Raw genomic sequence first — 115,343 nt, forward strand, 5'->3', positions numbered from 1 at the left:
GAGCACCTCGCGCACCGCGCCGAGCAGCACGCCGAGGCCCTTGCGGGGCTCGTCGAGCCGGCCGAGGAACGCGATCGTCGGCGCGTCGGGCGTCCCGGTCCAGCGCGCGTCCGGCTGCGCGGCCTCGAACGTGTCGACGTACACGCCGTTCGGGATCACCACGGCGTCCCCACCGAGGTGGTCGACGAGCGTGCGCCGCGCGTCCTCGGAGACCGCGATACGTGCCGAGATCTTCTCCAGGGACTGGCGCACGAGCGGGAACGCGACCTGCAGCGAGCGCGAGCGCACCGTCGAGGTGTGGAACGTCGCGACGACCGGGCCGTCCGCGATCCACAGCGCGAGCATCGACAGGCTCGGCGTGACCGGCTCGTGCAGGTGCAGCACGTCGAACCGGCCCTGCTCGAGCCACTTGCGCGTGCGCGCCGCGGTCACCGGCCCGAACGTCAGGCGAGCGACCGAGCCGTTGTAGCGGACCGGCACCGCCCTGCCTGCCGCCGTGAGGTAGTCCGGGACGGGCGTGTCGTCGTCCGCGGGCGCGAGCACCTCGACCTCGTGGCCGCGCGCGAGCAGCGCCTCGGCCAGGTCCCGCACGTGGAACTGCACGCCGCCGGGGACGTCGTAGGAGTACGGGCAGACGATGCCCACCCGCAGCGGGCGCGTCGCCGGGGTCGTCACGGCGCCTCCCGCTGCTCGACGGGCTCCCGGTCGCCGGCACCCGCGGCGCCGTCGTCGTGCGCACGGGCGGTTCCGGCCGGCTCGTCGAGCTCGCCGGCACGCCGGCGCGTGGCCGCGTAGCGCTCGGGGTCCAGGTCCTCGACGAACACGCGCTGGAGCATGTGCCAGTCCTGGGGACGTCGGTGCAGGCACTCGGCGAGCCGGTCGACCCACGCCTGCGTGAGCACGCGCACCTGGTCGGCACGCGGCACGTCGGCGCCGACGGGCTCGACGGGCAGGAAGTCGATGCGCAGGCCCCACGGCGTCCCGGCACGCCGTCGCCGCTCGCCGTGCAGGCGCTCGTACGTGATCGCGGTCGCGAACAGCGGCGCACCCGACGCCAGCGCGAGCGCCGCGGGGCCGGCCGCCACGCGGGCGCGGTGGCCGAACAGGTCGACCTCGACGCCGCTGTGCGTCAGGTCGCGGTCCGCGAGCAGCGGGATGATCCCGGCCTGCGGCGCGCGTGCGACGCGCAGCAGCTCGCGGAACACGTCCCCGTCCCCGAGGGCGAGGATCGTCAGCCCGATGCCCTCACGGAACCGCAGGAACTCCTCGAAGACCTGCGGCGGCTCGAGCCGCTCGGCGACGGTCGTCACGTGCGCGATGTTGCGCGTCGCCCACGCGCCCGCGAGGTCCCAGTTGCCGAGGTGCCCGAGCGCGAGCACCGCGGCGCGGCCCTGCCCGACGTGCGCCACGAGCGCGTCGAGCCCGACCGCGCGCACGCGCGCGTCGATCTGCTCGCGGCTCGACCCGGACAGCGAGAACGCCTCGGCGAAGTAGCGCAGGTAGGAGCGCATCGCGGCACGCGACAGACGGCGCAGCTGCGCGTCGTCGAGCTCCGGCCGCACGCGCGCGAGGTTCCGCTCCAGCCGGCGCACCCCCTCGCCGTGCCGCCACCACGTGACGTCGGCAGCGAGGTTCGCCGCACCGCGCAGCACCGCGCCGGGCACGCGGTGCGCGTGCCGCCACGCGAACGCGTACAGCGCGCCGACGTCGAGGCTCACGCGCCCGCCCCCGCGGCGTCGGGTCCGCTGGCCTCCAGGGCGCGCGCCTGGCGGCGCACCTTCGTCATGCGCTGCACGACGGTCACGGCGGACGCGACCGTGAGCAGGCCGAGCACGACGGTCAGCACGACGACCGGCAGGCCGAACCCGACCAGGCCGGTCGCGACGAGCACGAGGAGCAGGCGGTCGGCCCGCTCGGCGATCCCGCCCGAGCCGTTCATGCCCAGCCCCTCGGCGCGCGCGCGGGCGTAGGGCACGACCGACCCGAGCACGAGCGCGGCGAGCGCGAGCGTCGCGGTGAGCTCGTCGTCACCGACCCCGAACCCCCACAGCACGATCCCGCCGAAGATCGCCGCGTCACCGAAGCGGTCGAGGGTGGAGTCGAGGAACGCACCCCACGGGCCCGACCGACCGGCCTGCCGTGCCATCACGCCGTCGAGCGAGTCCGTCAGCGCGAACACCGCGATGACGAGCGTGCCCGCCAGGAAGTGCCCGGTCGGGAACGCCCACAGAGCGGTCACGACGACGACGAGCGTGCCCGTGATCGTCACGGCGTCGGGTGACACCCCCGCGCGCAGCAGCGCCCGCGCGACGGGTGTGAACAGGCGGGTCATGGCCCCGCGGAGTCGGTTCAGCACGTGCCGATCATCTCCCGGTCGTGGACGTCCGCGGCCACGCGGCCGCGAGACGCGCCCGCGTGTCGGCGAGCAGCTCGGGCAGGGCCCGGCTGCGACCGACCACGGGCAGGAAGTTCGAGTCCCCGTCCCACCGCGGCACGACGTGCTGGTGCAGGTGCGCGGCGATGCCGGCTCCCGCGACGTCGCCCTGGTTCATCCCCAGGTTGAAGCCGCTCGGCGACATCACGGTCCGCAGCACGCGCATCGCGGTCCGTGTCAGCGACCCGACCTCCGCGACCTCCGCGTCCGTGAGGTCCGTGTAGTCGGGCACGTGGCGGTACGGGCACACGAGCACGTGGCCCGGGTTGTACGGGTAGAGGTTCATGACGACGTACGCGAGCTCCCCGCGAGCGACGACGAGCCCGGCCTCGTCGTCCTGCGTGGGAATGCGGCAGAACGGGCAGCCCGGACCTGCGGCGTCGTCGATCGGCTTGTTCTCCCCGCCGATGTACGCCATGCGGTGCGGGGTCCACAGCCGCTGGAACCCGTCGGGCACGCCGGCCAGCTCGTGCGGGTCGACCTGCTCCACGCCTCGCTCCTCGCGCTCGTCGTGACGGTGGTCGACCATCAGACCTGGGCGTGCTCGCGCACCGCCGCGACGATCCGCTGCACGGCCTGCGCGACCGGCACGCCGTTCTCCTGCCGACCGTCACGGAACCGGAAGGACACGGCACCCGCCTCGACGTCCTCGCCGCCCGCGATGAGCACGAACGGGATCTTCTGCGTGCTCGCGTTGCGGATCTTCTTGCCGAAGCGGTCGTCGGACCGGTCGAGCTCGGCGCGGATGCCCTCGGCGCGCAGCTGCGCGACGACGTCCTCCAGGTAGCCCTCGAACGGCTCCGCGACCGGGACCGCGAGCACCTGCACGGGCGCGAGCCACGCGGGGAACGCGCCGGCGTAGTGCTCGGTGAGGACCGCGAAGAACCGCTCGATCGAGCCGAACAGCGCGCGGTGGATCATCACCGGGCGCTGGCGCGTGCCGTCGGGCGCGGTGTACTCGAGCTCGAACCGCTCGGGCAGGTTGAAGTCGAGCTGGATGGTCGACATCTGCCAGGTGCGGCCGATCGCGTCCTTGGCCTGCACGGAGATCTTCGGGCCGTAGAACGCGGCGCCACCCGGGTCCGGGACGAGCTCGAGGCCCGAGGACTCGGCGACCTCGCGCAGCGTCTCGGTGGCCTCCTCCCACACCTCGTCGGACCCGACCGACTTCTCGGGGTTGCGGGTCGACAGCTCGAGGTAGAAGTCGTCGAGCCCGTAGTCCTTGAGCAGGTCGAGGACGAACGTCAGCAGGCTCGTCAGCTCGTCGCGCATCTGCTCGCGGGTGCAGTAGATGTGCGCGTCGTCCTGCGTGAAGCCGCGGGCGCGGGTCATCCCGTGCACGACACCCGACTTCTCGTACCGGTACACGGTCCCGAACTCGAACAGGCGCAGCGGCAGCTCGCGGTACGAACGGCCGCGCGCCGCGAAGATCAGGTTGTGCATCGGGCAGTTCATGGGCTTGAGGTAGTAGTTCTGCCCCTGCCGCTTGACGTTGCCCGCGGCGTCGCGCTCCTCGTCGAGCTGCATGGGCGGGTACATGCCGTCGGCGTACCAGTCCAGGTGCCCGGAGATCTGGAAGAGCTGCTCCTTGGTGATGTGCGGGGAGTTCACGAACGAGTACCCGGCCTGCACGTGCCGGCGCCGGGAGTACTCCTCCATCTCCATGCGGATGATCCCGCCCTTGGGGTGGAACACCGCCAGGCCCGAGCCGATCTCCTCGGGGAACGAGAACAGGTCGAGCTCGTTGCCGAGCTTGCGGTGGTCGCGGCGCTCGGCCTCGGCGATGCGCTCGAGGTACGCCTTGAGCTCGTCCTTGCTGGGCCACGCGGTGCCGTACACGCGCTGCAGCTGCGGGTTCTTCTCACTGCCGCGCCAGTAGGCGGCGGCCGAGCGGGTCAGCTGGAACCCGTTGCCGATGAGCCGGGTGGACGGCAGGTGCGGGCCGCGGCACAGGTCCTGCCAGACGACCGTCTCGGACTCCCGGCCGGCGCCGCGCACGTTCTGGTAGATCGACAGCCCGCCGAGCCCGACCTCGACCGACGCGCCGTCGGTGTCGCCCGCCTCGCCCTTGAGCCCGATGAGCTCGAGCTTGTACGGCTCGGCCGCGAGCTCCTCACGGGCCTGCGCCTCGGTCACGTCCCAGCGCCGGAAGGTCTGGCCCTCCTTGACGATGCGGCCCATGACCTTCTCGATCGCCTTGAGGTCCTCGGGCGTGAACGGGGTGTCGACGTCGAAGTCGTAGTAGAAGCCGTCGGTGATCGGCGGACCGATGCCGAGCTTCGCGGTCGGGTTGACCTCCTGCACCGCCTGCGCGAGCACGTGGGCCGCACTGTGCCGCAGCACCGCGAGCCCGTCGGGCTCGTGCACCGAGACGGGCTCGACGACGGCCGCGTCCGCGGGGATCGGCAGGTGCAGGTCGCGCAGCTCGCCGTCGACGCGGACGACGACGACGTCCTTGCGGTCGCCGAACAGCTCCGTGCCCGTCGTGCCCGCCTGCACCGTGGTCGCGGTTCCGTCGACGGTGAGGGCGATCTGCTCGGGCACGTGAGGGCCTTCCTCTGCACAGCTCGCGCGGCGTTCGCGCGGCAGGACGTCACCACCGGACGGTGGGACCCGACGATGCTACCTGCGCGGGTCGGCCCGGCGCTGACCTGCGCTGCGACTACCGACGGGGGCCGGACCAGAGCGAACCGCGTCGGCCACGGTAGGGACGCGGACAAGCCACGAGGCCCTTCCGATGCTTCGGAAAGGGCCTCTGACCTGCGGTCTTGCTGGTGGGCGATACTGGGTTCGAACCAGTGACCTCCTCGGTGTGAACGAGGCGCTCTACCACTGAGCCAATCGCCCGTCCGCCGACGACGAGTCGTCCGCGTACGCGGCCGGCAGGGCCGACCAGCACCACCCGTGAGCGGCGCAGACGGAATGCTACCCGGGATGCGCGCAGATTCCGAACCGGTGCCCCGGGGGACGCCCCTCCACGGTCGGGTGACGGCGACGACCGGCGGGAACCGGCTCGGGACCCGACCGGCGGCGAGCCGCGCCTGACCGCGCCACCGACCGGCGGACGAGGCGGGGACACAACGGGTCAGGGCGTCAGGAACTGGTGCAAAGAAGTGTGCACCCGGGCCTCAAGTTCACGCCCGAAGTGACCGATTGCGCAAGGAACAGCCGCAGAGCCGCGTGAGGAGGCGGCCCGCACACGAGGTCGCACCGGCACCCGTGAGCCTGACGGGGCACGCTCAGAACGCGTCCCACCGGGTGAACCTGGGTGCAGTTCAGGTCCAATCGGGCAATCGCACTGCCATGATGGGACCAACAGCCCACGAATGACGAGAAGAGGGGACCCGATGACGCATTCGTCGTATGACGTCGTCGAGGTCGTCGCCATGCAGCTGATCGGGAGCGACGCGAGCGTCATCCCCGTGAGCGCTGAGCTGTCCTTCCGGACGTCGGACCCGTACACGGTGCGCGCGGTCTTCACCGGCCCGCACACCATGTCGACCTGGCTCATCGGCCGCGAGCTGCTCTCCATGGGCATGCACGCGGCATCCGACGCGCCTGCCGGAAGTGGCGACGTCCAGGTGTGGCGGGACGAGGATCCCGACTACGCACTCGTGTCGCTGAGCGGAGTGGAGGGCAGCGCGCTGCTCGCCGCCCCCAGCGAGCCCATCGTCCGGTTCCTCGCCCGCACCGAGGAGCTCGTGCCGCTGGGAGCGGAGAGCGACCGCATGGAGGCGGAGATCTCGGCGTTCATCGCCGCGCTCCTCACCGCCTGACCACCCGAGCATCCGACCGGTCCCGTCGTCGCCGACGGGGCAGGTCCTCGTGCTTCCAGGGGCTCTCGCCGGGCACTCCCCCGACCGCCTCGCCACGCGCGCCTGCGACGCGCCGGCGGCCCCGGCCGCTCACGGGTCGAGGTCGTCGAGCGCGCGCGCCTGGAACAGCTCGGCGGCCGCCCGCGACAGCGGCCCGGGCACGACGTCCTGCTCGTCGAGCGCGCTCACGGGCGACACGTTGCGGATCGAGCCGGTGAGCGCGAGCTGCGCACGGCCCGCCAGCACGTCGTCGAGCACGTCGTACGGCAGCTCGTCCGCGGCGGCCTCGCGCACCGGCAGCCCGGCGTCGGCGCCCCACTCGAGCAGCAGCTCGCGCGTGATCCCCGCGAGGCACCCGCTGGACAGCGGGGGCGTCACGAGCTCGCCGTCCCGCTCCACGACGACGTTCGACCCCGTCCCCTCGCACAGCATGCCGACCGTGTTGGCGAGCAGGGCCTCGTCGGCGCCGCGGCGGTGCGCCTCGGCCAGCGCGACGACGTTCTCCGCGTAGGACGTCGTCTTGAGCCCGGCGGTCGCCGACCGCTCGTTGCGCACCCACGGCACGCGTACCGCGCGGCTCGTCGCGGCGCGCGTGGCCGGCCCGGCGAGCGCGACGAGCGTCGGGCGCTGCGCGTCGGGCGCGTCACGGTGCGACCCGAGCGGCCCGGGTCCGCCGGTGAACGTCAGGCGCAGCCGTCCCGCGTCGGGCGCGGCGCCGAGGACCGCGGCGACCGCCTCCCGCACGACGTCCTCGTCGGGCGCGGGCAGGCCGAGACCCGCCGCCGACCGCTCGAGCCGGCGCAGGTGCCGCGTGAGCGCGAAGGCGCGCCCGCCGTACACCGCGCACGTCTCGAAGACGCCGTCACCGACGGTCACGCCGTGGTCGACACCGGTCAGGATCCGGTCCGTGGGTGCGTGCAGCCGGCCGTCCGTCCAGATCACGACGCTCATGGGCGTCAGTCTGGCATCCCGGCGCCACCGGTCACGTCCGCGACGCGAGCGCGACGAGCCGCGCGGCCTTGAGCTCCGTCTCGGCCCACTCGGCACTCGCGTCGCTCCCCCACGTGATGCCGGCCCCGGTGCCGAACCGCAGCCGGCCCCGGCCGTCGTCGTCGGGCTCCCACCAGAACGTCCGGATGCCCACCGCGAGCTCGGCTCGCACTTCCCCGTCGGGCGCGACGTGCGACCACCCGACGAGCCCGCAGTACGGCCCGCGGGGGACGGGCTCGAGCGCGTCGATGATGCCCAGCGCCGAGGACTTCGGCGCGCCGGACACCGAGCCGGGCGGGAACGTCGCCTCCAGGAGCGCCGGCCACAGAGCGCGGACCGCCCGGTGCCGACGGGTCAGCACGCCCTGCACGGTCGACACGAGGTGCACGAGACCCGGGTGCTCCTCGACGCCCAGGAGCGTCGTGACCTCCACCGTGCCCGGCTCGCACACGCGCTGCAGGTCGTTGCGCACGAGGTCGGTGATCATCACGTTCTCGGCGACGTCCTTGGGGGTCAACCCGTCGCGCGTCGTCGCGGTCCCCTTGATCGGCGCCGAGGTCACCACGCCGTCCTGCACCCGCAGGAACAGCTCGGGCGACGCCGTCACGACCCACACGCCGTCCTCGTCGGCACCGCGCGGGACGTGCACGTAGCCCGCGTACGGCGCGGGGTTGCCGGCAGCCAGGACGTCAGCGAGCGCGGCCGCGTCGGGGACGTCGTCGACGGACCCGAGCTCCGCCGTGAGCACGCGGCAGAGGTTCGCCTGGTAGACGTCGCCCTCGCGCACGTGCGCGCGCACGGTCTCGACGGCCGCGACGTACGCGTCGCGGCCCAGGGAGCTCGACCAGCCCGTTGCGTGCGGCCCGAGCCACGTCCGGTCCGCGCGCGAGGGGGCGGGACGCGCGTCCGCGAACCGCCAGGCGCGCACTCGGCCCTCGAACTCCCCGACCAGCACCCACCACCCGGGCTCGGCGAGCCGTTCGGGGTGCTCGCGCACGTCCACGCTCTCGACGAGGTCGCCGAGGCGCAGACCGGCGAACCGGGCACTGGCTGCTGTCTCGGGCACGCGCACACCGTAGCCGCCGCGCTCCCGCGCAGGTCAGGGCGTTCAGCGGGCGCCGACGTCCGTGGTCGCGCCGTCCCGGTCGCGCCACCGCCACGCCGCCACGACCACCAGCCCCATCAGGAGCGGTCCGACGAGCGTCAGGGCCCGCCACGCGAGCGTCGCGGCCACGAGGTCCGGCTCGAAGGCCGCACCCGCGACCGTCGTCCACGCCCCCACGAGCACCGCGTCCATCACCCCGAGACCGAACAGGGGCAGCAGCGTCAGCGGGTAGGCCACCAGGAACACGGCGAGCACGTCGACCAGGGACAGCGCCGAGGCGGGCACCCCGACCGCCCGGAGCGTGACGTGCAGCATGAGGCCGTCGACGACGACCATCCCGAGCAGCGCGAGCAGTGACGGGACGAGCCCCGTACGCAGCCGGTCGGCCGTGCGCTCGCGCAGGTCGGTGAGGTAGACCGCCCACGACTCGGGGTCCACGCCGCGCCGCACCCGGGCGACGACGCGCGCGGCGCTGCGTCCCATCCACGCGGCGAGCGCGGCCGAGCGCAGCAGCAGCGCCAGCGCGACGAAGCACGCGGCCGCGACGAGCGCGCACAGCACGGTGGCGACGACCTGGCGCCGCTCGACGCCGTCCCCCAGCGCCAGGAGCGCGACCCCGACGACGGGGACCCCGAACCGCACCGCGTAGAACGTCGCGGTGTTCAGCCCCACACCCGCGAGACCCTGTGCCGAGTCGACCCGCCACGCCCGGAACATCGCGACGCGCACGGCCATGTCGGCGGGCGGTGGCGTGAAGCTCCCGACGAGGTACGCGGCGAGGTCGTTCTGCAGCGAGCGCGACAGGCTCAGGTTCTCGACGTAGCACGCGAGCGGGACGGCGTTGAGCGCCTGCCGCACGAGCAGCAGGCCGACGAGCGGCCCGACCACGGCCGCCGGCACGTGCGTGAACGCGTCGGCGACCGCGCGCCAGTCGACCGCACCGACGAGCCGCTGCACCGCGAACCACGCGCACGCCGCCACGACGACCCACGCCCCGGCACGCACCGCACGGCCGCGCCACCAGGCCCGCGACCCGTCTGCTGCCGGCACGTCGGGTTCTGGTGCGCTCACGCCGGCCCGCCGCACGCCGTGGCGACCCGCCGGACCGCTGCGACGCACGTGACCATCGTGCCTCCGTGTCGGGACCGGCCGCGGACGACGCGGCTCTCGTGGATGAGCGCACGGTAGCGCGAGCGGGCGGGAGCCGGGCGCCTCCCGGTTGACGACCGGTGCCCGCAGGACGAGCATCGGTGGCGAGCGACGTCCCGGCCCGGCTGAACGGCCAGGCGGGAGGCGGTGGGCGTCGCCCGTGGAGGACCGATGCCCTCGCCCGTCGACCCACGCGACTTCGACGCGGTCCTCTTCGACCTCGACGGCGTCCTGACGACCACCCGCACGGTGCACGCGGCCGCGTGGAAGTCGATGTTCGACGAGTTCCTGGCGGAGTGGGACGCGGCCCACGGCACGCACCTGCCCCGCTTCGACGAGCGGTCCGACTACGCCGCCGCGGTGGACGGCAAGACCCGCGAGACCGGCGTCCGCGACTTCCTCGCGTCCCGCGGCATCGCGCTGCCGCCCGGACAGCCCGACTCGCCACCCGACGAGCGGTCGGAGTGGGGGCTCGGCAACCGCAAGCAGCTGCTGGTCGAGGACGAGATCGCGCGCAACGGCGTCGAGGCGTTCCCCGGTTCGGTCGCGTGGGTGCGCGAGCTGCGCGAGGCGGGCCTGCGCACCGCGGTCGTCTCGAGCAGCCGCAACTGCGCCGCCGTGCTGGAGGCTGCGGGGATCGCCAACCTCTTCGACGCCCGGGTGGACGGCGAGACCGTGCTCGAGCTCGGGCTGCCCGGAAAGCCGGCACCGGACGGCTTCCTCGAGGGCGCGCGTCGCGTGGGCGTCGTGCCGCGGCGCGCGGTCGTCGTCGAGGACGCTGTCGCCGGGGTCGCCGCAGGCAGGGCCGGCGGCTTCGGGCTCGTCATCGGCGTCAACCGTGACGACCACACGGCCGCGCTGCTCGCGAACGGCGCGGACCTCGTCGTCGACGACCTCGGCGAGCTCCTCGCGGCTCCCGACGACGCGGTGCACCGCTCGGGTCCGCGCCGGCACCACCTGATGGCCGCGGCGCGACGGATCGTGGCGTCGTCGTCGGACTACCCCACCGACCCGTGGCGGGTGGTCGAGACCCGGTACAACCCCGAGTACGTCGAGCAGACCGAGACCATCTTCGCGCTCGCGAACGGCTACCTCGGCATCCGTGGCGGCTTCGAGGAGGGCGTGCCGGCGGCCACGCCGGGCACGCTGCTCAACGGCTTCCACGAGACGTGGCCGATCGTCTACCCCGAACCCGCGTTCGGCTTCGCGACGACCGGGCAGACGATCCTGCCCGTCCCGGACGGCACGGTCCTGCGGCTCCTCGTCGACGAGGAGCCGGTGACGTGCGCGACGACGGAGGTCGACGAGTTCGAGCGCACGCTCGACATGCGGCGCGGCGTGCTCACCCGCGCGGTCGTCTACCGCCTGCGGGACGGTCGACGGCTCCGCGTGCGCACCGAGCGGCTCGTCTCGCTCGCGCGTCGCCACCTCGCCTGCGTGCGCTACGAGGTCACCGCCCTCGACGCGCCGGCGCGGCTCCTGGTCGCCTCCGAGCTCGTCACGCCGGTCCTCGCCGTGCACGACGACGACGTCGCGCAGGACCCGCGCCGCACGCGCACGCTGTCGCACGGCGGGCTCCGCGAGGACGTCGAGCAGGTCGACGGCCTGCACGTGGTGCGCACGTACCGCACGCACAGCAGCGGGCTCGCGGTCGCCGCCGCCATGGACCACGAGCTCGACGCTCCCGGCGCCACGCACGTGCGCACGTCGGTCGACCCGGCGCGCGCGACCGTGGTGGTCGAGCTGGACGCGCAGGTGGGAGTCCCGGTCGGGCTCACCAAGTGGCTGGGCTACCACTACGGAGCCGAGGAGTGCACGGTGCTGGCCGACCGGGCCACCCTCACGGTCCACCAGGCGCGCGCCGCGGGCCGTGCGGTGGTCGTCGCGGAGCACGAGCGGGAGGTCGCCGAGTTCTGGGGCCGCAGCGAGGTCGTGTGGGAGGGCGCCGCCGCGGCGCAGCAGGCGCTGCACGTCAGCCAGTTCGCCCTGCTCCAGGCGTCCTGGCGCAGCGAGGGGCACGGCGTGCCGTCCAAGGGCCTCACCGGGACGGGGTACGAGGGGCACTACTTCTGGGACACCGAGGCGTACCTGCTGCCGTTCCTCGTGCACACCTCTCCCGACGTGGCGCGGAGCCTGCTGATGCACCGCGTGCGCATGCTCCCGGACGCGCGTCGCCGTGCCGCAGCGGTCGGGTGCTCGGGAGCGCTGTTCCCGTGGCGCACGATCAACGGCGAGGAGGCCTCCGCGTACTACGCCGCGGGCACGGCGCAGTACCACATCGACGCCGACGTCGCGTACGCGCTCGAGCAGTACGTCGAGGTCACGGGCGACGTCGAGCTGCTGTTCGAGCACGGCGCCGAGCTGCTCGTCGAGACCGCCCGCATGTGGGTCGACCTCGGCTTCTTCTCCGAGCGGCACGACGGCCGGTTCGTGATCCACAAGGTCACCGGACCGGACGAGTACTCCACCGTCGTCGACAACAACCTCTACACGAACCTCATGGCCGCCGAGAACATGCGGGCCGCCGCCGACGCCGTGGCCCGGCTGCGCGCGGAGTCACCCGTGCACCTCCAGCGGCTCGTGGAGCGCGTCGGCCTGCGCGAGGACGAGGAGGCCCGGTGGCGAGCCGCCGCCGAGCGGATCTACGTGCCGTACGACGAGCGGGTGGGCGTGCACCTGCAGGACGAGAACTTCCTCGAGCTGCCGGTGTGGGACTTCGCCGCGACGCCGGAGGACCGCTACCCGCTCCTGCTGCACTTCCACCCGCTCACCATCTACCGGCACCAGGTCATCAAGCAGGCCGACGTGGTGCTCGCGACGGTGCTGCTGCCCGACCGCTTCACGGCCGAGGAGCGCCGGCGCATCTTCGACTACTACGACGCGCTGACGACCGGCGACTCCTCGCTGTCCGAGTGCATCCAGGCGATCGCGGCCGTCGACGTCGGCAAGTACCGGACCGCCGAGGAGTACCTGGTCGACGCGGTCGCGGTGGACGTGGCGGACACCGCCGGCAACCTGGGCGACGGCGTGCACGTCGCGTCGGCGGGCGGGACGTGGATGGCGCTCGTCCAGGGCTTCGCCGGCTACCGGTGGCGAGGCACTCGCTTCAACCCGATGCTCCCCACCCGCGGGCGGGGGCTGCGGTTCCCGCTGCGGATCCGCGGCTCGGTGCTCGAGGTGAGCATCGAACCGCGACGCGTCACCTACACGGTGCTGAGCGGCCCGCCGGTGACCGGGCAGCACCGCGACGAGCCCTTCACAGCCGCGCTGGGTGCACCGGTCTCGTTCACGGGCGTGTTCCAGACGAGCGACGGCGCGCCCGCCGACGACGGCGGCACCTCGGGCCCGGCGCCGGCCCGGCCGCCCGAGCCCACCGTCCGGGCGTGACGGAGCTCACCCGACCCGGCGGCCCTCGTCGCGCGACGTCCGCGGCATGACGCACCCGGGGACGACGAAGGCCCCAGGTCGTCGACCTGGGGCCTTGCTGGTGGGCGATACTGGGATCGAACCAGTGACCTCTTCCGTGTCAGGGAAGCGCGCTACCGCTGCGCCAATCGCCCGGGGGTGTGTTGCTGCGAGGTGGAGATGGGATTCGAACCCACGTATACGGCTTTGCAGGCCGCTGCCTCGCCTCTCGGCCACTCCACCCTGAGACCGCAGTCCTCAGCGGCCTGGGCCGAAAGGATGTCTCCGAGCGGACGACGGGATTCGAACCCGCGACCCTCACCTTGGCAAGGTGATGCTCTACCACTGAGCCACGTCCGCGCTGCACGTCCCTCCGGTTCTCACCGGCGTTCCGTGTGCGTCCCAGACTTTAACCGAGTCTTCGCGTCAGAGTCCAACTGGCACCCGGCACGCAAGCCCGATCCGCAGGATCACGCCGATCTCCCGGCGTGTCGGGGGAGCCCGGACGGCGTCCGACGAGCCGCGCACCGCCCCGGACGCCTACCCTGGTCCGTCCGCCGTCCCCGGCACCGGCGTCCTCGCAGGCCGTCCCTCACTGCGACCCGACCTCATGACCTCGACGACCACGCTCCCCCGCAGCTCGGCGTCGTCCGGCCCCGACCGGCCGTCCGGCGAGCGACGCGGCACCCCGGCGCGCCGGGACATCCAGGTCCTGCGCGCCGTCGCCGTCGCCGCCGTGGTCGTCTTCCACGCGTGGCCGCAGGCCCTGCCCGGCGGGTACGTGGGCGTCGACGTGTTCTTCGTCGTGTCCGGCTTCCTCATCACATCCCACCTGCTGCGACACCCGCCCACGGACGTGCGCGGGCTCGCGGCGTTCTGGGCGCGGCGGGTGCGACGCCTGCTGCCCGCGGCCGCCACCGTGCTCGCCGTGACGACCGTCGCGAGCGTCGTGCTCCTGCCGAGCCACCTGCTCACGCAGGCGGCGCGCGAGCTGCTCGCCGCGACCCTCGTCCGGGAGAACTGGCAGCTCGCGGACCAGGCCACGGACTACCTCGGGGCGGACGCGGCCCCCAGCCCGGCGCAGCACTTCTGGTCGCTCGGGGTCGAGGAGCAGTTCTACCTCGTGTGGCCCCTGCTGCTGGCCGCCGCGGCGCTCGTCGCGCGCCGCACGGGACGGTTGCGTGCGGTCGCCGGCGGCCTCGTCGGGGCCGCGACGCTCGCCTCGCTGTGGTGGAGCGCGGCGCTCACCGCCGCGGACCCCGCACGTGCGTACTTCGTCACGACGACGCGCGTGTGGGAGCTCGGGCTCGGGGCGCTCGTCGCGGTCGTGGGAGCCCGGACGCGCGGGCTCGTGCGCGTGCGTGCGGTCGCGGGCTGGGTGGGGCTCGCCGCGATCGTGTACGCCGCGCTGCGGTTCACCGGCGAGACGGCCTTCCCGGGCACCTCGGCCCTCGTGCCCACGCTCGGCACCGTGCTCGTGGTCGCGAGCGCCACCGACGACGTCCCCGGCGGGCTGGGCGCGGTGCTCGGTCGCCGGCCCGTCGTTCGGCTCGGTGACGTCTCGTACGGCGTCTACCTGTGGCACTGGCCCCTGCTGGTGCTCGCGCCGTTCGCGCTCGGTGCGCAGATCACCGGGTGGGGGCTGGCGGGCGTCGTGGCCGTCACGCTGGTCCTGGCGTTCGCGAGCACGCGCTGGGTCGAGGACCCGGTACGGCACGCCCCACGGCTCGTCGGCTCGCTGTCCCGCACGTTCGCGCTCGGCGCGGTCGCCGCGGCGGTGTGCGCGGCGCTCGCGGTCGGCGCCGGCGCGATCGGCGCGGCGCGTGCCGCGCACGAGGAGGACCTGTTCGCGCGTGCGAAGGCCGGGCAGGAACCGTGCTTCGCCGCGCAGGCGGTGCGCGACCCCGCGTGCGACCCCGTCGGCGAGCGCCTGCTCGTCGCCCCGGGTGCCGCGGCCGGCGACCGCAGCGAGCTGTACGCCGACGGCTGCTGGAACAACACACCGTTCTCGTCACGCCGGACCTGCACGTACGGCGCCGCCGACCCCGTGCGGACGATCGCACTGCTCGGCAACTCGCACGCCGGGCAATGGCAGCCCGCGCTCGTCGGCCAGGTCGAGCGCGAGAGGTGGTCCCTCACGACGTACCTGACGTCCGAGTGCTACCCCGTCGATCTCCCGGTCGACGTGACACGGCCTTCCGCGGTCGAGGGCTGCAGCCGGTGGACGCAGTGGGCGGTCGACGAGATCGTCGCGCAGGACCCGGACCTCGCCGTGCTGGCGGCGCGAACGTTCCGCCCCCTGCTCGACGTCCCGGAGGAGGACCAGCGCGCGGAGCAGCGGGCCGCCTACGGGCGCCTTCTCGAGCGTCTGACCTCAGCGGGCATCCCCGTGCTGGTGCTGCGCGACACGCCCGACCTCGGTGGCCCGGCGCCCGACTGCGTGGCGCGCGAACGCGGTGGCTGGCGGTCGTGCACGCACCCCGCCGACGTCGCGATCGAGCCCGACCCGCTCGCCGACGCGGCGGCTGACGACCCGAGCGGGCTCGTGTCAGTGCTCGACCTCGACCACGTGCTCTGCTGGGACGAGCGCTGCCACGACGTGGTGGGCGGCGCGATCGTGTACTTCGACCACGGGCACCTGACCCGCACGTTCGCGGAGTCGTTGCGTCCCGAGGTCGAGGCGGCCGTCACGGCGCGCATCGGCTCCTAGCCGACCCGACGAACCCGGCGGACGCACCTCACCGACGAGCCCGGTCGGGCGTGCGAGGTCGGCTCAGACCTCGCCCGGCAGCGCGCGGCGCACGACGATGCGCGTCCACGCGCCGACGTACACGCGGTCGCCGTCCGCGAGCTCGTGCCGCTGGCCCACCGGGATCGGCGCCTGCGGCAGGGGCTCCCCGACGCGGGCCACGTACGTACCGTTCGAGGACTGCAGGTCCTCCACCCACCAGCGCGTCCCGTCGGTGTTGAGCTGGCAGTGCCGGCGCGAGACGCCCGAGTCCGCGCCGCAGTCGATGTTCGGGTGGATGTTGCGGGACACCGACGGGCGTCCGACGAGCACGCTGCGCGTGCGCAGCGGGACGAGCGCGGGCAGGCCGGCCGACGGCATCGGGTCCTCGGGCGACTGCAGCGCGTACCAGTCGGGGTCGACCCACACCTCCGCGACCCACGAGTCCGGGCCGTCCGGTGCGGGCGTGGGCAGAGCGCCGCCGGACTGCGGGTCGCCGTCCGGGTCGGCGGGCGACGAGGCCGCCTGCTCGGGCGACGTCCCTGCGGACGCCGAGACCGCGGGGTGCTCCCCCGTCGCGGCGGACGCCGCGGACGCCGGGGCCGGCCCGGAACCGGCGAGGGGTGGGGTGAGCGGCGCGGGGGTCGCGCCCGTCGTGAAGTCGTAGCCGCAGTTCTCGCAGAACAGCGCGCCGGCCGCCGCGGGCGACTGGCAGTGCGGGCACGTCGTCGGCGCGGCGGCACAGGACGACTGCGGCGTCGCGGCCGGTGCCGAGGCACCGCTCGACGCGATGGGCGCGCCGCACACGTCGCAGTAGTCGGTCGACGTCGAGGCGTGCCCCTCGGGGCAGACGACCGTGCTCACCGGCGCACCCGGGTCGTCTTCGTCGACGCGGTGTCCAGCGCCATCTCGTCGAGCCGGTCCGTGTTGCGCTTGAGCCGCACCGTGCCCTGCTCGGGGTCCTCGATCTCCACGACCCGTCGCAGGCGGCTCGTCGCCTCGTCGTTCCCGGTCTCCTGCGCGAGCTGCACCGCGCGGCCGAGCTTGACCGTGGCGGTCGCCTCGTCGCCCGCGGCCTTCGCCGCGAGACCCTCCTGGATCGCGACCGCGAGCTCCGCCTGGCCCGTGTAGTGCGCGACCTCCGGGCTGATGCGGGCCGTGAGCGAGTCGTCGTCGGACCAGCGCGCCTTCACCAGTCCCGAGGCGAGCACCTCGCCGCCCACGGCGATCTGCACGCGCGCCGCGAGCTGCTCGGAGCCGACCGGCTTCGACGGGACGCGGACCGCGACGTGGTAGTCGCGCGACTCGTCGCCCCACGAGCCCGTCGGGTACGCGCCGGTCAGCGGGTTGACCTCGCGACGGCGGGCCGTGAGGTCCTCCACGGTCGGCGAGACCTGCCGGACGAACAGCACCTGCGCGCCCTGCGGGGCCCACACGCGCAGGTCCGCGTCCGCGATGCCGCGCGCCATCGAACGCTGCACGAGGTCGCGGAAGTCCGCCGCGATGTCGTCGGGGTTCGCGATGAGGTCGACCGTGCCGAGCAGCGCGGTGGAGATCTCGCGCAGCTCGTCGACCTGCCAGTTCGCGCCCACCCCGCGCGCGTCGCACTGGAAGTGCCCCGTGACCGCACGGACCACGTTCGACAGCGCGTGCCGCGGCTCGGACTCGTTCTTGCCGTCCGTCAGCAGGATCGCGTGCCGCTGCGGCGCGTGCGGCACGGTCGCGAACAGTCGGTCGGCCAGCGAGAGCCAGGTGCTCATCGCGGTGCCGCCCGACGGCTGGAGCGACGCGATCGCGCGCTTGGCCTCGAACCGCGCACCCGGCTCCATCTGCACCATGTCCCGCACCGCGTTCGGGTACGGGAACACGCGCATCGCGACGTGGCTGCCGCCGACGATCGCGAACCACGTTCCGTCCGGGATCTGGTCGACCGCGACCTGCGCCGCGTGCTTCGCGGCGTCCATGTTGCGCCCGCTCATCGAGCCGGACGTGTCGACCATGATGATCTCGGCGACGCCGCCCGACGCGGTGTCTGCGGACCCCGCCCCCTCGCTCGTCAACGTGACGATCGCGTGCACGTCCGTGCTGCCCTGGGGCAGGAACTCGTTCTGGAAGACCTCGGCAGTGAAGACGGCCACGCTCATTCCTTCGTCGGTTGCGTTCGGGGTACCGGCAGGCAGGGGGTCGGGCGCTGGCTCGAGGCTAGCCGACACGGGCCAGCGCGGCCGTGACGTTGTCGCGTCCACCCTGCGCGTTCGCCCAGGCGACGAGCGCGCCGGCCAGCGCGGTCGGGTCCGGGCCGGTCGTCTCGGCGTGCTCGCGCACGAGCCGCGCGACGTCGGGCGCCGGGGAGCAGTAGTTCCACAGGCCGTCGGAGCAGACGAGCACCCAGCCCGGTCCGTCGACCACGGTGGCGGTCGTGCGCGCGGTGACGTCCTCGGCGTCCGGTCCGAGCCAGCGCGTGATGGCGTGCGCCTGCGGCGACGCCTCGGCCGCCGCGCGCGGCACGCCCCGCGCCATGAGCTCGCCCGCGCCCGAGTCGTCGGCCGTGAGCTGCTCGGGCGTCCCGTCGTCGGGCAGCCAGTACACGCGCGAGTCGCCGAGCCAGCCGACGACGAGCAGGCCCTCGTCGACCACCGCCGCCACGAACGTGCACGACGGCGCGTGCTCGGGCTCCGCGCCGGGCGCGCTCGCCGCCACGGCGTCGTCGCCCGCGACCGCCGCTCGGGCCAGCAGCGCCGACCACGCGGCCCGCCGCACCGGGTCGGCGCCGGTCACCGCGGCGGAGCCCTCCGGGCCGCCCGCGACGAGCACGTCGAGCGCCGCACCGGCGGCGGCCAGGCTCGCGACGTCCGACCCGGGCGCCGTGGACACGCCGTCACAGACGACGAGCGCCGCGAACGACCCCGAGGCCGCCAACGCCATCGCGTCCTCGTTGCGCGCGTGCCGCACGCCCCGGTCGCACACGCCGCCCACCCAGGGTGCGGGGCTCAGCGCGAAGTGGTCCCGCTCGGACGCGGCCGGGGTGCCGCACTGCTCGCAGTAGCCGTCCGCCGCGACCGTGCCGCCGCACGCGCGGCAGCCGCCCGCGCCGCCGGCCGGCAGGGGCGCGTCGTCGTCGTCCTCGTCCGCGACCTTCGCCGCGGGCGGCGGCGGGACCGGGGGCAGCGCCTGCCCGGTGCCGACCGGCGTCCCGCACGCCTCGCAGAACCGGTCGTCGGCGTGCAGCGCTCCCCCGCACCCGGCGCACGTCGCGGCGCTCGTCGTCCCGCTCACCACGCCGTCCACCGCCGCACGGCGTTGGCGCGGTCGACGAGCGCGATCCGCGCGTCACGCGACGGCGCGAGCGCCGCGGACTCGCGGTACGCGGCCTCGAGCGCGTCGCGCAGCGTCGCCTCGTCCACGGGAACGTCCGCGATCCGCTGGCTCGGCTTCGCACCGCTGCGTCCGACCTCCGCGAGGGCCGCGGTGAACACGTCGATCCGTAGGTCCACGCGCTGCTGCGGCTCGACCGTCACGCGCTCCAGCCCGGCCAGCGCGTCCGCGAGGGCCGCCACACCGCGGTCCGACGCGGTCAGGAGCCGGGCGCGCTGCACGCGGGCCTCCGCGAACGAGCTGCGCGTGGGCGTCACCAGGTCGAGCGCCGACAGCGCGCCGTCGAGCTCACCCGCCGCGCGCCGGATCCGCGCCAGCCCGAACGCGGCGACCGCCGTGTAGTTGGCGTCCGAGCGCGCGCAGATCACGTAGAGCTGCTCGGCGATCTCGGGCTCGTCGGACAGCTCGCACGCCACCGCCAGCGCCAGCTTCGGCGCGAGCTCGCCCGGCACCTGCCCGTACACCGCGTTGAAGGAGGCCCGCGCCGCGACCGGGTCGCCCGCGGCGAGCTGCGCCAGGCCGTCGAGCCAGACCGCGCGCCACTCCCACGGGTCGGCGTCGAGGACCTGCGCGAGCGCCGCACGCACCACGTCCGGCTCGCCCGCCTCGATGCCCGCGCGCGCCCGGGCGAGGCGGACCTCGACGGTCTCCTCGGGCGCGTCCTGGAGCGCCTGGATGCGCTGGTGCGGGTCCGCGACGCTCACGCCCGCGAGCCAGGACGCCGCAGGGTCGTGCACGTCGACCTTGAGCGTCGGCAGCTCGTCCCACCGCAGCGGCGCGTGCGGGCCGTCCGTCGTCGGCGCGTCGAACAGCACCGAGGCGGCCGAGTGCAGCGCCGGGTGGCCCGGGCCGCGGTCGGCCGCGACGACCTCACGCAGGACGCCCAGCAGCTGCGTGCGCAGCTCGTCGACGGTCGCGAACCGGTCCGACGGGTCCGGCGCGCACGCCTTGGCGACCAGACGGTAGAACGAGTCGTACGTCGCGAACACGGGCGTGTCCGCGACGGCAGGCAGCGAGGCGGCGTACGTCGTGGTGTTGCCGCGGAAGTCGATCACGAGCGACACGAGCGTGCGGCCGATCGTGTACACGTCGGACGCGACCGACGGGCCGACCTCCCCGACCTCGGGCGCCTGGTACCCGACCGTGCCGAAGATCGCCGAGTCGAGGTCGTCGACCCGGCGCACGCCGCCCAGGTCGATGAGCTTGACCGCGTCGCCCTGCTGGATCACGTTGTCCGGCTTGAAGTCGCAGTACAGCAGCCCCACGTCGTGCAGGTACGCGAACGCGGGCAGCACCTCGAGCACGAGCGCGATCGCGTGCGCGACCGGCAGCGGGTCGTTCACGCCCGCGTTCGCCTCCCGGCGGGCCGTGAGCATCTCCTTGAGCGACGTACCGCCCACGTACTCCATGACGGTGTAGCCCGCGCCGTCGTGCATGACGAAGTTGTAGATCTCGACGATCAGCGGGTGCTCGACCTCGGCGAGGAACTGCCGCTCGGCGATCGCGGCCGCGTAGGCGTCCGCGTCCCCCGCGTTGAGCAGGCCCTTGAGCACGACCCACCGGCCCGAGACGTTCTGGTCCCGCGCGAGGTAGATCCACCCGAGACCACCGTGCGCGAGGCAGCCGACGACCTCGTACTGGCCGCCGACGAGGTCGCCGGGGGCCAGGCGCGGGTCGAAGTCGAAGCCCGTCCCGCACTTCGGGCAGAAGCCCTTGGTGCGTCCCGGCACGCCGTCGCGCTCGCGACCCACGGGCGCGCCGCACGACGGGCAGAACCGCTTGCGCTCCGGCACCTGCGGGTCGGCCATGACGACCTGCAGCGGGTCGCGCACCGGGACCGGCGGGACCGTCGTGAGGCCCGCGCCGAGGCGCGCGCCGCGAAGCCTGGTCGAGCCCGTGCCGAGCCGCCGCGTCGCGCGCGAGCCCGTCGCCGCGGTCCGCGCCGAGCCCAGCGCGGCCGTCGCCAGCCGGCTCGAGCTGGTCCGTCCCGTGCGGGTCGACCGCTCGGCGTCCGGGTCGCCCTCACCCACGGCCGCGGCGCGCGGGGACGTCGCGGTCCCGGCGATGCCCGTGCCGAGCAGCGACGTCGCCGACGCTGCACGGGCCGCGGTGACTCCCGTCCCCGCCGGAGCCGTGACGCCCGTCCCGGCGGGGGCCGTGGGCGCCTGCGGCGAGCCGCACACGTCGCAGTAGCCGTCCTCGTACGTCCCGGTGCAGCCGGGTTCGGTGCAGGCGGTCATCGCGCGGCTCCCTTCGGCCCGTGCACGGGCAGGTCGCGGGTGAGGAACTCGTACTGCTCGACGAGGAAGCGGGCGAGCACCACGTCGCACGGCGTGCGCTCCACGGCGTCGCGCGCCTCGTCGTACCCGGAACGCACCGTGGGCGACGCGCTGCGGCCGTTCGCGTCGGCCACCGCCCGCAGGCGCTCGAGCTGGTAGCGCAGCTCGGCGCGCTCGCGCAGCGGACGCCCGTACGCCTCGGCGACCGCGTCGAACGCGCGCTGCACGGTCCGCAGGCGCTCGACGAACGCGTCGACCTCCGCGCGCGTCGGCGGCACGTCACCCAGCCGCGACACGTCCGGCACCGCGAGCAGCGGCGGGTCGACGATCTCGCGGCGGCACCGGTCCGCCAGCGCGTGCAGCGTGGGCTCGCGCTCCTCGAGCGCGTCACGCAGCGCGGCGGCGTCGGTGCGCTGGCGCGCGAGCGTGCGACGCTGCGAGACGTCCACGATCAAGTCGCGCTCCGCGCGCGCCACGGCGGTCTCGAGCTCGGCGAGCGGCCCGCCCACGTCCGCGCCGCGCGCCGCCTGGGCGGTGATCCCCTGCTCACGCGTGCGCAGCTCGCGCACGCGCCGCAGCGCGTCCTCGTCGGCCGCCAGGTCCTCGCAGCGCACGACGGCCGCGCGCACCGCCCGCAGGCGCGCCGCCTCGTCGGCGGCGCCCGGGTCGAACGCGAGCCGGTCCCGCAGCTGGTCGATCATCGCGTCGCACAGCGTCACCGCCTCGACGAGCGAGACGAGCGCCGACGAGCCGCCCGCGTCGAGCCGGCCCCACACGAGCTGGGACATCTGCTCACGCGCGAGCACGTCGGCGCGCCCCGAGTCCCAGACCTCGACGAGCCGGTCGAGCCGCCCGCGGATCGCCTGCCACATCGTCATCGCGAGCACGACGTCGGCGGTGAACGCCTCCGGCTTGTCCGTCTGGCGCGACGCCGAGTCGAGCCGGTCGAGCTCCGCACGCCGGTCCGCCGCCCACCGCTCGAGCGCCGCGAGGTACGTCAGCAGGTCCGCCGCGGGGATCGCCTCGCCGAGGTGCCCCGGGGCGACCGGAGGGTCGACCGTCCCCGCGGGCGTCACGACGAGCCCGCCGTGCGTCCGTACAGCGACTCGGGCGGCGCGGGCGCGTCACCGAGCGCACCCAGCCAGCGCTCGTACGACTGCGCCCACCGGCCGTCCGCCTTGACCTCGTCGAGCACCGCGTTCACGTACCGCACGAGGTCGACCTGGTCCGCGGCCACGCCGATCCCGTAGGGCTCGTCGCTGATCGCGTCGCCCACGACCTTCGCGTACGGGTCCTGGGCCGCGAAGCCCGCGAGGATCGTGTCGTCGCCGGTGATCGCGTCGACCTTGCCCTGCTGGAACAGCACGAGGCACTGCGTGTGCGTCTGCGCGCCGACCGCCTCGACGCCGGGGAAGTCCGCGAGCCGCTCGATGGTGGTCGTCCCCTCGGGCGCGCACACGCGCGCCCCGTCGAGGTCGTCGATCCCCGTCGCCGTGGAGTCGAGCGGGACGAGGACCTTCTGCCCCGAGTGGAAGTACTCCGCGCTGAACGCGATCTCGTCCCACCGCTCGCACGTGATCGAGAACGCGCGCGCCACCAGGTCGACCTCGTGGTTCTTGAGGACGTCGAGTCGCTGCCCCGACGTGATCACGCGGAACTGCAGGTGGTCCGGCGACCCGAAGATCGCGGTCGAGACGGCCTCGAGCATGTCGATGTCGAAGCCCTCGATCTCGCCCGTGATCGGGTTGCGGCTGCCCATGAGCAGCGTATCGGCGGAGACGCCGACGACCAGGGAGCCGCGCTCCTTGATCGCCTGCACGTGCTCCTTGCCGGAGACCTTCGCGCCGTCCGGACCGGGCTCGTACGACGCCGTGAGGTCGGAGCACGTGGCCGCAGCCGCGCGCGGGGCCGCGGCCGCCGCCTCGGGCGTCGCCGACGGCTCCGGGACGACCGGCTCGGGCGTCGCGGTGCAGCCCGCGAGCACGAGCACGCCCGCCGCGACCAGGGCCAGGGTGCGCACGGCGCGCCGCGTCGCCGTCCGGGGTGCGCGCGTCGTCGTCATCAGCGGTACTCCTTCAGTCGCGGCGCGAAGCCCCACACCGCGGCTCCCGCGGCCAGCACGCCCGCGACGAGCGCGAGCCAGGCGACACGTGCGGACGCGGACGCGGCACGCTCGAGGTCGGCCTGCGCCTGCGCGCTCGAGTCGGCCGTGGCCGCCTGCGCCTCCTGCGCGAACGCGTCGAACTGCGCGTTCGGGCTGCCCGGGTCGGTCGACGTCGCGAGTGCGACCGCGGCGTCCCAGTCGCCGCCGTCGTCGAGCCCGCGGATCTCGTCGTGCGTCGCCACCCACGCGTCGAACGTGGCCTGGACGGACCCGCCCACGCCGTCGAGCAGCTGCGCGGCCTCCTCGACGCTCGACTGGTACGACTCCTCGTAGGCCTGCCCCGAGCCGCGCTTGATCAGCGTGAACGACTCCGCCGCCTTCGCGTCGTTCGCCAGCGAGTACGCGCGCGCGACCGCCACGGTCTGCCCGTATGAGCCGTCCTGCACGTCCGACGCGGTCTGCGAGCCGCCGTCCAGGTTCGCGCCGAGCAGGAAGCCCGCGACGAGCAGCACGAGCGTCGACAGGACGAGCCCGACGTTCAGGCGCCGGTGCGTGCGCGACGCGAGCCAGATCTGCACGACGACGAGCGCGACGAGCGCGGCCGCGACGACGAGCAGCACGAGAGTCGCGCGGCCCGCGACCGAGAACGCGTCGCTGACGCTCGCGGCGTTCGCCGTCACGACCTCGTCCAGCCCGGGCAGCGCCGAGGCGCGCAGCTCCTGGGACGCCGACTCGAGGTACGCCGCGCCGACCGGGAAGCCCTGCCGGTTGTTGGCGCGCGCCTGCTCGACGAGCCCGCTGTACGTCGACACCGACGTGTTCACCTCGGGCAGGCGGCCGGCGTCGGCCGGGTCGGCGCCCGCGACGGCGGTCAGCCCGCTCGTCGCGGACGCGAGCCACGCGTCGTACCGCTCGCGTTGCGCGACCGGCTCGCGACCACCGACGAGGAACGCGTTGGTCGCGGTCGCGTCCGCGGCGACGAGGTCGTTGCGCACGTCGAGCGTCCGGACCTGCTGCGCGGTGTCGTCCGCGGCCGAGCGCAGCGCGTCCGCCTGCAGCAGCCCGACGAGCAGTCCGCCGACCGCGACGAGCGCGCACGCGAGGACCGCGACCGCCGCCGCCAGCCGCAGCCGGGCCGGGGTGCGCCGCAACCGGCCGGGCCGTGCGACCGCCGTCGACGCGGACCCCGCAGGGGCGACAGCGGCGGAGGTCGACCCGGTGCGGGTCGTGACCGTGCCACCGGACCGCGGGGCGGTGACGCCCGCCGTCGCGGTGCGGGTGGGGGGCGGCGCTGGTGCGGGGGCGGGTGTGGTCGTCACGCGGACTCCTCGTCGTCGGTCCGTGCCTCGGGCCCCTCGCCCGGCGCCGGTGCCGGCTCCTCGGGCGGGTCGGTGCTCTCGTCGCCCGGCCCGTCGGCGTCCGCGTCGTCGAGCGGCTCGTCCGCGGCCGGCTCGTCCGCGGTCGGCTCGTCGGCGGTCGGCTCGTCGGCGGCCGGCTCGTCGGCGGCCGGCTCGTCTGCGGCCGGCTCCTCGTCGGGTCGCTCCACGAGGTCCTCGGGCTGCAGCGTGCGCAGCTCGTCGACCGTCGGCGCGGCCACGTCGCGCAGCCGCCACGCGTGCCGCAGCACGGCCTTGTCGAGCATGTTGCGCGCCCAGCGCCCGTTGCCGAACCCCTCGCCGCGCAGCTGAGCCGCGGCGACGCCCTGGAAGCGCTCGAGCGTCTCGGGTGCGGGCTCGAAGTCCGACCGGCGCGCCGCGAGCTCGAAGATGCGCGTGAGCTCGTCGTCGGAGTAGTCGTCGAACGTGATCGTCGTGGAGAACCGGCTCTCGAGGCCGGGGTTGGTCGCGAGGAACCGCGCCATCGGGCCGGGGTAGCCCGCGACGATCACGACGAGGTCGTCGCGGTGGTCCTCCATGTCCTTGACCAGGGTGTTGACGGCCTCCTCGCCGTACTGGTCGCCCGTGAGCGCGTACGCCTCGTCGACGAACAGCACTCCCCCGACGGCGCTCTCGACGACCTCCGCGGTCTTGTTCGCCGTCTGCCCCAGGTACCCGCCGACGAGCTCGGAGCGGTCGACCTCGACGAGGTGGCCCTTCGAGAGCAGTCCCAGCGCGCGGTAGATGCCCGCGACGAGGCGCGCGACCGTCGTCTTGCCGGTCCCGGGGTTCCCGACGAACACGAGGTGCCGGGTGATCGTGGGCGCGGTCAGCCCGGCGTCGGTGCGCAGCTTCTCGACGCGCAGCAGCTGCGCCTGCTCGCGGATCTCCCGCTTGACGCGCCGCAGACCGATGAGCACGTCGAGCTCGGCGAGCAGCTCGTCCAGCGTGCGCGGGTCCGGCTCGGGCTCGGCGGCGGCCGCCGTGCCGAGCGTCGCCGTCGCGGTGGAGCCCGACGTGCCGGGACCACCCGGGGTGTCCGGCCCGGGGGCCGGCGACGACGGGTGGCCGGGCGCGGCGCTCCCACCGGGAGTCCGTGCCGCGGGGCCGGGGCTCGTCGGGGCCATGTCCGGAGCGGCCGCCCGGGCGGCGGCCAGGTGCACGGCCGCGGTCGTCGACGCGCGCGCGATGACGTCGAGCGGCGCGTCGCCGAGGTCGCACGCGGCCGACGTCACGCGCGCGAGCGCGGCGGCGTACGCGGCGGCGTGCGGCGACCCGTGCACGACGAGGTGCTCGAGCAGGTCGGTCGGCGCCGAGCGCCACCGCCGCGCGCTCGACGCGGCCGTGAAGAACGCGGGGACGTCGCCGTGCCCGACGGCCCGGACCCAGGCGTCGGCCGCCCCGGGCACGGCCTCGGCGACCGCGGCGGCGAGCCGCACACCCTCGTCGCGCACGTCCGCGGGAGCCAGCCCGGCCGACTCACCGACCGCGACCAGGCCCTCGAGCGCCGCGTGCAGCGCGTCCGCGCTCATGACGCCACCGCCGGACCGCCGGGCGGCACCTCGAGCGACGACGTGCCGAACTTCTCGGCGAGGAACTGCCCGTGCGCGACGAGCGCGCGAGCGTCCTGCCGCGACACCGCATCCGAGATCTGGGTCAGCGTGGTGCCCAGCAGGTCGAGCTGGTCGCACAGCAGCATGAGCGACGTCTTGCCCTGCGCGACGACGCGCCGGTCCGCGAAGTCGCGCGGCAGCCGCAGGTACGCGCCCACGGCCTCGGGCAGGTAGCTCGTCGCTGTCGCGACGACCGTGTGCGCCTGCCTGCTGCCGATGCCGAGGCGGTCGAGCCGCGGCGCCATGTCCTCCACGACGCGCGCGATCCGGTGCACGCGCGCCGTCACCGCCGCGGGCACGCGGCCCTCGACGTCCCGCTCCACCGCGTGCACGGCGTCGACGATCTGCGTCGAGGTCGGCACCGCGGCCGGCAGCGCGGGCTCGGGGTCGCCCCCGGCGCGCCCGCGCACCCGGCCGACGAGGTCACCCCACCACCCCATGGACGCCTCAGCCCAGGTCGAGCGAGCCGCCGGCAGCACCCGTCCGGTCAGCCTGCTGCACGCGGTCGAGGTACGCACGTGCCTTGGTGGTCTCGGTCTCGAGGACGCCGATCGTCGCGGCCATCGAGTCCAGCGCCTTGACCTTGAAGCCGTCGATCGCGTCCATGGTCGCGTAGATGTCGTTGAACGACTGCTGCAACTGCGGCAGCCCCAGCGTCGAGCTCGCGGCCTGCTCCTGGATCGCGACGGACTGCTCGCGCAGCATCTTCGACGTCGACGCGATCATGCCGGTCGTCGTCGCGTTGAGCGCGCCGATCTGGTCGAGCACGAGCTTCTGGTTGTTGAGCGCCTGCGCGACGAGCACGGCGGTGCGCAGGGCCGCGACCGTCGTCGTCGTCGCGCGGTCGACGCCCTTGATGAGCTCGCCGTTGTTCTTGATGATGATGTCGGTCGCCAGGTAGCCCTGGATCGACACCGCGAGCTGCGTGAGCAGGTCCTGGTGCTTCTGGCGGACGTAGAACAGGACGTCCTCGCGCAGCGACTTGGCACGCTGCGGGTCGGTCCGCTCGACCTCGACGACCATCGCGGACAGCTGGGCGTCGAGCTTCTCCGCGACGTACACGTACTGGTTGAGCCGGGCCATCGTGGCCCACAGGTGCTGCTTCTCGAGGTTGAGCGCGGCGTTGTCCTTGCGGAGCTCGTCCTGGCCGTTGTAGAGCGCGTTGACGATCGCGTCGATCTGCTTCTGCGCGCTCTCGTAGCGCCGGAAGTAGTCGGTGATGCTGTCCCCGAACGGCAGGAAGCCCAGGATCTTCTTGCCCAGGCTCGCCTCGGACGGGTCGAGCTCCTCGACCGTGCGGCGCAGGTCGAGCAGCGACCTGCTGACCTGCGACGTGCCGGACACGCCGCCGTCGCGCAGCTCCTTGACGGGCATCTGCAGCAGCCGGTTGGACGTCTCGGCCGCGGCGCGGATGTCCGCGTCGCCCATGGTGCGCACGTCCTCGGCCTTGGCCGCGAACTCAGGCGAGCCCGCCTGCGCGCTCGCGAGCCCGGCGAGGTACGCCTCGACCTTCGAGTCGAGGCCGGGCAGCGCGGCCTCGTCGACGCGCGGCGCCATCGCGGGCGCCTGCGTCTGGGCGACGGGCGCGAGCGGGGCAGGCGCCTCGAGCTCGAGGGGCGGCGTCAGGGGTGCGGGAGCACCGGCTGCGGGTTCCGTCATGGTCCACCTCCGCGTGGGGGCAAGCAGTCAGGGCGTGCGAGGCGGTCGAGCCCGGGGCTGCGGCCTGCGTCGTCGTCCGGCAGCACGCTATGCCATGCCGGGGACGTTGTGGGCGGCCTGTCCGGAGTTGACCCTCGGGTGGCGGCGCCCGTGCCGTCCCGTTCCGGGACGGACACGATCAGGGGCGGGTGCCCTCGTCGGCGTCGTCCCGGCCCGTGGCCGGGGGTGCGGGCTCCGTCGCGCCCGCGAGGGCGAGGCCCTCCTCGCCCGCGGCGGCGACCGCGGGTCGCCCGGCCGGGGCGGTGCCGACGAGCTCGTCGAGCTCGGCCTCGACCTGCGCGCGCGGCGCCCACAGGCCGTGGCGGTGACCGGCGAACCACCAGCACCCGAGGACGAGCGCCGCTCCCGCCACCGCGTCGAGGATCCAGTGGTTGCCGGTGAGCATCACGACGAGCGTCGTGGTCACCGCGTAGCCCCAGACCGCGATCTTCGCCCACAGCGGTCGCACGAGGACGCACAGCACGAGGCTCACCCACACGGCCCAGCCGACGTGCATGGACGGCATGGCCGCGACCTGGTTGGTGACGGAGCTCGCCCCGCTGGCAGCCTGCTCGGCGGCCGACGGCCACCAGCCCCACCGGGACGTCTCGGAGACCGTGTCGACGTACTCGCCGAGCAGGCGCGGCGGCGCCGTCGGGAAGAAGAAGTAGCCGAACAGCGCGAGGAAGGTCGCGCCCATGAGCGCGGTGCGCGCGGGGCGGTACAGCAACGGCCGGCGGAAGAACAGCACGATCAGCACCGTGGGCGTCACGAGGTAGTGCATCGACTGGTACCAGTACGACGTCGCGATCTCGAACCACTGGTGCTGCGACGTGAACGTGTTGAGCGCGAGCTCGACGTCGATGCGCATCCAGCGCTCCACGTCGAGGATCCCGCGCGCGTGCGCCTTGGCGACGTCCCACGACCCGCTGGCCGCGAGGCGCGTGGCCGAGTACGCGACGTAGAGCCCGACGACGAGCACGACCTCGCGGAGGACCTCCCGGCGGGTGCGCCTGCCCCGCGCCGGAGCCTCCTGACTCGCGCTCGTCGTCTCTTCGCTCACGCCCAGCCCCCTCCCGGCACGGACCACCGGAGCCACCCTAGACCTCTGCGGGAGCGCATCCACCCCGTTTGAGTCGAGTTGCGGCGGGTGATGTCGGTCGCTCGGGGGCGTGCCCGACCTGCACGGACGCGCGCGGCGGGGAGGAAGCGGGCGATGTCCCGACATCTCCTGGCTTATCTCTTGACCGGTACAGAGCACAGGCGTAGCGTCAGGGGCATCGCTTGACCGGTACAGAAGGGAAAACGACCGTGTACCTGAGCCAGCCGCCCCTCGCTCTGCTCCACTCGCGCCGCGCGACCCTGACGCAGTCGCACAGCGCCCTCCCGGACGCCCCCGTCGTCGTCGACGCCCGCGACGAGCGCCGCGCCGAGCGCGCCGCGCACCGCCGCACCGCGACGTCCGGCGTGCACGGCGGCGTCCTGGCCGCCCGCCGCCGCGGCGCCCGGTCGCTGCACCGCCTCGCGGACGCGATCGCTCCGGCGGAGCGCTCCGCGCTCGTCCGATGACCGGCACCGGCGTCACGACTCCCCTCCCGGAGGTGGGGTCGGACGCCGGTCCGGCCACCGGAGCAGGTACGGCACCTGACACGCCACCTGGCCACGCCGGGTCCGATGTCGCCTACCCTGACGCCCGGGACCTCGCGCGGGACGCGGGGCCGGGACGACAGGAGACGGGCGTGGGACGCGTCACGCTGCAGACGATCGCCGACAAGGTCGGCGTGAGCCGCATGACGGTGTCGAACGCGTTCTCCCGCCCGGACCAGCTCTCCGCGGAGCTGCGCACCAGGGTGCTCGCGGCCGCCGAGGAGCTCGGCTACGTCGGGCCCGACCCGGCCGCCAGGATCCTCGCGCGCGGGTCGTCCGGGACGGTGGGGGTGCTGTTCACGCAGTCCCCCGCGAACGCGTTCCGGGACCCGATCGCCGCCGAGTTCTTCGCGTCCGTGGCCGAGGCCCTCGCGCCCACCGGCCTCGCGCTCGCGCTCCTGCCCGCGAAGGGCGCCGACCTGCGGGACGCGGCCCGCGACGTACCGATGGACGCCGCGCTCGTCTACGCGTGCGTCACCGACACGACCGCGTTCGAGCGGCTCGAGCGCCGGTCGCTGCCGCTCGTCTTCGTCGACCAGGCACCCACGGTCGAGCGCGCGTCGAGCGTCCTGCTCGACGACCGCCCGGGCGCGCGCGCCGCCGCGCAGCACGTCCTCGACCTGGGCCATCGCCGCATCGCGCTCCTGACGACGGCCTGGGGCGAGGAGCCCGGGGTCGCACCCGACCCCGCCACCGCCGGCGTCGGGCTCGTGTCGCGCGAGCGCGTCGAGGGCTGGATGAGCGCGCTGGGCCCCGCGGGCGCCGACGTCGTGGCCGTGCACATGAAGGACAACCTCGAGGCCGACGCCCTCGAGGCGGCGCGCACCGCGCTCACGCTCCCCCACCGCCCGACGGCGGTGCTGTGCTTCTCGGACCTCGTGGCGTCGGCGGTCGTGCGCGTCGCGCACGAGCTCGGGCTCTCGGTGCCCGGTGACGTGTCGGTCGTCGGGTACGACGACAGCGCCCTGAGCCGCACCGTCACACCGCAGCTCACCACCGTGCGGCAGGACCTCGTGGCCAAGGGCCGTGCGACGGCCCGCGCGATCGAGCACGCCATCGCGGCGTCCCGGCCGGGCGCCGCCCCGGGTGCGCCCGAGCACGTGGTGATGCCGACCGAGCTCGTCGTGCGCGCCTCGACCGGCCCTGCCCCCGCGGCCTGAGCCGAGCGGTCAGACCCCGCGCCCGGCCTCACCGGGCGTGGTGCTGAGCGGTGCGATCCCGCTCTCGTCGTCGAGGACCGCGGCGACGCCCCGCAGGAAGGCCACGACGGCGGGACGCGCGGCGCGCGGGACCGCGTCGGCGACCTCGGCCATGCGCGCGTGCATGCCCGCGAGCCGCTCGTGCACCTCGTCGTGCGCGTGCGGCGTGGCGCGGACGACGACGCCGCGCCGGTCGGTCGGGTGCGCCTCGCGCACCAGGTGACCGGAGGCCGTGAGCCGGTCGAGGAGCTTGGTCGTCGAGGCGGTCGAGATCTCGAGCGCGGTCGCGAGGTGGTGCGGGCTCGTGCAGCGGCCGGCGAGCTCGCGCGCGATGACGACCTGCAGCGCGCGCATGTCGGTCTCGTTCATCGCCATGCCCGCGGCCGTGCGCCGGCGCATCGACACGTCGGCGCGACGGAACGCACGCACCGCCTCGAGCAGCTGGGCGGCCGAGGCGTCGTCGCCGTACCAGTAGTGCTCTGCGGTTGCGGGACGGGGCATGCGAGTCATACTAGATCCTCAAGTAACTAGAGAGGCTAGTGAATGGCCTCGGGACGGAGACGACGTGACGCCTCACCTCGCGCGCCGCGGGCGCCCGCGACCCGCACAGGCCGTCTCATGACCACGACGACCAGCACGACGACGAGCACGACGAGCGTGCCGGGACCGCTCGACGTCTTCCGCGCCGGACCCGGCCTGCTGCCCCGCGATCCGCACGCCCAGGCGCTGTGGGCCGCCGCGGGCGACGCGACCCGCGGCGGGCGCGGCGTGCGGCCGCACCTGGTGCACGCCGCCTACCGCGCGGTCGGCGGGACCGACCACCGGGCCGCGACGCACGTCGCGGACGCGGTCGAGCTCCTGCACGCCGCGTTCGTCGTGCACGACGACGTCATCGACGCCGACGACGTGCGGCGGGGCCGCCCGAACGTCGCGGGCACGTTCACGAGCCGCGCAGTGGCCGCCGGCGCCGACGAGGACGCGGCGCACGGCTACGGTCGCGCCGCGGCGATCCTCGCGGGCGACCTCGCGCTCGTCGCGGCGACCCGCGCGTTCGCCACCGTTCCCGCCCCGGCGGACGTCGTGGCCGCGCTGCTCGACCTGCTCGACGAGACCGTCGCGCTGTCCGCGGCCGGGGAGCTCGGCGACGTGCGCCTCGCGCTGCGTGTCGAGCGGCCGGCCGTCGGGGACGCGCTGCAGGTCGCCGAGCTCAAGACCGCCGCGTACTCGTTCGCGCTGCCGCTGCGCGCGGGCGCGCTGCTCGCGGGCGCGCCGGCCGAGGTCGTCGCGGCGCTCGACCGTCTCGGACGGCTCGTCGGCGTCGCGTTCCAGCTCCACGACGACCTGCTGGGCGTGTTCGGCGACGAGCGGGTCACGGGCAAGAGCGCGCTCGGCGACCTGCGCGAGGGCAAGGTCACGGCGCTCGTCGCGCACGCCCGTACGACGGACGCGTGGCCGGTGGTCGCCGCCGCGCTCGGCGACCCGGCCCTCAGCGCCGAGCGGGCCGCCGCGGTGCGGGTCGCGCTGACGGCGTGCGGGTCGCGCGCGTTCGTCGAGGACCTCGCCGCGCAGCACCTCGAGGCCGCGCGCGAGGTGGCCCGCACCGCCGGGCTCCCCGACGAGGTCCTGGCGGCGCTGCTCGCGCTCGTCGCCGACGACCCGCGGGTCGCCGCATGAGCCGCGAGCACGTCCCCGCCGGGGGCGCCGCGCGGTACGGGCACGCCGCGGCCACCGCCGCGGCGACCGTGGTCGACGAGTACTCCACCTCGTTCGGCCGCGCGTCGCGCCTGCTGCGCGAGCCGGTCCGCGGTCACGTGCGCACCATCTACGCGCTCGTGCGAGTGGCCGACGAGATCGTCGACGCCCCCGACCTCGGGCTCACGGTCGAGGAGCGCGCCGCCTACCTCGACGCGCTCGAGGAGCAGACGCTCGGCGCGCTGCGCACCGGGTTCGCGACGGACCTCGTCGTGCACGCGTTCGCCCGGACGGCACGCGAGCACGGCATCGGCCCCGAGCTCGTGCGCCCGTTCTTCGCGTCCATGCGCACCGACCTGCACGCCACGCACCACGACGCGCGCTCGTACGCGACGTACGTGCACGGGTCGGCCGAGGTCGTCGGGCTCATGTGCCTGCGGGTGTTCGTCGCCGCGCCCGACGCGGACGACGAGCTGCGCGCCCACGGGTACGAGCGCCTGGCCCCCGCCGCGAGCCGCCTGGGCGCCGCGTTCCAGAAGGTCAACTTCCTGCGCGACCTGGCCGCCGACCGCGACCAGCTCGGACGCGCGTACGTCCCCGGGCTCGACCCGCACGCACTGACGGACGCGCAGCGCGACGCGCTGCTCGACGACGTGGACGCCGACCTCGCGGCCGCGGCCGCCGGTGTCGCGGCGCTGCCGCGGTCCAGCCGCCGGGGCGTGCGCGCCGCGCACGACCTGTTCTGCGCGCTCTCGGCGCGCCTGCGCGCGACACCCGCGGAGCGCATCGCGACCGAGCGCGTCCGCGTGCCCGCGCCGACCAAGGCGCTCGTCGTCGCCCGCACGCTGCTGCCCGCGGGGTGGCGGTGACCGCCCCGCGGCCGCGCGCGGTCGTGATCGGCGCGGGCGTCGCCGGGCTCGCGACGTCCGCGCTGCTGGCGCGTGAGGGCTACGACGTCGAGGTGGTCGAGCAGCAGCACCACGTGGGCGGCCGCGCGGCGACCTGGCGGCGCGACGGGTTCACGTTCGACCTCGGCCCGTCCTGGTACCTCATGCCCGAGGTGTTCGACCACTTCTTCCGGCTGTGCGGCACCAGCGCGGACGACGAGCTCGACCTGGTCCGCCTGGACCCCGCGTACCGCGTGCTGTTCGAGCCGCGCGACGACGAGGACCGCGCACCGGCCGTCGACGTGCGCACCGGTGCGGCGCACGAGGCGTTCGAGACGCTCGAGCCCGGCTCCGGCGCGCGGCTGGAGGCGTACCTCGACTCGTCGCGCGAGACGTACGACCTCGCGCTGCGGCACTTCCTCTACACGACGTTCGCGAGCCCCCGCGGGCTGCTCGGCCGCGACGTCGCGCGCCGCGCGCCGCGCCTGGCCCGGCTGCTCGGCACGTCGCTCGAGCGGTTCGTCGCGTCGCGGTTCGCCGACGAGCGCGCGCGCCAGGTGCTCGGCTACCCCGCGGTGTTCCTCGGTACCTCGCCCGACCGGGCGCCCGCGCTGTACCACCTCATGAGCCACGCCGACCTCGAGGCCGGTGTGCTGTACCCGCGCGGCGGGTTCGGCGCGGTCGTGGACGCGCTGCTGCGCGTCGCGACGCGTGCCGGCGTGAAGGTCCGCACCGGCACGCGGGTCACGGCCGTCGCCACGGTCCCCGAGCGCGGCCGCGGCGGCGTGCGAGCGCGCGTCGTCGGGGTGGACCTCGCGGACGGCGAGCGGCTCACCGCGGACGTCGTCGTCGGCGCGGGCGACCTGCACGACCTCGAGACGCGGATCCTGCCGCCCGAGCTCGCGACGTACCCCGAGCGCTGGTGGGACGCGCGCGACCCCGGGTTCGGCGCGGTGCTCGTGCACCTCGGGGTGCGCGGCCGGCTGCCGTCCCTGGCGCACCACACCCTCGCGTTCACGCGCGACTGGCGCACGAACTTCGACGCGATCTTCGGTGCGGACCGGCACGTGCCGGACCCGGCCTCGTTCTACGTGTGCGCGCCGTCCCGGACCGACCGCGGGGTCGCGCCCGACGACCACGAGACGCTGTTCCTGCTCGTGCCCGTCCCGGCCGACCCCACGATCGGCGCGGGCGGGATCGACGGCTCGGGCGACCCGGCCGTCGAGGCCGCCGCGGACGCCGCGATCGCGACGTTCGCCGACTGGGCGCACGTCCCGGACCTCGCCTCGCGCGTCGTCGTGCGGCGCACCATCGGGCCCGCGGACTTCGCGCGTGACCTGTCGTCGTGGCGCGGCGGCGCGCTCGGTCCGGCGCACACGCTGCGGCAGAGCGCGTTCTTCCGCGGCCGCAACGCCTCACGCCGGGTCGCGGGGCTGCTGTACGCGGGCGGCACGACGGTGCCGGGGATCGGGCTGCCGATGTGCCTCATCAGCGCCGAGCTCGCGGTCAAGCGGCTGCGCGGCGACACCTCCGCCGGTCCCCTGCCGGTCCCGGCCCTGCTGCGGGAGGTGGCCGCGTGAGGGGCGCGTACCTGCTGTGCCTGCTCGCCGCCGGTGCGGCGGTCGCGCTGCTCGACCGGCGGTGGCGCCTCGCGCTGTGGCACCCGCGAGGGCGTGCCCGCACCGTCGCGGTCGGCCTGGCGGGCGCCGCGCTGCTGCTCGTGTGGGACGTCGTCGCGATCGACGCGGGGTTCTACGGGCGCGGCGACTCCGCGGCCCTGCTCGGCGTGTGGCTCGCGCCGCACCTGCCGCTCGAGGAGGTGGTCTTCGTCGTGTTCTTCGCGTACGTGACGCTCGTGGTCGCGGGCGCGGCCGACCGGCTCGTCGCCGCCGCGTCGAGCCGCGCGGGGCATGGGGACGACGAAGCCGACGACGCCCCGCCCGACGACGCCCCGCTCGATGACACCCCGCTCGATGAGACCCCGCGGCCCTCGCGACGCGCGGTGCTCTCATGACGTACGCAGGGCTGGGACTCGGGGTGGTCGCGGCGTGCGCCGCGCTCGCGGCCTGGGCGGTCGTCACCGAGCCGCGCCGCGGGCGGCGTCCCGGACGGCTGCTCGCCGTGCTGGGGCTGACCGCCGCCGCGCTGTGCCTGCTCACGGCGGTGTTCGACTCGCTCATGATCGCGTCCGACCTGTTCCGGTACGACGAGGCCGCGCTCGTCGGGCCGCGCGTGGGCCGCGCCCCGGTCGAGGACCTCGCGTGGCCGCTCGCTGCCGCGCTCGCACTGCCGTCGCTGCTCGCGCTCACCGACCGCGCCCGCTCGTCGGAGGCCCGCCGATGACCGCCCTGACCGCCCGCGCGGGCGACCCGCTGGCCGGCGTCCGGCAGGTCGTCGGCTCGTCGCGCCCGCTGAGCTGGATCAACACCGCGTACCCGTTCGCGGCGGCCTACCTGCTGGCCGGCGGCGCGGTCGACGCCCTGCTCGTCGTCGGGACGCTCTACTTCCTGGTCCCGTACAACCTGCTGATGTACGGCCTGAACGACGTGTGGGACCACGAGTCCGACCTGGCGAACCCGCGCAAGGGCGGCGTCGAGGGCGTGGTGCTCGACACGCGCTGGCACCGCACGACCGTCCTCGCGGCCGTCGCGACCAACGTGCCGTTCCTCGCCGCGCTCGCGGCGCTGACCGTCGCCGCGGGGCACGCGTGGGCGCTCGTCCCGCTCGCGGCCTGCGTGTTCACGGTGGTCGCCTACTCGGCGCCGCGGCTGCGGTTCAAGGAGCGTCCGGGCGTCGACTCGGTGACGTCGGCGAGCCACTTCGTCGGACCCGCCGTGGTCGGCGTCGCCGCGGCGGGCGGCGCGTGGACGTGGCCCGTGGTGGCGACGCTGCTCGCGTTCACGGCGTGGGGCTGCGCGTCGCACGCGTTCGGCGCGGTGCAGGACGTACGCGCGGACCGCGGCGCGGGGATCGGCTCGGTCGCGACCGTGCTCGGCGCGCGCCGCACCGTCCGCCTCGCGATGGCGGGCTACGGGCTCGCCGCGCTCCTGCTGCTGACGGCCGGGTGGCCCACGCTGCTCGCGGCCGCCGTCCCGCTCGCCTACCTGGTGTCGGTCGCGCCGTTCCGGGACGTGACCGACGACGAGTGCGAGAGCGCCAACCGCGGTTGGCGGCGCTTCCTGTGGCTCAACCTCGTCGCGGGCTTCGCCGTCACGCAGGGCCTGATCCTCGCGCGCGTGGTCGGGGGCGCCGCGTGAGGCTGTGGTCCGTGCACCCCGAGCACCTCGACCGCGTGGGCCTCGTCGCGTGCTGGCGCGAGGGGCTGCTCGCGCAGGCCGCGCTGCGCCGCCCCGAGGGCGGGTACGGGCGGCACCCGCAGCTCGAGCGGTTCCGTGCCGCGCGGGTCCCGCTCGCCGCGGTCGGGACGTACCTCGAGGCGCTGGCCGACGAGGCCGACGCGCGCGGCTACCGGTTCGACCGGCTGCGGATCGCCGTGCGCCGGCACGCGGAGCTGCCGCTGCCGCCCGACGTCGCGACGCTGCTCGTCGTGACCGACGGCCAGCTCGCGCACGAGCGCGACCATCTGCTCGCGAAGCTCGACGTGCGCGACCCGGTGGCCGCGCACCGGCTGCGCGCGGCCACCGTGCGGGCCCACCCGTCGTTCGTCGTCGTGCCCGGCCCCGTCGCGTCGTGGGAGAAGAGCCCGCCCGCCGGTCCCCCGGCGCTGCCTCCGCCGGCCGACCTGTCGTCAGCCGAGAGACGCGACGAAGGCGAGCAGCGCAGCGCGTGACGTGCCGTCGTCGATCGCCTCGTCGGGTACCGCCTGCAGGCGCTCCCACGCGGTCGCGGCGTCGTCGGCCCCCGCGAGCGCGAGGTACGCGAGCACGTACCCCCCGAACGTCGCGTCCGTCCCGTCGGCCCCCGCCTCCTCGACCGCGGCGCGGATCCGCTCCGGGTCGACGTCGGTGGCGAGAGCGCGCTGCGCGGGCCCCATGGGGATGAGCTGGATGCCGAGGATCGCGGCGGGCTCGGGGCTGAACCAGGTCGCGTAGTCGCGCTTGCCGCCCCACACGAGCGAGACGACCTCGTGCGTGAACCCGTCCGCCCCGGCCAGGTCGGGCGCGGTCCAGTATGTGCGCGCCGCGAGGGACTCGGTCGAGGCGAGCCACGTCGCCTGGGTGCGCAGCTCGTCCTGGCCCGTGGCGAGCGCCCACAGCCCGAGCCCGTTCCACGCGTTGACGGCCTCGGAGCTCGACTCCTGGTTGTTGCCGTCGGCGAACTGCGACGGGCCGGACGCCCACGAGTGCCCCGTGTACGGGTCGAACGAGCGCAGCTGCGGCAGCTCGTCGGTCGCCGTGGGGTTCGCGACGTCGGCCGCGAGCAGGTCGAGCACGCCGAGGTCGTCGGCGAGCGTGGGGTCGTCGGCCGCGAGCAGGCCGGCCGCCGCCAGGAGGTAGCCGTGGTGGAAGTGGTGGTCGTTGAGCTCGTCGGAGCCGAACGACGCCTGCAGGCCGACGGCCGCGCGCGCGTCGGGGTCGTAGACGACACACCGCGCGTCGCGCTGCGTGCAGCCGTCGGGCTGCGCCCACTCGCGCAGCGCGTCGGTGGTCGTGGCCCGCAGGTCGGCGACGACGTCGTCCGCGCCGAGCTGCTCGCCGAGCACGACGAGCGTCGCGGCCCGGAACAGCGCCTTGCCGCCGAAGTACGTGTCGGACGGGAACGGCGGTGTCGCGGCGACGTCCTTCTCGAGCACCGCCAGGATCGCGCTGCGCTGCTCGTCGGACGCGTCGCTCACGTCCGGCACCCCCGCGGGCGCGACCGTGGGGGCGAACGCGGACAGGACGGAACCCGCGCACAGCTCGAGCGGTCCGCCGACCGACGCGTACTCCCCCAGTCCGCAGCCCTCGCGCTCGGGCTGGTCGCCCGCGCGGTGGTGCGGCGAGAGCACGTACGCTCCGTCCCCGCCGCGGGTGCGGTACGTGAGCGTGGTGCGCGCCAGCTCGTCGTCGACGCCGTACGTGACGTCGACCGACTCGACGGGGTGCTGCGCGGCGGACGCGAGCGCGTCCTGCGCCGTGGTGGTCGCGCCCTCGGGGAGCGCGTACCACCCGGCGACCTCGCCGGCGGCGAGCGACGTGGCGCCGGCCTCGAACGCGGGCGCGGCGAGCGCCCACGTCACCCCGGCGACGTCCGCCTGCGCGGCGGCCGGGCCGTCGGGCGTGGCGGTGAGCCCGCCGTCCGTGCGCACGGTGACGTCGCGCTCGGCGGTGAACGTCACGACGGGCGAGCCCTCCGCGAGCGCGACGCGCCCGAGCACCTCGCCGGCGTCGTCGAGCAGGTCGATCGTCACGCCCACGGGGTCGGCCGCGCTGACGACCGCCGACGAGGCACCGACGTCCACGGTCAGGGCGACGACGTGCGGTCCCGCGATCGTCTTCTCCGTGGCGACGGGCTGCGGCAGCCCGAGCGTGAACCCGCTGCCGGTGAGCTGGAACGACAGCGGCTGGGCGAACACCGGTTCGTCGCCGAACACCAGGCCGCTGTACCAGCGGTTGGTCTGCGGGAGCACGCCGTCGGCGACGCGCGCCGTCGGGAGCTTCGCGACCTCGCGTGCAGGCACGGCCGCGACCAGGCCGGCCGTGTCGAGCGCAGGCGTGCGCGCGTCGGGCGGGCCCGGGAGGTCGACGCCCGGTCCGCCGTCCGCCACGGCCCGGTCGCGGTCGTTCACGAGCAGCGCCACGCCGGCCGTGACCACGGCGACGAGCACGACGAGCCCGACGAGCCATGCGCGGCGCGTCACCCGAACACCCCCCGCACGTAGCTCGTCACGGCGTCGGAGACGGTCGTCACCACCCCGTCGTTGCGCAGGGACAGGCTCGCCGTGACGGGGGTCCCGGACCCGACGAGCCCGTTCTCCTCGCCGTCGACGAGCTCGTCCGACTCGACCGTGACGAGCGCGAGGGCCTGGCCGCCCACCGTGGTGACCTGCACGCGCTCCACGGTGCCCTTCAGCGTCGCGGTGCTGGGCAGCTCGATCGTGACCGCGGCGTCCTCGGGGACGCGCGCGTACTCCTTGGCCGTGAGCGTGTACTCCGCCTGCACGTACAGCGAGCCGGCGATCTGGACGGTCGCGAGGTGGTCCGCCGCGGAGACGAACGTCCCCGCGCGCGCCGCGACGTCGGTGACGGTGCCGTCCTGCGTGGCGAGCACGACGAGGTTGCCGTCGGCGTCGATCGAGGTCGCCTGCCCCGCGGTGCTCACGGTGCCGAGCGACAGGTCGCGGTCGAGCGCGGCGGAGTCGATGACGAACAGCGGGTCCCCCTCGGTGACGACGTCGCCGATGCTGACCTCCTGCGCGACGACGAGGCCCGCGTACGGGGTCCCGACCACGTACGTCTCGCCGAGGATCTGCGCCGAGTCGCTCACGGCCGTGCCGCGCGTCTCGTTCACGTGGTAGGTGGCGTACGCCGCCACGAGCAGGACGAGGACCGTTCCGACGAACAGCTTGATCCGTACCCGCCAGGTCATGCCGCACCTCCCGTCGTCAGCACGAGGGAACCCTCGCGCGCGTGCTCCTGGCGCTCGGCCGCCGCGTGCTCGCGGGCGGCGCGCCGTCCGGCCCGCCCCTCGCGCCACGCGGTGAGGACGAACCCGCCGAGGATGAGCGTGTTGGTCGCGTTCCACGCGACCGCGAGGCTCGGGTAGCCGTTGGACACGTCCTTCCAGATCCCGACCGCGGTGGTGATCGCGAGCAGCTCGAAGAACAGCACCTGCGTGGTGATGAACGCGAACGGCGAGCGGTAGGCGCCCTTGGAGCCGGTCACGTGCCACGCCTGGTCGCGGCGCAGCAGCGCGTTGACGAGCGCGCGGGTGTAGATCGGGAACGACACCGACGCGAGCAGCAGCACCTGCCAGCGGAACGACCCGAGCGTGTAGAACGCCAGGAAGATCTGCATCACGTAGAAGCCCGCGTAGTACAGCACCCAGGTCAGCGGCGTGATCGTGAGGTTCATGGGGGTCAGGTCGAAGTAGATCTGCAGCGGTGGTACGAGCAGCAGGAGCAGCGGCGCGATGCCCGTGAGGTAGTGCGTCGCCGTCACGGTGTACTGCAGGCGCTGGTCGAGCGTGAGCGGGTGCTTCCGGCGCAGCGGGTTGTGCGTGAGCATGATCTCGAAGCCGCCGGTCGCCCAGCGCAGCTGCTGCTTCGAGTACGCCTCGATGGTCTCGGGCGTGTCCCCCACCGCGAGCGCGTCGGGGATGTAGACCGTGCGCCAGCCCTTCTCGTGGAGCATGAGCGAGGTCCACACGTCCTCGGACTTGGAGTCGGAGTAGATGCCGCCGACCGAGTCGATGGCGGCGCGCCGGAACACGACGTTGGTGCCGACGCAGAACGCGGCGTTGAACCGGTTCCGGCCGGGCTGGACGAAGCGGTAGAAGACCGCCTGCATGTACGCGGCGCCCTTGGAGATGACCGTGTGCAGGTTGCCGTACGTCTGCGGCGTCTGGACGAACGCGACGCGCTCGTCGGCGAAGAACGGCACGGTCTCGTGCAGGAACGTGGGGTGCGGGACGAAGTCCGCGTCGAGGACCGCGAACAGGTCGCCGCGCGTGATCGACAGCGCGTGGTTGATGTTCCCGGCCTTCGCGCCGTTGGACGACAGGCGCCGCACGTAGCGCGCGCCGAGCTCGGCGGCGAGGTCGCGCACCTCGTCGGACCGCCCGTCGTCGAGCACCCACGTGCGGTGCCGGCCCTGCATGGCGACCGCGGCGGTCACGGTGCGGCGGATCGTGTCGAGGTCCTCGCCGTACGTCGTGATGAGGACGTCGACCGTGACGGGCCGGTCGCGCAGGAACATCTCCCAGTCCTGCGGGCGGTCCTCGGCCCGGTCGCGCATGATCTCCGCGACGTCGTACAGACGGTCCTGCGCGTGGTGGAACGTGAAGCCGCGCGGGTCGTGACCCGCGGACAGGACGGTCCACATCGCGAGGAGCGCGTGGACGACGAGGACGGTCTCGGCGGCGATGACCATGCTGTAGGGCAGCCAGTCGCCGCGGTTCTCCGGGTTGAGCAGGAAGACGGCGTAGATCACGATGCCTGCGCTCGCGAGCAGCACCATGAGGACGAGCGACGGGCTCTGCGCCGCCTGCGTCTCGGTGGAGCGCGCGGGGCGGGCGAGCGGTTCGTCGGTGCGGCGTGGCTCGAGCACGAGCCTGTCGAACGTGGTGGTCATGCGGGCCCCCTCCGTCGGTCTGGCACGACGACCGGAGGGAGACCCACCGGTGCCGGTTCGACGGCAGCGGTGGCGCCGGGTGCACGGGGGCGGGCGGGCAGGTCGTCGGGGGTTCCCTGCCGTTGCCGGAGCAGAGGCGAGGTGACCCGGGAACCGTCCTGCCGGCCCCGTGCGGAACAACTGCGACGCTAACGGACACTTCGGGCGATCTGTCCACCGAGGCTCGGTGTGGTCCATGTCACACCGGATGACGTGCCTGGTCAGCGCGCACGTCTGACGTGGTCGCGCTCCCGCGTGTCGCCCGTCAGGTGGACGCCGCCGTCACCCGCTCGCACGCGCCCGAAAGGGTCGCCCACTGTCCTGTGGACCTCGGGGACGAGAGCCGCGGGACCGTTCCGGTCGCCGGACGGGCGGTCCGACCCGAGACTTGCGTCCGTGCGAACCATGGGAGTCGAGGAGGAGTACCTGCTGGTCACGCCCGAGGGCGAGCCGGCGGCGCAGTCACCCGCCGTGCTCGGCATCGCGGCGCGCGAGCTCACGAGCACGAGCACGCCCGGCGGGGACGTCGAGAAGGAGTTCAAGAGCGAGCAGGTCGAGACGTCCACGCACCCGTGCACGGACCTGGGCGAGCTGCTCGACCAGGTGCGCGCGGGCCGCGAGCGCGTCGACGGCGTCGCGCAGGCCGCGGGGGTGCGGATCGCCGCGCTCGGCACCGCGCCGCAGGAGGTCGACCCGACCGTCCTGCCCGACAAGCGTGCGCAGGAGATCCGCGCGCGGTTCGGCCTGACCGCGCGCGAGCAGCTCACGTGCGGCTGCCACGTGCACGTCTCGGTCGCGGACGACGACGAGGGCGTCGTGGTGCTCGACCATCTGCGCCCGTGGACGTCGGTGCTGCTCGCGCTGTCCGCGAACAGCCCCACGTGGCAGGGCGTGGCGAGCGGCTACGCGTCCTACCGCTCGCAGGTCTGGGGCCGCTGGCCCACCGCGGGTCCGACGGCACCGTTCGGCGACGCCGCCACCTACCGTGCGGTCGTCGACGCGCTGCTCGCCTCGGGCACGATCCTCGACGACGGGATGCTCTACTTCGACGCGCGCCTGTCGCAGCGCTACCCCACGGTCGAGGTGCGCATCGCCGACGTGTGCCTCGACGCCGGGGACGCCGCGCTGCAGGCCGCGCTCGTGCGGGCCCTGGCGGACACCGCGGTGCGCAGCCCGCGCGACGAGCACCCGGTGCGCGCCGAGGTGCTGCGCACGGCCGCGTGGCGCGCGGCGCGCTCAGGGCTGTCCGGCGAGCTCGTCAGCCCGCTGACCTGGCGTCCCGCGCCCGCGATGGACGTCGTCGAGCAGCTCGTCGACCACGTGCGTGACGCGCTCGTCGCGAACGGCGACCTCGAGGCCGTCGAGCGTCAGCTCATGCACGTGCGCCGGCGCGGCAACGGGGCGGTCGAGCAGATGGGCTGGCGGGCGCGCGGGGACGACGACGCCGCGGTGGTGCGCCGTGCGGTCGAACGCACGCTCGGAGCGCCGGCCCTCGTGCACTGACGCGCGGCGTCCGGCCTGGTCAGGGCAGCAGGTCCCGGAGCGGGACGCCCGGGTCCGCGAGACGTTCGACCGGCACCACCGCGCGTGACCGGACGAGCGCCTGCACGTCGTCCACCACGTCCCACACGTTGACGTTCATGCCGGCGAGCACGCGCCCGCCACGCAGCCAGAACGCGACGAGCTCGCGCGCGGTCTCGTCGCCGCGCACCACGACCTCGTCGTACCCGTCGGGCCCGACCCAGCCGGTGTACTCCATGCCGAGGTCGTACTGGTCGGTGAAGAAGTACGGCAGCCGGTCGTAGGGCTCGTCGTGCCCCAGGACGGTCGCGGCGACGGTCTCGCCGTGGTGCAGCGCGGTGTCCCAGTGCTCGACACGCACGCGCGCGCCGAGGAACGGGTGCGCGACGGCCGCGACGTCCCCGACGGCGAGCACCCGCGGGTCGGACGTGCGCAGGTGCGCGTCGACCTCGACGCCGCCGTCGGCCGCGACCGCGAGTCCCGCGTCTCGCGCGAGGGCCGTACGGGGAGCCGCACCGATCCCGACGACGACGAGCGCGGCCACCAGCTGCGTCCCGTCGGTCAGCCCCAGGCGGGCGCCGCCCGACCCGTCCGGCTCGACCGAGCCGACCTCGACCAGGGTGCGCAGGTCGACGCCGTTCGCGCGGTGCAGCCCGGCGAACAGCCCCGCCATCCGCTCCCCCAGCACGGCGAGCAGCGGAGCCTCCTCGCGCACGAGCACGCTGACCTCGCAGCCGTACCCCCGCGCCGCGGCGGCGACCTCGAGCCCGATCCAGCCGCCGCCGACGACGACCGCGCGCCCGCCCGCGGCGCCGACCTCGGCGAGCCGCGTGCGCAGCCGGTCGCTGTCGTCGAGCGTGCGCAGCGTCACGAACGCGTCCGACCCGGGCGACGGCAGCCGCCGTGGCTGCGACCCCGTCGCGAGGACGAGGTGGTCGTACGCGGTGCGCCCGCCGCCGTCGTCGTGCACCTCGCGCGCCCCACGGTCGACCCGCGTGACCGTGACGCCCGTGCGCAGCTCCACGTCGTGCGCCGCGTACCACCCGGGCTCGTGCACGAACGCCTGCTCGCGCTCGTCGGACCCCGTCAGGTAGCCCTTCGAGAGCGGCGGGCGCTCGTACGGTCGCTCGGCCTCCGCGCCGAGCAGCACCACCTCGCCGGCGAAACCTCGCTCGCGCAGCGCCTCGGCCGTCTTCGCGCCGGCCAGCCCGGCCCCCACGACCACCACGCGGCCGCTCGTCGTGCCGCCGTGCACCTCGGTCATCGTCGTCTCCGTCCGTCGGCTCCCAGCCGAGCAGGCCACGTCCCGGGCCGCAAGGCCTGCGCGAGCGAGTCCTGGGCGCGGACGCGGCGCCCGGCCGGGCGATGTGACCTGTTCGGCCTCGACTCACCGCGCCGACCTGCGCCGACGCTGGCACTCTGGGGCGATGCTCATCTGGCCCGGACGCCCCTACCCCCTCGGCGCCACCTACAACGGAGCCGGCACGAACTTCGCGCTGTTCTCGGAGGTGGCCGAACGCGTCGAGCTGTGCCTCGTCGACCCGGACGGCTCCGAACGGCGCGTGGACCTCGTCGAGGTCGACGCGTTCGTGTGGCACGGCTACCTGCCGGCCGTGCAGCCCGGTCAGCTCTACGGCTACCGCGTGCACGGACCGTACGACCCTGCGAACGGCCACCGCTGCGACCCGTCGAAGCTCCTGCTCGACCCGTACGCGAAGGCCATCCACGGCCAGGTCGACGGTGACGCGTCGCTGTACTCCTACCGGTTCGACGACCCGACGCAGCGCAACGAGGACGACTCGGCCGCGCACACGATGCTGTCGGTCGTCGTGAACCCGTTCTTCGACTGGGGGCACGACCGCCCGCCGCAGCACGAGTACCACGAGTCGGTGATCTACGAGGCGCACGTGCGCGGCCTGACGAAGCTCCACCCGGCGGTCCCGGAGGAACTGCGCGGCACGTACGCGGCGCTCGGGCACCCCGCCGTGATCGAGCACCTCACGCAGCTCGGCGTCACGGCGATCGAGCTCATGCCCGTGCACCAGTTCGTCAACGACCCCTCCCTGCAGGAGAAGGGCCTGTCGAACTACTGGGGCTACAACACGATCGGCTTCTTCGCGCCGCACAACGCCTACGCCGCGTTCCAGCAGCCGGGTCAGCAGGTGCAGGAGTTCAAGGCGATGGTCCGCGAGCTGCACGCGGCGGACATCGAGGTGATCCTCGACGTCGTCTACAACCACACGGCCGAGGGCAACCACCTGGGCCCGACGCTGAGCTTCCGCGGCATCGACAACGCGAACTACTACCGCCTCGTCGACGACGAGAAGGAGCACTACTTCGACACGACGGGCACGGGCAACTCGCTGCTCATGCGCTCGCCGCACGTGCTGCAGCTCATCATGGACTCGCTGCGGTACTGGGTGACCGAGATGCACGTCGACGGGTTCCGGTTCGACCTGGCGGCGACGCTGGCCCGCCAGTTCCACGAGGTCGACCGCCTGTCGGCGTTCTTCGACCTGGTCCACCAGGACCCGGTGATCTCGCGCGTCAAGCTCATCGCGGAGCCGTGGGACGTCGGCGACGGCGGCTACCAGGTGGGCGGCTTCCCCCCGCTGTGGTCGGAGTGGAACGGCAAGTACCGCGACACCGTGCGCGACTTCTGGCGCGGGGAGCCCTCCACGCTCGGGGAGTTCGCGAGCCGGCTGTCGGGCTCGTCGGACCTGTACGAGCACACCGGGCGGCGCCCGATCGCGAGCGTCAACTTCGTCACCGCGCACGACGGCTTCACGCTGCGCGACCTCGTGTCGTACAACGAGAAGCACAACGAGGCGAACGGGGAGGACAACCGCGACGGCGAGGGCTGGAACCGGTCCTGGAACTGCGGCGTGGAGGGCCCGACCGACGACGAGGCGATCACCAAGCTCCGCGGCCGCCAGCAGCGCAACTTCCTGGCGACGCTCCTGCTGTCGCAGGGCATCCCGATGCTCGCGCACGGCGACGAGCTGGGCCGCACGCAGCAGGGCAACAACAACGTGTACTGCCAGGACAACGAGCTGTCGTGGGTCGACTGGGACCTCGACGACGAGCGGACCGGGCTGCTGGAGTTCGCGCGACGCGTCGTGCAGCTGCGCCGCGAGCACCCCGTGTTCCGCCGCCGCCGGTTCTTCGCGGGCGCGCCCGACCACGGCGGCGAGTCGGACCTGCGCGACATCGCGTGGCTCTCGCCGTCGGGCGAGCACATGGCGGACGACGAGTGGAACTCCTCGTCGGCGCGCGCGGTCCAGGTGTTCCTCAACGGCGACGCGATCGCGGAGCCCGACGTGCGCGGCGAGCAGATCGTCGACGACTCGTTCCTGATCCTGTTCAACGGCGCACCCGAGCCGACCGCGTTCACGATCCCGGACTCGGAGTACGGCGAGCAGTGGACCGCGGTCCTGGACACGGACTCGCAGGTGGACCCGGGCGACACCGCGCTGCCGGGCGAGGAGCTCGCGCTCGCGCGGCACTCGATGGTCGTCCTCACGCGGCCCCCGGTCACGCCGATCCCGGCACCGTCCGGGACGGGCGCGATCGCGCAGGCGGCGCGCGAGTCGGCCAAGGTCACCCCGACGCGTGTGACGCCCGCCCGTCGCACGCGGAAGAAGGCGACCGACGCACCCGCGGGGGGAACCGCGTGACGGACACCCGACAGACGCCCACGCGCCGCCTGCCCGCGCCGGGCCGGCCGGTCCCCGTGTCCACGTACCGCGTGCAGCTCGGCGCGGACCTCACGTTCGACGACGTCGCGAAGCGCGTGCCGTACCTCGCGTCGCTGGGCGTCTCCCACGTGTACCTGTCCCCCGTGCTCACCGCGGCGCCCGGCTCCACGCACGGGTACGACGTCGTCGCGCACGACGAGGTCTCCCCCATCCTGGGCGGCATCGAGGGCCTGCGCCGGCTCGCGGACGTGGCGCACGCGGCCGGTCTGGGCCTCGTACTCGACATCGTGCCCAACCACATGGCCGTGCCCACGCCCGTGTGGCACAACGCGGCGCTGTGGTCGGTGCTCGAGGACGGCGCGGACTCGCCGTATGCGGCGTGGTTCGACGTCGACTGGTCCGCGGGCGACGGTGCGGTGCTCATGCCCGTGCTCGGCGACCGGATCGGTGCGGTGCTCGCGCGCGGCGAGCTCGAGCTCACCGAGGCCGACGTCCCGGGGCACGGCACCGGCACGGTGCTGCGCTACCACGACCACGTGTTCCCCGTCCGCGCGGGCACCGAGCACCTTCCGCTCGCCGAGCTGCTCGAGCGCCAGCACTACCGGCTCGCGTACTGGCGCGTGGCCGACGAGGAGCTCAACTACCGCCGGTTCTTCGACGTGGGCACGCTCGTCGCGGTGCGCGTCGAGGACCCGGACGTGTTCCTCGCGACCCACGAGCTGGTGCTCGACCTGCTCGAGGAGGGCGTGCTCGACGGTCTGCGCATCGACCACCCCGACGGTCTGGCGGACCCGGCGGGCTACCTGGCGCGGCTGCGCGAGGCGACCGGCGGCGCCTGGGTCGTGGTCGAGAAGATCCTCGAGGGCGACGAGGAGCTCCCGGCCGACTGGGACACCGCGGGCACCACGGGCTACGACGCGCTGTGGCGCATCCAGCAGACGTTCGTCGACCCGGGCGGCGCGGCGCCGCTCGGCGCGCTCATGCACCGGCTCACCGGCGAGGCGTCCGACGACTACGCGCGCGTGGTCGAGCAGGCCAAGCGCGAGGTGGTCGACGGTCCGCTGTACGCCGAGGTGTACCGGCTGACGACGCTCGCGGCGAGCATCTGCGCCGACGACCTGCGCCTGCGTGACCACACGTGGCGCGCGCTGCACGAGTGCCTGGTCGAGCTGCTCGTCGCGTTCGACCGGTACCGCGCGTACGTCGTGCCGGGCGAGGTCGTCCCCTCCGACTCGGTGACCGCTCTGGAGCGGGCCGCCGCGGTCGCCCGGGGCCGGATGTCGACGGAGCGTCACGCGACGATGGACGTCGTCGTCGACCTGCTGCTGGGCCGCGAGGTCGGCAGTGCGGGCCGCACGCGCGGTGAGCGGCGCGACGAGCTCGTCGTGCGGTTCCAGCAGACGTGCGGCGCGGTCACGGCCAAGGGCGTCGAGGACACCGCGTACTACCGCTGGACGCAGCTCGTCGGGCTGTGCGAGGTGGGTGGCGAGCCGTCGCGGTTCGCGCTCACCCCCACGGACCTCGCGGCATGGGCGGCGCGTCAGCAGGTCGCGGCGCCCTTGGCGATGACCACGCTCTCGACGCACGACACCAAGCGCAACGAGGACACGCGCGCGCGGCTCGGTGTGCTGAGCGAGCTGCCCGCCGAGTGGGCGCGCCTCGTGCTCGCGGCGCGCGACGCAACGGCGTCCGTGCGCAGCGCGCGCGTCGACGGGCGCGCCGAGCAATGGGTGTGGCAGACGCTCGCGGGCACGTGGACGCCCGAGGGTCCGATCGCACAGGACCGACTGGTCGAGTACCTGACGAAGTCGCTCCGCGAGGCCAAGACGCACACGTGGTGGACCGCGCCCGACGAGGCGTACGAGGCCGCGGTGGTCGACCTCGCGACGAGCGCGTGCACCGACCCGACGGTCGTCGCGCTCCTCTCGGACTGGGAGCAGCGCACGCGCCCCGCGGTCCGCGCCGCGGTGCTCGGCACCAAGCTCGTGCAGCTCACGCTGCCCGGCGTGCCCGACGTCTACCAGGGCAGCGAGGTCGACACCCCCACGCTCGTGGACCCCGACAACCGCCGCCCGGTCGACGTCGAACCGATCGTCGCGCGACTCGAGCGCCTCGACTCGGGCGCCGGCCCGCGCGACCTGTCGGACGAGAAGCTGCTCGTCACGTCGCGCGCGTTGCGCGTGCGCCGGGACCTGCCCGAGGCGTTCGTCGGGCCGGACGCGGGGTTCGTGCCGCTCGCGCACTCGTCGGGTCACGCGGTCACGTACGCGCGCACGGTCGCGGACGAGCCGCGCGTCGCGGTCGTCGCGACGCGTCTGGCGGCGTCGGTCGACCGGCTCGGCGGGTGGGCCGACCACACAGTCGCGATCCCGCCCGGGACGTGGCGCGACGCGCTCACCGGTCGCGTCACCGACGGTGGCGTGACGCCCGTCGCCGGGGTGCTCGACCGGCTGCCCGTCGCGCTCCTGGTGCGGGAGGACTGAGGTGCACGTCCAGGTGTGGGCGCCGGATGCCGGGCGCGTCGACGTGCTCGTCGGACCCGACGACGCGCCGCGCGAGGTGCGTGCCCTGTCCCCCGCCGAGGGCGGCTGGTGGCACGACGACCGGGACCTGCCGCACGGCACGGACTACGCGTTCTCGCTCGACGGCGGCCCCGCCCGCCCGGACCCGCGCAGCGCGTGGCAGCCGACGGGCGTGCACGGCCCGAGCCGCGTGTTCGACACCGCCCGGTTCACCTGGACCGACGACGGCTGGGTGGGCGTCGACGTGCGCGGCCGCGTCATCTACGAGCTGCACGTCGGGACGTTCACCGACGAGGGCAGGCTCGACGCGGCGTGCGAGCACCTCGAGGACCTCGTCTCCCTCGGCGTGGACGTCGTGGAGCTCATGCCGCTCGCGCCGTTCGACGGCGACCGCGGCTGGGGCTACGACGGCGTGGGCCCGTGGGCCGTGCACGAGGCGTACGGCGGTCCGGCGGCGCTGCAGCGCTTCGTCGACGCGGCGCACGCCCACGGCCTCGCGGTGTGCCTGGACGTGGTGCACAACCACCTGGGACCCGCCGGCGCGTACGTGGGCGACTTCGGGCCGTACTGGACCGACGCGCACCACACGCCGTGGGGCTCCGCGATCAACCTCGACCAGCCCGGGTCCGACGAGGTGCGCGCGTGGCTGATCGGCTCCGCGCTGCGCTGGCTGCGGGACTTCCACGTCGATGCGCTGCGCCTCGACGCGGTGCACGAGCTGCGCGACGACTCGGACCGCCACCTGCTGTCCGAGCTGTCCCACGAGGTCGCGGCGCTGTCCGCCGAGCTCGGCCGCCCGCTGTCGCTCGTCGCCGAGACCGACCTCAACGACGTCGTCTCGATCACGCCGACGAGCGAGGGCGGCTGGGGCATGACCGCGCAGTGGGCCGACGACGTGCACCACGCGATCCACGCGCTCGTCACCGGGGAGCGGCACGGCTACTACGTCGACTTCGGCTCGCCCGCGACGTTGCGGAAGGCGCTCACGCGCGTATTCGTGCACGACGGCGGCCGCTCCACGTTCCGCGAGCGTGACTGGGGCCGGCCCGTGCCGGACGGAACCGACGGCCACCGGTTCGTGGTGTTCGTGCAGGACCACGACCAGGTCGGCAACCGCGCGATCGGCGACCGCCCGTCGGCGCTGCTCGACGCCGGCCGGCTCGCGTGTGAGGCCGCGCTCCTGCTGCTCTCGCCGTTCACGCCCATGCTGTTCATGGGCGAGGAGTGGGGCACGCGCCGCCCGTTCCCGTTCTTCACGTCGTTCACCGACCCCGACCTGGCGCAGGCGGTGCGCGACGGCCGCCGCGACGAGTTCGCAGGCCACGGCTGGGCCGCGCTGTACGGGTGCGAGGTCGAGGTCCCGGACCCGCAGGACCCGGCGACGCGCGACGCCGCGGTCCTGGACCGCGACGAGCGCGCGCACGGCGACCACGCCCGCCTCATCGAGTGGTACCGCACGCTCGTCGCGCTACGCCGCTCGTCCGCCGACCTCGCCTCCGGCGACCTGGCCGCGACGGACCTCACGTGGTCCGGCCCCGACGACAGCGACGGCCCGTGGCGCGGGCTGCTCGACCTGCGCCGCGGCGACGCACGCGTCCTGGTCAACCTCGACGAGGACGAGCGCGCGGTCACGCTCGAACCCGATGTCCCGCTAGTCGTCGCGGCGGCATGGGACCCCGCTCGCTACGACGGCCCGGACACGCTGGTCGTCCCTGCCGCCTCGGCGGTGGTGCTACTCCCGCGCGACCCATCTCCGGCCTCCCGGCCCCGCCGCACCTTGTGACGGGCGAACATCTGTCGGCAGTTCTGCTCCAGGGTCTTCGACGGTAACCCGCCGACTCTCCTCAAGCTGCCAGCGTGAGCAGATTCACCACCGACGGCGGTAGGTAGCGCCGCGTCCCGAGCCCCAACTCGGACGCGACCTCTGCGACCGGCCGCTCACGTGTCCGTAGAAGCGGGTCAGGCTCCGCACTACGAAGACTTGCAGGCGGTTGAGAAGCGCTCTCGGAGCCATGGGGCTCACCGCGGTGTCCTGCGCCAGCCGAGCGCCACCATTCCGGTAGCTGCGGCGCCCGGGACCGGAGCCGGGTGCGCCGTCTTGGGGACCGTCACCCTGATCTAGGACCCGGGACCCGGACGAGGCGCCACCCTGTCATGCCTCGCCGAGCCCGTCTCGTAGCACAACGATGCGTGAGCTCAGGCTGGCGCATCGCAGCAGATCAGAAGGGACTGTCGAAGATGTCGCCCTCGTGCTCCACGACGCGGAACGAGGACGCCACGACGATGTGTCGCACGCCTTCAGACGCGAACACGAAGACGCCGTCCGACCCTGCAAGTTCGCCGAGGAAATCATAGACCTTGGCAACATCCCCTTCCTCCGGCCGCACCAACTCAAGGCCCCTCAGGATCCTTGCGCAGCAGAGCAACTCAACCCCGTCGAAGATAAGGTCGACGTTCGTGGAGGTGTTCGGCCCACGGGGGCTGCGGATCATCAGACCGCCATGGCTAACGCGGTACTCCCAGAGCTGAAACAGACGATCCGGGTACGAGACACTACTCATCCGAAGGGATTCCCAACACATTTCCCGTTCTGCCAGAACTCCAGGTTCGGGAAGCTGCCCTCTCGAATCTGCAGCAGCTCCCAGTCAGTCGCACCGCCCCTACCCGCGGCCGCCCGGGACACGCCCGGCCAGACGTCAACGCCATCCAGGTTGAACAGAACGCGCTGACCCGGATCCCGCAACTTTCTCACGACACCGTCCTTCCACGCACCTAGAGGCGCGTCCGGCCCCACCTCCGGCAGCGACTTCCACGTATCAGCACCATGGGTCAGAGCGAAATCATCCAGGTGATCCTTGATCCCCATCGCGAAGGGCTTCGAGACTGCGACGTTTGCGGCAACACCGGTAGCCACCACGGTTCGGGGTTGCGGGGGGTCGTTCCCTAGCCGCTGACCTGCGGTGATGCCCGCCGAAGTCTCGACGGAGACCTGGGCCGCGGTGTTTGAGGCCCCGACGGCGTTCTGCGCCGTGGAGGTCGTGGCCGCCGGCGCCGGTCCGGCGGTGAACGCGCCGAGGACGATGGCAAGGACGGCGGCTAGGAAGGCCAGGACCCAGGCCGGCGCGTGGGCGCGGCGGGTCGCGGTGGTCATGGGGTCGAGTCTGGCAGCGCCAGGGCCGGGAGCGGGGCTCTGGGAGGCCCGTGTCGATGACGGCGGCGATGACGGAACGATGACGCGGGCGCCGCCGGGGCGATGACGGAGGGCGTCCTGGGCGATGACGGGGGCGGCCGCGAACACGTAGTGCAAGAGGAGTAGCGGCTGTGGTGGTCCGTGATCGCGGGCGGCAGCGGAGTGGCAGCCTGGGCCGGTCAGGGCGGCGGGGTCGATCCGGGGTGGGGGCGGTTCTCTTCTTCGATCTCTTGGTCAAGAGCAGCAAGCAGTTGGGACGCCGAGACCTTCGGGGTGCCAGCGCCGTCACCGTCGTGGCCGTCACCGGTGAGGGTGACCAGGGCTGGGCCTCGTCGTGGGGGATGGGTGGTGGCGGCGGGGAAGGTGGCGGCGTGCACGGCTTGCAGGGCCCTGATGGAGACCTGGGTGTAGATCTGGGTGGTGGACAGCTCGGCGTGGCCGAGCATGGCCTGGATGTAGCGGATGTCGGCCCCGCCCTCGAGCATGAGGGTGGCCAGGGTGTGGCGGAACAGGTGACAGGCGCCCTGCTTGCCGACGCCGGAGGCGGTGACGTGGTCGCGGACGAGCTGGGTGAGCCGGTCCAAGGAGAACGGTGTGCCGTCGACGGTCAGGAACAGGGTCCCGTCGTCGTCCGCGCTGGCCAGCCGGGGTCGGGCGGCGGTGAGGTAGCGGTCGATCCAACCGAGGGCGCGGGGTCCGATGGGGATCATGCGGTCCTTGCGGCCCTTGCCCTGCCGGACGGTCAGGGTGCGGCGTTCGACGTCGAGGTCTCGCAGGTTGAGGTGGGCGAGCTCGGCGCGGCGGATCCCGGTGCCGTAGAAGGTCTCCAGGATGGCCCGGTCCCGCAACCCCGCCGTGGTGGTGGTGTCGGGGATGGCGAGGACCTGCTCGGCCTCCCCGACCGTCAGGGCGGGTTTCGGCAGGCGGTGCTCGACCTTGGGCAGCTCCAGGTCCGCGGCGGGGTTGGACGCCAGGTGGTCGTTCTTGACCGCCCAGCGGAAGAAGGCTCGGACGGGTAGCAGGCGGGCGTTCTGGGACCGGAACGACAAGGGCTGGCCGTTGGTCTTGCGGTAGTGGAACAGGTGGCGTTGGTAGCGGACCAGCATCGGCCGGGTCACCTCCACGGGCCTGGTGACACCGCGGTCGGCCAACCACGCCGCGAGGGTGGCCAGGGCCTGGCGGCGGGCCCGGATCGTGGCCGGGGAGTAACCCCTCGCGGCCAGGTCGGTGCAGAACTCGGTGACGAGCGCGGGGAACCCGTGCCTGTCGCCGGGGTCCCCGGGGATCGTCTGGGGGGTGTGGACACCGCGCCGGCCCATCACCGGCCCCCCGCCGCGACCCGCGCGACACCGGCCCACCGGCCCTGGGACACGTCCTGAGCGTCACCGGTGGGCTGTGACCGGGGGCCGACCGGCCCCCGACCGGGCCCCGACCAGGGCCCGACCAGCGCGCCCGGTGCCCCGCCCGGTCCGGGGTCGTAGGTGGACGGCGCGGGCTCGGCCCCGACCGGTCCGGTGGTGTAGCCGGTCGCCGGCTCCTGGACGTCGGCCGTCGCCGGGGCGTCACCGAGCAGTGTGGCGGGGTCGGTCAGGCCGGCCAGGAACCGTCCCCCGGCCTCGGTGGTGGGTGGGGTCCAGGTGAGCTCGTAGCCGAACGCCCCGGAGGTCAGGCGGTGGACGACCAGGAGCTCGAGGTCGACCAGGCGGGCCAGGTGGACCTTCAGCTGGGTGTCCCCCCATCCCGCGCCGGCTCCGGCCAGGTGCTCGCGCAGCTGACGGCGGGTGAAGCGGACCAGGTCGACCGGGACCGCCAGGCGCCGCGCTTCGGCGGTGACGTAGCCGTGGACGGCGGTCAGCAGGCGCCTCGTCTGGGGGGCCAGGTCGTCCAACGCCCGGCCCAGCACGGCGTGGGCCAGGCGGTGGGCGACCTCGATGTCACCGATCGTGGTCTCCACGTAAGCGACGGTCTTCCCGCCGACCGTGGTCGTCTTCTTCTCGCGCTGGTGCTGGTGCAGCAACGTCACCGCCGCGATCAGCCCCAGATACTTCCCGTGGTCACGGCGGGTGCGGGTGCGGGTGTCGGCGAACGTGAGCCGGCCGGCGAACGGGTTGACCACCGCCAGGGGCTCCAGCAGCCGCTGAGCGTCCTGATGCAACGTCACGACCTGCTCGCGGGCGGTGCGCGCAGCCAGGCCCTCCAGGGTCTGCGCGCGGCGTTGGGCGGCGTGGATGGCGCGGGTCTGGTCCCGGTCCTCATCGACCGTCAGGACCAGGCACCTGTTCAGCAGTTCCTCGTCGACGTCGATCGCCGTCGTGGTCAGCACGATCGCGGTCGGCCCGGTGACCTTGTAGGTGTGGGTCACCAACCGCCCCGAGGCGGTGTCCTTGCCCGTGGAGGCGATCGACAGCTCCCCCTCGGACTGCAACAGCTTCAACGCGTAGGCCGCCCGGGACGCTCCCTCCTCCTCCGCGATCGACAGGACCTTGTGGGCCAGGTCGGACTCACCCAAGTAGAAGAGACTCTGGCCGGTCATCGCCGAGAACGAGACCCGGTCCTCGGCCGGGACGAACCCCAGCACCGCCTCCATCACCGCCGACTTCCCCGCCGCGGAGGTGGACTGCACGATCACCGCCAGAGGGCTGGGTAGCAGCCGGGACACGGCGGTGAGGTAGCCGACCAGGCAGTTGACTGCTTCCCCGACCATCCCCACCGCCGCGAAGTCGCCCTCGATCCGGGCGATCAGGTTCGGGTCGCGCAGCAGGTCCAACGCCGCGGCCCGGCGGGCCCCGGACACGGTGACCTCGGGCTTGGTCGGGGCCTGCGCGGCGGCGATCACCTCCTCCGCCCGCGCCTCACACGCCAGCAGCACCCGCCCCAGGTCGGCCTTGACCACCTCCGGGGCGACGCGCAGCTCCCCGGCCGCCGCAGCCACGAACACCGCCCGCGCCCGCGCCGAATACAGGTCCAACGTGTCGACATGAAACCCCGGCGTGGCGTCCGTGCCGGGGTGGTCGGTGCGGGCGACCAGCACGTTGACCCGCAACGCGTCGAACCCGCTCACCTTCTCCAGGCCCCTGACCCGCCACCGGCGCGTGCCCAGCTCGACCACCAGCTCCCCACCCACCACCGCCCCCGCAGCCACGCCGGCGGCCGGCTCCGCCTCGACAGACTCCGACTCGGGCTCGACCGGCCGCGGCTGGACGGGTTCGACCTCGTGGGCCGGGGAGTCCAACCCCGGAGCCACCACCGGCGCCGGAACGCTGACCACCGGCTCGTCGACGACCGGCTGCGGCTCGGGCGCCGGCCGCGACGAGGCGGCTAGTGAAACAACCGGGACCGGAGCATGCTGGCGGGTGCGGGCGGCCGGTGGGCGCCGCCCGGTGCCCATCCAGGCGGCCTTGCGCAGCACCCGCCCCAGGGCGTCGGTCGGGTTCTTCGCCCCGACCGCGACCTCGTTGACGTCCATCCCGCGGGGCAGCTCGACCCGGAAGCACTCGATCCCGACCGACGCCAGCTCGGCCGCGAGGGTCTTGGCGCCGGTGTCCCCGGCGGTGTCGGCGTCGAACGCGATCAGCACCCGTGCGACCCCGTGCTCGACCACCGCGGCCTGGTGCTCGCCCGTCCACCCCGACGTGCCGTAGGCCGCGGTCACGTGCCGGAACCCCGCGCACCACAACGTGAGCGCGTCGATGATCGACTCGGCCACGATCAGCTCATCCGTCGCAGCCAGCACCCCGTGGTTCCAGACCCCGCGGTGCGGGCCCGGCAGATAGAGATGCCGGGGGGTGACCGCGGGGTCCAGGCGGCGCCCGTAAACCTCCCCCACGTTCCCCGCCCCGTCCAGGACCGGGAAGGTCACACAGCCACGGAAGTGCTCGTGCCCAGACGCCTTGACCAGGCCCAGGTCCCGCAACCGCGTGCGCAGCGCCCGACCATCTCTGACCTGGGAGGACGGCAACCGGTAACCCAGCGTCCGGTCCGCCACCCCCACCTTGAACGCCTCCAGCGCCTCCGGCAGGTCGATCCGCCGCCGCGCGAGGAACCCCTGGGCGACCTCGTGCCCGGCCAGCGCCGCCGCGTAGTGCGCGACCACCTGACCCACCAGCACCCGATCCGCCGCATCCGGGCCCACCAACGCCGGCAGCTTCGCAGCCGTCGACCGCACCACCGGCCCCACCCCCGGGCTCTTCGGCTCCGCCAGCACCCCCAGCGACGGCGAGGACTCCCGCAACAGCTCCACCGCATGCCGGAACGAGACCCCCTGCGCGGTCATCACCCAGTCCACCGGCCCACCGCCCGCCTGACAGGCCCCCAGGCAGTGCCACAAGTTCTTCCCCGGCGAGACCACCAACGACGGGGACCCGTCCTCATGGAACGGGCACCGACCCACCAGGTCCCGGCCCTGCCGGGACAGCTCGACCCCGCACCCCTGCACCAACCGGGCCACCGACACCTCGGCCTTCAACCGGGCCAGCTCGGCCTCCGGGATCCGCGCCACGCCTGGGGCCTCCCGATCTCCAACACCGGTCAAGACGAAATCTTGCCCTGCTAGAGATACAGTATCTGCTCTATCGGGTCAACAGAGCACGGAAGGCGACGCGACGATGGACACCCCAGCAAGCCCCCTCATCGACCGGCTCGGAGACATGGACTTCGCCCACCGCCTCGCCGCCGTCCGCAAGCAGCGCGGACTCACCCAGCAGGCCCTCGCCGACACCGTCGGCATCCACGTCACCCAGATCCGCCGCTACGAAGCCGGCACCAGCCAGCCCACCCTGGACGTCCTGCGCGCCCTGGCCGTCGCACTGTCAGTCAGCACCGACGCTCTCGTCTTCAACGAAGATGAGCGCGGCCCGGCCGACAACCAGCTCCGCCTGCGCATGGAAGCCCTCGAAAGCCTCGACGACGACGAGAAGACGACCGTCATCGCCATGATCGAAGGCGCGCTCCTGCGCCACCACGCCCGCCAAGCACTCACCGGCCGAGCAGGCTGACGATCAGGCCCGGGAGTCCTGAGTACTCGACGCCCTCGCCACCAAGACCAACCTCCACGCCCTGACCACCGACGCCAGCTGAACTACCCCTGCAGCGCCGCCGTCAGCAGTGCCCTGATCGCAGGCCGGGAGGCACGGGGGTAGTCGTCGACCCGGACGAAGAGCTGGCGCTGACCGGCGGCGACATCCGCTTCCATCACGGCCAGGACCCCCCGTGCACGCTTCTTCATCTCAAGGTCGTCCCAGGCATTGAAGGCGCTCCTGGCTCGGCGAACTGCAACAGCAGCATCGTCGAGGTAGGTGTACTCCTCCCCCGAGGGCAGCCGCTGCCTGGTCAGGTCTACGCCTGTGCGGAAGGCCACGTCAGCGAGCCTGGCTCGCGAGAAGTCGTTGTCCTCGAACTGATTCACCCGACGTCCAGCAGTTCCCTGCTTGTCCGACGGCACTGAACCGTTGAACACGACCTTCTTCAGCCGCCCGGAGAACGTGCACCCAACGATCTCGACGGCGAAACAGAACCAGTGCTCAATGACGGAGTTCTCGAACGTGCAGTCAACGAACCTCGCGTAACCGCCCGGCCCCATCCGCAACTTCGCCCCGTCGAAGCTGCACCCCACGTACTCCGAGACGAGACGGCCCGCGCCGAACGAGGCGGACTCGATCACCGCCCCATCGAACCGGCACGCCTCGAACCGACACCCCTCCGCCGAGAACTGCTCCAGGCGCCTACCCCCCAGATCAACGGCCACCAGCCGCTGGCCCGAGAGCACGACACGATCCTCATCCCGCACCGGTTCATACCCAGTGCCACGCACACCGAAGTCCATCTCAGCAGCTCGGCAGGACATAGGTGCACATCGTCACTCCCTCGTACCCCGGACGCCTAAGATGCGCACCGACCTGGCCCGGCGTCGTCAGCTCCAACCGCTGGCCCGTCAGCGTGTCCAGGAAGTCAGGACCCCTGGTGCTGTACTGGAACCGCCCCGGGAACGCCTCATCCAGCGCACTAGCAGTATTGCGATGCACCGCCTGTCCAAGCATCGGATTCCGCAACCAGGGCTGCGCCTCCATAGCGGCCCGCTCAGCCGGAGAAAGCGCACCGGCCAACTCATCAGCTCCACGAGCAGCCTGAGCACGCGCCGTCGACTGAATGATCTCGGCCGCATCCCCCGCGGTGTTTGCGGCCGTCTCGACGGCTGCGCGAGCCGACAGTGACGCCGCGGCTTCCGCGAGCACCTTCTCGCCTAGGTTACCGACGTAGGAGGTCGCCTTGGCGGCGTTGCCCGCGTTCCCGCCGATCAGGATGTGGAGACCGGTCCACTCCCCGAAGTCGTCGGAGTACGCGTAGATGCTGTTGGTGTTCGGGTTCCCGAACCGCCCGATGGTTCCTGGGGTGACGAGGTCGACCGCACCCAGCACGGCGTCGGCTGACCCTGCGCCCCACGACTGCAGGCTGTTGACGATGATGCTCTGACCGTCGGAGTCCTCCAACCACGTGCTGTACCAGTTCGCAGTCCCCCGCCCGGCTCGGGCGATCGGATCGGTGAGCCAGTCCCAGCTGATCATCAACCCGGTGGGGTCCGACCAGGTGGTCGGGTTGTTGTTGGCGTAGACGTAGGCGTTCCACTGCTGAGGGTTGGTCAGGTCGAGCACCGGGTCGACGGAGATGAACCGGCCGGTGGTCTCGTCGTAGTAGCGGGCACCGACCTGCGTCAGACCGGTACTCACGTCTCGGGTCTTGTCGAGGAACTGCCGCTCACCAGGGACGTCGACGCCCGCGCCGCGGGCCGCGCCGAACGGGTCGGTGTACTGCTTGACGACCCCGGCCGCGGTCCATGTGGTGTTCGCGATCGCCACCAGGGCCGTGCCGTGCAGGTCCGCGACCAAGGACGTGACCGCCCCCAGACCCTTGCCGGTGCGCACCGCCACGGTCTGCCCGTCGAACGAGTAGTACCGCACCGCGGAGACGACCTCGCCGTCCTCGACACGGATCTCCTGCCCACCAGGCAGGTACACCGTCGTGCCGGAGGAGTCCGTGCGCGTCAGACGCTCACCGTTCGCGTCGTAGACCATCGAGGTCCTCGACCCAGCAGCGCCCACCGCCGTGAGCTCACCCTCACCGTCCCACACCAGCGGCCCCGAACCCGGCCGGGCGGTCTGACGCCCAGCCGCGTCGTACTCGTAGCCCGCGGTCGTGGGCGCCGCCCCGTTCACCGAGGTGCTGGTCCCGGTGAGCGCGTGAGGGCCGGCCTGCCCCTGCCCGTAGGAGTACGTGGTGTCTGTCGTCGTCGCCCCACTGGTCCACGAACCCCAGGACCCCGCCCGGCGGGCGGTCAGGGTGCGACGGTTGCCCAGATCGTCGTAGCCGTAGGTGTCCCAGTACGGGGCCGCGCCGGCGACCTCGAGCGTCGAGGTCGGCTCACTGCCACACGTGCTCGCCTTGCTCGTCCACGCCGCGGTCAGGCGACGCAACCCGTCGTAGGTGAAGCACTGACGATCCGGCTTCTGGCCGAGCAGGAGGTTTCCGGGTGTGTCAGTGGCAGACGTGAGGTTGCCGGCCTGGTCGTAGGTGTAGGCGACGTTCAGGTCGGTCCCGTTGATCTGCTCGCGCTTGACCGCGATCCCCGTCAAGCGCTGGGTGACCTCGTCATACCTGTAGGAGGCGACAGCGCCATAGGTGTTGCCCAGGTCGAGCGCCGTGAGGTTGCCGTAGTCGTCGCGACGCGACTCGGCGACATACGTGCCCCACCCGAACCCGCCGGCCATCCACTGCGGCCGAGACGCGGCGTCGTAGTACGTCGTGACGGTCTCCGCACCAAGGACCTTGGTTCCACCGCCGCTGGCTCCCCCCTGCGTGATCTGCGGCAGCTTGACGGTCTGCACCTGCCCGTCGGAGGTGTACCCGTACTCGGTGACGAACTCCCGCTTCGTCAACCCGGCGAGGTCACCGGACGCGGGCAGCGAGACCTTCGTGCGCACGGCCCGGTAGGCGTGGTCGTACTCGAGGACCTGCGAGACGTACTCACCACCCGACGTGTGGCGGGTGCTCGAAGCCAACTGGCCCAGGACCGTGTTGCCGTCGACGTCCTTGGCGGTGTCGTAGGTGAACGACGTGCGCAGGCCAGAGGCGTCGCTGACCGTGAGCTTGCGGCCGAGGTTGTCGTACGTGTAGCTCAGGGTCTGCCCGGCGCCGTTGGTGACGGCCGTGGTCCGGCCCAGAGTGTCGTAGGCCGTGGTGGTTCGGCCGGCATCGGGGTCGTTCGCTGCGACCTGCTGCCCCGCGAAGTCGTACTCGTAGGTCCACGTGTTCTTCGCGATGCCGCGCGCGAGGTCCCCGCTGTCCGTGAATGAGACGAGGTTGCCCGACCGGTCGTACTCGTACGTCGCGGCGACGACCTGGCTGTCCAGCACCGTGCGTGCGTTGAAACCTGCCGGAGCCGGCCGGGTGCGGTGCTGGGCGAGCGTGGTGGTTCGACCCTGCGCGTCGACCACGGTCGTGACCGCGGTTCCGCCCTGGGGAGGGATGACCGTCGTGTGGGAGCCGTCGTAGACAGTGACCGTGCGGAACTTCTCGTAGTCGGGGTTCGAGGAGTTGGTGCGCCAGGTGATCTCGTCTGTCACGCGACCGGCCGCGTCGTACCGGTAGGTCGTCCCTGAGGGGTACGAACCTGCGGTGGTGACCAGTCCGGCCGCGGGTGCCTTGGTGGCGAGCCATGGTCCGAGGACCTGGGACGTGCGCCCGGCGGAGTCGTACAGCGTGTGCGTCACCATCCGCCCACGCTGTGCGGCGCTCGTGGCGCTGCTCGCAGCCGCCTGGCTCTCCGTCTGGGTCTGGATCGTGCGCATCAGGCCGTCGTAGACCACCGAGCTGAGGTGCTGGGTGACGCCGTCCGCACCGAGCGTGCGCGTCACGACACCGTTCAGGCCGTTCGGCTTGACCGTGTACTGGTACTGGACCGACGGGTTGGCGGCGTTCGCGTGCTGCGGGTATCTCACCTCGAGCAGACGGCCCAGGGCGTCGTACTCCGCGGTGGTCTGGCGACCATTCGCGTCCACCGTGGCAAGGACAGACCCGCGCAGCGGGTCGAGGGTGGTGCTCGTCGTGGAGCCCGGCGTGCCCGCCGAGGGTGCCGGGGCCGTCACCTGGACGGTCTCGACGATCCCGTTCACTGAGCCCTGGGTGCTGGGCGGGTTGTACTGCGTGAACGTCCGGTTGTCCTGAGCGTCGGCGACCTCCAGCGGACGACCGAACTTGTCGTACTGCACGACCCTGCTCGTACGCAGGTAACCCGCGTGCGTCTGGTGGTTCAGCACTCCCGACGTCCGGTCCAGACTCGGGTCCACCTGCCACGTCGCCGTCGTTCGACCGGCCGCGTCGTAGTCGGTCAGCGTGTCGGAGACCAGCGTCTCCAGGCCCGTGGCCGCATCCGTGCAGGCGGCCGCCACGACCTGCGCGCGGGTCAGCAGACCGGCCAGGCGCACCCCGCTGCTGGTCGTGCGCTCAGCCGCGTAGGTCTGCCGCGTGCAGGTTTCGTCAGCGGGCGGCAGGACACCGCCGGACTGCCACACGGCACCGTCGTCGTCGACCTGCGAGGGCCGCGACAGGGAGTCGAACTTCGTGACCGCCCTCGTCTGCCGCTCGAGTGCCCCGGACGCCGTGAAGGTGTTCACGTAGGTCGCCACGGCGCCGATCCGCGTGGACTTGCGCCCGTCGCTGGCAGTGATGGACGTCAGGTCACCCGGAACGGTGATCGTCTGGGACACCATCGCGGACGCGTTGAACGTCGCCTGCGAGTACGCCATCCCTGCCAAGCGCTCGTGGTCGGCCACAGGGACGGTTCTGGGGGAAGGCCCCGCGTCAACCGATCGATCGCGACCCTGCAGAAATCTCGTGACCGTCTTCGACTGGGCCGACTCGTCCCCGGACGTCGTCGTCACCTGCGCGAAGCCACGGAACTCAGACCTGGTGACCTCGTCCTCGTCGACGAGGGGACCCGTCGGCGTCGCCCAGAACGGGTCGCCGTACTCGTAGGAGGTGACCACGGAGTCCGACCCCGTGACGAGCCGTTCCCCGCCGGCACTGGACGCACCGCTGTCCGAGACCGCCGTCACCACGTACTTGTAGAACTGGTCCGGCTTGTCCCTCGTCTGGCCCTTGGGGTCCCAGTTCACCGGGAACGTCAGTGTGCTGCCGGTCCCGAAGGTCGCGGCGTAGCTGACTGTCGTCGTCGCGCCTGACTCGCTGCGGATGGACGTAAGCCGCGGCCGCTTCATCGCAGACGGGCCGTCGTTCGCGGTGTCGACACGGTTGGCGTGCAGCGTCCAGCCGAACTGCACCGGCGGCAGCTGCATAGTCGAGCCTTGCGACCCGTGCCCCGTGCGCGCGACGGAGCTCAGCTGCAGGATCTCGCTCGCCGCCTGCCCGTTGGTCCTGCCGCCGTCGGGGGCGACGAAACCGTGCACGAGCTGCCAGCTGTCGACGGGCTCGTACTGCGACCCGACGTACGCGTACGTGGTCACGGTCCGCAACCGGTACCGATTGAAGAAGACGGGGCTGGCCTGCTCGACCGTGCAAGTGGAACTGGACGCTCCCGGCACGCAGTACAGGTCCGCAGGGGCATCGGGCCACTGACCGGCGTGCGCCCGCATCTTCGTCTGAGTGCAGTTCCCCCCCGACTGAGCACGGCACCGCAACGCCGAGTCGAACACGACCTTGCCCAGCGCGTGACCGCCGAGATCGTCGAACCTGGTGCCGTACGTGATGCTCGCCAGGTGTCCGCCGGTGTCGTAGTCGACCGTCTTGTCGTTGCCCAACCCGTAGCTGCGGTAGGCGGCGCGCTCGCGCGCGTAGGTGTAGGTCATCGTGTTGCCTGACCTGTCGGTCACGGTGCGCAGGTTCCACCGCCACGCCTGACGGCACATGGACTCCGCCAGAAGGGCGCTGTTGCACTTCTCGCCCTCGTGGTTGCCGAAAACTGGCACGGTCCACGTGGAGTTCGTCGCATCGGCCTTGTTCGGCGCCAGGTCGCTGCCGAAGACGTACCGCAGACCGTCGGACGTCGTCACAACCCAGTACTCACCGTCGTCGTCGCGAAGCGAGGTCTCGACCGCGCCTTCAGAGCCGGTGGTCTCGTGCTCGATCCGGGTGCCGTCGTCGTTCTTGGGGCGCCAGCCGCCGTCGGCGTCCTTGACGAGCTCAAGGGCGTTTCCGTTCAGGACGAGGGTCGCGGTGTCCTCGCCCCAGCACAGGTCGCCGGTGTTCTTGGTGGCGTTGTTCGCGGCCTTGCCGTCGACGGGGTCTTGGTCCTTCATGCAGGCGAGGTACTTGCGCTCGATGAAGCTCGACGTGAGCTCGAAGCCTTCCCCGACCCACGACGCCTGGTTGTTCGTCGACGGGGTGCGCCCGTCGGAGACGCCCGAGGAGTACGTGAGCGCGACGTTCGGGACCAGCCCGCCGGGGACGTCGGGCACGTCCATCGGGTACGTCCACGTGAACGCACCCGAAGACCCGCCGCTGGCCCACGCCGCAGCCGGCGCCAGGCTGGTCGCGCCCCAGTCACCGGTGGCACCGTCGCTGGATGCACCGGCTGCCAGCGTCACCGCGGAACCCGTGGCGAGGCTCTCCCCCTGAGTGAGCGCCACCGTCGCGGTCAGCGTCTGCTGCGCGGGATCGTTGACCACGTCGTCGAGCTCGACCCAGCGGCACGGCAGGGCGGTCGGGCCGCACTCGACCTGCTGGTAGAGGGTCAGACGGCTCGTCCAGTCGCCGGCACCGAGATCGGCGAGCTGCGAGTATGACAGCCGCACCTCCACAGCGGAGCTCGGCGCGAGTTGCTGCGAGGCGTCAGCCAGCTCCACGACGACTCCGGTGAGACCCGACTGCGCTGTCAGGGCAGGGTCAGCGACGCTGATCTCGACCGTCTCAGGTGCCGGTTCACCCGCGATGGGGTCGAGCGTCAGCTCCAGTCCACCGACGTTCGCCGGCACCCGCCCGCCGACGTCGTACACGACGCTCTCCGCGACGATGTCGGGCGCCTGCTCGGCTCCACCCGCGTCGCCGTCGTCCGGGTCCTCCTCGACCACGTCCTCCAGCGGTAGCACATCCGGTTGCGCGGGCAGCTGCGCAGGATCGGGGTCGACGACCTCGGCCGGCACCTGCTCGAGGGTCGGCAGACCAGCGACGACCTGCGCCATGTTCTCCTGGCGCGCCTGCAGCGAGTCCGCCGGCTCGGCGGCCTCGTCCGCTGCCCCCACCGTGCCAGCAGCGATCTGCCCGGCAAGCACGACGGCGAGACCCGCCGCGATCCCGGACACCAGCCGTCGGGTGCGGACCACGCCCCCATGCCTGCCTCGCATGACCCTCACCCTCATCACTGGCCCACCGTGGTGGTGGGATCGAGCGCCTGAACGCCGCGGGCGAACTGGTTGGCCTCCGCGCCCTGGCACATCCGCCGGATCTTCGCGTCGGCGACCACCTCGCCCTTGAAGATCCGCACGTTGTCGATCTCGCCCTTCCAGCGGTCGACGCCGGCCCCGGCCTGCTGAGCGCGGCCAAGGACGATCGGCCCGGTCCCAGGCTGCAGCTTCGAGGGTGCGGCCCATTGCGATAGGACCGGCTCTCCCGGTGCCGGACGTTCCGGGGTGCCGATGTCGCAGACCCACAGCCGCAGGTGCTGGGTCTTCGCGTCGTACTCCGCGGTCAGCTGAGTCCACTCCCCCGCCCTCGGAGCCACGCTGGAGACGACCGCCTTGGACACCCCGCCGGCGCTCAACGCCTCGAAGGACCAGCACGAAGCCCGCCCCGAGGGGCAACCGGAGGTCGTCAGCCCCAACCGCCAGCTGCTGCTCGACGGGCCGGACTGTGACACGGCCACACGCTGCGACGACGTCGCGTCCAGCCGCACATGCGCCGCCACGACAAAGCTCTTCGCCGTGTCCACCACCCCGGCCTGCGACACCGCCTCGGTACTCGTCCCGTTCAGGCGCAGCGCGAAGTCCCCGTCACGCGAGTCGAACAACGTGTGCGGCCCCGTCACCCACGACCCGTTGGCGACCGTCAACGGACCAACGGTGCTCAGCTCACCAGCGACCGACAGCGCCTCATCCGGGACCGTCGCGGTTCGCGTGTCGAACGACCAGACCCCGTCTTCGCGCGCTGTGGCGACCTCGAAGACGTGCACCGCGGAAAACTCTGTGGTGTTCCGAGCCCGATCCGTGGCGCTCACAGTCAGAGTGTTCGTGCCGGTCGTCGTGGGGTGGCCGTCGAGCGTGCAGATGCGCGCGGACATGTCGGGGCCGACCGCTACCGTCGTGTACCCGCTGGTCACGTCGGACCAGCGGTAGTTGAACCGAACTGCGTCCGATGCCTCGGTCCGGAGGATAAAGCACCCGCGCACGCCCTTGCCGCCATGCTCGACCTCATCGTTCTTGTACTCAGCCTCGACATCAGGATCCGAGGCAGATACCGGAACAGGCGTGATCGTCGGAGGGTTCGGTGCCGTGTAGTCGATCGTGAACGTGCACCACGGCGACCACGCCGACACCACCCCGGACGCATCACGTGCCCGCGCACGCCAGCGGTGACTCCCCTGGCCCAGGACCCCATGGCTGACGGTCTTGGCGAACGTCGCACCCGGTGCCGCCGACGGGGACGTGTACGACCACTCAAGAAGTTCGCTGCCACTGGCGTAGACCTGCATCGTGACCGCCACGCTGTCGCCGTTGTCGTTGTCGTCCGCGACGATCGACAACTGGGGCTGCGTGGTGTTGATCGCGATCACCCCGTCGCAGGTCAACACCTCGGTGCCGGCGATCACCCGCATGCTGCTCGTCTTCACCACAGGCGCACGGTTGTACTCCAGCGACACGGTCGCCGAACCCATGTCGTAGCGCCACCACGAGTTCGACGCGATCTCGGACGCCGCACGAAGACCCAGGGTCATGCGCGAGTACTGGCCCGCGTACTGCCGGGCGGCCGCGAGGATGTCCCACTCGTCGTCCTGCGTCCCGTCACACCCCGTGTAGTGCTTCGGACTGATCGAGCCGAGCTTGAGCACGTCGGACGGCCCCGGCCACGTCGTGTCCGCGCTGATGCCCCCGCTGAGGTAAAGGTCCAGCGACCCCATCGTGCACGACCACGAGTGCGTGCCCCGCACCCGGAACTGCGCAGACACGACGTCGTCCGCCGCGATGTACGGCAGAGCGCTCAGGCCCGTGAACTGCCAGAACATCCGTGACTTGTGGACCGCGGTACACCCCATCGCGGTCACCGCGCAGTACCCGACGCCCTCGTTGCCCGACAGCGACCCGCCGTCGTTCGACCCGTACACCGATCCCCACGACGACACGTTGCGGACCACGACCCACTGATTGAGCGTCACCCCCGTCACCGACGGATCGAACGTCACAGGCCACGTGGTCGCAGGGTCAGTCGCCATCGACTCGTCCACGCTCACCGCGACCGTCACGTCGTCGACGACGTCCACCACCATCGGGGCAACGACATCGCCCTCGTTCGGCCGCTCGACATCGACCGGCTCATCCGGTGCCTGCCCGTCACCGAGAGGTTCCCCGCCCGAGCTGTCCCACTGCAGGGCATCACCCACCGCGAACGCCAGCTCACCCGAGCTCGCGTCGACGATGTCGAACCCCCCGGCACCATCGCCGAGCGCGTTCAGCGCACCCGAAGTGACGACATCGAAGCGAACCTCGCCCACCGCGGCGACAAGCTCCTCGTACGCGGCCCGGTCCTGCACCTCGATCGTCGGCACGACACCGGACGCATCCGGACTGACCTGCACCACCACCGACACCCCGTCGATCAGCTCACCAACGGCGTCGAGCACACCCCACGTGACCCGGCTCCCCGACGCTCGCGGCTCACCCAGATCCATTGGCACACCGATCGTCACGCTCCCCGAACCGCTCTCGATGGAGACGAGACCGCCGTCCTGGGGCGCGAACTCGATCGGATGCACGGGCGAAGCGACCGTGAGAGACCCGGTCTCCTCGTCACGGACGACCGCCGGATCGACAGCGGCCCAACGTCCCGACGCCTGCGTCCGGACCGCACTCACGCTCGAGTCCTCGCGCACCGTGCCTCGCGGCGTCGCCGTCAACGAATACTGCGGCGCCAGCGAGTCGAGCGCCACCACGTCATGACCGCACGCCTGCGCGAGCAGCAACGCCGCCACGATGTCCGGCGCCTCAACACGACCGCAGTCAGGACCGGCCTCATCAACCGCGTCGACAGCCGCGTACGCCGCCGCCGCCACGAGCGCACCCGCGACCCCAGCGCCCACCACTCGGCGCCCGCGCTTCCAACCACGCACGCGTAACCCCCTGGTCCACCGACCTCAGCAAGGTGCGTGAACCACCGGGCTGGGTACTACACATCAAGTCAGGAGGAGTGTGGCGGTCACGGTCACACCGCTTTCAATGCGCGCGAGCAGTTCACCCGATTGCGCGTGCGAGAAGTGCGCTCCGCGGAAGCTCCGCGCCTGTGTCGTGAGACCTTCGTCGTACCGCAGAGTTCGCGCCCGACAGTGCACGGTGCAGTCGACGCTCGAATCAGGAAGCCGTTCGGTGGGGTTGACCTGGCGGTAGCGGGACGTAGACCGCATCCTCGGTGCAGGACCACCACCCCCGGTCCGCCACACGACGCACCCTCACGAAGGAACGCCATGACGCTCTCGCCCGACGTCGACCCCGACGGCCCTCAGGACCTACCGGAGGCGCGCCCCGAGCGCGACGAGCTCGCGCGCGAGGCGGTCGCGCTCGTGCAGCGGTGGCTGCGAGAGTCCGCGGGGCACCGGCCCGACGCGTCGGCGGCGCAGCTCGCGGCCGCGCTGCGTGATCCCGAGGGGCTGGCGTTCGTCGTCGGGTTCGTCGACGGGGTGATCCGGCCGCAGGACGACCGCGTCGCGGCGGCCGCGTTGCACGACCTCGCGCGCCGGGGCCCGCGCTTCCTCGCCCCTCCGCTGCGCGCGCTGCTGCGCGCGGGCGGTGCGCTCGCGCCCGTGCTGCCGGGCGTCGTGGTTCCAGCGGCGCGGCGGGTGCTGCGGCACCTCGTCGGGCACCTGGTGGTCGACGCGAGCGATCGCGGGCTGGGCCGCGCGATCGCGCGGCTGCGGACCGAGGGCGTGCGGCTCAACATCAACCTGCTCGGCGAGGCGGTGCTCGGTGAGCGCGAGGCGCGCCGGCGGCTCGACGGCACGATGGCGTTGCTCGCGCGCGACGACGTCGACTACGTGTCGGTCAAGGTCTCGTCGGTGGTCGCGCCGCACGCACCGTGGGCGTTCGACGAGACCGTCGCGCACGTCGTCGAGCAGCTGCGCCCGCTGTACCGGTTGGCGGCGGCGTCGTCGCCGACGACGTTCGTCAACCTCGACATGGAGGAGTACCGCGACCTGGACCTGACGCTCGCGGTGTTCGAGCGGCTGCTCGACGAGCCGGATCTCCTGCACCTCGAGGCGGGCGTCGTCCTGCAGGCGTACCTGCCCGACGCGCTGCCCGCGATGCAGCGCCTGCAGGAGTGGGCCGCGGCTCGTCGCGCACGCGGTGGCACGGCCGTCAAGGTGCGGCTCGTCAAGGGCGCGAACCTGCCGATGGAGCGCGTCGAGGCCGAGCTGCACGGCTGGCCACTCGCCACGTGGCACACCAAGCAGGAGTCGGATGCGCACTACAAGCGCGTGCTGGAGTGGGCGCTGACGCCCGAGCGCGTGCGCAACGTGCGGCTCGGGGTGGCGGGTCACAACCTGTTCGACGTCGCGTACGCGTGGTTGCTCGCCGGTCGGCGTGAGGTCCGGGACGGCGTCGACTTCGAGATGCTGCTCGGCATGGCGCCCGGCCAGGCGGACGTCGTGCGGCGCGAGGTCGGCGGGCTGCTGCTCTACACGCCCGTCGTCGCGCCTGCCGAGTTCGACGTCGCGATCGCCTACCTGATCCGCCGGCTCGAGGAAGGCGCGTCGAGCGAGAACTTCCTGTCCGCGGTGTTCGACCTGGGGTCCGACGAGCGTCTGCTCGCGCGCGAGCGCGACCGCTTCCTCGCGTCAGTGGCGGCGCTGGACGACGACGCGCCCACGAGGCACCGCGTGCCCGACCGGTACGCCGCGGTCCCCCGCCCTGCCCTCGGGCGGTTCGTCAACACGCCCGACACCGACCCGGCCGTCGCCGAGAACCGCGCCCGCGCGCGCGGTGTGCTCGCGCGCGTCCCCGGCTCGACGCTGGGCGTCGACGCCGCGGCGGGTGCGTGGCTGCGCTCGTCGGACGACGTCGACGCCGTGGTCGCCGCCGCGCGCGAGGCGGGCGGACGCTGGGCCGCGCTGGCGTCCGACGAGCGCGCGGCCGTGCTGCACCGCGCGGGCGACGTGCTGGAGGAGCACCGTGACGCGCTGCTGGAGGTGATGGCCGCCGAGACGGGCAAGACGCTCGAGCAGGGCGACCCGGAGGTGTCCGAGGCGGTCGACTTCGCGCACTACTACGCCGAGCTCGCGCGCGACCTCGACCACGTGGACGGCGCGACCGCCGTCCCGGCCGGCCTCACGCTCGTCACCCCGCCGTGGAACTTCCCCGTCGCCATCCCGGCCGGGTCGACGCTCGCCGCGCTCGCGACCGGGTCCGCCGTGGTGCTCAAGCCCGCGGGCCAGTCGCAGCGGTGCGGCGCGCTGCTCGCCGAGCTGCTGTGGGAGGCGGGGGTACCCCGCGACGTGCTGCACCTCGTGCAGGTCGACGAGGGCACGCTCGGGCGCACGCTCGTCGCGCACCCGGGCGTCGACCAGGTGATCCTCACCGGCGCGTACGACACCGCGGCGCTGTTCCGCTCGTTCCGCCCCGACCTGCGGCTGCTCGCCGAGACGAGCGGGAAGAACGCGATCGTCGTGACGCCCAGCGCGGACCTGGACCTCGCGGTCAAGGACGTCGTCGCGTCCGCGTTCGGGCACGCGGGCCAGAAGTGCTCGGCCGCGTCGCTCGTCGTGCTCGTCGGGTCGCTCGGGCGCTCACGCCGGTTCCGGGACCAGCTCCTCGACGCGGCGTCGTCGCTCGTCGTCGGCGAGGCGCACGACCCGCGCACGCAGATGGGGCCGCTCGTCGAGCCGGCCGCGGGCAAGCTGCTCGGCGGCCTCACCGAGCTCGACCCCGGCGAGTCGTGGGCGCTCGCGCCGCGGCGCCTCGACGACGCCGGGCGGCTGTGGACGCCGGGCGTGCGCGTCGGCGTGCGGCGCGGCTCGCGGTCGCACCGCACCGAGTACTTCGGGCCCGTGCTGTCAGTCATGACCGTTGCGGACCTCGACGAGGCGATCGCGGTGGTGAACGACGTCGACTACGGCCTGACGAGCGGCCTGCACTCGCTCGACCCCGACGAGATCGCGACGTGGCTCGCGCGCGTGCAGGCCGGGAACCTGTACGTGAACCGCGGCATCACCGGGGCGATCGTGCGCCGCCAGCCGTTCGGCGGGTGGAAGCGCTCGGCCGTGGGTCCGGGCGCCAAAGCCGGCGGACCCGGCTACCTGGACACGCTCGTCTCGTGGCGGCCCGGGCGCGCCGTCGACGGGGCCCCGGTGTCCGACGAGCACGCGCGCGCGATCGTCGCGGCCGCGCACGTCGACCTGCCGCCCGACGAGGCCGACGCCGTCGAGCGCGGGGCCCGCAGCGACGCCCACGCGCTCGCGACCCGTTTCACGCCGCGCGACGTCACGGGGCTCACGTGCGAGAGCAACGTCCTGCGCTACCGGCCCGTGCCCGAGCCGGTGCTCGTGCGCCTCGCCGCCGCCGGCTCGGTCGCGGACCTCGCGCGCGTCGTCGCGGCGGCCGCGGCGGCCGGGACCGACGTCGTCGTCTCGACCGCCCTCCCGCTGCCCGACGCCCTGGCGGTCGCGCTGACGGACGCCGCGAGCGCGCTGGTCACCGAGGACGACGCGGCGTGGTCGGCACGCGTCGCGGACCTGGCCGGAGGGCGCGTCCGGCTCCTCGGGGCGGCTGCGGGCACGCTGGCCGAGGCGACGCGCGGTCGTCCGGACGTCGCGGTCTGGGACCACCCGGCCACCGAGTCCGGGCGCGTCGAGCTCGCCCCGTTCCTGCGCGAGCAGTCCGTGACGACCACCACCCACCGGTTCGGCACGCCCGTGCCGTCGCTCGTCGCGATCGCGTGCACCGACGGCTGAGGACACCACGGCGGGGGCCCGGGGACGTCGCCCCGGACCCCCGCCGTGCTCGCACGGTCAGCCGGTCGTGCAGCCGACCGTCGTCGGCACGGACGGTGCGGCGCCCGAGCCGACCCAGCCGTAGGAGGCGGTGCCGCCCGGCGGCAGCGCCCCGTTCCACGGCGTGCTCGAGACGGTCAACGCCGTCCCGGACTGCGTGAACGTGCCGTTCCAGCCCTGCACCGCGGTCGGGTCGGACAGCGTGTGCGTGGTCCGCCACGACGCGATGGCGCCGTCGCGGGCCGTGACCGTCACGGTCGCCTGGTAGCCCCCGGCCCACGCGTTGACCTGCGTCACCGCCGCCGTGCAGGAGCCGTCCGAGGGCGGCGCCGGCGACGACGAGGTCGGGCCCGGGTCGGGCGACGTCGTCGGGCCCGGGTCCGGGCTCGTGCCGCCGAACGTCACCCGCAGAGCGCCGTCCGCGCCGAACGACCACGCCAGGGCGCCGTCGTACGCGGAGCACGCCGAGGCGTTCGAGCCGGACCAGAACGCGTTGTCGCCGCGGTCCGTCCCGACGACCCGGTCCTTCGAGCCGGAGTCGCACGAGACGTTGCCGCTGAACACCGACGAGCCGCCGTCGAAGTTGAAGTTGCGCTGCGCGTTCCCCACAGCCACGTTGCTCGTGATCGTCAGGGAGCCCGGGTTGCTGTTGAACGTGAACCCGTGCTTGCCGTTGTCGACCGCGTAGCTGTTGCGCACCACGTGGTCGACCTTGATGTCCTCACCGCCGAGCTTGAAGCCGTTGCGGTCGCCCGCACCGGCCTGGCTGCCGTCGGACAGCGTGCCGTTCTCGTACGCGAGCGAGCGCTCGATCGTCACCGGGCCGATCGCACCGGTGTCGGACTTCGTGTACAGGTCCCAGCCGTCGTCGATGTTGTGGTGCGACACAGTGTCCCGGAACACGTTGCCCGACCCGACCGTGAGCTTGGCCGCGAAGCCGTCGGCGTCCTCGCCGTCGGAGTCCACGTTGTCGTGCGACTCGCTGCTCACGACGAGGTTGTTCGCCGGCCAGTCGGAACGCGGCGTGTCGGACGCCGCCCTTGAGATCTGCAGGCCCGTGTCGCGGTTGTGGCGCGTCACCACCCGCTCGACGACGTTGTTGCTGCCGCCGATCGAGATGCCGTTGTCGCCCGCGCGCTGCACGACGATCCCGTACAGGTGCCAGTAGTCGGCGTTGAGCGACAGCCCGCGGTTGGTGGACAGCTCGCTCTGCGCGGAGAAGTCCAGCACGGGCGTCTCCCCCGGGTACGCCGACAGGAGCGTGCGGTCGCCCGACTTCCCGTCCGCGGTGATGAGCACCGTCTCCGACAGGCGGTAGGTCCCGCCCCGCAGGAAGATCTCGCCGCCGGAGGCGGCCCTGCTCACGGCCGAGGCGAGGGTCGTCGGGGCGGACTCGGTCCCCGCGGCGCCCGCGCTGCCGTTCGGCGACACGTAGAGCGTGCCGGCGCTCGGCTGCGGCCCACCCGTGGGCTCCGGGTCGGACGTCGGGTCGCTGGTGGGCTCCGGGTCGGGCGTCGTGACGGTGCCCGCGTACGTCTCGAGCTCGGCGATCTGCGGCACGCCGTTCGAGCCGGTGACCTGCAGGCTGACCTTCTTCAGGCTCGTCGTCGGGAACGTGAGCACACCCGCGCCGCTGCCGGACGTCAGCACGCCGCCGGTGTCCGCGTTCACGAGGCTCCACGACCCCAGCCGCCCGGTCGCGCCCGACGCCTCCACGACGACGACCGACGAGATCGTCGTCGCCGACGACCACTTGACCGAGACCGTGCCGGTCGAGCCGCTCGGCGACCAGTACGTCGACCGGTTGCCGTCGACGACGTTGCCGTAGCTCGTGCCGCTGGCCTTGCTCGAGCCGTCAGCGCCGGCGCCGATGCTGAGGTTCTGACCACCGGGGGTCGGGTTCGACGTCGGGTTCGAGGTCGGGTCACCGGTCGGCTCCGACGTCGGGCCGCCGGTGGGGTCGGTCGTCGGGTCCGGGGTCTGCGGCGAGCAGCTCCCGTCGGAGACCTTCAGCCCCGTGTTCGCGCCCGCGGTCGCGGCGACGAGGGCGGGCACGCACGTCGCGGCGTCGAGCGTGTACGCGTACGGGATGGACACGCTCGTCGTCGAGCGCACGTCGGGTCCCGCGGGGTTGTTGTCCGTGCCGCGCGACGACCACGTCACGTTGTCGAAGATGTTCCCCGCGACCTGCCACGTGCCGGCCTCGTCGGTGTAGAACGTGCCGAGCGGGTCCTTGGAGTCCTCAAAGTAGTTGTTCTCGACCTTCGCCTGCGCGCCCGCACGGGAGTTGATCCCGGACTTGCCGAGCCCGACGTAGTGGTTGTCGTACATGTGCGCCACGCCGCCGCGCAGCAGCGGCGTGCGGGACTCGATGTTCGAGTACAGGTTGTGGTGGAACGTGATGAACGAGTTCGCCCGGTCGCTCTCGCTCGACCCGATGAGCCCGCCGCGACCCGAGTTGCGCAGGATGCTGTACGACAGCGTCACGTACTTGACGTCGTCCTTCATGTCGAACAGGCCGTCGTAGCCCTCGTCCTCACCGCCGGACGCCTCGAGCGTCACGTGGTCGACCCACACGTTGCGGACGGTCGACTCCATGCCGATCGCGTCTCCGCCGTTGGAGGTCGGCGAGCCGGACTTCTTGACGTTCTTGACGGTCACGTCGCGGATCACGATGTTGCTCGAGTCGCGGATGTGGATGCCGATCTGGTCGAACGTCGCGCCGCCGACACCGACGATCGTGACGTTGCTGATGCCCTTGAGCTCGATCACCCCGGAAGCGGTGTTGCAGCTCGAGCCGGAGACCTTGGCCGTGTTGCCCACCGTGATCGTGCCCGACACCTGGATGGTGATCGGCGTGCTGGAGCTCGCGCGGCTGCACAGTGCCGCGTGGATGGCGGTGCCCGTGCCGGCGGTGACGGTCTGTCCGCCCGCGCCACCCGTGGTCCCTCCGTTCAGGCTCGCGAAGCCTGTCGCCTGTCCCGTCGCCGCTTGGGCGCCGGTCGACACTGCTGCGAGCCCGAGCGTCGCGGTCAGGGCCACGGTGGCCCCGAGCCCGACGAGTCGCGCTGCGACTGGTCGTCTCATCACATGCCTCACCTTCGATGGTCGGGCCACCACCGTAGGATTGCGCTTTCCCGACGAACAAGGGGCGCGGACGCGGCAACGCGCGGCAAATCGATTCGGCGTCGGTCAGGCGGTGGCGCGAGCGCCGGCGGCGGCCAGCGCGCCGAGCCGGGACAGCGCGCGGTAGTACTTCTTGCGGTACCCGCCGCGCAGCATCTCGTCGGTGAACAGGCCCTGCGTCCCGCCGCCGCCGAGCAGCACGGGCACGTCGCGGTCGTACAGCCGGTCCACCAGCACGACCAGCCGCAGCGCCACCTCCTGGCGCGTCACCGGCCCCACGCCCGTCAGCCCGACGACCTCCGTGCCGTCCAGGAGCGCGCCGTACTTGGAGGGATGCACGGTCGCGAGGTGCGCGAGCAGCGCCGAGAAGTCGTCGAGCGTCGCGCCAGGACGACCCGTCACGGCCTCGCGCACCGCGTCGTCGGCCAGCGCGTCGCCGTGCTCGACCGACCGGTGGCGGTAGTCCTCGCCGTCGATGCGCAGCACGTCGAACCGCGCGGCGAGCGCCTGGATCTCGCGCAGGAAGTCCTCCGCGGCGAACCGGCCCTCCCCGAGCGACTCGGGCAGCGTGTTCGACGTCGCCGCGAGCGCGACCCCGTGGTCCGCGAGCTCGCGCAGCAGGCGCGACATGAGGACGGTGTCGCCGGGGTCGTCGAGCTCGAACTCGTCGATGCACACCAGGCGGTAGGCGGACAGCGCCGCGACGGTCTGCCGGAAGCCGAGCGCTCCGACGAGGTTGGTGTACTCGACGAACGTGCCGAACGCGGCCCGCCCGCCCGCGCCGGTCACGGCGTGCGCGAGCGCCGCGAGCAGGTGCGTCTTGCCGACTCCGAACCCGCCGTCGAGGTAGACCGCCTCAGGCTGCGCGCGCCGGCGGCGCCACCACGACGAGCCGGACGACCCGACGACCCGCTCGGTCGCGCGGCGCAGGCGCTCGACCGCCGCGGCCTGGCTCGGGTGCGCGGGGTCCGGCACGTAGGACTCGAACGACGCGCCGGCGAAGTGCGGGGGCGGGACGAGCTCGGCGACGAGCCGGTCGGGCGCGACCGTGGGCACGGTCGCGCCGAGCGACCGCACGGCCGCGGCGCGGCCGTGCGTCGGGTCCGGCTGGAGGTCCGTCACGGTGGTCCAGGGTACGTCCACCTCGTGACCCTTCCGGCGTCCGCATCGTGTCATGTGCGTCTCATCATCCGGTCTGGGACTCCCCGATCGGGCGACAGCGTGTGAACCTCGACGCGTGATCGAGTCCGGGTTCGTGCGGTGCTGTCGGCCTTGTGCCGAGTCGGCTGCGCGTGCCCGCACGTCCATGTGCATGTGCTGCTGTCTGCGGAGCAACTGACCCCGCCCCGTCCCCCACCCTGGGCGCGCGGTCTGTGCCCAGAGGGATGAACCCGGCTCCAGGCCGGGTCCTGAGCGCAGCCGAACGCCCGTGAACGTCCTGGAGGTAGCGCCTCATGGCGCAGACCCGGATCGCGCCACCCGCCGCCAAGCCCGAGGGCCAGTGGGCCTTCGACCCCGAGCGGACGCCGCTCAACGGCAACGAGGAGATGAAGCAGGCCGACGACGGCCTGTCCGTCCGGCACCGCATCGAGACGATCTACGCCCACGAGGGCTTCGCCTCGATCCCCGGTGACGACCTGCGCGGTCGCATGCGCTGGTGGGGCCTGTACACGCAGCGCCGCCCCGGCATCGACGGCGGCAAGACCGCCACGCTCGAGCCCGAGCAGCTCGAGGACGAGTACTTCATGCTCCGCGTGCGCTGCGACGGCGGCCGGCTGTCGCTCGCTCAGCTGCGCACTGTCGCGGGCGTCTCGCGCGAGTTCGGCCGCGGCACCGCCGACATCACCGACCGGCAGAACATCCAGCTGCACTGGATCCGCATCGAGGACGTGCCCGAGATCTGGCGCCGCCTCGAGTCGGTCGGCCTCACGACGCAGGAGGCGTGCGGCGACGTCCCGCGCGTCATCATCGGCTCGCCCGTCGCGGGCGTCGCGGCAGACGAGATCATCGACGGCACGCCCGCGATCGAGGAGATCCACCGCCGCTACATCGGCGACCCGGCGTTCTCGAACCTGCCGCGCAAGTGGAAGACCGCGGTCAGCGGCTCGCCCCACCAGGACGTCGCGCACGAGATCAACGACGTCGCGTTCGTCGGCGTGGTCCACCCCGAGCTCGGCCCCGGGTTCGACCTGTGGGTCGGCGGTGCGCTGTCTACCAACCCCATGCTCGGCAAGCGCCTCGGCGCGTTCGTCACGCTCGAGCAGATCCCCGAGGTGTGGGTCGGGGTCACGTCGATCTTCCGCGACTACGGGTACCGCCGGCTGCGCACGCGCGCCCGCCTGAAGTTCCTGCTCGCCGACTGGGGGCCGGAGCTGTTCCGCCGCGTGCTCGAGGAGGAGTACCTCGGGTACGCGCTGCCGGACGGCCCCGAGCCGCCGCCCCCGCCGACGGGCCGCCGCGACCACGTGGGCGTGCACCCGCAGAAGGACGGCCGCTTCTACATCGGCGCCGCCCCGGCCGTCGGCCGGATCTCGGGCGAGGTCCTCGACGCCGTGGCCGACCTCGTCGAGCTCGCGGGCTCCGACCGCGTGCAGCTCACCACCGAGCAGAAGCTCGTCGTCATCGACGTGCCGGGCGACAAGGTCGACACGGTCGTGGACGGCCTCGAGGCGCTCGGCCTGCAGGTGCGCAACGCCTCGACGTTCCGGCGCGGCACGCTCGCGTGCACGGGCATCGAGTTCTGCAAGCTCGCGATCGTCGAGACCAAGGCCCGGGCGACCGACCTGATCGGCGAGCTCGAGCGCCGCCTGCCGACGTTCGACCAACCCATCACGATCAACGTCAACGGCTGCCCCAACTCGTGCGCCCGCATCCAGACCGCCGACATCGGCCTCAAGGGCGCGCTCGCGCAGGGCGAGGAGGGCTACCAGGTCCACCTCGGCGGCGGGCTCGGCCTCACCAGCGGGCTCGGCAAGACGCTGCGCGGCCTGCGCGTGCCGTCCTCCGAGCTGCCGGACTACATCGAGCGCGTCACGCGCCGGTACGACGAGCAGCGCCTCGAGGGCGAGCTGTTCGCCGAGTGGGTGCAGCGCGCGGCGGAGGAGGACCTGCGATGAGCGGCTCCGGCGAGGGACGCGCCGTCCCGTACTACTGCCCGTTCTGCGCGAGCGAGGACCTGTGGCCCGCGGGCGAGACCCACGGCCAGTGGGAGTGCCGCTCGTGCGCCCGCACGTTCGCGGTGCGGTTCGTCTCGGTCGCGAGCCCCGGCGAACGCTCGCTCCGTCCCGCGATCGAGACGGCGGCCGCAGGGGGTGCGCGATGAGCACCGAGACCCCGACCGCCGCGGACCTGTCGCCCGACGAGCTGCGCGAGCTCGCCACGCGCGGGGGAGTCGAGCTCGAGGACGCGCACCCCGAGGAGATCCTCGCGTGGGCCGCCCGCACGTTCGGCCGCGACCTCGTCGTCGCCTCCTCGATGGGCGACGAGATCCTCGTGCACATGGCCGCGCAGGCCGTGCCCGGGATCGACGTGATCTTCCTCGACACCGGCTACCACTTCGCGGAGACGATCGGCACGCGCGACTACTACGCCGACTTCACCGACATCCGGCTGCGCACGGTCCTGCCGCTGCGCACGGTCGCCGAGCAGGACGCCGAGCACGGCCCGCGCCTGCACGACCGGGACCCGAACCTGTGCTGCGCGCTGCGCAAGGTCGAGCCGCTCGAGCGCGGCCTCGCGCCGTACCGGGCGTGGGTCACCGGCATGCGCCGCGAGGACGCCCCGACCCGCACCGACATCACGGTCGTCGGCTGGGACCACAAGCGCGACAAGGTGAAGATCAACCCCCTCGCCGCCTGGACCCAGGCCCAGGTCGACGAGTACGTCGAGACCCACGGCGTCGTGCTCAACCCCCTGAGACAGTCCGGGTACGCCTCCATCGGGTGCGCCCCCTGCACGCGCGCCGTCGCCCCGGGTGAGGACCCGCGGGCGGGGCGCTGGTCCGGTACCTCCAAGACGGAATGCGGTCTGCACACATGACGACGACCCTCGGCTCCACGTCCCCCACGCCGGTGGCCTCCCCCCTGTCCCCCACGACAGCCCCCGCGACAGCCCCCACGCGGCTGACCCAGCTCGACGCGCTCGAGTCGGAGGCGGTCCACGTCATGCGCGAGGTCGCCGGCGAGTTCGAGCGACCCGTGCTGCTGTTCTCGGGCGGCAAGGACTCGATCGTCATGCTGCACCTCGCGCGCAAGGCGTTCTGGCCCGCCTCGGTCCCGTTCGCGCTGCTGCACGTCGACACCGGGCACAACTTCCCCGAGGTCATCGACTACCGCGACGCCACCGTGGAGCGCCACGGGTTGCGCCTCGTGGTCGCGCACGTGCAGGACGCGATCGACGACGGTCGGGTCTCGGAGCGGCCCGACGGGTCCCGCAACCCGCTGCAGACCGTCCCGCTGCTCGACGCGATCACGAGCAACCGGTTCGACGCGGTGTTCGGCGGCGGGCGTCGCGACGAGGAGAAGGCGCGCGCCAAGGAGCGCGTGTTCTCGCTGCGCGACGAGTTCGGCCAGTGGGACCCGCGCCGCCAGCGCCCCGAGCTGTGGGACCTGTACAACGGTCGCCACAAGCCGGGCGAGCACGTGCGCGTGTTCCCGCTGTCGAACTGGACCGAGCTCGACGTGTGGCGCTACATCGAGCGCGAGGGCATCGAGCTGCCGTCGATCTACTACGCGCACTCCCGCGAGGTGTTCGCGCGCGACGGCATGTGGCTCGCACCCGGCGAGTGGGGCGGGCCGCGGGCCGACGAGCGGCTCGAGACGCGTACCGTGCGGTACCGCACCGTGGGCGACATGAGCTGCACCGGTGCGGTGGACTCGACCGCGACGACCGTCGCGGACGTGATCGCCGAGGTCGCGGCGAGCCGGCTCACCGAGCGCGGCGCGACGCGGGCCGACGACCGCGCGTCCGAGGCCGCCATGGAGGACCGCAAGCGGGAGGGCTACTTCTGATGCCCGCCGCCTCCGGTCCCACCCTGACGAACGACGAGACGAGACCCGTGACGACGTCCCCCGCCCCCGCTGCCTCCGCCGTGCTCTCCGAGGGCGCCGCCGAGCACGCCTCGCGCGAGCTGCTGCGCCTCGCGACCGCCGGCTCGGTCGACGACGGCAAGTCCACGCTCATCGGCCGCCTGCTGTACGACACGAAGTCGGTGCTGGCCGACCAGCTCTCGGCCGTCGAGCGCGCCACCGCGGCGCGCGGCGCCGCCGCGGGCGAGGTCGACCTGGCGCTGCTCACCGACGGCCTGCGCGCCGAGCGCGAGCAGGGCATCACGATCGACGTGGCGTACCGCTACTTCTCCACCGCGCGGCGCGCGTTCGTCCTCGCGGACACGCCCGGCCACGTGCAGTACACGCGCAACATGGTCACCGGCGCGTCGACCGCGCAGCTCGCGATCGTGCTCGTCGACGCGCGCAAGGGCGTGCTCGAGCAGACGCGCCGGCACGCCACGGTCGCCGCGCTGCTCGGCGTCCCGCACGTGCTGCTCGCGGTCAACAAGATGGACCTCGTGGACTTCGACGAGGCCGTCTTCCGGTCGATCGCCGAGGACTTCTCCGCGTACGCGGCGGGGCTCGGGCTGCCGGACGTGCTCGCCGTGCCGGTGTCCGCGCTGGCCGGCGACAACGTCGTCGACCGCTCGACGCGCACCCCCTGGTACGACGGCCCGACCCTGCTCGAGCACCTCGAGACCGTGCCGGTCTCGGACGCGCGCGCCGACGACGACCTGCGCCTGCCGGTCCAGGTGGTGATCCGGCCGCGCACGGCCGAGCACCCCGACTACCGCGGGTACGCGGGCCGCATCGCGTCCGGCACCGTGCGGGTGGGCGACGCGCTCACGGTCCTGCCGTCCGGCAAGACGAGCGTCGTGACGGGCATCGACACGTTCGACGGCCCGCTCGCCGAGGCCTCGGCCGGGCACTCGGTGACGGTCCGCCTGGCCGACGAGCTCGACATCTCCCGCGGCGACGTGCTCGTCCCGACCGGCGCTTCCGTGACGCTCGGGCAGGACCTCGTCGGGACGGTGTGCTGGCTGTCCGAGCGCCGCTCGGTGCTCGGCGCCCGCCTGCTCGTGCGCATCGGCACGCGCACCGTGCGCGCGCTGCTGCGCGAGGTCGACGCGCGCCTCGACGTCGACACGCAGACCGTCGAGCTGTTCAGCGGCGTCGACACGCTGCACCAGGTCGACGCGACCGACACCTCGTCGGACGCCGCGCCCTCGGGCCTCGGGCTCAACGCGATCGGGCGCGTCCGCGTCCGGCTCGCCGAGCCCGTCCTGCTGGACGACTACGCCGACCACCGCGGCACGGGCGCGTTCCTGCTCGTCGACCCGGCCGACGGCACGACCCTCGCCGCGGGCATGGTCGGCCCCACGCTGCTCGACCGGCTCGCGCCGGAGCCCGCGCAGGACGACGCCACGGACGCGGACTGGCTCGCCGGGGCGGGCATCTGATGCACCCGCTCCTGCTGGACCTGCGCGGACGGCGCGTGCTCGTCGTCGGCGGAGGTCCGGTCGCGGCCCGACGAGCCGCGCGGCTCGTCGAGGACGGCGGTGACGTGCTCGTCGTCGCGCCCGCGGTGTGCGAGGACCTCGCGTCTCTCGCCGCGCGCGGCGCCGTGCGCTGGGAGCAGCGCGAGTACGCCACCGGCGACCTCGCCGGGGCATGGCTCGTGCACACCGCCACGGGCGTCCGGGCGATCGACGAGCGGGTCGCGGCCGACGCCGAACGCGAGCGCGTGTGGTGCGTGCGCGCCGACGACCACGCCGCGTCCTCCGCGTGGACGCCCGCGGTCGCGCGGGCCGGGGACGTCACGGTCGCGGTCAACGCGGGCGGCGACCCCCGCCGTGCCGCGGCGCTGCGCTCCGCCATCTCGCTCCTCCTCGACACCGGTGGCCTCCCGCTGCGCCACCACCGCCCGCCCACGACCGGCTCGGTCACGCTCGTCGGCGGCGGCCCGGGCGACCCGGGGCTCATCACGACCAAGGGCCGGCGCGCGCTCGCCGAGGCCGACGTCGTCGTGGTCGACCGGCTCGGGCCGCGCGAGCTGCTCGCCGAGCTGCCCGACGACGTCGAGGTGGTCGAGGCGGGCAAGGCGCCGCACGCGCACACGCTCACGCAGTCCCAGATCAACGCGCTGCTCGTCGAGCGAGCCCGCGCCGGGCTGCGCGTCGTGCGGCTCAAGGGCGGCGACCCGTACGTGCTCGGCCGCGGCGGCGAGGAGGTCGCTGCGTGCGTCGCGGCCGGTGTCCCCGTCACGGTCGTGCCGGGTGTGACGAGCGCGATCGCCGTGCCGGGTGCCGCGGGGATCCCCGTGACGCACCGCGGGCTGTCGCGCCAGGTCACGATCCTGTCCGCGCACGACACCGAGCCCGACTGGACCGCGCTCGCGCGGCTCGGCGGCACGCTCGTGCTCCTCATGGGCGTGGCGCGCATCGAGGCGTACGCCCGCGCGCTCGTCGAGCACGGCGCGGACCCCGGGACGCCCGTCGCCGTCGTCGAGAGCGGCACGCTGCCCGGCCAGCGCACGACGGTCGGCACGCTCGCGACCATCGCGGACCTCGCGCGCGAGCGCGCGGTGGCCAACCCCGCGGTGATCGTCGTGGGCGACGTCGCGGCCCTCGCCGACGTCCCGACGGACGCCTGACGACGGCGACGTCGGGCGACGACGACGCGACGACGACGCGGCGACGACGGCGTGACCGACCCGCACCGCACGCCCGCGCGCCCTACGGTCGGAGCATGACCGACTCCCCCGCGCTCGACGTGCTGCTGCACGCGACCGCCGCGACGCCCGCACGCCTCGAGCCCCGCGACGACGAGTCGGAGCTCGTCGCGCTGCTCGACGACCGCGGCCCGGGCCGGTCCGTGCGTGCCAACATGATCGCGACGCTCGACGGCGCCGCGACCGGCCCGGACCACGTGACGGGCTCGATCAACGGCCCGGCCGACCTGCGGGTGTTCACCGCGCTGCGCGCGCTGGCGGACGTGGTGCTCGTCGGCGCCGGCACGGTCCGCCAGGAGCGCTACCGCGAGCTCGACCTGCCGCCCGCGGTGGCCGCGACGCGCCGCGCGCACGGCCGCGGCGACCGCCCCGCACTTGCCGTCGTGACGCGGTCCGGCGACGTGCCCGACGCGCTCCTCGACGGGGCCCACCCGCCCCTGGTCGTCACGTGCGCGACGAGCCCGCGGGTCGACGCGCTGCGCGACCGCCTGGGCGACGGGCTCGTCGTGGCCGGGCACTCGGCGGTCGACCTGCGGGGCGGCCTCGACGCTCTGGCCGAGCGCGGGCTGACCGCGGTGCTGACCGAGGGCGGGCCGAGCCTGCTCGCCGAGCTCGTGACGCTCGACCTCGTCGACGAGCTGTTCCTCACGTGGAGCCCGACGCTCGTCGGCGGTCCCGCGCCGCGCGTCCTGGACGGCGCGCCGTGGCTGCGCGCGCCCCTGCCCGCGCGCCTCGTGCAGCTGCTGCACGCCGACGGCGTGCTGCTCGGCAGGTGGGACCTGCGCGTGGCCAGCCGGGACGCGCGCGGATGACTAGGCTCGGCCACGTGACCGACACGATCCTGGTGCTCATCGAGGACACCCTCGCGCCCGTCGACGTCCAGCACCTCCTCGCCCTCCACGAGGACGAGGAGCTCGCGTACCACGTGCTGGTGCCCGCCGACAGCGACCGCCCGCTGCTGCCGACGATCGTCGACAACCTCGGGCTCGGCGAGATCAAGGGCGCGCTCGAGCGCCTGCGCGGCAAGGAGCCCACCGAGCGCGAGGCGGTCGCGACGGCCGCCGAGCAGCTCGCGACGACGCTCGCGGAGTTCGCGGCGGCCGGCCGGACCGCGACGGGCGAGGTCGTCGACGACGACCCGCTGCCCGCGCTCCGCGCCGCCGCGACCGCGCAGGACGCACGCGAGGTCGCGATCGTGACGTACCCGCACGCGTGGCTCGACACGTTCCACCGCGACTGGGCGTCCCGCGCGCGCGAGGACCTGCGGATCCCGGTGCTGCACCTGTACTCGGGCACGTCCGAGCTCGGCTGACGCCGGCGGACGCGGCGACACAGGACGCGCGAGGGCCCGACGAGCGCGTGCTCGTCGGGCCCTCGTAGGTACGGGGTCGGGTGCCTCAGAAGCCCGTGTCGGTGGGCTCCGGGTACCAGCGGCGGAACTTGCGCACCTGGTTGACCGCGGCCGCGAGCACGTAGAACCGCCGACGCAGCGAGAGGTCCTTGCCGTACCGCAGCGGGTGGGCTGTCGCGCGCGAGCGCACGAGACGCCGCACGCGGTCGGCGAGCTGCGGGTCGCGGACGTACCGCAGCAGCAGCCGGTGCGGGACGATCGAGTACAGCACCTCGCGGTCGACGACGACGGGGTCGACGGCTCGGCCCTCGATGCGGTCCTCCACGACGAACCGCACGGGGTTCGCCCCCGCGGCGGTCACGTAGTAGTTGTTCCGCCCGATGCGCGGGTTGACCTCGAAGAACCGGAACTTCCCGGTGCGCGGGTCGACCTTGACGTCGAAGTTCGCGAAGCCCACGTAGCCCGTCGCGGTGAGGAACCGGCGCGCCTGCTCGAGCATCGCGTCGTCGCGGTACGTGATCATCGCGGCGGGGTTGCCCAGGCCCGACGGCGTGTGCTCCTCGAGCAGCACGTGGGCGCTGCACAGGAGCGTGACCTGGCCGCGCTGGTCGACGTACGCGGTGACGGACCGCATCTGCGTGTCGTCGCCCGGCACGAGCTCCTGCACGACGAACCGGCCGCGGTACCCCGCGGCGCGCAGCGAGCGCCACAGCGTGGAGAGCTCGTCGGGGGTCGCGATCTCGAAGACCTTCTTCTTGCCCTCGAACTCGACCTCCTGGTAGTCCGCGCTGCTCGCCGCCTTCGCGATGAGCGGGTACTCCAGGTCGACCGGGACGTCCGGGTCCTGCGGGCCGAAGGACTGGACGATCGTGCGCGGCACCGAGATGTCGAGCTCGGCGCAGATCTCCGCGAACGTCGCCTTGTCGCTGATGCGGGCCAGCAGGTCCGCCGAGAGGAACGGCACCGCGTAGAAGGGCTCGAGCTCGGCGCGGTGCTCGACGACGACGCGCACGAGCCAGTCCGAGTTCGCCATGAGCAGCAGGCGGCGGTCGGGCAGGCGGCGCGCGACCTGCAGCAGGCGGTCGACGAGCTGGCGCGGGTCGTGCCCGTCGGCGACGATCTCGTGCTCGACGATCCCCGAGTGCTGCACGGGGCCGAGCGCGGCGCCCGCGACCACGACGGAGGTCACGCCGTACTGCTCGTGGAACGAGCGCGCGAGCGCGTAGACACCGATGTCCGCGCCGAGGATCACGGGCTGGAGCGCACGCGCGTCCGTCCCGTGACCCCCGGCGTGGGTGCTGTTCTGGGTCACGCGTCCTGCTCGGTGCGGTCGCCCGACCACAGCGTGTGGAACGAGCCGTCGCGGTCGGTGCGGCGGTAGGTGTGCGCGCCGAAGAAGTCGCGCTGCGCCTGGATGAGGGCGGCGGGCAGGCGCTCGGCCCGCACGCCGTCGTAGTACGCGAGCGAGGAGGAGAACGCCGGGGTGGGCACGCCGTGCAGCGCGGCGCCCGCGACGATCCGACGCCACGCCGCCACGCCGTTGCCGACCGCGCCGGCGAAGTACTCGTCGGCGAGCAGCAGCGGCAGCTGCGGGGCGCGCTCGTACGCCTCGGTGATGCGGTTGAGGAACCGCGCACGGATGATGCACCCGCCGCGCCAGATGCGGGCCATGGCCCCGCGGTCGATGTCCCAGCCGAACTGCTGCGACGCGGCGGCGATCTGGTCGAAGCCCTGCGAGTACGCGACCACCTTCGAGGCGTACAGCGCCAGGCGCACGTCCTCGACGAACGCGTCCCGGTCGGTGATCTCCCACGGCGTGGTCGCCGCGGGCAGCACACCGCGAGCGGCCTCGCGCTGCGGCACGCCACCGGACAGGGCGCGCGCGAACGTGGCCTCCGCGATGCCCGTGATCGGCACGCCGAGGTCCAGACCGTTCTGCACGGTCCAGCGGCCCGTGCCCTTCTGCTCCGCCTGGTCGAGCACGATGTCGACGAACGCCGACCCCGTCGCCGCGTCGACGTGCTGCAGCACGTCCGCGGTGATCTCGATCAGGAACGACTCCAGGTCGCCCGTGTTCCACTCCGCGAAGATCTGCCCGATCTCCGACGCCGACGCACCCAGGCCCTGCTTGAGCAGGTCGTACGCCTCGGCGATGAGCTGCATGTCGGCGTACTCGATGCCGTTGTGCACCATCTTGACGAAGTGGCCCGCACCGTCGGGGCCCACGTACGTGCAGCACGGCACGCCGTCGACCTTCGCCGCGATCTTCTCCAGGATCGGGCCGAGCGACTCGTACGACTCACGGGTGCCGCCGGGCATGATCGACGGGCCGAGGAGCGCGCCCTCCTCACCGCCCGAGACCCCGGACCCGACGAAGTGCAGACCCTTCGCACGCAGCGCGTTCTCCCGACGCACCGTGTCCGGGAAGTGCGCGTTCCCGGCGTCGACGACGATGTCGCCCTCCTCCAGGAACGGCACGAGCTCGTCGATCACCGCGTCCGTGGCCGCACCGGCCTTGACCATCACGACGACCTTGCGCGGCCGCTCGAGGGACGCCACGAAGTCCGCGACCGACTCCGACGGCACGAACGTGCCCTCGTCGCCGTGCTCGGCGACCAGCGAGGCCGTCTTCTCCCACGACCGGTTGTGCACGGCCACCGTGAAGCCGTTGCGGGCGAAGTTGCGCGCCAGGTTGCGGCCCATGACCGCGAGCCCGGTCACGCCGATCTGCGCGATCCCGACCTGACCGCCGGGGGCGATGTCGACCATGCTGTGTGGTGCTCCTTCGGTTCGTCGCCTCGGCAGGTCGGGCGCGCGCCGTCCCGTCTCCGCCCGGCTGCGTGCCCGGCTCGTGAGGGGACCGACGCCACGGACCCGGTGGCTCCTGCCGGATGTCGTGGTCCCGGCGGTGCCGCCGGGTGAGGTGCCGCCTCAGCCTAGTGCGCGGCCCGGGTCGCTCCGCCGGGACGATCAGGGGTCAAGATGTCTCACCGTCACACCGCCGCACGTGTGAGGTCCTCGCGCATCGCGGCGAGCAGCGCGGACCCCGCGCCGAGCCGGTTCTCGACGAGTGCGAGCGCCGACGCGTCGACCCGCTGGGCGGCCGCACGAGCCGTGTCCTCGACCAGCCGCGCGAGCGTCGCGGCGGGCAGCGACGTCGCCCGGTCGGCGAGCGCGAGGCGCACGAGGCGCCCGCGCGCGTCGACCTCGACGCGCACCTCGCCGCGCGTCGAGCGTGCCGACGCGGTGAGCCCTGCGAGCTCGTCGCGCAGCGCCTCGGCCGCCGCGGCGCGACGCGCGGCGTCCTGCACCTGCTGCGCGATCCGCTCGGTCGCGCCCTCGTGCCACGCGCGCCCCGCGGCGGCCGTGGCCCCCGGCTCCGTCGCAGCACCGGGTGCCGCGTGCGCACCCGCCGGCGGCTGCGCCACCGGCCGCGCCGCCCGACGGCCCTGCGGCACGAAGCCGCCGCTCGTCGTCCCCGTGCGTGGTCCGTCCCCGCTCATCGCCAGTCCCCCTGTCGCTCGTCACCCACGTCCACGCGGGCCGCGTGCCCGCAGTGAGACCCGCCGTCCCGGCCGGGTAGACGGACGCTAGCCGGGTCGCGGCGAGGCGCGTGCGCGTCCTCCACAGGCACTCGGCGCGCCCTGCACGCCCGCAGGGGTGGTGTTGCCTACGCTCGGCAACCATGACCCCCGCCGGCCCCGACGACGTGCCAGTCGAGTTCGTCCAGGCCCTGCGCTCGCTGCGCGCCGTCACCGTCCGTCCCGAGGTGCTCCTCGACGAGGTGCCCGGCCCCGCGCGCATCGCGCCGTACTCCGCCGCGCTCACGGCCGAGGTCCGCACCGCCCGCCGGTCCGTCGCGGCCGCCGAGCTCGCGTCGGGCCGGTTCGTCGTGCTGTACGACCCCGCGGGGCAGGAGGCGTGGGACGGGCGGTTCCGCCTCGTGACGCTCGTGCGCGCGACGCTCGAGACGGAGGTCGGCGCGGACCCGCTGCTCGCGGAGGTCGCGTGGACGTGGTTCCTCGACGCGCTCGCGAGCGTCGGGCTCGAGGCGCACGCGGCGGGCGGCACGGTCACGCGCGTGCTGTCGCAGAGCTTCGGCGCGCTCGAGGTGCGCGCCGAGCAGACCGAGCTGGAGATCCGCGCGTCGTGGACGGCCGCGGACGAGGACCTGCGCGACCACCTGCGCGCGTGGGAGACGCTGCTGTGCACCGCGGCGGGCCTGCCCCCGCTGCCCGAGGGCGTCGTGCCGCTCGGCCCGCGTCACTGACGCGCTCCTCACCCGCACGCCACGTCACCGGAGTGACGGATTCGTCCGAGCGGGGCTCAAGTCCCCGGACCGGGGTGCCGATCAGCACGTCGTGAGCATCGAGCCGCTGCGCCGCGCACCCGTCGCCCGTCCTGCTGCCTCGGCGGCCCAGGTCGCGACGCGCCCCGCCGCGGCGCACCACATGTGCGTCGTCGTGACGGAGCTCGCCGACGGCGACGGGAGCACGCTGGTCCAGAACCTGCGCCGCCGCGGGACCCAGCGCGTGGTCGTGCTGACCCGACGCGCGAGCCGCCAGGAGCTGGGCGTCCTGCTCGCCGGTGGTGTGCGTGGCGCCGTCGCGGGCGCCACGGCCCCCTCGCTGCAGCGCACGCCGGCCGCTCCCCCGCCCGCGCCCACGCTGCCTGAGCTCACGAGCCGCGAGCTGAGCGTGCTCAAGCTCGTCGCGCAGGGTCGCAGCAACCGCCTCATCGGCGAGGAGCTGGGGCTGTCGGCGCTGACGGTCAAGAGCCACCTCGCGCGGATCTCCCGCAAGTTCGGCACGGGTGACCGTGCGCACCTCGTCGCGATGTCGTTCCGTGGCGGACTCCTCGACTGAGGCTGTCGTCCCACGACTTGCGGCGCGCTTCGCCGTGCAGCCCAGCCACGTCGCCTACGGTGGGAGCATGCGACCTGAGGACGACGAGCGCGCGCCCGCCGGCACCGCTGCCGTCGACTCCTCGGCGACGGGCGGTGCCGACGACGAGGGCGTGGCGGACGTGAGCGCGCCGACCGTCGAGGTCGTCGCCCTGACGGAGCCCGCCGAGGGCGTCCCTCCGGTGGTCGACACCCCCGAGGCGCTCGCCGCGGTGGTCGAGGCGTTCGGCGCGGCGACCGGACCCGTGGCGGTCGACGCCGAGCGCGCGTCGGGGTACCGCTACGGGCAGCGCACGTACCTCGTGCAGCTGCGGCGCGAGGGCGCCGGGACGGCGCTCATCGACCCGATCGCGCTGCCGGACCTGTCGGCCCTGTCGGACGCTCTCGTCGGCGTCGAGTGGGTGCTGCACGCGGCGTCGCAGGACCTGCCGGGGCTCGCGGAGCAGGGCATGCACCCGTCGCGCGTGTTCGACACGGAGCTCGCCGCACGGCTGCTCGGGATGGAGCGCGTGGGGCTCGCGGCGGTCGTCGCGGACACGCTCGGCCTGGGGCTCGCCAAGGAGCACTCGGCCGTGGACTGGTCGACCCGCCCGCTGCCCGTGGAGTGGCTGCGGTACGCGGCGCTCGACGTCGAGGTGCTGGTCGAGGTGCGCGAGGTGCTCGCCGAGCGGCTCGCGGTGAGCGGCAAGGCCGAGTGGGCCGCGCAGGAGTTCGAGGCGGTGCGCACCGCGCCCGCGCCCGCGCCGCGCGTCGAGCCGTGGCGCCGCGTGTCGGGCCTGCACGCGGTGCGGGACGCGCGTCGTCTCGCGGTCGTGCGCGAGCTGTGGGAGACGCGCGACAAGAACGCGCGCCAGCGTGACCTGTCCCCCGGCCGCGTGCTGCCGGACGCGGCGATCGTGGCGGCCGCGCAGGCCCTGCCGCGCGGGGTCCCGGCGCTGACCGCGCTGCCCGCGTTCTCGGGCAAGGGCACGCGGCGGCGCGCGCCGCTGTGGCAGTCCGCGATCGACCGCGCGCTCGCGCTCCCCGACTCGGAGCTCCCGTCGGTGCGTGGCCCGAAGAGCGACGCACCGCCCCCGCCGCGCGCGTGGGCGGACCGCGACCCCGCGGCCGCGGCGCGCCTGGCCGTCGCACGCGACGTCGTCGCGGGCCTGTCGGAGCGGCACTCGGTGCCGGTCGAGAACCTCCTGCAGCCGGACCTGCTGCGCCGGCTGTGCTGGTCGCCGCCGGCCTCGCTCGACGCGGCGTCGGTCGCCGAGCACCTCGCGGCGGGCGGTGCGCGCGCGTGGCAGGTCGAGCTCGTCGCGGACCCGTTCGCGGCCGCGTTCGCCACGCTCGGGGCCTGAGCGCAGATCCCCCGGCGGGAACCCACCCGACGCCGGGCGGCGGATGTTACTCTCGGGTAACTTCGGCCCCCTGGGTCGAAGGTCCCGGCGTCCTCGCAGGTCCCGGGGCACCAGCAGCGCTTCCCGGTCGTTGACCATCCCGGACACCGTCGTCCCTCAGGAGGCCCCGATGCCCGCCGCCCCCGCTGTCCGTCGCACCGTGTTCGTCGACGGGGTCCGCACCCCGTTCGGCCGCGCACGTCCCGACGGCCTCTACGCCCACACGCGCGCCGACGACCTCGCGGTCAAGACCGTCCGCGAGCTCCTGCGCCGCCACCCCCAGCTCCCGCCCGAGCGGGTCGACGAGGTCGCCATCGCCGCGACCACGCAGGCCGGCGACCAGGGCCTGACGCTCGGCCGCACCGTCGGCGTGCTCGCGGGTCTGCCGCGCTCCGTGCCCGGCTACGCGATCGACCGCATGTGCGCCGGCGCCATGACGGCCGTGACGAACCTCGCGGGCCAGATCGGCGTCGGCGCGGCCGACGTCGCGCTCGCCGGCGGCGTCGAGCACATGGGCCGGCACCCCATGGGCTTCGACGCCGACCCGAACCCCCGCTTCATGTCCGAGCGGCTCGTCGCGGCCGACGCCCTCAACATGGGTGTGACCGCGGAGAACCTGCACGACCGCGACGCGGGGCTCACGCGCGAGCGGGCCGACGCCTACGGCGTCGCGAGCCAGCGCAAGTACGCCGAGGCGCTCGCCGCGGGCCAGATCGACCCGGACCTCGTCCCGGTCGCCACGCGCGACCCGGAGCACGGCTGGGGCCTCGCGACCGCCGACGAGCCGCCCCGCCCGGGCACCACGGTCGAGGCGATCGGCGCGCTGCCGACGCCGTTCCGGCCGGGCGGCCGCGTCACCGCGGGCACGTCCGCTCCGCTGACCGACGGCGCGACCGCGTGCCTGCTGGCCGCCGAGGACACCGCGGCCGAGCTCGGCCTGCCGGTCCGCATGCGGCTCGTCTCGTTCGCGTACGCGGGCGTCGAGCCCGAGATCATGGGCGTCGGGCCCGTGCCCGCGACGCGCCGCGCGCTCGCCCGCGCCGGGCTGACGATCGACGACATCGGCTTGTTCGAGATCAACGAGGCGTTCGCGGTGCAGGTGCTCGCGTTCCTCGACGCGTTCGGGATCGCCGACGACGACCCGCGCGTCAACCCGTACGGCGGCGCGATCGCCGTGGGCCACCCGCTCGCCTCGTCGGGCGTGCGCCTCATGACGCAGCTCGCGCGGCAGTTCGCCGAGCGCCCCGAGGTCCGCTACGGCCTCACGACGATGTGCGTCGGTCTCGGCCAGGGCGGCACCGTCATCTGGGAGAACCCGCACCACCCCGACTACGAGCCGACGACCACCGAGGAGGTCGCCCCGTGAGCGCCGAGCCCACCACCAGCACGCAGCGTGCCGAGCGCGTCGCGCACGCCCTGGCACGCGACGTCCGCCTCCCGGACGGCGCGGGCACGCTCGTCCTCGTCACGATCGACAACGGCCTGGACCACACCAAGCCGACGACGTTCGGCCCGCTCGGCATCGCCGAGCTCACCGCGACGCTGACGACCGTGCGCGAGCGCGTCCGCGCCGGCGAGGTCCAGGCGGTCGCGGTCACGGGCAAGCCGTACTACCTCGCCGCGGGCGCCGACCTCACGCAGGTCGCGGGCGTCACGACGCGCGAGGAGGCGCTCCGGCTCGGCCGCGGAGGCCACGCCGCGTACGGGCTGCTGCAGGACATGGGCGTCCCGACGTTCGCGTTCGTCAACGGCGTCGCGCTGGGCGGCGGGTTCGAGCTCGCGCTCAACTGCGACTACCGCACGGCCGCCGCGGACGTCCGGGCGCTCGCGCTGCCCGAGACGAGCCTGGGCCTGGTGCCCGGCTGGGGCGGCGCGTACCTGGTCCCGCGTCTCGTCGGCGTGCAGGACGCGCTCGACGTGATCCTCGCGCGCCCCGCGGCGAACAAGCCGTACACGGCGCAGCAGGCGCAGCAGATCGGGCTCGTCGACGTCGTGCTCGACACCGCCGACTTCCTCGAGGAGTCGGTGCGGTGGGCGGCACGCGTGCTCAGCGGCGAGGTCGTCGTGCCGCGCCGCGAGCTGGACGACGAGGCGACCTGGCGCGCGGTGACCGACGCGGCCCGTGCGCGGCTCGACGCGACGATCCACGGGTCGCGTCCCGCGCCCTACCGCGCGCTCGACCTCGTCGCGCACGCCCGCGACCGCTCGCGCGAGGAGGCGTTCACGGCGGAGGACGAGGCGCTCGCCGACCTCATCCTGTCCGACGAGATGCGCGCGTCCGTCTACGCGTTCGGGCTCGTCTCGGGCGGCAAGCGACCCGTCGGCGCGCCCGACAGGTCGCTCGCGCGGCCCGTCACGCGCGTCGGGATCGTCGGCGCCGGGCTCATGGCCGCGCAGATCGCGCTGCTGTTCGCGCAGCGCCTCGGCGTGCCGGTCGTCATGCGCGACCTCGACGACGAGCGCGTGGCCAAGGGGCTCGACGCGGTGCGCGCGGGAGTCGAGCGGCTGACCTCGTCGGGCCGCCTGTCCGACGCGGCAGCCTCGCGCCTGCTCGGCTCGGTGCACGGCACCACGGACCTCGCGGACCTCGCGGGGTGCGACCTCGTGATCGAGGCCGTGACCGAGGTGCTCTCGCTCAAGAAGCGTGTGTTCGCCGAGGTCGAGCAGGTGGTCTCGCCCGACGCGGTGCTCGCGACGAACACCTCCGCGCTGTCGATCACGCAGATGGCCGCGGACCTGGAGCACCCCGAGCGCGTGGTCGGGCTGCACTTCTTCAACCCGGTCGCGGCGATGCCGCTCGTGGAGGTCATCCAGGCCGAGCGCACGTCGCCCGAGGCGCTGGCGACGGGCTTCGCGGTCGCGAGCACGCTCCGCAAGACCGCGGTGCTCGTCGCGGACCATCCCGGCTTCGTCGTCAACCGTCTGCTCGTCCTGCTGCTCGGCGTGATCGTCGACGCGGTCGAGAAGGGCACGCCGGTCGAGGTCGCGGACCGCGCGCTGCGACCGCTGGGCCTGCCGATGCCGCCGTTCGAGCTGTTCGACCTCGTCGGGCCGGCGGTGGGCCTGCACGTGCTGACGTCGCTGCGCGAGGACCTGGGCGATCGGTTCCCGCGCTCTCCCGGGCTCGAGAAGCTCGTCGCCGACGGCACGAAGGTCGTGCTCCCGGCCGCCGCCAAGGGCCTGCCGAAGCCCGTCGACCCGGCGATCCAGGCGACGTTCGACGCCGCACGCGAGGGCGAGCCGCTCGCCGAGCCCCTGGACGAGGCGGGCGTGCTCGACTCGGTGCTCACCGCCCTCACGGTCGAGGTCGGCCACATGCTCGACGAGGGCGTGGTCGCCACCCCGCAGCAGATCGACCTGTGCATGATCCTGGGCGCGGGCTGGGGCTTCCACCTGGGCGGCCTGACGCCGTACCTGGACCGCACGGGCTACAGCGAGCGGGTACTCGGGCGCCGCCTGCTGCCGGACGGCGTGGCGAACGTCCCCACGGCCTGACCGGCGCGACCACCAGCAGGACCACCAGCAGGACCACGGAGGGCGGTCGCACCCGATGGTGCGACCGCCCTCGCGTGCGTGGTCCCGTCCGGCGGCCCGCCGGACGTGACAAGGTTGTCCTCATGTGGCCCGATCTGACCTTCGTCGGCTCCCTCGACCCCCGCGCCGTCGTCGGCGCGTCGCGGCTGCTCGCCGGGCTGGTCGCCTGGCCCGAGATCACGACGCGATGGCACGAGGAGTCCGCGTGCGCCGGGATGAGCGTGGGGGCGCTCACCTGGCACCTCGTGAACCAGCCCCAGCGGATCGTCGAGACGCTCGCCGCGCACGACCCCCGCGACTCCCGGCTGAGCGAGCCGGTCCCCGTCTCGACGCACTACGCGAACGCCGTGTGGATCCGCGAGGACCTCGACGGCCCGTCGAACGTCGGCGTGCGCGAGCGCGGCGAGGAGCAGGCGGCGGCGGGCCCCCAGGCGGCGGCAGCCGCGGCCGCGGAGGCGGCGTCCCGGCTCGACACGGCGCTCCTGACCGCGCCGCCGGTCGTCGTCGTGCCCTGGACGGGCGCCGCGATGGCCGTCGAGGACTTCGTCGCGACCCGCCTCCTCGAGATCGTCGTGCACTCCGACGACCTCGCGGCGAGCCTGTCGGTCCCGACGCCCCGGTTCGCGCCCGAGGCCCTGTCCCCCGTGCTCACCCTGCTGACGGACCTCGCGCTGCGCCGGCACGGGCAGGACGCGCTCGTGCGGACCCTGAGCCGCCCGCAGCGCGCGCCGGAGGAGATCAGCGCGTTCTGAGGTCCTAGAAGACCTGCAGGCCCCGGGCCCGGAACTGGCCGCGCACGCGCTCCACGACCTCGGGGCTGGGCGGCTGCGTGTCCTCGAGCTCGTACCGCATGCCGAGCTCGGCCCACTTGTCGCGGCCCATCTGGTGGAACGGCAGGACCTCGACGCGCGTCACGCACTCGCCGAGCGACGCGACGTGCTCCGCGACCTTCTCGACGTTCTCGACGTCGTCCGTCAGCCCCGGCACGAGCACGAAGCGGATCCAGACCTCGGTGTCGCCGCGGGCGGCGAGGCGCCGGCCGAACTGCAGCGTCGGCTCCAGCTCACGCCCCGTGACGCGCTTGTACGTCTCGGGATCGCCGGACTTCACGTCCAGCAGGACGAGGTCGAGGTCGTCGAGCATCTCGTCGGTGCAGTGCGCACCCAGGTAGCCGGACGTGTCGATCGCGGTGTGCACGTCCATCGCCTTGGCGCCACGCAGCAGGCGCCGCACGAACGCGGGCTGCATCAGCGGCTCGCCGCCGGAGATCGTCAGGCCACCGTGTGTCGCGCGCATGACGCCGCGGTACCGGCTCACCCGCGCGAGCAGCTCGTCGGACGTGACGTCCGTGCCGCGTCGCATCTCCATGGTGTCGGGGTTGTGGCAGTACAGGCAGCGCAGCGGGCACCCCGACAGGAAGACCGTCATGCGCGTCCCGGGCCCGTCCACCGCGGTGACGAGCTCCCAGGAGTGCACCGAGCCGACGTCGCCGGCCCGCACCGCGGCGAGCCGCGCGGAGCGGTCCTCGCTCTCGGCGTGCTCGAGGCCCTCGGTGCCCGCGCCCTGCACGCGTCCGTGGGCGCCGCCGACGAGCGGCATGCCCAGCGGGACGACCGGGGCCCCGACCTGCGGGTCGGTCACCGTGCTCATCGTCGTCTCCAGGGGCTCGGCAGGGATGGGGGGTGGGTCCCCGGGGCGGGTCCGTGTGTCAGCGGGCCGGACCCGCCCCGGGGGCGTCGTGCGTCAGACCGCGCCGTGGAACGTGCGCGACAGGACGTCGAGCTGCTGCTCGCGCGTCAGCCGGACGAAGTTCACCGCGTAGCCGCTCACGCGGATGGTGAGCTGCGGGTAGTTCTCCGGGTGCTCCATCGCGTCGAGGAGCGTCTCACGGTTCAGCACGTTGACGTTCATGTGGTAGCCGTGCGACATCGTGTACGCGTCCAGGAGGCCGACGAGGTTGGCCACCTGCTCGTCCCGCGTGCGGCCCAGGCCCGAGGGCACGACCGACGACGTGAGCGAGATGCCGTCCTGCGCCTGCGAGTACGGCAGCTTCGCGACCGACAGCGCCGAGGCGAGCATGCCGTGCGTGTCACGCCCGTTCATCGGGTTCGCACCCGGCGCGAACGGCTCGCCGTGGCGCCGGCCGTCGGGGGTCGAGCCCGTGGCCTTGCCGTACACGACGTTCGACGTGATCGTCAGCACGGACTGCGTGTGCAGCGCGCCGCGGTACGTCGGGTTCTTGCGGATCTTCTCCATGAACGTCTCGACGAGCTGCACCGCGATGGCGTCCGCGCGGTCGTCGTCGTTGCCGTACGTCGGGAAGTCGCCCTCCACCTGGTACTCGGTGACGAGGCCGTCCGCCGTGCGCAGCGCGCGCACCTTGGCGTACTTGATGGCCGACAGCGAGTCCGCCACGACCGACAGGCCGGCGATGCCGCAGGCCATGGTGCGCAGGATCTCGCGGTCGTGCAGCGCCATCTCGATGCGCTCGTACGCGTACTTGTCGTGCATGTAGTGCACGCAGTTCAGCGCGTCGACGTAGGTCTGGGCGAGCCAGTCCATCATCACGTCGAACTTCGCCGCGACCTCGTCGTAGTCGAGGAACTCGCCCTCGACCGGGGCCGAGACGGGCGCGATCTGCTTGCCGGAGACCTCGTCACGACCACCGTTGATCGCGTACAGCAGGGCCTTGGCGAGGTTCACGCGGGCGCCGAAGAACTGCATCTGCTTGCCGACCCGCATCGGGGACACGCAGCACGCGATCGCGGCGTCGTCGCCCCAGTCGGCGCGGATGAGCTCGTCGGACTCGTACTGCACGGCCGAGGTGTCGATCGAGACCTGCGCGCAGTACTTCTTGAAGCCCTCGGGCAGCGCGTCGCTCCAGAACACCGTCATGTTCGGCTCGGGCGCGGGACCCAGGTTGTACAGGGTCTGCAGGAACCGGAACGAGTTCTTCGTGACGAGCGTGCGGCCGTCCTCGCCCATGCCACCGATGGACTCGGTGACCCACGTCGGGTCGCCGGAGAACAGGTTGTCGTACTCGGGCGTGCGCAGGAACCGGACGATGCGCAGCTTGATGACGAAGTCGTCGATGATCTCCTGCGCCTGCTCCTCGGTGATGGTGCCCGCGGCCAGGTCGCGCTCGAGGAAGATGTCCAGGAACGTCGAGGTGCGGCCCAGCGACATCGCGGCGCCGTTCTGCTCCTTCACCGCGGCGAGGTAGCCGAAGTACAGCCACTGCACGGCCTCGCGGCCGGTCGTCGCCGGACCGGAGATGTCGTAGCCGTAGGACGCGGCCATCTGCTTGAGCTCGCCGAGCGCGCGGATCTGCTCCGCGAGCTCCTCACGGGCCCGGATGACGTCCTCGACGGAGCGCTCCATGTCGAGCGCGGCCTTCTCGAGCTTCTTCGCGTCGATCAGCGCGTCCACGCCGTACAGCGCCACGCGGCGGTAGTCGCCGATGATCCGGCCGCGGCCGTAGGCGTCCGGCAGGCCCGTGATGATGTGCGACGAGCGCGCGGCGCGCACGGCCGGCGGGTACACGTCGAAGACGCCGTCGTTGTGCGTCTTGCGGTACTTGGTGAAGATGTCGACGATCTCCTGCGGCGCCTCGTAGCCGTACGTCTGCAGCGAGGTCTGGACCATGCGCCAGCCGCCGTTCGGCATGATCGCGCGCTTGAGCGGCGCGTCGGTCTGCAGGCCGACGATGACCTCGTCGTCCTGGGCGATGTACCCGGGGGCGTGCGACGTGATGGTCGAGGGCGTGCTCGCGTCGACGTCGTAGACGCCCTTCTCACGCTCGGCCGGGAACATCTGCGAGAGCTTCGCCCAGATGCCCGTGGTGCGCTCCGTGGGGCCCGCCAGGAACGACGCGTCACCCTCGTAGGGCGTGTAGTTGCGCTGGATGAAGTCGCGCACGTCGATGTGGTCGACCCAAGGTCCGGTGACGAACCCCGCCCAGGCAGCAGGCGTCGTCGCCTCGAGGTTGTCGGTGCCGGGTACGGCAGTGGTGGACATCTTCGCTCCTCGTGGAATCGGTCCGGTACGACGAACCTACGGAGCAAATGATGGGATGTCTCGGGACCCTGGTCCCGACACCGCTGTGCCCCGGGTCACACCCGGGGTCCCGCCGCAGGTCGGACCGCTCGGCGCGGGGCTCCGAGAGCCTCGCGCGGACGGGGTCCTCAGCGGCGCGACAGGGCCGTCAGGACGTCGCGCGTGATGTCGCCCGGCGTCAGCCGCAACGCCGTGACGAGCTGGTCCCGCGACGCGTGCGGCAGGAACTCGCGCGGCACCCCGAACGACTGCACGGGCACGACGATGCCCTGCTCGAGCGCCCGCTGCGCGACGTGCGCGCCGACTCCCCCGTCGACCAGCCCGTCCTCGACCGTGACCACGTGGTCGTGCTCGCCCACGAGCTTGGTGAGCGCCGCCGGGACCGGCAGGACCCAGCGCGGGTCGACGACCGTGACGTGCACGCCGTGCGCCGCGAGCTGCTCGGCCACCTCGAGCCCGGTGCCGACCATCGAGCCCACGCCGACGACGAGCACGCGCCGCGCACCCTCGTCGGCCGCCTCGTGCCGCGCCAGCACGTCGAGGCCGTCGAGGTCCTCGATCGCGGGGATCTCCGCGACCAGCGCGCTCTTGGGGTAGCGGACCACGGTCGGCGAGTCGTCGACGTCCACGGCCTCGCGCAGCGCGGTGCGCAGCGTCTTCTCGTCGCGCGGTGCCGCGAGCCGCAGACCGGGCACGATCGCGAGCATCGCCATGTCCCACATGCCGTTGTGGCTCGCGCCGTCGTCGCCCGTGATGCCCGCGCGGTCGAGCACGAACGTGACGCCCGCGCGGTGCAGCGCGACGTCCATGAGCACCTGGTCGAACGCACGGTTGAGGAACGTCGCGTACACCGCGACCACCGGGTGCAGGCCGCCGAACGCGAGGCCCGCGGCCGACGTCGCGGCGTGCTGCTCCGCGATGCCCACGTCGAACACCCGGTCCGGGAACTCCGCCGCGAACGGCGCGAGCCCCACGGGCTGCAGCATCGCCGCGGTGACCGCGACGACGTCCGGCCGGCGCCGCCCGATGCGGACGATCTCGTCGGCGAACACGCTCGTCCAGCCGAACCGCGACGGCGCGACCGGCAGACCCGTCTCGGGGTGGATCACGCCGACCGCGTGGAACCGGTCCGCGACGTCCTGCTCGGCGGGCGTGTAGCCACGGCCCTTCTCCGTGATGACGTGCACGATCACCGGACCGCCGAACGCCTGCGCGCGGCGCAGCGCGCGCTCGACCGCCTGCTCGTCGTGACCGTCGACCGGACCGATGTACTTCAGGCCCAGGTCCTCGAACATGCCCTGCGGCGCGACGACGTCCTTGATGCCCTTCTTCAGGCCGTGCAGCGCGTCGTACGCGAGGCGCCCGGGCGGGCCCGAGCGCGTGAGCGTGCGCTTGCCCCAGGACAGGACGTTCTCGTAGCCCTGCGTCGTGCGCAGCGCGTCGAGGTGCATCGCGAGGCCGCCGATCGTGGGCGCGTAGGAGCGGCCGTTGTCGTTGACCACGACGACCAGCCGGCGGTCCTGCGCCGCGGCGATGTTGTTCAGCGCCTCCCAGGCCATGCCGCCCGTGAGGGCGCCGTCGCCGATCAGCGCGACGACGTGCCGGTCGGAACGGCCCTGCAGCTCGTTCGCCTTCGCAAGACCGTCCGCCCAGCTCAGCGCCGTCGACGCGTGCGAGTTCTCGACGACGTCGTGCTCGGACTCCGCGCGGCTCGGGTACCCCGACAGGCCCTCGCGACGCCGCAGCGCGCCGAAGTCCTGGCGCCCGGTGAGCAGCTTGTGCACGTAGGACTGGTGGCCCGTGTCGAACACGAACGTGTCCCGCGGCGAGGTGAACACGCGGTGCAGCGCGATCGTCAGCTCGACGACCCCCAGGTTCGGTCCCAGGTGGCCGCCCGTGCGCGCGACCTGGTCGACCAGGAACGTCCGGATCTCCTGCGCGAGCGCGTCGAGCTGGCCGGGGCGCAGGGCCTTGACGTCCGCCGGCGTGCGGATCGACGACAGCAGCGATCGTGCCACGCGCTCCTTGCCTCCCTCGTCCTGGTGTGCCCGCCCGCTCGCCCGTGACCGGTGGGGCGCGGCGACGGCGGACGTCCCACTCTAGGCCGGGTCGGGGCCGCGCGTCGCGGCACGCCGTCGTCGTCGGAGCATGACGAAGGCGACGACGAGCGCCACCAGCAGGACCAGGACGAGGAGCGGGACGAACACCGCGGCCAGGCTCAGGCCCACGGACGTGCCGTCCTCCACGGTCGACACGACCGGCGCTCCGGCGCCCAGCGTCGCCGCGTTGACCACGGGCCGCACGGTCGCCTTGCCCGCGTGCACGAGTCCCGCGACGAGCACGCCCGCGACGAACGGCACCCACGCGTGGCGCTCGACCCAGTCCGACTGCTCGAGGTCGGCGGCGGCCGAGGTCGCGGCGAACACCACGCCGCCCGACAGCGGCCGGATGGCGGTCTGCACGGCGTCGTTGACCGTGTCGACGACCGGCACCTTGTCGAGCACGACGTCCGCGACGAGCAGCACCGTGCCGATCCCGATGGCCCACCACGACTCCATCCACGTCAGCGAGTCGGGCAGCGTCACGACGTCCGTGAGGCGCGCCAGGAGCGCGACCACGAGGAACGGGATGTAGGCGTTGAGCCCCGCGGCCGTGGCCAGGCCGATCCCGGTGAGCGCGACGAGCATGACCGGACCCTAGCGAGCCGCGGTCCGCGGGGCGCGCGTGTGGGCACGCATACTCGGGCCGTGGCCACGACCTCCCGCACGATCACCCTGCCCGACGGTCGCACGCTGCGCGCGCACGCGGACGACGCCTCGCCCGACGCGCCCGTGGTCGTCTGGCACCACGGCACGCCGCAGTCCGGCGCGCTGCTCGAGCCGGTGCTCGCCGCGGCGCGGCCGCGCGGGCTGCGCGTCGTGTCGTACGGGCGGCCGTCGTACGGCGGCTCGACGCCCGCCCCCGGGCGCGACGTGGCGTCCGCGGCGTGGGACGTCGCCGCCGTGCTGGACGCCTTCGAGGTCCCGCGCGCGGCGTCCGTCGGCGCGTCCGGCGGCGGGCCGCACGCGCTCGCGTGCGCGGCACTGCTGCCCGAGCGCACGGCCGCGGTCGTCAGCATCGCCGGGCTCGCGCCGTTCGACGACGGCTTCGACTGGGCCGCCGGCATGGCGTCGGACGTGGCGCTGCGAGCCGCGGTGTCCGGGCGCGAGGCCCGCGACGGCGTCGAGGACGGCAGCATCGCAGGCTTCGTCGACGCCGACTGGCAGGTGCTGGAGGGCGCGTGGGGCGCGCTCGGCGCCGACGCGGGTCCCGCGGGCGAGGCCTGGCCCGACGGCGCGGTGGACGACGACGTCGCGTACGCCTCGCCGTGGGGCTTCTCGCCCGCCGACGTGCGCGCACCGGTGCTGCTCGTGCACGGCGGGCGCGACGGCGTGGTCCCCGCGACCCACAGTCGGCGCCTGCTCGCTCTGCTCCCCGACGCCCAGCTGTGGGAGCGCCCGCACGACGGGCACGTCTCGGTGCTGCGCGCGCTGCCGGTCGCGTTCGACTGGCTGGTCGACGTGCTCGGCTGACGGGCTCCGACGGCCGGCCGACGACCAGCCCGCGGGGAGCCTGCCGGGTAGCATGCATCGGAAAGGGGAACCCCTCATGCGCTTCCTGCCCGGCCACTCGGCCACCTCCGACCTGACCTACGGCGACGTGTTCCTCGTCCCGACGAGGTCCGAGGTCACCTCGCGCTTCGACGTCGACCTCGCCACGACCGACGGCACCGGCACGACGATCCCGGTCGTCGTCGCCAACATGACCGCCGTCGCGGGCCGCCGCATGGCCGAGACGGTCGCGCGCCGCGGCGGCATGGCCGTGATCCCCCAGGACATCCCCGTCGACGTGGTCGAGGACGTCGTGCGCTCGGTCAAGGCCGCGCACCCCGTCGTCGAGAGCGCGGTCGTCGTGTCCCCGCACGACACGGTGCACACCGCGCTCACGCTCATCGGCAAGCGGTCGCACGGCGCCGCGGTCGTCGTGGCGGACGGTCGCCCGCTCGGCGTCGTGACCGAGGCCGACTGCCAGGGCGTCGACCGCTTCACGCAGGTCGAGGACGTCATGACGGCGCACCCCACGACGGTCGACCTCGACGTCGTCGAGGCGGGCGGCGTGCACGGGCTCGAGGCCGCGTTCGAGAAGCTGCACTCGAGCCGCCGCAAGTTCTCCCCGGTCGTGCGCGACGGGCTGCTCGTCGGCGTGCTCACGCAGGTCGGTGCGCTGCGCTCGTCGATCTACCGCCCGGCGCTCGACGACTCCGGCCGGCTGCGCATCGCGGCGGCGGTCGGCATCAACGGCGACGTCAAGGCCAAGGCCGCGGCCCTGCTCGAGGCCGGGATCGACACGATCGTGGTCGACACCGCGCACGGCCACCAGCGCAAGATGCTCGACGCGCTCGCCGCGGTGCGCGCGCTCGACCCGCAGGTGCCGGTCGTCGCGGGCAACGTCGTCACCGCGGAGGGCACGCGAGACCTCGTCGAGGCGGGCGCCGACATCGTCAAGGTCGGCGTCGGCCCGGGTGCGATGTGCACGACCCGCATGATGACGGCCGTCGGTCGGCCGCAGTTCTCGGCCGTGCTCGAGTGCGCCGCGGAGGCGCGCCGGCTCGGTGCGCACGTGTGGGCGGACGGCGGCGTGCGCCACCCGCGCGACGTCGCGCTCGCGCTCGCCGCGGGGGCGTCGCAGGTGATGATCGGCTCGTGGTTCGCCGGGACGCACGAGTCCCCCGGCGACCTGCACGAGGACAGCGCGGGCCGGCTCTACAAGGAGTCGTTCGGCATGGCGTCCGCGCGCGCCGTCGCGGCACGCACACGCGGCGGCTCGGCGTTCGAGCGCGCACGCAAGGCCCTGTACGAGGAGGGCATCTCGTCGTCCCGGATGTACCTCGACGCGCGACGACCCGGCGTCGAGGACCTGATCGACCACATCACGTCCGGGGTGCGTTCCGCGGCGACCTACGTGGGCGCCGCGACGCTCGAGGAGCTGCACGAGCGCGCCGCGGTCGGCATCCAGTCGGCCGCCGGGTACGAGGAGGGTCGCCCCCTCCCGGACGGGTGGTGACAGGCGTGCGCCCCGTCCTCGTCCTCACGCACGTCCCCTACGAGGGTCCGGGCATGATCGCGCCCGGTCTCGACGCACCGGTGCGCGTGCGCACGGTCGTCGGCACCGCGGACCCGGTCCTGCCGGGCCTCGAGGAGATCTCGGGGCTCGTCGTCATGGGCGGTCCCATGGACGCCGACGACGACCGCGGCCACCCCGGTCTCCCCGCCGAGCGCGCCCTGCTCGCGGCGGCCGTCGAGGCCGACGTCCCGGTGCTCGGCGTGTGCCTCGGCGCGCAGCTGCTCGGCATGGCACTGGGCGCGCGGCTGCTGCGGCGGCACGGCACGGAGATCGGCTTCGCCCCCGTCGACGTGCACCACGACGACCTCGTGCTCGGGCCGCTCGGCTCGCGCCCGACGGTGCTGCACTGGCACTCCGACGCGGTCGACCTCCCGCCGGGTGCGACGCTGCTCGCGTCGTCCGACGCGACGCCCGTGCAGGCGTTCCGCGCCGGGAGCGCGCTCGGGGTCCAGTTCCACGTCGAGGTCGACGCGTCGATGCTCGACCTGTGGCTCGGCACCCCCGGGCTCGTCGGCGGCCTGGAGGACGACGAGATCGCGCAGATCCGCACGGACGGCGCGCGCGTGCTGCCGACGCTCGTGCCCGCCGCGCACAAGGTCGTCCAGCTCTTCGCCGAGCAGATGCGGACGCGCGGGTGAGCGGCCCGCCCGGCGGCCCCCTGAGCCCTGCGGACGCGCGGGACGAGCTCGTGGCGCTCGTGCACCGCGGCGTGCGCTGGCCCGTCGACGCGGCGCGCGCCCTGCGCGACCCGGCCCGCGCGCGGCGGGCGGCCGTCCTCGTGCTGTTCGGCGTGCTCGACCACCTGCCCGCCCACGCCCCGGGCGTGCCTCGCGTCCCGGCGGACCTCGACGTGCTGCTGCAACGCCGCTCCGCGACGATCGGGCACCACCCGGGACAGGTCGCGTTCCCGGGCGGCGGTGTCGACCTGCAGGACGCGGGCCCGCGTGAGGCCGCGGTGCGCGAGGCGGTCGAGGAGACCGGGCTCGACCCGGCGGGCGTCGAGGTGCTGGGCTCGCTCGCCGACGTGCCGCTGCCGGTGAGCGACAACCTGGTGACGCCGGTCGTCGCGTGGTGGGCGCGCCCGTCGCAGGTCGCGGCCGTCGACCACCGCGAGGCGGTCGAGGTGTTCCGCACGCCGGTGGCCGAGCTGCTCGACCCCGCGCGACGCGGCGTCGTGGAGCACGCCGGGGTGCGCGGCCGCCTGCGGACGCCCGCGTTCGTCGTGGGGGACGGCGTGCTGGTCTGGGGGTTCACGGCGCTCGTGCTGGACGGGATCCTCGACGCGCTGGGGTGGACCGTGCCGTGGGACCGCCGGCGCGCGTTCGAGACGCGCCGGTTCGAGCCGCGCGGGTCGGGGTCGTGAGCGGCCCGCACCACCCGCTGATCGAGGTCGAGGTGAGCGCCGCGCTCGCGCGCGACCTGCTCGCGGAGCAGCACCCGGACCTCGCGCGCCTGCCCCTGCACGGGCGCGTGCACGGCTGGGACAACATCACGTGGCGGCTCGGCGACACGCTCGCGGTGCGGTTCCCGGTCCGTGAGGTGAGCGCGCCGCTCGTCGTGAACGAGCACCGCTGGCTGCCGGCGCTCGCCGCGCGTGTCCCCGTACCCGTCCCGGCACCGGTGCGCACGGGGCGCCCGTCGGGGCTCTACCCCTGGCGGTGGACCGTCGTCCCGTGGTTCGCGGGCACGGTCGTCGCCGCGACCGACGTCTCCGGCCGCACCACGTGGGCGCGCGAGCTCGCGCAGGCCCTGGCCGCCGTGCACGAGCCCGCACCGGCCGACGCGCCGGTCAACCCGTACCGCGGAGTCCCGCTGGCGGCTCGCGCCGAGGTCGTCGAGAAGCGGCTCGCCGACGCGCCCGGGATCCCGCACCGTGCCGCGCTGCTCGACGCGTGGCGCGACGGCCTCGCCGCGCCCGCGTGGGACCGTCCGCCCGTCTGGGTGCACGGCGACCCGCACCCGGGCAACCTGCTCAGCGACGGTGACCGTCTCGCGGCGCTCCTCGACTTCGGTGACCTCGGGCACGGCGACCCCGCGAGCGACCTCGCGACCGCGTGGCTCACGTTCGACGCCGCGGGCCGTGCGGCCTTCGTCGCCCGCACCGCCACGTTGCAGGGGTGGGACGACGCGACGTGGCGACGCGCGCGTGCGTGGGCGGCCGCTCTCGTGCCGGTCTTCCTCGCCCATCCCGAGGACTACCCGCTCATGGCGGACGTCGGTCGGCACGCCGCCGCGCAGCTCGCCGACGAGGCCCCAGGGCCGGTCGCGGCACCGGTCGCAGGGCCGTTCGCAGCGACCTGACCAGCGCCTCCGGGCCGTATACACGTCCACATGTGACCCGACGCACATGGACCGTTGGTCCCAGGTCGACGCGTCTTCGGGGGTGAACGATCAGTTCAGCGAGCCGGACCGGTTCGCCGGAGCCACAAGCTCCGACCGAGGGATCAGACAAGGACTTCACGATGTCGACGCCGACCGCTTCCACCACCAAGCTCCCCCGCCTGCTGGGCCTCATCGTCATCATCTTCGGCGCGATCTTCTTCGTCGCCGGCGCCACGACCTGGACGGCCGTGTCGGTCAACCTCAAGGCCGAGAACATCACCGTCTCCGACGACGCCGCGGCGTTCGCCGGCGGCGCGGTCGACACTCCGTGGGAGGCCTTCGCCCAGGCCGACATCATCAAGGAGCACGCGCTCAAGGCGACCGGCGGCAAGACCTACGCCGAGCTCGACAAGGACGACCCGCTGCGTGCGACCGCGATGAACGGCTCCTTCCTGCGGGCCTCGCTGTTCACGTCGGTCGTGGCCTTCGGTGTCGCGCTGCTGGTCATGGGCCTGGGTGTCGTCCTCGCCATCGTCGGCGTCGCGATCCGCAAGCTCGCGCCGGCCGACGAGTCCGAGACCGCCGCGCCGGAGCTCGCCGCCTCGGCTGCCTGACGCACCGCACCACCCTCGACGAGGGCCCCTCCCGCTTCCCCCGGCGGGCAGGGGCCCTCGTCGTGCGTGGCGCGTGTCGTCCCCCGGCCCGGCGGGTCACACTGGGCGCATGGCCGACTCCCCCGTCACCGTCCCCACCGACGCGGACCCGCTCGCGTTCGTCGACGCGGTCCCGCACGCCGTGCGGCGGCGCGACGCGCACACCCTGCTCGAGCTGTTCGGGCGGGTGACCGGCGAGCGACCGGTGATGTGGGGACCGTCCATCGTCGGGTTCGGCAGCTACCACTACCGGTACGCGTCCGGGCGCGAGGGCGACGCGCCGGCCGCGGGGTTCTCCCCTCGCTCGACCGCGACGACGCTGTACTTCCCGTACGGGTTCGACGGCTACGACGACGAGCTCGCCGCCCTCGGCCCGCACCGGCTCGGGGCGTCGTGCCTCTACGTGAAGGACCTCGCGACCGTGGACCTCGCGGTGCTGGAGTCGCTCGTGTCGCGCGCGTACGCGCAGGTCACGTCGTCGTGAGGGTCACACCGACGGGTCGGTGACCGAGGCGAGGAACACCGGCCAGCCGGTCGTGCCGTCGCGCACGACGAACAGGAACGGCCGGTCGAACCGCACGTCCAGGCCCGGCAGCATGCCCGCCGACTCGAGCATCGCGACCTCCGTGACCGCCGCGGCCCGCGTGCCCTCCTCGTCGACCTGCAGCACCGCCTGCTGCACGGCCTGCCCGACCCGCACGCCGCGGTCCACGAGACCCGTGAGGTCCGCTGCGGTGATCCCGAGGTCGGACAGCACCGGCATGAGGTCGGTCGTGGTCCGCAGGTCGAGCGTCGGCACCTCGACGTGGACGGAGCTCGGCGCCTGCCCGTCGAGCGCGACGCCGAGCGCGGCCACCACGGCGGGGTCCGCCTCGGCGGGCGACCCCGCGCCGGCCGGCGGCAGCAGGAGGTCGGCCGCGAGGTCCTCGGCGTAGGGCAGCCGCACCGCGGTCCACCCGTCCCGCCGGACGACGGCGACGGCGAGGTCCGCCCCCATGGTGGGGACGTCGACCTGCTCGCCTGACGCCGTGACGAACGGCAGGTCCGCCGTCTCCATCTCGAGGAACGGCTGCTGCCACCGCGCCGCGAGCACCACGGCGTCCTGCAGCGCGGCCCGCATGTCGGGGTCGGGCTCGAGCGCGCTGCGCGGCACCAGACCGCCCGAGTGCTCCTTCACCCAGGGGTCGAGCGCGTCGTGCAGCGCGTCCGAGCCGAGGTCGGCGACCGCGACGCCGGCGTCGTAGCCGCGCACGAGCCGGTCGAGGTACTCCTGCCGCGGGACCGAGTCGTCGTCGAGGACGACCCGCTGCGCGGTGTGCAGCACCGGGGTCGCGGGCAGCTCGTCGGCCTGCACCGTGGCCGGGTCGCCCTCGTGGCGCGCGAGCGCGGCGAGCAGCGCGGACACCGCGTCGGTGCGGTCGTCGCCGGATGCGCCCAACGCCGCGTCGAACGGCGCCGACTCGCCGTCCACCGCGCCCTCGGCGACCATCGCCAGCGCGCTCACCAGGCTCGACGGCGACACCACCACGCCACCCGCCTCGTCGTCCCCGCCCGCACGCAGCGCGCGGAACCCCAGCTCCCACGACGCCGCCACCACGTCACCCACCGCCGACGCGTCCGCGAGCGCGACGGGCACGTACTCCCCCTCGCCCACGACGAGCTCAGCCCGCGGCTCGGCCTGCGGCGACCCGCACGCTGTCAGCGCCAGCACCCCGACCACCACGACCGCCCACGACGTCCTCATACCCCCAGGTGTCGCCGCTGCGACGAACCCTGCACCGGGCGTCAGGCCGACGGGTCGGTCACCGCAGCGAGGAACACCGGCCATCCCGTCGTGCCGTCCCGCGCGACGAACAGGAACGGCCGGTCGAACCGCACCTGCAGCTGCGGCTCCGGCGGCGCGGCCGCACCCGCCGCGATCTCGGTGACCGCGGCGGCCCGTGTCCCCTCTTCGTCGACCTGCAGCACCGCCTGCTGCGCGCCCTGGCTGATGACGACCGACTCGTCCACGAGGCCCGACAGCGCGGAGCCGGCGATCCCGAGGTCGGTCAGCAGCGGCATCAGGTCCGTCGCGGTCGTCAGGTCCAGCACCGGCAGCGCGATCCGCGCGAGCCGCCGCTCCTGCTCGTCGAGCGCGACCGACAGGCTCGCCACGAGCGCCGCGTCCGCCTGGGCCGGTGCGTCCGCCGCCGCCGAGCCCGCGGGCGGCAGGAGCAGGTCCGCCGCGAGGTCGTCGGTGTAGGGCAGGCGCACGGCCGTCCATCCGTCGTGCTCGACGACGGCGAGCGACCGGTCCGCGTGCATCATGGGCGTCTCGACGACGCGCCCCGCCGCCGTGGAGAACGACTCGTCGTACGTCAGCATCTCCGCGAACGGCTCCTCCCACGCCGCGGCCAGGACCACCGCGTCCTGCACGACGAGGTCGAGACCCGGGTCGGGGCTCAGCGCGCTGCGCGGCACGAGGCCACCCGTGTGCTCCTTCACCCAGGGGTCGAGCGCGTCGTGCAGCGCGTCCGAGCCGAGGTCGGCGACCGTGACGCCGGCGTCGTACCCGCGCACGAGCCGGTCGAGGTACTCCTGCCGCGGCACCGCACCGTCGTCGAGCACCACCCGCTGCGCGGTGTGCAGCACCGGGGTCGCGGGCAGCTCGTCGTCCTGCACCGTCGCTGGGTCACCCTCGTAGCGGGCCAGTGCGGCGAGCAGTGCCGAGACGGCGTCGGTGCGGTCGTCGCCGGATGCGCCCAACGCCGCGTCGAACGGCGCCGCCTCCTCGCCGACCGCGCCCTCGGCGACCATCGCCAGCGCGCTCACCAGGCTCGACGGCGACACCACCACGCCGCCCGCCTCGTCGTCCTGCCCCGCGCGCAGCGCCAGGAAACCCAGCTCCCACGACGCCGCCACCACGTCACCCGCCGCAGACGCGTCCGCGAGCGCGACGGGCACGAACTCCCCCTCGCCCATGACGACCTCAGCCCGCGGCTCCGCTTGCGACCCGCACGCCGTCAGCGCGAACACCCCGACCACGACGACCGCCCACGACGCCCTCATGCCCCCCGGTGTCGCGAGGCGCACGACTCTTGCATCCCGTGGACGACGAGGCCCGCCCCCGCTGGGTGCGGGAGCGGGCCTCGTGCGGTGGCGCGTGGTGCGTCAGGCGACGCCGGCGACCTGGCGCAGGACGTACTGCAGGATGCCGCCGTTGCGGTAGTAGTCCGCCTCGCCAGGGGTGTCGATGCGCACGACCGCGTCGAACTCGACGACCGCGCCGTCGGCCTTCGTCGCGGTGACCTTGACGGTGCGCGGCGTCACGCCGTCGTTGAGCGCGGTGACACCGGCGATGTCGAACGTCTCGGTGCCGTCCAGGCCGAGCGAGTCGGCGGACTCGCCCTCCGGGAACTGCAGCGGCAGGACGCCCATCCCGATGAGGTTGGAGCGGTGGATGCGCTCGAACGACTCGGTGATGACGGCGCGGACACCGAGCAGGCGCGTGCCCTTGGCGGCCCAGTCGCGCGACGACCCCGAGCCGTACTCCTTGCCGCCGAGGACGACGAGCGGGACGCCTGCGGCCTGGTACGCGACCGACGCGTCGTAGATCGTCGTGTCCTCGCCCGTGAGCAGGTTCTTGGTGAACCCGCCCTCGACGCCGGGGACGAGCTGGTTGCGCAGGCGGATGTTCGCGAACGTGCCGCGGATCATGACCTCGTGGTTGCCGCGGCGCGAGCCGTAGGAGTTGAAGTCACGACGCTCGACACCGTGCTCGGCGAGGTAGAGGCCCGCCGGGCTGTCGGGCTTGATCGACCCCGCGGGGCTGATGTGGTCCGTGGTGACCGAGTCCCCGAGCTTCGCCAGGACGCGCGCACCGGAGATGTCGGTCACGGGCTCGGGCGCCGCGCCCATGCCCTCGAAGTACGGGGGCTTGCGCACGTACGTCGACTGCGGGTCCCACGAGAAGACGTTGCCCTCGGGGGTGTCGAGGCCGCGCCACCGCTCGTCGCCGGCGAACACGTCGGCGTAGTCGTCCTCGAACATCTTGCGGTCGATCGACGCGTCGATCGTCGCCTGCACCTGCTCGGGGGCCGGCCAGATGTCCTTGAGGAAGATCGGCTGCCCGTCCTCGGTGCGACCCAGCGGGTCGGCGTCGAAGTCGAAGTCCATCGTGCCGGCGAGCGCGTACGCGATGACCAGCGGCGGCGACGCGAGGTAGTTCATCTTCACGTCGGGGTTGATGCGGCCCTCGAAGTTGCGGTTGCCGGACAGCACCGCGGCGACGGCGAGGTCGTGCTCCTGCACGGCCGCCGAGACCTTCTCGTCGAGCGGGCCCGAGTTGCCGATGCAGGTCGCGCAGCCGTAGCCGACGAGGTGGAAGCCGAGCTTCTCGAGGTACGGCCACAGGCCGGCCTTCTCGTAGTAGTTCGTCACGACCTGCGAGCCGGGCGCCATCGACGTCTTGACCCACGGCTTGGCGGTCAGGCCCTTCTCGACCGCGTTCTTCGCGAGCAGCGCGGCGGCGAGCATGACCGACGGGTTCGACGTGTTGGTGCACGACGTGATCGACGCGATCGCGACCGCGCCGTGGAACAGCTCGAACGAGCGGCCCTCGGAGTCCGTCACGGAGAACGTGCGGCTCGCCGACGACGAGATCGCGGGCGAGTCGGACGCCGGGAACGACTCGCGCTCGGCCTCGTCGACCTGGTTGAGCTCGGGCGCGTAGGTGGGCAGGTCGCGCTGGAACTGCTCCTTGGCCTTCGACAGCTCGATGCGGTCCTGCGGACGCTTCGGGCCGGCGATCGACGGGACGACCGTCGACAGGTCGAGCTCGAGGTACTCGGAGTACACGGGCTCGGTGTAGCCCTCGGCCGTGGGGTCGAGCCACAGGCCCTGCTCCTTGGCGTACGACTCGACGAGCGCGAGCTGCTCCTCGGAACGGCCGGTCAGGCGCAGGTAGTCGATCGTCACGCCGTCGATCGGGAAGATCGCCACCGTCGAGCCGAACTCGGGGCTCATGTTGCCGATGGTCGCGCGGTTGGCGAGCGGCACGGCCGCGACGCCCTCGCCGTAGAACTCGACGAACTTGCCGACGACACCGTGCTGGCGCAGCTTCTGGGTGATGGTGAGCACCACGTCGGTCGCGGTCACGCCCGCGGGGATGTTGCCCGTGAGCTTGAAGCCGACGACGCGCGGGATGAGCATCGACACCGGCTGGCCGAGCATCGCGGCCTCGGCCTCGATGCCGCCGACGCCCCAGCCGAGCACGCCGAGGCCGTTGACCATCGTCGTGTGCGAGTCGGTGCCGACGCACGTGTCGGGGTACGCCTTGCCGTCGCGGACCATGACGCCGCGGGCCAGGTACTCGATGTTGACCTGGTGCACGATGCCGGTGCCCGGCGGGACGACCTTGAAGTCGTCGAACGCGGTCTGGCCCCAGCGCAGGAACTGGTAGCGCTCGCGGTTGCGCTGGTACTCGAGCTCGACGTTGCGCTCGAACGCGTCGGCGCGGCCGGCGACGTCGATCTGCACGGAGTGGTCGATGACCATCTCGGCGGGCGCGAGCGGGTTGATGCGCTCGGGGTCGCCCCCGAGCTCGGCGACGGCCTCGCGCATGGTCGCGAGGTCGACGACGCACGGCACACCGGTGAAGTCCTGCATGATCACGCGCGCGGGCGTGAACTGGATCTCGGTGTCGGGCTGCGCGTCGGGGTCCCACGCGGCGAGCGCGTTGATGTGGTCCGCCGTGATGTTCGCGCCGTCCTCCGTGCGCAGCAGGTTCTCGGCGAGGACCTTGAGGCTGAAGGGCAGTCGCTCCAGTCCGGGGACGGCGGACAGGCGGTACACCTCGTACGAGGCGTCACCGACCTGCAGCGTTCCCTTGGATCCGAAGCTGTCGACGGTGCTCACTGGGCGGCTCCTTCTGGGCGAGTGCGCCGGGGATGGGGTCCTCGGACCGCAGGGGCGTCGGTGCCAGCCTAGGCCGTGCCGACGCCCGTCGTGCGGCCAGTTATCTCGACGTCAAGATACATCGTCGGGGGGTCTCGTGCACGTCCGTCTCACGGCGCGTCCTGGTCCCGCCGGCCGTCCCGACGAGCGCACCCGACGCACCCTCGCGCACACCGAGCACGAGGGCCGGGCATCCGCAGTCGCCCGGCCCTCGTCGGCCCTCGTCGTCCCCTCGTCGGCGTCGCGGCACCCGGCCGCGCGCACGACGCGGGTCAGTGCTCCCCGGAGGACTTCGCGGCCTGGGCCGCCTCGGCGGCCTTGCGCTCCGCCTCGACGGCACGCTGGTGCGCGCGCTGGTCGTACTCCGGCGTGCCCTGCTTGAACAGCTCCTCCGTCGCGACGCGACGCGCCTCGGCCAGCTTGTGGGCCGCGTCCTGCTCGCTCATGCCCGGCTCCTCTCGGCTCGTGTGCGGGCACCGGCCGGCCACCGACCGGGCCCGCCTCCACGCTAGGCGCGCGCACGCCCGCGCGCACGGCAGCGCGGACGCCACCCGGCGGACACCCGGTCGGGTGAACCGTGCAGCGCGGGAGGAACCCGGGCCTTTCGTGCTGTATGCAGGCATACGATGACGCAGCCCCCGAGGGCCCTGGCCACCCCCGACCGACCCTGAGGACACACCGTGCACCTGCCTGACACGACCGGCACTCCCCCGCGACGACGACGCAGGGTCGCCGCGGCCGTCGCCGCCCTGCTCGTCGCGACCCTGGCGCCCACGCTGCCCGCCCAGGCCGCCGACACCATCTCCGTCTCCGGCCGCGTGACCGACCAGGCCGACCAGCCCATCGCGGGCCTCGTGGTCTCGGTCGTGCCGGACGGGGGCGGCCTCATGCGGTCCGCCACGACCGCGAGCGACGGACGTTTCACCGTCACGCAGGTCACGCCCGGGCGCAGCGAGCTCTCGGTCGACGACGACTGGGCGGCCGACGACCTGTGGCGGCACCAGACGTGGAACGGCACCTCGGGTGTCGAGGGGTGGACGACGTTCGAGACGGGCACGAGCGACGTCACCGGCGTGACGTTCCGGCTGCGGCCGACGTCGGGCTTCGTCGGGCACGCGGTCGACGAGAACGGGGACCCGCTGCGGAACATCGCGTGGGACGTCTACGAGCAGCACCCGGACACCGGTGCGTGGCTCGGCCGGCAGTACGGGCCGCTGCTCACCGACGAGGGCGGCCGCATGTGGTTCCCCGCCGACCCGGGCACGACGTGGCGCCTGTGCTTCTCCGACTCCTGGTACCAGCCGGCCGACGAGGGCGGCGGCACGTGGATGCCCACGCGACGGCACCTCGACGGCTGCTGGAGCCGGACGCAGGACTCCGGCGCCACGCTCGCTCAGGCGAGCGACATCACCTTCACCGACGTGGGCCAGCGGCGCGACCTCGTCGTCGAGATGCCCGATGCGGGCAAGGCCCTGACGCTCGGCTACCCCGCGGTCGTCGGCGCCACCGACACGGGCTCGACGCTCACCGCGGTCCCCGGCACGTGGGGCCCCGGGACCGTCTCCCTGAGCTACCAGTGGTACACGTGGTCGGAGACCGGCGGCCAGCAGCTGATCCCTGGCGCGACGGGCACGACGTTCACGACGACGAGCGCCCACGCGGGCAAGCAGGTCGGCGTCCAGGTCACGGGCACACGCAGCGGGTACGCCCCGGCGACCCGGCTGTCGACGCTGGGCGCGGTCGGCCGCACGGCTCCCACGACGGCGTCTCCCCTGACGATCACGGGGACCCCTGCCCCCGGCAAGACCCTCACCGCCTCGCACGGCGCGCTCTCCCCCGCCGGGTCGTCCGCGTGGTTCCAGTGGTTCGTGAACGGCGTCCCCGCCGGCTGGGGCACGACGCTCGCCGTGACGACGGCGCACCGCACCGCGACCATCGAGGTCCGGGGCGCGTTCTCGACGAGCGGCGCGGGCGAGCGCGTCGCGCGGGCGACCGTACGGGTGCCCGGCCTGGCGTTCACGCCGGCGACGCCGACCGTCGCGGGCACCGCGGTCGTCGGGCAGACCCTCACCGCGAAGGTCGGCACGTGGACGCCCACGCCGACGACGTTCACCTACCAGTGGTACCGCGGGAGCACCGCGATCAGCGGCGCGACCGGCAAGACCTACACGCTCAAGGCCGCCGACCGCGGCACAAGGGTCAAGGTCAAGGTCACGGGCTCGCGCGCGGGCTACGAGACGGCCTCGCGCACGTCGGCCGCCACGGCCACGGTCAAGGGCGTCCTCGTGCCCGCGACGCCGACCGTCAGCGGCACCGCGAAGGTCGGCAGGACGCTCACCGCCAAGGTCGGCACGTGGAAGCCCTCGGGCATCACGTTCACCTACCGGTGGTACCGCAACGGCACCGCGATCTCCGGCGCGACGGGCAAGACGTACGTCGTGAAGAAGGCCGACCGCGGGGCGCGCCTGCACGTGCGCGTGACGGGCTCGCTGTCGGGCTACGTCTCGCAGTCGCGCTCGTCGGCCACCACCGCGAAGGTCGTCTGACCCCTCCCACGCAGCGGCGCCCGCCGGTCCACGGACCGGCGGGCGCCGCGCTACGTGCGGGGGTCAGCGGGAGAAGACCGCGACCGCCTCGACGTGGTGCGTCATCGGGAACAGGTCGTAGCCCGCGACGTCGACGAGCTCGTACCCCGCGGCGCCGAGCAGCGCCACGTCCCGGCCGAGCGCGGCCGGGTCGCACGCGACGTACACGACGCGCTGCGGGGCCAGCGAGGCGAGCGCGTCGACGACCTTGCGGCCCGCGCCCGCACGCGGCGGGTCCAGCACGACGACGTCCGCGTGCGCCACCGCGGGCTCCTGCCCGCGGTGGCCCGTGAGCGTGCGCGCGACGTCGCCGACGTGCAGCGTCACCTGGTCGCGGTCGTGCAGGTTGCGCCGCGCGTCGCGCACGGCGCGCGCGTCGCCCTCGACCGACACGACGCTCCCCTGCGGCCCGACGGCGTCAGCGAGCGGTGCCGTGAACAGGCCCGCCCCCGCGTACAGGTCGACCACGGTGGCCCCGGCGACGTCGCCGACGCCGCCCAGCACCGCGTCGACGAGCGTCGCGGGCGCCGCGCGGTGGACCTGCCAGAACCCCGCGGCGGCCACGCGGTACTCCCACCGGGACCCCGCTGCCTCGACGACCTCGCGCACCGACGAGCGCGCGTTCGGCCGCGTGTCCGGGCGGCGCCGGCCGAGGTCGAACGG

General features: G+C 73.6%; 85 protein-coding genes and 4 tRNA genes (2 of these 89 cut by a window edge). 40 read left to right on the top strand and 49 right to left on the bottom strand.

The window, feature by feature from the left end; translation table 11 throughout:
• The 6 genes from F1D97_RS12250 to F1D97_RS12275 form a co-directional block, all read right to left on the bottom strand.
• Nucleotides 1-651: the 5' portion of a glycosyltransferase family 4 protein gene (locus F1D97_RS12250; protein WP_236123595.1), read on the bottom strand. 546 nt of this gene lie to the left of the window's left edge; the window shows 651 of its 1,197 coding nt (coding positions 1-651); the start codon lies at nt 649-651; its stop codon lies beyond the left edge, outside the window.
• 20 nt (nt 652-671) lie between these two features.
• Nucleotides 672-1,718, bottom strand: coding sequence for a phosphatidylinositol mannoside acyltransferase (locus F1D97_RS12255; RefSeq protein WP_236120774.1), 1,047 nt, complete (start codon nt 1,716-1,718; stop codon nt 672-674).
• On the bottom strand, nt 1,715-2,356 hold the full coding sequence (pgsA, locus tag F1D97_RS12260) for a phosphatidylinositol phosphate synthase (RefSeq protein ID WP_236120775.1): 642 nt from the start codon (nt 2,354-2,356) through the stop codon (nt 1,715-1,717). The genes F1D97_RS12255 and pgsA overlap by 4 nt, the downstream gene beginning before the upstream one ends.
• Nucleotides 2,357-2,363: 7 nt before the next feature.
• A complete protein-coding gene (locus F1D97_RS12265; protein WP_236120776.1) occupies nt 2,364-2,963 on the bottom strand; it encodes an HIT family protein in 600 nt (199 codons plus the stop codon).
• Nucleotides 2,963-4,978: a threonine--tRNA ligase gene (thrS, locus tag F1D97_RS12270; RefSeq protein WP_236120777.1), complete on the bottom strand. Its 2,016-nt coding sequence runs from the start codon at nt 4,976-4,978 to the stop codon at nt 2,963-2,965. Before thrS ends, F1D97_RS12265 begins: the two co-directional genes overlap by 1 nt.
• Nucleotides 4,979-5,206: 228 nt before the next feature.
• Nucleotides 5,207-5,281 (bottom strand) — tRNA-Val (locus tag F1D97_RS12275).
• Between the two features lie 500 nt (nt 5,282-5,781).
• Between F1D97_RS12275 and F1D97_RS12280 the strand changes: the two genes are divergently transcribed.
• Nucleotides 5,782-6,210, top strand: coding sequence for an SsgA family sporulation/cell division regulator (locus F1D97_RS12280; RefSeq protein ID WP_236120778.1), 429 nt, complete (start codon nt 5,782-5,784; stop codon nt 6,208-6,210).
• 129 nt (nt 6,211-6,339) lie between these two features.
• Here the strand turns inward: F1D97_RS12280 and F1D97_RS12285 are convergent, their stop codons facing one another.
• The 3 genes from F1D97_RS12285 to F1D97_RS12295 are packed head-to-tail and all read right to left on the bottom strand — an operon-like array spanning nt 6,340 to nt 9,415.
• On the bottom strand, nt 6,340-7,200 hold the full coding sequence (locus F1D97_RS12285) for an aminotransferase class IV (protein ID WP_236120779.1): 861 nt from the start codon (nt 7,198-7,200) through the stop codon (nt 6,340-6,342).
• A gap of 31 nt (nt 7,201-7,231) precedes the next feature.
• Entirely contained in the window at nt 7,232-8,305 is a 1,074-nt protein-coding gene (locus F1D97_RS12290) for a chorismate-binding protein (protein WP_236120780.1), read from the bottom strand.
• A 42-nt stretch (nt 8,306-8,347) separates the two neighbouring features.
• Nucleotides 8,348-9,415: a lysylphosphatidylglycerol synthase domain-containing protein gene (locus tag F1D97_RS12295; protein ID WP_236120781.1), complete on the bottom strand. Its 1,068-nt coding sequence runs from the start codon at nt 9,413-9,415 to the stop codon at nt 8,348-8,350.
• A gap of 249 nt (nt 9,416-9,664) precedes the next feature.
• Here F1D97_RS12295 and F1D97_RS12300 point away from each other — a divergent pair, with 249 nt between their 5' ends.
• Nucleotides 9,665-12,880, top strand: coding sequence for a beta-phosphoglucomutase family hydrolase (locus tag F1D97_RS12300; protein WP_236120782.1), 3,216 nt, complete (start codon nt 9,665-9,667; stop codon nt 12,878-12,880).
• Between the two features lie 98 nt (nt 12,881-12,978).
• Here F1D97_RS12300 and F1D97_RS12305 read toward each other — a convergent pair.
• The 3 genes from F1D97_RS12305 to F1D97_RS12315 form a co-directional block, all read right to left on the bottom strand.
• A tRNA-Val gene (locus tag F1D97_RS12305) sits at nt 12,979-13,053 on the bottom strand.
• Nucleotides 13,054-13,070: 17 nt separating this feature from the next.
• Nucleotides 13,071-13,141, bottom strand: a tRNA-Cys gene (locus F1D97_RS12310).
• 45 nt (nt 13,142-13,186) lie between these two features.
• Nucleotides 13,187-13,258 (bottom strand) — tRNA-Gly (locus F1D97_RS12315).
• Between the two features lie 250 nt (nt 13,259-13,508).
• Here F1D97_RS12315 and F1D97_RS12320 point away from each other — a divergent pair.
• Nucleotides 13,509-15,608 carry an acyltransferase family protein gene (locus F1D97_RS12320; RefSeq protein WP_236120783.1) on the top strand — a complete coding sequence of 700 codons (2,100 nt, stop codon included), beginning with the start codon at nt 13,509-13,511 and terminating at the stop codon, nt 15,606-15,608.
• A gap of 63 nt (nt 15,609-15,671) precedes the next feature.
• On the opposite strand, the gene F1D97_RS12325 is transcribed toward F1D97_RS12320, so the two are convergent.
• From F1D97_RS12325 to F1D97_RS12375, 11 genes are all read right to left on the bottom strand, one after another.
• On the bottom strand, nt 15,672-16,490 hold the full coding sequence (locus tag F1D97_RS12325; protein WP_236120784.1) for an FHA domain-containing protein: 819 nt from the start codon (nt 16,488-16,490) through the stop codon (nt 15,672-15,674).
• Complete coding sequence (locus F1D97_RS12330) at nt 16,487-17,764, bottom strand: vWA domain-containing protein (RefSeq protein WP_236120785.1); 1,278 nt, start codon at nt 17,762-17,764, stop codon at nt 16,487-16,489. The genes F1D97_RS12325 and F1D97_RS12330 overlap by 4 nt, the downstream gene beginning before the upstream one ends.
• Before the next feature lie 64 nt (nt 17,765-17,828).
• Entirely contained in the window at nt 17,829-18,902 is a 1,074-nt protein-coding gene (locus F1D97_RS12335; RefSeq protein ID WP_236120786.1) for a PP2C family protein-serine/threonine phosphatase, read from the bottom strand.
• A complete protein-coding gene (locus F1D97_RS12340; RefSeq protein ID WP_236120787.1) occupies nt 18,899-21,241 on the bottom strand; it encodes a serine/threonine-protein kinase in 2,343 nt (780 codons plus the stop codon). The genes F1D97_RS12335 and F1D97_RS12340 overlap by 4 nt, the downstream gene beginning before the upstream one ends.
• Nucleotides 21,238-22,356: a hypothetical protein gene (locus F1D97_RS12345; RefSeq protein ID WP_236120788.1), complete on the bottom strand. Its 1,119-nt coding sequence runs from the start codon at nt 22,354-22,356 to the stop codon at nt 21,238-21,240. The genes F1D97_RS12340 and F1D97_RS12345 overlap by 4 nt, the downstream gene beginning before the upstream one ends.
• Nucleotides 22,353-23,342, bottom strand: coding sequence for a glutamate ABC transporter substrate-binding protein (locus F1D97_RS12350; protein ID WP_236120789.1), 990 nt, complete (start codon nt 23,340-23,342; stop codon nt 22,353-22,355). The genes F1D97_RS12345 and F1D97_RS12350 overlap by 4 nt, the downstream gene beginning before the upstream one ends.
• Nucleotides 23,342-24,703, bottom strand: a complete 1,362-nt coding sequence (locus tag F1D97_RS12355; protein ID WP_236120790.1) for a hypothetical protein — start codon at nt 24,701-24,703, stop codon at nt 23,342-23,344. Before F1D97_RS12355 ends, F1D97_RS12350 begins: the two co-directional genes overlap by 1 nt.
• On the bottom strand, nt 24,700-26,292 hold the full coding sequence (locus F1D97_RS12360) for an AAA family ATPase (protein ID WP_236120791.1): 1,593 nt from the start codon (nt 26,290-26,292) through the stop codon (nt 24,700-24,702). Before F1D97_RS12360 ends, F1D97_RS12355 begins: the two co-directional genes overlap by 4 nt.
• On the bottom strand, nt 26,289-26,813 hold the full coding sequence (locus F1D97_RS12365; RefSeq protein WP_236120792.1) for a hypothetical protein: 525 nt from the start codon (nt 26,811-26,813) through the stop codon (nt 26,289-26,291). Before F1D97_RS12365 ends, F1D97_RS12360 begins: the two co-directional genes overlap by 4 nt.
• Before the next feature lie 7 nt (nt 26,814-26,820).
• The gene (locus F1D97_RS12370) at nt 26,821-28,032 is read right to left on the bottom strand and encodes a toxic anion resistance protein (protein ID WP_236120793.1); all 1,212 of its coding nucleotides are present in this window, start codon (nt 28,030-28,032) and stop codon (nt 26,821-26,823) included.
• Between the two features lie 178 nt (nt 28,033-28,210).
• Complete coding sequence (locus F1D97_RS12375; RefSeq protein WP_236120794.1) at nt 28,211-29,134, bottom strand: phosphatase PAP2 family protein; 924 nt, start codon at nt 29,132-29,134, stop codon at nt 28,211-28,213.
• A gap of 248 nt (nt 29,135-29,382) precedes the next feature.
• On the opposite strand from F1D97_RS12375, the gene F1D97_RS12380 reads away from it, so the two are divergent.
• Nucleotides 29,383-29,640: a hypothetical protein gene (locus F1D97_RS12380; RefSeq protein ID WP_236120795.1), complete on the top strand. Its 258-nt coding sequence runs from the start codon at nt 29,383-29,385 to the stop codon at nt 29,638-29,640.
• Between the two features lie 170 nt (nt 29,641-29,810).
• Nucleotides 29,811-30,878 (top strand): LacI family DNA-binding transcriptional regulator, encoded by a 1,068-nt coding sequence (locus tag F1D97_RS12385; protein ID WP_236120796.1) that lies wholly within the window; start codon nt 29,811-29,813, stop codon nt 30,876-30,878.
• Nucleotides 30,879-30,887: 9 nt separating this feature from the next.
• Here F1D97_RS12385 and F1D97_RS12390 read toward each other — a convergent pair whose 3' ends face one another.
• A complete protein-coding gene (locus tag F1D97_RS12390) occupies nt 30,888-31,418 on the bottom strand; it encodes a MarR family winged helix-turn-helix transcriptional regulator (protein WP_236120797.1) in 531 nt (176 codons plus the stop codon).
• Nucleotides 31,419-31,535: 117 nt separating this feature from the next.
• On the opposite strand from F1D97_RS12390, the gene F1D97_RS12395 reads away from it, so the two are divergent.
• Genes F1D97_RS12395 through F1D97_RS12425 form a run of 7 tightly spaced genes read left to right on the top strand, consistent with a single transcriptional unit; the run spans nt 31,536 to nt 37,286 of the window.
• Complete coding sequence (locus tag F1D97_RS12395; RefSeq protein ID WP_236120798.1) at nt 31,536-32,591, top strand: polyprenyl synthetase family protein; 1,056 nt, start codon at nt 31,536-31,538, stop codon at nt 32,589-32,591.
• Entirely contained in the window at nt 32,588-33,478 is an 891-nt protein-coding gene (locus F1D97_RS12400) for a phytoene/squalene synthase family protein (RefSeq protein WP_236120799.1), read from the top strand. Before F1D97_RS12395 ends, F1D97_RS12400 begins: the two co-directional genes overlap by 4 nt.
• Nucleotides 33,475-35,076, top strand: a complete 1,602-nt coding sequence (gene crtI, locus F1D97_RS12405; protein ID WP_236120800.1) for a phytoene desaturase family protein — start codon at nt 33,475-33,477, stop codon at nt 35,074-35,076. Before F1D97_RS12400 ends, crtI begins: the two co-directional genes overlap by 4 nt.
• Nucleotides 35,073-35,510 carry a lycopene cyclase domain-containing protein gene (locus F1D97_RS12410; RefSeq protein WP_236120801.1) on the top strand — a complete coding sequence of 146 codons (438 nt, stop codon included), beginning with the start codon at nt 35,073-35,075 and terminating at the stop codon, nt 35,508-35,510. The genes crtI and F1D97_RS12410 overlap by 4 nt, the downstream gene beginning before the upstream one ends.
• Complete coding sequence (locus F1D97_RS12415; protein WP_236120802.1) at nt 35,507-35,839, top strand: lycopene cyclase domain-containing protein; 333 nt, start codon at nt 35,507-35,509, stop codon at nt 35,837-35,839. Before F1D97_RS12410 ends, F1D97_RS12415 begins: the two co-directional genes overlap by 4 nt.
• A complete protein-coding gene (locus F1D97_RS12420; protein WP_236120803.1) occupies nt 35,836-36,753 on the top strand; it encodes a prenyltransferase in 918 nt (305 codons plus the stop codon). Before F1D97_RS12415 ends, F1D97_RS12420 begins: the two co-directional genes overlap by 4 nt.
• Before the next feature lie 11 nt (nt 36,754-36,764).
• On the top strand, nt 36,765-37,286 hold the full coding sequence (locus F1D97_RS12425; RefSeq protein ID WP_317618869.1) for a pyrimidine dimer DNA glycosylase/endonuclease V: 522 nt from the start codon (nt 36,765-36,767) through the stop codon (nt 37,284-37,286).
• On the opposite strand, the gene F1D97_RS12430 is transcribed toward F1D97_RS12425, so the two are convergent.
• Genes F1D97_RS12430 through F1D97_RS12440 form a run of 3 tightly spaced genes read right to left on the bottom strand, consistent with a single transcriptional unit; the run spans nt 37,245 to nt 41,727 of the window.
• A complete protein-coding gene (locus F1D97_RS12430) occupies nt 37,245-39,296 on the bottom strand; it encodes a glycosyl hydrolase (protein WP_236120805.1) in 2,052 nt (683 codons plus the stop codon). The genes F1D97_RS12425 and F1D97_RS12430 overlap by 42 nt on opposite strands.
• Nucleotides 39,293-40,024 (bottom strand): HlyD family efflux transporter periplasmic adaptor subunit, encoded by a 732-nt coding sequence (locus tag F1D97_RS12435; RefSeq protein ID WP_236120806.1) that lies wholly within the window; start codon nt 40,022-40,024, stop codon nt 39,293-39,295. Before F1D97_RS12435 ends, F1D97_RS12430 begins: the two co-directional genes overlap by 4 nt.
• A complete protein-coding gene (locus F1D97_RS12440) occupies nt 40,021-41,727 on the bottom strand; it encodes a glycosyltransferase family 2 protein (protein WP_236120807.1) in 1,707 nt (568 codons plus the stop codon). Before F1D97_RS12440 ends, F1D97_RS12435 begins: the two co-directional genes overlap by 4 nt.
• A gap of 444 nt (nt 41,728-42,171) precedes the next feature.
• Here F1D97_RS12440 and F1D97_RS12445 point away from each other — a divergent pair, with 444 nt between their 5' ends.
• Nucleotides 42,172-43,269, top strand: a complete 1,098-nt coding sequence (locus F1D97_RS12445; protein ID WP_236123596.1) for a carboxylate-amine ligase — start codon at nt 42,172-42,174, stop codon at nt 43,267-43,269.
• 19 nt (nt 43,270-43,288) lie between these two features.
• Here F1D97_RS12445 and F1D97_RS12450 read toward each other — a convergent pair whose 3' ends face one another.
• Entirely contained in the window at nt 43,289-44,551 is a 1,263-nt protein-coding gene (locus tag F1D97_RS12450) for an NAD(P)/FAD-dependent oxidoreductase (RefSeq protein WP_236120808.1), read from the bottom strand.
• A 163-nt stretch (nt 44,552-44,714) separates the two neighbouring features.
• Between F1D97_RS12450 and glgX the strand changes: the two genes are divergently transcribed.
• The 3 genes from glgX to treZ are packed head-to-tail and all read left to right on the top strand — an operon-like array spanning nt 44,715 to nt 51,290.
• Nucleotides 44,715-46,964: a glycogen debranching protein GlgX gene (gene glgX / locus F1D97_RS12455; protein WP_236120809.1), complete on the top strand. Its 2,250-nt coding sequence runs from the start codon at nt 44,715-44,717 to the stop codon at nt 46,962-46,964.
• Nucleotides 46,961-49,468: a malto-oligosyltrehalose synthase gene (gene treY / locus F1D97_RS12460; protein WP_236120810.1), complete on the top strand. Its 2,508-nt coding sequence runs from the start codon at nt 46,961-46,963 to the stop codon at nt 49,466-49,468. The genes glgX and treY overlap by 4 nt, the downstream gene beginning before the upstream one ends.
• A 1-nt stretch (nt 49,469) precedes the next feature.
• The gene (gene treZ / locus F1D97_RS12465; RefSeq protein ID WP_236120811.1) at nt 49,470-51,290 is read left to right on the top strand and encodes a malto-oligosyltrehalose trehalohydrolase; all 1,821 of its coding nucleotides are present in this window, start codon (nt 49,470-49,472) and stop codon (nt 51,288-51,290) included.
• Nucleotides 51,291-51,726: 436 nt separating this feature from the next.
• Here the strand turns inward: treZ and F1D97_RS12470 are convergent, their stop codons facing one another.
• From F1D97_RS12470 to F1D97_RS12485, 4 genes are all read right to left on the bottom strand, one after another.
• Nucleotides 51,727-51,999 (bottom strand): hypothetical protein, encoded by a 273-nt coding sequence (locus F1D97_RS12470; protein WP_236120812.1) that lies wholly within the window; start codon nt 51,997-51,999, stop codon nt 51,727-51,729.
• Nucleotides 52,000-52,064: 65 nt separating this feature from the next.
• Complete coding sequence (locus tag F1D97_RS12475) at nt 52,065-52,658, bottom strand: hypothetical protein (RefSeq protein WP_236120813.1); 594 nt, start codon at nt 52,656-52,658, stop codon at nt 52,065-52,067.
• 218 nt (nt 52,659-52,876) lie between these two features.
• Nucleotides 52,877-54,016: a site-specific tyrosine recombinase XerC gene (xerC, locus tag F1D97_RS12480; RefSeq protein WP_236123597.1), complete on the bottom strand. Its 1,140-nt coding sequence runs from the start codon at nt 54,014-54,016 to the stop codon at nt 52,877-52,879.
• On the bottom strand, nt 54,016-57,195 hold the full coding sequence (locus F1D97_RS12485) for a CHC2 zinc finger domain-containing protein (RefSeq protein WP_236120814.1): 3,180 nt from the start codon (nt 57,193-57,195) through the stop codon (nt 54,016-54,018). The genes xerC and F1D97_RS12485 overlap by 1 nt, the downstream gene beginning before the upstream one ends.
• A gap of 148 nt (nt 57,196-57,343) precedes the next feature.
• On the opposite strand from F1D97_RS12485, the gene F1D97_RS12490 reads away from it, so the two are divergent.
• Complete coding sequence (locus F1D97_RS12490; protein ID WP_236120815.1) at nt 57,344-57,691, top strand: helix-turn-helix domain-containing protein; 348 nt, start codon at nt 57,344-57,346, stop codon at nt 57,689-57,691.
• 83 nt (nt 57,692-57,774) lie between these two features.
• Here the strand turns inward: F1D97_RS12490 and F1D97_RS12495 are convergent, their stop codons facing one another.
• The 3 genes from F1D97_RS12495 to F1D97_RS12505 are packed head-to-tail and all read right to left on the bottom strand — an operon-like array spanning nt 57,775 to nt 68,022.
• Entirely contained in the window at nt 57,775-58,461 is a 687-nt protein-coding gene (locus F1D97_RS12495) for a pentapeptide repeat-containing protein (RefSeq protein ID WP_236120816.1), read from the bottom strand.
• Between the two features lie 58 nt (nt 58,462-58,519).
• Nucleotides 58,520-65,026: an RHS repeat-associated core domain-containing protein gene (locus tag F1D97_RS12500; RefSeq protein WP_236120817.1), complete on the bottom strand. Its 6,507-nt coding sequence runs from the start codon at nt 65,024-65,026 to the stop codon at nt 58,520-58,522.
• A 35-nt stretch (nt 65,027-65,061) separates the two neighbouring features.
• A complete protein-coding gene (locus tag F1D97_RS12505; RefSeq protein ID WP_236120818.1) occupies nt 65,062-68,022 on the bottom strand; it encodes a LamG-like jellyroll fold domain-containing protein in 2,961 nt (986 codons plus the stop codon).
• Between the two features lie 351 nt (nt 68,023-68,373).
• Here F1D97_RS12505 and F1D97_RS12510 point away from each other — a divergent pair, with 351 nt between their 5' ends.
• Nucleotides 68,374-71,853 carry a bifunctional proline dehydrogenase/L-glutamate gamma-semialdehyde dehydrogenase gene (locus F1D97_RS12510; protein ID WP_236120819.1) on the top strand — a complete coding sequence of 1,160 codons (3,480 nt, stop codon included), beginning with the start codon at nt 68,374-68,376 and terminating at the stop codon, nt 71,851-71,853.
• Between the two features lie 57 nt (nt 71,854-71,910).
• On the opposite strand, the gene F1D97_RS12515 is transcribed toward F1D97_RS12510, so the two are convergent.
• Complete coding sequence (locus F1D97_RS12515) at nt 71,911-74,979, bottom strand: pectate lyase family protein (protein WP_236120820.1); 3,069 nt, start codon at nt 74,977-74,979, stop codon at nt 71,911-71,913.
• Nucleotides 74,980-75,084: 105 nt separating this feature from the next.
• Nucleotides 75,085-76,140, bottom strand: coding sequence for a cell division protein ZapE (zapE, locus tag F1D97_RS12520; protein WP_396022516.1), 1,056 nt, complete (start codon nt 76,138-76,140; stop codon nt 75,085-75,087).
• A gap of 332 nt (nt 76,141-76,472) precedes the next feature.
• On the opposite strand from zapE, the gene F1D97_RS12525 reads away from it, so the two are divergent.
• The 8 genes from F1D97_RS12525 to F1D97_RS12560 all read left to right on the top strand — a co-directional run bounded on the left by F1D97_RS12525 (nt 76,473) and on the right by F1D97_RS12560 (nt 84,109).
• The gene (locus tag F1D97_RS12525; protein WP_236120821.1) at nt 76,473-78,134 is read left to right on the top strand and encodes a nitrite/sulfite reductase; all 1,662 of its coding nucleotides are present in this window, start codon (nt 76,473-76,475) and stop codon (nt 78,132-78,134) included.
• Entirely contained in the window at nt 78,131-78,340 is a 210-nt protein-coding gene (locus F1D97_RS12530) for a hypothetical protein (RefSeq protein WP_236120822.1), read from the top strand. Before F1D97_RS12525 ends, F1D97_RS12530 begins: the two co-directional genes overlap by 4 nt.
• A complete protein-coding gene (locus F1D97_RS12535) occupies nt 78,337-79,056 on the top strand; it encodes a phosphoadenylyl-sulfate reductase (RefSeq protein ID WP_236120823.1) in 720 nt (239 codons plus the stop codon). The genes F1D97_RS12530 and F1D97_RS12535 overlap by 4 nt, the downstream gene beginning before the upstream one ends.
• A complete protein-coding gene (gene cysD, locus F1D97_RS12540) occupies nt 79,053-80,027 on the top strand; it encodes a sulfate adenylyltransferase subunit CysD (protein WP_236120824.1) in 975 nt (324 codons plus the stop codon). Before F1D97_RS12535 ends, cysD begins: the two co-directional genes overlap by 4 nt.
• Nucleotides 80,028-80,074: 47 nt before the next feature.
• A complete protein-coding gene (locus tag F1D97_RS12545; RefSeq protein WP_449727691.1) occupies nt 80,075-81,526 on the top strand; it encodes a sulfate adenylyltransferase subunit 1 in 1,452 nt (483 codons plus the stop codon).
• On the top strand, nt 81,526-82,719 hold the full coding sequence (gene cobA, locus F1D97_RS12550; protein WP_236120825.1) for a uroporphyrinogen-III C-methyltransferase: 1,194 nt from the start codon (nt 81,526-81,528) through the stop codon (nt 82,717-82,719). The genes F1D97_RS12545 and cobA overlap by 1 nt, the downstream gene beginning before the upstream one ends.
• Nucleotides 82,720-82,814: 95 nt before the next feature.
• Nucleotides 82,815-83,609, top strand: coding sequence for a dihydrofolate reductase family protein (locus F1D97_RS12555; protein WP_236120826.1), 795 nt, complete (start codon nt 82,815-82,817; stop codon nt 83,607-83,609).
• A gap of 14 nt (nt 83,610-83,623) precedes the next feature.
• On the top strand, nt 83,624-84,109 hold the full coding sequence (locus F1D97_RS12560) for a hypothetical protein (protein WP_236120827.1): 486 nt from the start codon (nt 83,624-83,626) through the stop codon (nt 84,107-84,109).
• 85 nt (nt 84,110-84,194) lie between these two features.
• Here the strand turns inward: F1D97_RS12560 and F1D97_RS12565 are convergent, their stop codons facing one another.
• From F1D97_RS12565 to F1D97_RS12575, 3 genes are all read right to left on the bottom strand, one after another.
• Nucleotides 84,195-85,460, bottom strand: coding sequence for a carboxylate--amine ligase (locus F1D97_RS12565; RefSeq protein WP_236120828.1), 1,266 nt, complete (start codon nt 85,458-85,460; stop codon nt 84,195-84,197).
• Complete coding sequence (gndA, locus tag F1D97_RS12570) at nt 85,457-86,917, bottom strand: NADP-dependent phosphogluconate dehydrogenase (RefSeq protein ID WP_236120829.1); 1,461 nt, start codon at nt 86,915-86,917, stop codon at nt 85,457-85,459. Before gndA ends, F1D97_RS12565 begins: the two co-directional genes overlap by 4 nt.
• 224 nt (nt 86,918-87,141) lie before the next feature.
• Nucleotides 87,142-87,651, bottom strand: coding sequence for a YbaB/EbfC family nucleoid-associated protein (locus F1D97_RS12575; protein WP_236120830.1), 510 nt, complete (start codon nt 87,649-87,651; stop codon nt 87,142-87,144).
• A 182-nt stretch (nt 87,652-87,833) separates the two neighbouring features.
• On the opposite strand from F1D97_RS12575, the gene F1D97_RS12580 reads away from it, so the two are divergent.
• The 6 genes from F1D97_RS12580 (at nt 87,834) to F1D97_RS12605 (ending at nt 94,719) form a co-directional block, all read left to right on the top strand.
• The gene (locus F1D97_RS12580) at nt 87,834-88,418 is read left to right on the top strand and encodes a DUF3000 domain-containing protein (RefSeq protein WP_236120831.1); all 585 of its coding nucleotides are present in this window, start codon (nt 87,834-87,836) and stop codon (nt 88,416-88,418) included.
• A gap of 91 nt (nt 88,419-88,509) precedes the next feature.
• Complete coding sequence (locus F1D97_RS12585; RefSeq protein WP_236120832.1) at nt 88,510-89,013, top strand: helix-turn-helix transcriptional regulator; 504 nt, start codon at nt 88,510-88,512, stop codon at nt 89,011-89,013.
• Between the two features lie 67 nt (nt 89,014-89,080).
• Nucleotides 89,081-90,394, top strand: coding sequence for an HRDC domain-containing protein (locus F1D97_RS12590; protein WP_236120833.1), 1,314 nt, complete (start codon nt 89,081-89,083; stop codon nt 90,392-90,394).
• A gap of 169 nt (nt 90,395-90,563) precedes the next feature.
• Nucleotides 90,564-91,799, top strand: a complete 1,236-nt coding sequence (locus tag F1D97_RS12595; RefSeq protein WP_236120834.1) for a thiolase family protein — start codon at nt 90,564-90,566, stop codon at nt 91,797-91,799.
• A complete protein-coding gene (locus F1D97_RS12600; protein WP_236120835.1) occupies nt 91,796-93,928 on the top strand; it encodes a 3-hydroxyacyl-CoA dehydrogenase NAD-binding domain-containing protein in 2,133 nt (710 codons plus the stop codon). Before F1D97_RS12595 ends, F1D97_RS12600 begins: the two co-directional genes overlap by 4 nt.
• Before the next feature lie 122 nt (nt 93,929-94,050).
• Nucleotides 94,051-94,719 (top strand): maleylpyruvate isomerase N-terminal domain-containing protein, encoded by a 669-nt coding sequence (locus F1D97_RS12605; RefSeq protein WP_236120836.1) that lies wholly within the window; start codon nt 94,051-94,053, stop codon nt 94,717-94,719.
• Between the two features lie 4 nt (nt 94,720-94,723).
• On the opposite strand, the gene pflA is transcribed toward F1D97_RS12605, so the two are convergent.
• The 4 genes from pflA to F1D97_RS12625 all read right to left on the bottom strand — a co-directional run bounded on the left by pflA (nt 94,724) and on the right by F1D97_RS12625 (nt 100,710).
• Nucleotides 94,724-95,617 carry a pyruvate formate-lyase-activating protein gene (gene pflA, locus F1D97_RS12610; RefSeq protein ID WP_236120837.1) on the bottom strand — a complete coding sequence of 298 codons (894 nt, stop codon included), beginning with the start codon at nt 95,615-95,617 and terminating at the stop codon, nt 94,724-94,726.
• Between the two features lie 93 nt (nt 95,618-95,710).
• Nucleotides 95,711-97,984: a formate C-acetyltransferase gene (gene pflB / locus F1D97_RS12615; RefSeq protein WP_236120838.1), complete on the bottom strand. Its 2,274-nt coding sequence runs from the start codon at nt 97,982-97,984 to the stop codon at nt 95,711-95,713.
• Between the two features lie 167 nt (nt 97,985-98,151).
• Nucleotides 98,152-100,041, bottom strand: coding sequence for a 1-deoxy-D-xylulose-5-phosphate synthase (dxs, locus tag F1D97_RS12620; protein ID WP_236120839.1), 1,890 nt, complete (start codon nt 100,039-100,041; stop codon nt 98,152-98,154).
• Between the two features lie 81 nt (nt 100,042-100,122).
• Nucleotides 100,123-100,710 (bottom strand): DUF4126 domain-containing protein, encoded by a 588-nt coding sequence (locus tag F1D97_RS12625; RefSeq protein ID WP_236120840.1) that lies wholly within the window; start codon nt 100,708-100,710, stop codon nt 100,123-100,125.
• Nucleotides 100,711-100,770: 60 nt separating this feature from the next.
• Between F1D97_RS12625 and F1D97_RS12630 the strand changes: the two genes are divergently transcribed.
• The 7 genes from F1D97_RS12630 (at nt 100,771) to F1D97_RS12660 (ending at nt 106,645) form a co-directional block, all read left to right on the top strand.
• Nucleotides 100,771-101,595, top strand: coding sequence for an alpha/beta fold hydrolase (locus F1D97_RS12630; RefSeq protein ID WP_236120841.1), 825 nt, complete (start codon nt 100,771-100,773; stop codon nt 101,593-101,595).
• Nucleotides 101,596-101,671: 76 nt separating this feature from the next.
• Nucleotides 101,672-103,126 carry a GuaB1 family IMP dehydrogenase-related protein gene (locus F1D97_RS12635; RefSeq protein WP_236120842.1) on the top strand — a complete coding sequence of 485 codons (1,455 nt, stop codon included), beginning with the start codon at nt 101,672-101,674 and terminating at the stop codon, nt 103,124-103,126.
• 5 nt (nt 103,127-103,131) lie between these two features.
• Complete coding sequence (locus tag F1D97_RS12640; RefSeq protein ID WP_236120843.1) at nt 103,132-103,824, top strand: type 1 glutamine amidotransferase; 693 nt, start codon at nt 103,132-103,134, stop codon at nt 103,822-103,824.
• The gene (locus F1D97_RS12645; RefSeq protein ID WP_236120844.1) at nt 103,821-104,549 is read left to right on the top strand and encodes an NUDIX hydrolase; all 729 of its coding nucleotides are present in this window, start codon (nt 103,821-103,823) and stop codon (nt 104,547-104,549) included. Before F1D97_RS12640 ends, F1D97_RS12645 begins: the two co-directional genes overlap by 4 nt.
• A complete protein-coding gene (locus tag F1D97_RS12650) occupies nt 104,546-105,487 on the top strand; it encodes an aminoglycoside phosphotransferase family protein (RefSeq protein WP_236120845.1) in 942 nt (313 codons plus the stop codon). Before F1D97_RS12645 ends, F1D97_RS12650 begins: the two co-directional genes overlap by 4 nt.
• 161 nt (nt 105,488-105,648) lie before the next feature.
• Entirely contained in the window at nt 105,649-106,122 is a 474-nt protein-coding gene (locus F1D97_RS12655) for an aromatic ring-opening dioxygenase LigA (RefSeq protein ID WP_236120846.1), read from the top strand.
• Between the two features lie 109 nt (nt 106,123-106,231).
• A complete protein-coding gene (locus tag F1D97_RS12660; RefSeq protein ID WP_236120847.1) occupies nt 106,232-106,645 on the top strand; it encodes a DUF1801 domain-containing protein in 414 nt (137 codons plus the stop codon).
• Nucleotides 106,646-106,648: 3 nt separating this feature from the next.
• Here F1D97_RS12660 and F1D97_RS12665 read toward each other — a convergent pair whose 3' ends face one another.
• The 4 genes from F1D97_RS12665 to F1D97_RS12680 all read right to left on the bottom strand — a co-directional run bounded on the left by F1D97_RS12665 (nt 106,649) and on the right by F1D97_RS12680 (nt 112,541).
• Nucleotides 106,649-107,905, bottom strand: a complete 1,257-nt coding sequence (locus F1D97_RS12665) for a serpin family protein (protein ID WP_236120848.1) — start codon at nt 107,903-107,905, stop codon at nt 106,649-106,651.
• A 41-nt stretch (nt 107,906-107,946) separates the two neighbouring features.
• Complete coding sequence (locus tag F1D97_RS12670) at nt 107,947-109,209, bottom strand: serpin family protein (protein WP_236120849.1); 1,263 nt, start codon at nt 109,207-109,209, stop codon at nt 107,947-107,949.
• Between the two features lie 102 nt (nt 109,210-109,311).
• Nucleotides 109,312-112,056, bottom strand: a complete 2,745-nt coding sequence (gene acnA / locus F1D97_RS12675) for an aconitate hydratase AcnA (RefSeq protein WP_236120850.1) — start codon at nt 112,054-112,056, stop codon at nt 109,312-109,314.
• Between the two features lie 311 nt (nt 112,057-112,367).
• Entirely contained in the window at nt 112,368-112,541 is a 174-nt protein-coding gene (locus F1D97_RS12680; protein ID WP_236120851.1) for a translation initiation factor 2, read from the bottom strand.
• Between the two features lie 234 nt (nt 112,542-112,775).
• On the opposite strand from F1D97_RS12680, the gene F1D97_RS12685 reads away from it, so the two are divergent.
• Entirely contained in the window at nt 112,776-114,641 is a 1,866-nt protein-coding gene (locus F1D97_RS12685) for a carboxypeptidase regulatory-like domain-containing protein (RefSeq protein ID WP_236120852.1), read from the top strand.
• A gap of 63 nt (nt 114,642-114,704) precedes the next feature.
• Here the strand turns inward: F1D97_RS12685 and F1D97_RS12690 are convergent, their stop codons facing one another.
• Nucleotides 114,705-115,343 carry the final stretch of a class I SAM-dependent RNA methyltransferase gene (locus F1D97_RS12690; RefSeq protein WP_236123600.1) on the bottom strand. 648 nt of this gene lie beyond the right edge of the window, so the window shows 639 of its 1,287 coding nt (coding positions 649-1,287); the start codon falls outside the window, past its right edge; the stop codon is at nt 114,705-114,707.

Origin of the sequence: Cellulomonas palmilytica (assembly GCF_021590045.1) — a bacterium.
In the GTDB taxonomy this organism is placed as follows: Bacteria; Actinomycetota; Actinomycetes; order Actinomycetales; family Cellulomonadaceae; genus Cellulomonas; species Cellulomonas palmilytica.

Bases quoted from the DNA above. Each gene is read 5' to 3' on its own strand.
- F1D97_RS12535 (WP_236120823.1), top strand. From the start codon at position 78,337: ATGAGCACCGAGACCCCGACCGCCGCGGACCTGTCGCCCGACGAGCTG.
- F1D97_RS12525 (WP_236120821.1), top strand. From the start codon at position 76,473: ATGGCGCAGACCCGGATCGCGCCACCCGCCGCCAAGCCCGAGGGCCAG.
- F1D97_RS12475 (WP_236120813.1), bottom strand. From the start codon at position 52,658: ATGACCACCGCGACCCGCCGCGCCCACGCGCCGGCCTGGGTCCTGGCC.
- cysD (WP_236120824.1), top strand. From the start codon at position 79,053: ATGACGACGACCCTCGGCTCCACGTCCCCCACGCCGGTGGCCTCCCCC.
- gndA (WP_236120829.1), bottom strand. From the start codon at position 86,917: ATGGTCGACATCGCCCCCGGCGGTCAGGTCGGGATCGCGCAGATCGGC.
- F1D97_RS12515 (WP_236120820.1), bottom strand. From the start codon at position 74,979: ATGAGACGACCAGTCGCAGCGCGACTCGTCGGGCTCGGGGCCACCGTG.
- F1D97_RS12435 (WP_236120806.1), bottom strand. From the start codon at position 40,024: ATGACCTGGCGGGTACGGATCAAGCTGTTCGTCGGAACGGTCCTCGTC.
- F1D97_RS12420 (WP_236120803.1), top strand. From the start codon at position 35,836: ATGACCGCCCTGACCGCCCGCGCGGGCGACCCGCTGGCCGGCGTCCGG.
- F1D97_RS12635 (WP_236120842.1), top strand. From the start codon at position 101,672: ATGCGCTTCCTGCCCGGCCACTCGGCCACCTCCGACCTGACCTACGGC.
- F1D97_RS12680 (WP_236120851.1), bottom strand. From the start codon at position 112,541: ATGAGCGAGCAGGACGCGGCCCACAAGCTGGCCGAGGCGCGTCGCGTC.
- F1D97_RS12390 (WP_236120797.1), bottom strand. From the start codon at position 31,418: ATGCCCCGTCCCGCAACCGCAGAGCACTACTGGTACGGCGACGACGCC.
- F1D97_RS12415 (WP_236120802.1), top strand. From the start codon at position 35,507: ATGACGTACGCAGGGCTGGGACTCGGGGTGGTCGCGGCGTGCGCCGCG.
- F1D97_RS12510 (WP_236120819.1), top strand. From the start codon at position 68,374: ATGACGCTCTCGCCCGACGTCGACCCCGACGGCCCTCAGGACCTACCG.
- F1D97_RS12605 (WP_236120836.1), top strand. From the start codon at position 94,051: ATGTGGCCCGATCTGACCTTCGTCGGCTCCCTCGACCCCCGCGCCGTC.
- F1D97_RS12670 (WP_236120849.1), bottom strand. From the start codon at position 109,209: ATGAGGGCGTCGTGGGCGGTCGTCGTGGTCGGGGTGTTCGCGCTGACG.
- F1D97_RS12470 (WP_236120812.1), bottom strand. From the start codon at position 51,999: ATGATCCGCAGCCCCCGTGGGCCGAACACCTCCACGAACGTCGACCTT.
- F1D97_RS12285 (WP_236120779.1), bottom strand. From the start codon at position 7,200: ATGAGCGTCGTGATCTGGACGGACGGCCGGCTGCACGCACCCACGGAC.
- F1D97_RS12595 (WP_236120834.1), top strand. From the start codon at position 90,564: ATGCCCGCCGCCCCCGCTGTCCGTCGCACCGTGTTCGTCGACGGGGTC.
- F1D97_RS12660 (WP_236120847.1), top strand. From the start codon at position 106,232: ATGGCCGACTCCCCCGTCACCGTCCCCACCGACGCGGACCCGCTCGCG.
- F1D97_RS12365 (WP_236120792.1), bottom strand. From the start codon at position 26,813: ATGGGGTGGTGGGGTGACCTCGTCGGCCGGGTGCGCGGGCGCGCCGGG.
- xerC (WP_236123597.1), bottom strand. From the start codon at position 54,016: ATGGGCCGGCGCGGTGTCCACACCCCCCAGACGATCCCCGGGGACCCC.
- F1D97_RS12490 (WP_236120815.1), top strand. From the start codon at position 57,344: ATGGACTTCGCCCACCGCCTCGCCGCCGTCCGCAAGCAGCGCGGACTC.
- F1D97_RS12340 (WP_236120787.1), bottom strand. From the start codon at position 21,241: ATGACCGCCTGCACCGAACCCGGCTGCACCGGGACGTACGAGGACGGC.
- F1D97_RS12590 (WP_236120833.1), top strand. From the start codon at position 89,081: ATGCGACCTGAGGACGACGAGCGCGCGCCCGCCGGCACCGCTGCCGTC.
- F1D97_RS12655 (WP_236120846.1), top strand. From the start codon at position 105,649: ATGTCGACGCCGACCGCTTCCACCACCAAGCTCCCCCGCCTGCTGGGC.
- F1D97_RS12450 (WP_236120808.1), bottom strand. From the start codon at position 44,551: ATGACCGAGGTGCACGGCGGCACGACGAGCGGCCGCGTGGTGGTCGTG.
- F1D97_RS12360 (WP_236120791.1), bottom strand. From the start codon at position 26,292: ATGAGCGCGGACGCGCTGCACGCGGCGCTCGAGGGCCTGGTCGCGGTC.
- F1D97_RS12530 (WP_236120822.1), top strand. From the start codon at position 78,131: ATGAGCGGCTCCGGCGAGGGACGCGCCGTCCCGTACTACTGCCCGTTC.
- F1D97_RS12580 (WP_236120831.1), top strand. From the start codon at position 87,834: ATGACCCCCGCCGGCCCCGACGACGTGCCAGTCGAGTTCGTCCAGGCC.
- F1D97_RS12320 (WP_236120783.1), top strand. From the start codon at position 13,509: ATGACCTCGACGACCACGCTCCCCCGCAGCTCGGCGTCGTCCGGCCCC.
- F1D97_RS12395 (WP_236120798.1), top strand. From the start codon at position 31,536: ATGACCACGACGACCAGCACGACGACGAGCACGACGAGCGTGCCGGGA.
- F1D97_RS12665 (WP_236120848.1), bottom strand. From the start codon at position 107,905: ATGAGGACGTCGTGGGCGGTCGTGGTGGTCGGGGTGCTGGCGCTGACA.
- F1D97_RS12445 (WP_236123596.1), top strand. From the start codon at position 42,172: ATGGGAGTCGAGGAGGAGTACCTGCTGGTCACGCCCGAGGGCGAGCCG.
- F1D97_RS12370 (WP_236120793.1), bottom strand. From the start codon at position 28,032: ATGACGGAACCCGCAGCCGGTGCTCCCGCACCCCTGACGCCGCCCCTC.
- F1D97_RS12625 (WP_236120840.1), bottom strand. From the start codon at position 100,710: ATGCTCGTCGCGCTCACCGGGATCGGCCTGGCCACGGCCGCGGGGCTC.
- F1D97_RS12400 (WP_236120799.1), top strand. From the start codon at position 32,588: ATGAGCCGCGAGCACGTCCCCGCCGGGGGCGCCGCGCGGTACGGGCAC.
- F1D97_RS12265 (WP_236120776.1), bottom strand. From the start codon at position 2,963: ATGGTCGACCACCGTCACGACGAGCGCGAGGAGCGAGGCGTGGAGCAG.
- F1D97_RS12350 (WP_236120789.1), bottom strand. From the start codon at position 23,342: ATGACGACGACGCGCGCACCCCGGACGGCGACGCGGCGCGCCGTGCGC.
- F1D97_RS12280 (WP_236120778.1), top strand. From the start codon at position 5,782: ATGACGCATTCGTCGTATGACGTCGTCGAGGTCGTCGCCATGCAGCTG.
- F1D97_RS12300 (WP_236120782.1), top strand. From the start codon at position 9,665: ATGCCCTCGCCCGTCGACCCACGCGACTTCGACGCGGTCCTCTTCGAC.
- cobA (WP_236120825.1), top strand. From the start codon at position 81,526: ATGCACCCGCTCCTGCTGGACCTGCGCGGACGGCGCGTGCTCGTCGTC.
- pflA (WP_236120837.1), bottom strand. From the start codon at position 95,617: ATGAGCACGGTGACCGACCCGCAGGTCGGGGCCCCGGTCGTCCCGCTG.
- F1D97_RS12555 (WP_236120826.1), top strand. From the start codon at position 82,815: ATGACCGACTCCCCCGCGCTCGACGTGCTGCTGCACGCGACCGCCGCG.
- F1D97_RS12575 (WP_236120830.1), bottom strand. From the start codon at position 87,651: ATGAGCGGGGACGGACCACGCACGGGGACGACGAGCGGCGGCTTCGTG.
- glgX (WP_236120809.1), top strand. From the start codon at position 44,715: ATGCTCATCTGGCCCGGACGCCCCTACCCCCTCGGCGCCACCTACAAC.
- F1D97_RS12440 (WP_236120807.1), bottom strand. From the start codon at position 41,727: ATGACCACCACGTTCGACAGGCTCGTGCTCGAGCCACGCCGCACCGAC.
- pflB (WP_236120838.1), bottom strand. From the start codon at position 97,984: ATGTCCACCACTGCCGTACCCGGCACCGACAACCTCGAGGCGACGACG.